We start from the raw sequence: 115,343 nt of genomic DNA, 5'->3' as shown, positions 1-115,343 counted from the left end.
TGATCGGCGGCATTCCGCTGGTTTGGAAAAAAATGATTTTTAAACAGAAAGCGGTGACTCGTAAATATCGTGCAAATCGCCGATCGTCAAGAGGGAATAGCGAAATAGCTAGATAACGGAAGAAAAGAAGCGAATCATAGGGTTGTAAGCGAATTATTGACCTAATGCGATAGTGGGATAACCATTTTTTGCTGATTTCCACCCTTTACTATGGATCAATAAGAGAGTAAGATTCAACACGTACCACATATAATTGAATATTTCGCTTAATTTTCTAGAAGAAAAGCGGGGGAACCAAAGGTTCCATGGGGTGAATAGAGGTACGTGCTTTTCGTACCGACTTAGGGCAGATTTCTCGCAGCCCGAATCCGACAGCTAACCTCGTAAGCGATTGTGAGAAGGAGAACGCGTGTCAAACACAAGGTCTAACCTTGTGTTTTTTTGCGCCTAAAATGGGCAAATTAACTCTATCATTAAGTTTAATTGGAGGAACTACCGAGAATGACCAGTGATTCGATCAAAAAAATTGTATTCGGCAAGCCGCTGAAATCCAGCGAAATGGAATCGGAGAAAATGCAAGTTTGGAAGGCGCTGCCCATCCTGTCGTCAGATGCTTTGTCTTCTGTGGCATACGGCACGGAGCAGATTCTGTTAGAGCTTGCGACAGTGGGTGTGGCCGCATTTGCGTTCTCGCTGCCGATTGCGATCTCTATCATCGCTTTAATCGTGCTGTTAGTTATCAGCTATCGGCAGGTGATTGAGGCTTATCCGCAGGGCGGCGGCGCCTACATGGTTTCCAAAGAGAATTTGGGAATGGTGTGGGGACGGCTTACAGGGGTTTCGCTGTTGATCGATTATACGCTAACCGTCGCCGTATCCATTTCTGCCGGGGTGCAGGCGATTACGTCTGCCTTCCCGATCACAGTGCCTTACATTGTTCCAATGGCGTTGCTGCTTGTTTGGTTGATGGTCTGGTTGAATCTGCGAGGGACTTCAGAATCAGGTACAATTTTCGCGATTCCCACGTACTTCTTCATACTTTGTATTCTTTTGTTAGTGGGTAAAGGACTTTTCGATTTGCTTACTGGTGCCGCACATACACAGCCCGTACATCTCGTGCCAAGCTCGATGACGAATTCCTTGACGCTATTCGTTCTGCTCAAGGCATTCTCATCTGGATGTTCGGCTGTGACGGGGATTGAAGCTATTTCGGATGCTGTTCCGCATTTCCGCACGCCTTCGGTGAAAAATGCCAAGAGAACGCTGGCTTCCCTGGGTACGCTGCTTGCGATTATTTTCGGCGGCGTCACGCTGCTCGCTTTGGCGTACGGGATCACACCTGATCACAATGGGCACACTTCCGTCTTATCCATGGTCACCGAGCAGGCATTTGGCCGCGGCACGATGTATTATGCGACGCAAATAGCGACAATGCTGATTTTGACATTAGCTGCGAATACAAGCTTTAACGGGTTCCCGATTCTGGCTTCCATTATGGCCCAGGACAAAAATTTCCCGCGCATGTTTTCTTTCCGGGGGGATCGGCTTTCTTTTAACTACGGGATTATCACGTTGGGCGTACTCGCCAGCATTCTGTTGATGGTCTTTAAAGGAAAGACCGATGGACTCATTCCACTGTATGCGATAGGCGTATTCTTGTCCTTCACACTGGCTCAAAGCGGTTTGGTGCGCAAATGGGTTCGGGAACGCATCGCTGGCTGGTTTCGAAAGTCGCTAATAAATGGATTGGGAGCTTTAGTTTCCTTTATTGTTTTGCTCATCTTCTGCTTTACTAAATTTACCGAAGGCGCCTGGATTGTTATCATCGTAACGCCTCTGCTGCTCTGGGTGATAACAAAGATCAGCCATCACTATGACGATGTTGCCAAGCAACTGCGCATTGATATCGAACAGGAACGCGTATGCACCAAGGAGCCTCTCATTATTGTGCCAATAGCGGGGATTCACCGGGCTGTGGCGCACTCCTTGAATTATGCCAAATCTTTATCCCCGGATGTGATTGCGTTCTATGTTTCGTTCTCCGATGAGGATGAAGCGGCGATTGAAGAAAAATGGAAAAAGTGGGATCCCGGCGTCCGTCTGGTTGTCTTCAAATCACGCTATCGAACGATCGTGAAGCCGTTAGCCGAATTTATTGAACGCATTGATACGCATGTGTCCGAGAATAAGTCCATTATGGTCATTTTACCGCAGTTCATTCCGAAAAAATGGTGGCATCGCCTGCTTCATAACCAATCTGCTTCGCGCATTCGCTCAAAGCTGCAATCTGATAAGGATATTGTCGTAGCGACAGTGCCGTATCACTTGCACGAGTAGACATTGACTTTTCCAATAACCTCTTGAATAATGTGGGTAGAAACTGAGGTGATCATATGGGTAAGAAAAAATGGTCGGCAGCTGCTTCGGAAACAAGTGTTCAGGATAAACCGGCAACGCTCAAGGATCTGCTGCGGCCTGACATTGTCGATAAGCTGAAATCGCAGTCAGATGCGATGAAAGCCGAAGAACAGGCGCGTAAGGAAGTCGCTAGAGAGCAGGCGGAAGCCGCGCGCAAGGCCGAGGAGAAAAGGCTTGAGAACGATTTTGGACATCTGCTTAGCAAGAGTAATCTAGATTGGCGAAAGCACAAGTGAGAGAAAGAACAGGACGCTCTATCCTGTTCTTTCTGTTAGGTTTGCTGGTTGTTTCCGGCTGTGACTCCGCAGGCGGGTATCGGTTAGTTAATGGGCCCGCTGAATCTATTGGCCCTGGCGGCACACCCGCCGCGGCCGTTGCGGCAAGCAACTCATCGGAGCCTATATTAGGATCGTCGACGCAAGCTCCTATGCCAACGGATGCAGCCGCTCCAACTGCTCCAGAAGCAGTTGGTAGCGCTTCCGTTGAGCGAAGCAAGGCAAATGAAACTAGCTTGATTGCGCTGCTCACTCGCTATAGCGCGGTTAAGCCGCAGAAATGGGGGGAGCGCTTGCCGGGCGTAGGCACGCACCTGCAAACCAAAGAAAACGTCATTGCCCTTACGTTCGACGCATGCGGCGGCAAGGAAGGCAGCGGCTATGACGAGAAGCTGATCAATTATCTCGTCAAAGAGCAGATTCCGGCTACGTTGTTCATGAATGCCAGATGGATCGACGCGAACCCCGAGACTTTCGCGAAGCTCGCGGCCAATCCGCTGTTCGAGATTGAGAATCACGGCACGGAGCACCGGCCTTTGTCGGTTACAGGCAGAGCGGCGTATGGCCTTGCAGGGACCCGCGATGTGAGCGGCGCGATAGAGGAAGTCACGGGGAACGCCGACAAAATCGAGAAGCTGACAGGTCGGCGTCCGTTGTTTTTCCGATCGGGCACCGCTTTCTATGATGACGTCGCTTTGCAAATCGTTCATGATCTGGGTTTCCAAGCGGCGGGCTATAATATTCTTGGCGATGCAGGCGCCACGTACAACAAGGAGCAGGTGTTCAAGGCACTAACGAAAGCGCAAAGCGGCGCCATCGTCCTGGCGCATATGAACCACCCGGAGAAAGATACGGCGGAAGGCGTGATGAAGGCGATTCCCGTCTTGCAAAAAGCTGGATTCCGCTTTGTTCAACTCTCGTCCTACCCGCTGGATGGTTCATCCTAAGTGAAAGCAGCCTGGCAGCGCAACGATGGGGTTAGGTTCGGAAGGCCTGCGAACAGGTGTTCATTCGTTCAATTCTTGCTGGCTCCAATAGCGTAGTCAGTTGCTAAAAAAATAGTAGGCTGCCGGTGAACAATCGGCGGTCTATTCTGCTTGGAGCTGCACATTGAAAAAGTGGGCTTGACTCTAAAGAAGATCTTTGTTATTGTATTTACATACCCATACGGGTATAAGTATTATACGAAAGCGAGGTAGTGGACTTACAGGTAAATGGGTAAGATAATAAAAAAATTTTTTTTGCAATTTTATATACCCCCATGGGTATTGATTGAGATTTAACCTTGCGTTTAATGAAAAAAGAAAGGCAGTGCCTTATGGATTTAACATGGATCATAACTATTTTCACTATTGGGTTCGTTGGCTCGTTTATTTCGGGAATGGTGGGAATCGGTGGCTCCATTATTAACTATCCAATGTTGTTGTTTATACCAGCGGCCCTGGGATTTACGGCTTTCACCTCACAGGAAGTATCTGCAATAAGTGCGGTTCAGGTATTCTTCGCAAGTTTAATGGGGATGCTTGTATTTCGAAATGGAGGACTTCTTAATAAATCCTTAGTCCTTTACATGGGAATTCCCATTATTGCAGGCAGCTTTTTTGGAAGCTTTGTATCGAATGCCTTACCAAGTACATGGATCAATCTGGTTTATGCTGTTTTGGCGCTGATTGCCGCTGTCATGATGTTTTTGCCTAAACGAGGAACGGATGTCCAAGATTTGAGTCAGGTGTCATTTAATAAAACGCTAGCTATTAGTTTTGCGCTTATCATCGGGGCAGTTTCCGGTATCGTAGGCGCCGCGGGTGCATTTATAACCGTTCCAGTCATGTTGGTCATTCTCAAGATTCCTACCAGAGTTGCGATTGCTTCATCTTTAGCAATAACTTTTATATCCTCTATCGGCGCTACTACAGGGAAGTTGCTTGGAGGGCACATGCTTTTGATTCCTTCTATAGTACTCATCCTTGCAAGTACAATTGCAGCCCCGATTGGAGCCAAGCTAAGCAAAAAAATCAACACGAAAGTCCTTCAGTGGATTTTGGCTGCTTTAATCACAGCGACAGTCATTAAAATATGGATTTCTATTTTATTTTAGAATTAGATGACCCTATAAATTGGAGGAAACTATCAATGAATGAGAATCAATTACATGGAATGAACGCAGCTCAGTTAGCTAAAAAAGTTTTAGGCGATACGCCCATTTTTATTCTGGATGTTCGGAATGAAAGTGACTTCAACGATTGGAAAATCGAAGGTGCAAATGTTCATATCATGAACGTTCCTTATTTTGAACTTCTTGAAGGTGTTGAGGACATTCTTGATCGCATTCCGGATAACCAGGAGGTGCTGGTTGTTTGCGCCAAAGAAGGTTCATCTAAGTTCGTAGCCGAACAGCTCATTGAAAACGGGATACACAATGTTTCTTATTTGACAGGTGGCATGAAAGCTTGGAGCGAACATCTCGAACCTGTAAAGATTGCTGACTTAAGGGACGGAGGCATGCTTTACCAATTTGTCCGCTTAGGCAAAGGGTGTTTGTCTTATATGGTCATCTCAAATGGTGAGGCTGCTGTTATCGATGCTGTCCGAATGACGGACGTGTTCGAGGATTTCGCCAAAGAACATCATGCAGTGATTAAGCATACCATCGATACGCATCTCCATGCCGATCATATTTCCGGTGGCAGACTGCTAGCTGAAAAGTCGAAGGGATCCTACTGGCTTCCGCCAAAAGATGCGACAGAGGTAGTTTTCCATTATGAAAAGCTTGAGGAAGGTATCCCGCTTGTAGTCGGCCATACAGAAATCAGCATCCAGCCGATTTATTCTCCGGGTCATACGATTGGAAGCACATCATTGATTATTGATCAAACCTATTTGCTATCGGGTGATATTTTATTCGTTAAGTCAATCGGTCGCCCTGATCTGGCTGGAAAAGCGGAAGACTGGGTTGCTGACCTAAGAACGACATTGTATGAACGCTATAAGCAGCTTTCCGACGATTTAATCGTACTTCCTGCTCATTTCGGCAAGATTACGGAGTTAGGTGCCGGAGGGGCAGTGGCTGCACGTCTTGGCGACTTATATAAAGAGAATCCCGGGTTAAACATTCAGGATGAATCGGTCTTCAGACGCACTGTTTCTGAGAACCTGCCGCCACAACCGAATGCTTATCAGGACATACGGCAAGTGAACATCGGCAGAATATCTCCTGCGATTGAAGAACAACGGGAAATGGAAATTGGTCCGAACCGTTGCGCGGTTCATGATGAATAAAATCCAACAAATTAGGAGGAAACCATAATGACTAACAAGCCCTTTAGTGAAATATTGCCAAGTGACGTATTGGATCGAATGAAGCAGATGCCGAATGTAGCTATCCTCGATGTCCGGGAGCAGGATGAATGGGAATCAGGGCATATTGAAGGCGCCAAACATATCCCTCTGGGGCAAATCGCTCGAGCGCTTAATGAATTGGACCCTAAACAAGAAACGATTATTGTTTGCCGAAGCGGCAATCGAAGCAGCACGGCTTGCGACTATTTATTTTCCATGGGCTATTCGGTTGTAAATATGAGCGGCGGCATGTCCCATTGGACTGGAGAAGTCAAATCCGGGAAATAAGGAAATAAATATGAATTTTATGATGGAGGTAATCATTTATGACGGCATTGCACGTTGATCGAACACTTGAGTGTGAAGGCCTTGCTTGTCCGCTGCCGGTGGTTCGTACGAAAAAAACGATGGATGATATGGTTCCAGGCGAAGTATTAGAAATTCGTGCTACGGATAAAGGATCAGTAGCGGACTTGAAAGGATGGGCAAGCCGTACTGGGCACCATTACGTTGGATTAAGAGAGGAGAATGGTGTGTACCGCCATTTCATCCGAAAGGCTGAAGCCACTGAAACAAAGGCGGAGATGAAGTTTCCGCATACGGTTTCCAATAACGAACTCCACGCTAAAGGGGCCGCGGGAGAAAAATTGAATATTCTTGATGTGCGCGAACCGGCCGAATATGCTTTCGGACGTATCCCCGGGTCTATCTCTGTTCCCTTGGGCGAACTTGAAGAAAGAATGGCGCAGCTTGATCCGGACAGTGCATATTACGTTGTATGCCGAGCCGGCAATCGTAGTGACATGGCCTGCCAAATGCTAGCCGAACGAGGGTTCAAAAAAATAACGAATGTAATGCCAGGTATGTCTGAGTGGGTTCACGATATCGAAGCAGACTAAAAACTTATAGAGGATGGGATTATGATGTCAAACAAGAAGGTAGCGATTATCGCATCGACGGGTGGACTCGAAACAGCTTACAAAGTCTTGAATATCGCCACAGCGGCGGCGGCATTGGATGCCGAGGTTGCAATTTTCTTCACATTCGAAGGTCTATCTATCATTCATAAACAGTCGGAACAAATGCTGCAACTGAAACCAGGCAATGAAGGGTTGGCCAAAGGGTTCAAACGGGCAAATGTCCCTTCAATTGGAGAGCTAATGGAAATTGCCAAAGAATCAGGCGTCCGTCTTATTGGATGCCAGATGACAATCGATGTAATGGGATGGGAAAAAGAACATTTTATCGATGGTGTTGAGCTTGGAGGCGCCGCGGCCTTTTTAGATTTTGCTTTTGACGCTCAAGTCAGCCTGAATTTCTAAATCATAAGGAGGAATTACAATGACAAATTTAGTAGTTGATGCGAAAGGATTGGCATGTCCAATGCCGATTGTTAAAGCCAAAAAAGGAATTGATTCTTTGAATCCTGGACAGATCATGGAGCTGCACACGACGGATAAAGGTTCGATGAAGGATTTCCAAGCTTGGGTGAATCAAACGAAACACGAGCTTCTTGACGCGAAAGAAGAGAATGGTGTTTTCACGTTTATTGTAAAGAAAGGATCCTGACACGATGGGGCTACCGCTGAGCATTCAGTGGTAGCTTTCCAATCATTAATCATGGAGTATATGGAGAGGTGCGGAACATGGGAGATCAAGAAAAAACAACGATTGTTCTTTTTAGTGGAGAACTGGATAAAGCGATTGCTGCGTTTATTATTGCAAATGGGGCTGCGGCTTATGACCACGAGGTGACGATTTTCTTTACCTTTTGGGGGCTGAACGCACTCCGTAAAGATCAAAAAGTTCCTGTAAAAAAAGGGCTGCTTGAAAAAATGTTCGGTAAAATGATGCCTCGGGGAGCAGAAAAACTCGGACTTTCAAAAATGAATTTTGGCGGTATGGGCCCGAAGATGATCAAACATGTAATGAAAAAGCATAATGCGTTGTCGCTGCCTCAACTCATTGAATTAGCGCAGGAACAAGGCGTTAAACTGATTGCTTGTACAATGACAATGGACTTGCTTGGATTACAGCAGGAAGAGCTATTGGATGGAATTCAGTATGCAGGTGTTGCCGCTTATTTGGGCGATGCCGCTGATGCTAAAGTGAATTTATTCATATAACATTCCATTCGCCCCCTTCTTATTGTTTCCGGTAGAGATATCAGCAATAATATACCTATACAGGTATTTATGGAAGGAAGGCAGAAGATGAAATACGATGATGATGTTAAAAAGAGATTAAAGCGGGTGGAAGGCCAAATCCGCGGTGTCTTAAACATGATGGAGGAAGAACAAGATTGCAAGAATGTTATTAGCCAAATTTCTGCTGTCAGAAGCGCCGCGGATAAAGCGATTGCTTACATTGTTGCGGTCAATTTGGAGCAGTGTATTCTTGAGGAAAAGGAAACAGGGCGGGATTCAAGCGCATTAGTTAAACAGGCCGTTGAATTGTTAGTTAAAAGCCGCTAAGAATCAGAAATGAGGTTAGGTTATGGGTTATCAATCCATTGTTAATATTGTAGCAATCGTGTTGTTATTCTGGTTTATTTATTCCCGATTCGCTTCTGTAAAAGGGTTGAAAAACCTATCGCCGGATCAGTTTCAAGAAGAATTGAAAGGAAATCGCAATCATATCCTGATTGATGTACGTGAACCCAGCGAAGTCAAGCAAGGTTACATTCCTGGAGCGATCAACATCCCTTTGTCCCAAATGAAACGAAGAGTTGGAGAAATTCAAAATAATAAGCGCCTATATCTATATTGCCGTAGTGGAATGAGAAGTAAACAAGCGTCAAAAATTTTAAAAAAGAATGGTTTCAATGAATTATCTCATTTGCAGGGCGGGATCATGTCCTGGAAAGGAAAGTTAACCAAATAAACGAAAGATCATTAACCCCGAATGGTTAGTGATCTTTTCGTTTATCCGAAAGTGACCGCAGTGCGGATCTTCGGAAAACCACTTCGATCTGCGATAGATCCTGCTACACTTGACACAAAATATACCGTACGGTATGATTTTGGTATGAATACAAACAAAGCAGAAAAAACAAAAGCTTATATAATTGAAAAAACATCACCTATTTTTAATAAGAAGGGTTATTGGGGAACATTTTTATCAGACTTAACCAGTGCAACGAAACTTACTAAAGGTAGCATATACGGTAATTTTAAAAATAAAGATGACGTTGCGGCGAACTGTTTTTTATTCAATGTTAACAAAATTACAGATGAGATTTATAGCAATTTACAAGGAGCTAAAAATTCAATAGAAAAATTGCTTGTTTTTCCTAAAGTGTATAGGGAAATTTATAAAGATATTATTGATAATGGTGGTTGTCCGATTGCAAACACTCTGATTGAATCTGATGACACCCATCCTGCTTTGTATAAGCTTGCATTGGACGTCATTCATCGTCTGGAGCATAACCTGATCTCAATCATTGAAGAAGGGAAATCATGCGGGGAAATTATTCATACGGCTGAATCACAAAAGACCGCTCAAATGATGATAACTTTATTTGAGGGAGGAATTATTTTGTCAAAGTCAACGGATAAACCCAGTTACTTATTAAATGCCCTAGAAATAGTTGAAGAAATGATTAACTCACTGGTTTTATATGACGGAAGGGAGAAAAAATATGCCATATGCAGAAATATCAATGAATAAGAATTTCATTACAGATGAGGAAAAGTCTGCTTTGTCAATGAAGTTGACAAAAATCCTTATTGAATCAGAAGGTTTGAAAGACAATCCTATTTCACGTTCAATAGCGCTACTGGATATTAAGGAATTCGACACTTTATACGTCGGGGGTGAAAAAAGCAATGAGGATAAAGTTGTAATAAAGATTTACGGATTTGCAAATGCTTTCAATGAAGAAATAAAAAAGAAATTATTTTCTGAAATTACTGATGCTTTCATTGCTGTTAGTGATAAAACACGATTAAAGAATGGAAGAAATATATGGTGTATGATAATACCTCTGGGTGACTTTGATTTTGGTGTCGGAGGAATACCTGTAACATTGGAATTGACAAGGCAGCTTGTCTCATCACATTTGGAATAAAACATCAAAAGCCAGAATAAGCCCATATCTGTTAATTGAAAGCTTCTTCAGTTCAACTTAACAGGGAAATGGGCTATTTTATGTTCTAATTAAAAATTAGCGTGTAATTTCTTTTGTCATAAATACACTGTGGGGATCCTCAAGGTAATCCGCAAACGGACTGCAATATTCAAAACCGAATTGTTCGTATAATTTTCTGGCGGCTGTGAAACCTTCAGTAGAACCTGTTTCTAAGCTCAGACGGCGATAGCCTTGCTGTCTTGTTTCCTCAATGATATGAGCGAGCAATTTAGATGCGACGCCCTTTCTGAGATGCTTTGTAGAAGTACGCATTGATTTGAGTTCACCGTGATGGTCACCCAGGTCTTTAAGAGCACCACAACCTAAGAGCTCTCCCTGTTCCCAAGCACTCCACAAGGTAATGTCCGGCGCCTTTAATTCATCCAAATCTAACGCGTGCACACTCTCTTCCGGGGATTGTTCGAGCATGCTCTGTAAGTGCTCACTGACCAATGCAATTATTTCAGTACCGGTCAAATCATCGACTTTGATTTCCATAAATTCCACTCTCCAATTTATATTTAGTTCGATAACCGAGTTTTTTGTAAAACCCTTCTGCTTGAAGTTGGCCCATTGTAAATAGGCCAGGAAATGTTCACATTGACCATCCAGTTTTTATGGGATTAATCTTTCTCACTCCTTTCTGCATTTATTTTTTTAGCATAAATCGTCATAATGAAACCAACGACAATAACAAGTATATTAAAAAAATATTATGTTGTAAATGCAACTTGTATTTGCATGTTGATAATGCAATAATAATGACGGGAAGGTGATCGAATGAGAGAGATACTTCGTGAAGTTGGAATGATCGCGAGAGCATTGGATTCAGTAAGTAATATTGAGTTCAAGGAAATAAATCTTACAAAAGGGCAGTATTTATATTTGGTTCGCATCTACGAAAATCCAGGAATTATTCAAGAAAAGCTGGCGGAGATGATTAAGGTGGATCGTACAACGGTAGCTCGTGCGATTCAAAAACTTGAAATCCAAGGCTTTATTGAAAAAAAAGATGATGAAATGAACAAAAAATTGAATAGGCTGTATTCGACTGAAAAAGGGAATCAAGTCTACTCTTTTCTGAAGAGAGAAGCGGATCACACCGATTTGGTTGCTTTGAAGGGGTTCTCCAAAAAAGAAATAGAAGCACTGTTTCATCTGCTGCACAGAGTTAGAAAGAATATCGAAGTGGATTGGGAATTCGTAAAGAAAGGCAATAAAAGAGAATACTGACTTCAGAAATGTAATAAAAAGGACGCTCCCACGTTTCACTTGGGCTACGTCCTCCTCCTATTCCCGTTAGTGAACAAGGCTGCCGATTGCGGCGGCAGTTGCTCTTTCGGGCTAGCGCTTTTTCATTTCAAAAAATTCGCACGCATCGCGATCGTAGTACGTCAATTCGCTAACGCGCGTTTGGATGACAACCATTGTATCGCTGAATCTTACGATAAGCGCATCGGAGTCCACGATATGGTCGTCTTTGAAAACACGCACGTTGGCCTGCCGCTCAACCGCCTCCTGAAAATCAATATCCGTTACTAATCGGTGGTTTCTTGCCATCGTTAATATCTCCTTTGGTTTTACCAGCTCTCCTTATTGTACCACAGGTTACACCTTCTTTTGTGACAAGGGCTGGTCAGGATTGAACTGTCAGAATATTCACGCGAACCCACGCCCAGATCTCCGCATACAATGTAGCACTAGTCGTTGTGTGTAAAGAGAGGATGGGTGATTTCCGATGGACATTCAATTATCGCCGATTCATTGGGTGTATCTGGTTTTTATTGGCTTTATTCTTGCAATGCTCATCAAGAGAAGAGATACGACGATGATTTGTGTTGTCGGTATCTTCGCCCTTGGGCTGCTTGCCACAGAGACGCTAAGCGGCTCGGTATCAGGGGTTTTCAACAGCTTTATTTATGCCACCAAAGAGCTGATGGGCACCATAATGATTATTTCCATCATCGTCGCCATGAGCCGCGTTCTTATTCGAACCGGCATCAATGAAACGATGGTTGCGCCGTTGACCCGGTTTTTGCGAACGCCTTCATTGGCGTTCTGGGGGATCGGCATCATCATGATGGTGACGTCGTTCTTTTTCTGGCCGTCGCCTGCTGTGGCTTTGATCGGCGCTGTGCTGCTGCCAGTAGCTGTGCGAGTCGGTTTGCCGGCGCTTGGAGCGGCTATGGCCATGAACCTGTTCGGCCATGGTATCGCGCTTTCCGGCGACTACATCATTCAAGGCGCGCCGAAGCTGACGGCGGATGCCGCCGGCCTGCCGGTGACGGCGGTCATGGAAGCGAGCATCCCGCTCGTTATTGTGATGGGTCTCGTCACGACCATTACGGCGTTCTGGATGATGCGAAGAGATATCAAAAACGGGACGTGGAAGGACGGTCTGGTTGCGAGCGCTTCTGGCGGAGGCCCTTTGGGGGCGGGAAGCGATAAGGCGGATGCCAAGGTCTCGATTGCGCCCAAGGTTAGGAAATGGCTCGCTATCCTGATTCCGCTGCTCTTCGCCACAGACGTAATAGCGATGTTCGTTCTTAATCTGCAAGGTGGCGATGCGACTGCGCTGGTCGGCGGTACAGCCGTGTTCATTCTCATTGCTGTGACGCTGCTTGCGCATCGTAATGATGGATTAGAACAAACGACTTCCTATCTAATCGATGGTTTCGTATTCGGGTTCAAAGTCTTCGGCCCTGTCATTCCGATTGCCGCTTTCTTCTACCTGGGCGACTCCGCTTTCGTGGAACTTTTCGGCAAAGTGCTTCCGCAAGGCTCGCACGGAATCGTGAACGATCTCGGCGTCGCGCTTGCCCAGCATGTGCCGCTGAACGGTGCGGTTGGCGCTGTGACGTTAACGGCCACTGGCGCCATTACCGGCCTTGACGGTTCCGGCTTCTCTGGTATCTCCCTCGCAGGATCGGTTGCCCAATTGTTCGCAACCGCCCTTGGCTCCGGAGCGGCTACGCTAACGGCGCTCGGGCAAGTCGCCGCCATCTGGGTTGGTGGCGGCACTTTGATTCCGTGGGCGCTGATCCCTGCGGCAGCTATTTGCGGGGTGAGTCCGTTCGAGCTGGCGAGACGGAATTTGAAGCCAGTGCTCCTCGGTCTTGCTGTCACAACGGTTGTGGCGATGTTCTTGGTGTGAGGATGGGTAAACCCGTTGCTGCCTTGGCTTTCAAAGCAGCGCCGGGTTTATTTGTGTTTTATGAGCTCGCGGGGCGGAGAGATTCCGCACGTATCGTGTGGTACGAGCATTTGGCAGGATGGACGTAGAAGATCCGGAAGTGCTACAGCGGTTTGGAGTATTGAAACGTCGCCTCGATCTGCGATAGATCGTCTATTTGCACGGGTGAGGGGAACGCAGGTGCGATCTGGAAGTGCCGTAGCGGTTTGGAGTATTGGAATACTGCTTCGACTGGGATAGATCGTCTTTTTGCGCAGGTGAGCGGAACGTGGGTGCGTTAATAGGGGGATTTTCGGTTGTAGGGACAGTTTCGCGGAACGACCGTGCGTTATGAGCAGGAAATGCTGGGTTGTAGGTACGATTTTCGCTGATTTAACGCACCACAGTTCCGCTTCAGGGGGAGAAAAGGGATATTACCGTGGAATAAGGCATCGTAGTTCCGCCGATATCGTTGTGCATGGTGAATAGGCGGTCCGACAGTACCTTCTCGGTTTCCTTGCGAAGCTTGTTGTAGGCGGAATGTACCCGGAGTCTTACAGGGGTGTTTATGGATAGGAATACCGGATGGAAGACAGGTTAGGGGAAAGAGAAGTGGAAGGCAGCTCAAAGTAGAACAGAGGGAATGGTTGCGGGGTGGAAAACCCATAGCGGCCGCCTTTAAAGTCGTGTTCGCACCACCTTGTCCAGTCAAGGAACACGACTTTAAAGGCGGTCGGAACCCCATCTCCAATTCATATCCGGCTCCCTCCCCATGCTCAAACGTATGAGTTTAGATGAGGACCTGAGGCAAAGAGATGGCACTGTAAGCGGTTCACCGAACCATTGGATTTTTTGAAAGACGTGATCATGAGCGGGCTAGCGGAACTACGGTGCGTTATGGCTAGTCATAACGGCTTGAATGGGCATTTCGCGGAACTACAGTACGCTATGCAAAAGAAATGAGGAGTTTCACGCTAGCAATTACCTGTTTAACGCATCACAGTTCCTTGTCACTATTAAAATACAGGAAGTTTAAAGAAATAGCGCACCCTAGTTCCGTCGTTACAGTTGGGCGATAACCCGTGATGGAAAAGAGAAGTAGAAGGCAGCTCAAAGTAGAACAGAGGGGATGGTCTGGGGTGGAAATGCCATAGCGGCCGCTTTAAAGTCGTGTTCGCATCGCCTTGTCCAGTCAAGGAGCACGACTTTAACAGCGGTCGGAATCCCATACCCAACCCACTCCTCATGCGCGAACATATGGTTTATACCAAGGACGCCGCGAGGCGTTTTCCTTGTTTGTAAAACTTTTACAATGCTATTACGTCTATGATTTGTAGGACATATCAAAAACCCAATTATGCGACAGGAGGCACCATGCATGCGATTCAAGCGTCTTATTTTGACGCTGTCTGTTGCGTTAGCGACATTCGTTGTTCCACGAGCTGCGCTTGCAGCGGCAGATCCTTTCGTCGACCCTGCTAATCCTAACGGGGATCTGGTTTTCAATCAGAACGTGACCGCATCTGTCTATCAGGCAGACCAAGGCTCTCAATTTCGCACAGCCTATACATTCAGCGACGGTTCCGTCGGCGTATTCGCAACAACCACACTCGAAAGACCTTATTCACCCTTGGGAAGTGAAACTGTTGAGCCAGAAAAATTGTGGAAAACACCCCCCACCGATACATTGTATCGCTTGGATGCAGAGGGAAACCTGCTCGAAAAAATAAATATTCCAACCTTAATCGAGCATCCCTTCTCGCTCAAAGGTCCCAGAAATATCGTTAGAAGCAATAGCGGTACGTACTGGGCTATACTGCAAGGAACAATGCGCGATACGATCGGCACACCCCGAGGTATTGTAACGACCGATTTGCGTTCTCACGAAATCGTCAGCTTTGATGCAGCTGGAGCGGCGAAAACTGTGGATATTCAGCCTCTTTTGCCTGAAGTGACGAGCCCTGCCATCTCCTATATCGCGTTGAGCGAGGATAAGCTTTTTGTTTTTGTTGATGCGTACATGCTTGTTCTTGATGCCCAAAACGCTTCGCTCCTCAGCAAAGTGAAAAATGATTTGCTGTTGGCCGCCCCCATTGCCCTGAAGCATGGCGATATTGGATTTTTCAAAGGGGATGAAGGCAAGCTTTATGCCTATGCGGCTCCTTTTCCCGGCACATTGACACCTGAAAACGCAAGCGGCATACTTAACTTTGCTGATTTTTCTCCAGCTTTAAAACCGGTTGTTCAAGCATCGCTTACCCAGGTCAGAACGGACGAATTTGCCTATGACAACTATGGGATTACGACGGTCATTAACCCGACTGCTGAACAGCCTGTGCTCATTCAAGCTTTACAATCTTCATTGTTTACCAGTGTTTGTGTGAACTGCCCGAAACAGTTGTTCTTGTACGTCATTAGTCCAACGAAGCAGGCTATCATTACTGAATCCGTGATTGAGGTGCAGGAAATGCATCCGATCCGTGTTACAATGAATGGAAGGCCGATTGTCTTAAATTCGCCGGTCTATTATGATGAGGAGAATGGTCATGTGTGGCTTCCGCTCAGAGAAACCTCTGAAGCGTTGGGGGCTAAGGTGGGATACGACTCGGAGAATCGCATCATCAGCCTGCAGCTCCGCGGTCAACAGACCCTTATTCATCAGGATTCGCCGGAAATTGAAATGAAGACCATGATCACTTACGGCAAAGCTTACGTTAGTATCCGAGCGTTAGCCGAGCTTCTCGGTATTGAAATTTCATGGAATCAACAGACCTATACGGCGGAGCTAGGGCAGAAATAGAAGGGTTGGAGTGCGATGGAAGCCAAATTCTGCATGTCCTGCGGGGCAGCATTAGAAACTAGAGATGTTGACGGAACCTCACGAAGAGCATGCACCGTGTGCAGTTATGTCCATTGGGGAAATTACAGTGTTGCCGCTGGTGCGCTGGTCATGAGAGAAGGGAAAATGCTGCTTGTGCGCAGAGCTCAGGAGCCTGGTAAAGGCAGATGGACGAATCCTGGCGGCTACATTGAGCAAATGGAGTTGATCCATGATACGATTCAGCGCGAAGTGCTTGAAGAAACAGGCGTGGAAGCGGTTGTCTCTAGATTAATAGCTGTACGCGATTTGCCAAGAAGCATACATAATCTATACATTGCTTTTGAGATGGAATATGTGAGCGGAGATCCCGAACCGGATGGCGTCGAGGTGGATGCGGCAGGATTTTATAGTCTGGAAGAAATGGAAACGATGAATGTCGCTGATTTCACGCGCTGGCTCGTTGATGTTGCCATGCATGCTGAATCCGCGGGCTTGGTTATCGACGAGAACCCTATTGTTCCTCTGCAAGGATATGGCCTGTATCGTGTGCCGGACGCCCGTGCCGACCGGAAATAAAAGAAAAAGCTGCCTGTTGCCTGAGGACGGGCGGCTTTTTCTGCCTTTAGAAAAACGTGAAAGTACATAGAACAAAGGAGCGATAGCTTAATGACGATATACATAGGTTTTCTGCGTGGCATTAATGTTGGCGGCAAGAACATGCTCAAGATGGCTGATTTAAAACGAACGCTGGAGACGATGGGCTTTTCCAGTGTGCAGACGTATTTGCAAAGCGGCAACTTTCTATTGGTCTCTGAGGAGGCAGCGGAGCCGCTTCACAAGCGCATTGAGCAGAAAATAAGCAGCGTGTTTAACATTTCACCTACAGTCGTGCTGCGTACAGCCGAGGAACTGGATCGTATTATTACAGCTTGTCCGTATGCCGCAGACGCTTTGGTGGAAGGAGAGAGCATACAACTTTCCTTGCTAACGGAAGTGCCTCCGCTGCAAACGACCGACATTTTGAATAAAAACAAAAGTGAAATCGACGAATTCCAAATACTGGAGCGGGAGATTTACTTCCTGTTCCGCCAAAGTGTGCTGGATTCCAAGCTCGCAAGCAATGTCCAAAAGCTCGGCGATATAGCGACGACGCGTAACTGGAATACGATCGTCAAATTAGCTTCGTTGGCTAAAGCGATACAGGCGTGATTGTTGAATGTCTAATGGCAATGATGACCAGGTTATGAACTGACGAAAGAGGTGTAGATATGAACGGAATCATGAACTACGAGGTATTTCTGTTGACAGGCATTCTTTTAAATCTGATTCCTGGCGCTGACACCATGTATATCGTCGGAAGAAGTGTCTCTCAGGGGCGAAATGCCGGTGTGTATTCGGTTTTTGGCATCGTTAGCGGTTCAATCATCCACACGTTGCTTGTTGCTTTCGGTTTATCCATCATTCTTACAAAATCCCTTATCCTGTTCAATATCATTAAAATAATCGGTGTTGTTTATTTAATTTACCTAGGGATTCGAATGCTTTTGGATAAATCCAATGCCAACTTTCATGCTTCTGATTCCAGTAAACAAAGCATATTAAACATATATATACAAGGGCTTTTGACCAGTCTTACGAATCCGAAAGTTTCTTTGTTCTTTATTGCCTTTCTCCCGCAATTTGTTGATACGAGGGCTTCTGGCCCGATTCCTTTTATGATTCTAGGGTTCACCTTTACGCTTACTGGCTTGTTGTGGTGTTTATTTATTGCTTGTTTTTCATCGTTTATGACCAAAAAAATAAGAAGCAGCCAGCGAATAGGCAACTATTTAAACAAAATTACAGGCATTATTTTTATTGGGATGGGATTAAAGTTGCTTCAAACGAAGGCTCCTCAATAAACATGACCTGAATGAATATATGGCGGAAGGAGGGCATGGCATTGGCAATAGGGCTCCGTGGTCATCATCTGCTTTGCTTGCTGGGCTATAGGGGAATGGGATATTCGGCACAGTTTTGCGAAAATATGACCGCAATTTATGAGACGCTTCGCAGTCAGCCTGAGACCCTCATACGGATCGTTCTAGGACCCGACGATCTATGTGCGGCCTATCCGAAGGATCAGGAATCGCATTGCGAAGGAAGAACGGTTTACCAAAGAGATGCCGAGATTGTGGAAAAGCTTGGTTTGCAGGTAGGTATGGAGCGAAGCTGGTCCAGTATCTGCACGCAGGTTGCCAAGCATGTTGCGCCGAGCGACATAGGCCACTTGTGCGCCACCTGCAGGTGGCAGTCTTATGGGGTTTGCGCGGAAGGGGTGCGCATTATTGCCGAGGGCGGGGAGCTGCCTGCAGTCCCTGATAAACAGGCGCAGTAAGATCGGAACACGAAAGGGCCGCCAATGTCATGGAAGTCGACAGAGGAGACCCTTTTTCTTTTTAAATAAGCACGCTCACGTCTCCGCTGGTTTCCATCTTCTCCGCAGGAGATGACAGCACATTTGCTGCCATGAGCAAATCGTCCGCAGGACGAAGCAGAGATCTGAGCTCGTATGGATCTTTCAGTTCCGGCTGCAGCCACATCGCCGTTTGTTCTTGATCCAGAATGGCAGGCATGCTGACGTGAAAAGGCGAGACGAGTGGATTCGCCTCCGTCATTAGCATCATGCACGTGCGCAGCTCCTCCTCGCTGGAGGGAGCTTTCCACACATCATACAAGCCTGCGATGCCGAATGTGCCGCTGCGCATTTTAAACCTGATCCACTGGGTTTCCTTCCCCTCGGTACGGCTTACATAAAAGCTGGTGCAAGGAATGACGCAGCGCTGTTTGCTTACAATACGTTTGAAGACGTCATTGGTGAAAACGGAATCGCGATCCCCGCATACAGCCTCTCTTGCCCAGAAAGGCATGAGACCCCAGCGAAACTCATCGAGCAGCCGCTCTCCCTTCCGATTGGTCATAATAGCCGAAATGGATTCGGTAGGACGAATCTCATAGCGGTTGGAATTGTAAGACAACAGACGATCGATGTGGAACTTTCTGACGAGTTCAGACACGTCGGCAAGTATAGATATTGATGTGCACATGGCTACTACCACCTCATTTGATTTTGGCTATTATTTGCCTATTCAGCCAAATTCATGTATGAGGCGAAGAAGTAAAAGTCCTCACTCAAAAAAACCAAGCTTGGAAATGTTCATTTCCAAGCTTGGTTGCTATTTCTTCATTTGCGCAAAAATCTGATTTTTGCCGCTTCTCTTGGCCAAATACAAGCATTCGTCAACGAGTTGAAACCACGCTTTTTTCTTGGTACTGCGATTGTATGAAGCAAGTCCGATACTCATGGTCAACTGCTGCTCTGGCATTTCAGGGATAGCCAAATCTCGTATGGTTTGCAGCAAATGCTCACATAAAGCTAACACATCCTCGTGCTTTTTGCCGACGAAAATAACGGCGAATTCCTCGCCTCCATATCGAAAGGCCATATCATCTGTACCCATGACCTCTTTTAGCGTACAGCCTATTGTTTTGAGGACGACGTCGCCAACCCAGTGACCATAGGTATCATTGATATGTTTGAAATTATCGATATCCATGAGGGCTAATTCCAATGGGGTATCATAAGGCATATGCGAGATGAGATGATCCGTGTGCTCTTGGAAAGAACGGTGATTGAACAGTTCGGTGAGCGCATCAACCTTGGATAACCGCTCGATCATCACATTGCGTATAAGCAGCTCCTGTTCTCTGCGGGTAGAAATTTGAAGCTGGGTAATGAGATCGAGCCCTTTATTCATAATAGCGAAGCATACGAAAGTTGACGCGGAGATAACGGTAGCCGACACAATGACTTGATAAGGAGTAATTGCCATTCCGCGATACGTATTCCAAGTAATTATGCACGTAAAACATAAGAGACCTAAAATATAAGAAAAGATAATATGTTTTCTTTGGAAATATACGGAGGATAAAATAATAGGAATGCATAATATTCCGTACTTGTTCGCCAATTCCGGTATGGTGACGAGATAGATACAAACCATAGTCATTGTCCATATAATCATGATAAAATCACTATAATTGGGCAGATATCGCTTCGCCGTATAACCAAAGGCCATGAGTATGAGCTGCAAGGAAGTTGGCAGCACTTGAAAACGAAGCAGACTATAGGACCAGTGATCCGGGTTATCGTAGTAATCGAAGAAAAACCCAAGCATGGCAGCGACTTCATATATCAACAAGATCCACCATAACATGTGAATCAGCTTGCGGTTCCAAACGTTGTCATTGAGCTGGAGCTGTTCCATCTTTGATGAGGCCCCTTCCTGTGTGGTAGCAATCGGTAGTCGAGCACCGAAGGAACATGGGTAGAAACTAGTACAAGTATTGTAAAGAAAAATACCTCATTTAGGCAAGAACATTTACATGGCCAAATCGGGCACCAAAAAATAAGAATGGTTGGATATCAGGAGGATTATGTCAGTTCAGGGCTACAAACATGCGTGGGAGCATTACACGGAAGAGCTTACTTTGATCGATCAAAAGCTTCAGCTTCTATATAAACGTCGTCAAATGCAGACGCCAGACCCGCAAACGGATGCGTTTCGCGGGATGTTTGTTTCTGAGGACGAGTTCATGCGGTTACTTGGCGGGCTTCCTGCGGAACCATTGGCTGGCGGTGATGAAGATGAACTGCTGAGCGTCATTGACCATTGGGAAAATCGCATACAGGAGCGTCTGCAAGCGAGTAAACAGGCAGGAGTCTTCCTTCCGCTAGCGTATGTATCTGCAGTCTTTGGCTTGTCTCTCATCGAGGAACGCATTGTTATGCTTGGACTGGCTATAGAACTTGATCGTAAATATGAACGGATTTTCGGCTTTCTGCAGGATGATCTGACGTGCAAAACGCCGAACATCGGCCTTGCTCTGCAAATCGCCGGCGCCAGCCCGGAGGAGGCAAGGTCGGCGCGAACGACCTTCACGGCGCCAGCGGGCAGGTTGGCGCGATATTTCCTAAGCTCTAATGAGCAGGAAACGGGGAGCAGAACACTCTTGTCCAGGCCGCTGCTTCTGGATAAGCGAATCATCGCGTTCCTGCTCGATTCGGGCGAGCTGGATCCGAAGCTGAAGCCCTCTGTGGACATTGTGTACCCAGACGGTGAACTGGAGCCGCTGCTCGTTCAAGCGGATTTCCAAGATCGGCTTCAAGCTTTCATTCGTGAAGCCTATGAAGCACCGGCAGCCATGCGCAAGCGGCTGGCCTTCCATGTTTGGGGGCCTGCCGGCGCAGGCAAGCAGCTGCAGATCAAGCACTGCAGCCGTCACTTCGGCAAGCCGCTGCTTGTTGTGAATCTCGCGGAAGTGCTTCTGGCAGCGACGAGATTCGAGGACCGGCTGAGCGCGATGATCCGCGAAGCGATTCTGCATCAAGCCATGCTGTGTTTCACACGGCTGGAATCGCTCTATCCGGAGGAGCCGGATCACGCTGCGCAGCAGCGGCTGCATCAGTTCCACGAGCAGCTGGATGGTTACGGCGGAATTGTCTTCTTGCTCGCCGGCCGGGCAATCAGGCTGGCGTGGAAGCCCAAGGAGCGGCTGCTCCTTGAACATGAATTGAAGGTGCCGGCTGAAGGGGAGCGCGAGCGGCTATGGAAGACGTTCGCGCAGGAGCTTGGCGTCAGCGCTGACGTGGATTGGCGGGTGATGAGCGGCAAGTTCCGCTTCACCCCCGGGCAAATCCGCAGAGCGCTAACGCTGGCGCGAGGCTACTCGGCCTGGCAGCGGGAGCCGGATGAGCGCTCCCGAGAAGCCGCTGCGCCTTTGCAGACGGCGGCGCTCTATAAGGCGTGCTTCCAGCAGGCGCTGCACAAGCTGGAGCGCAAAGCGTCGCGCATCGAGCCGCGCTACGGCTGGGCGGATGTGATTCTCCCGCCGGAGCAGAAGGATCAGCTGCGTAATGCTTGCAATCAAGTGAAATACCGCAGCGTCGTCTATGGCGACTGGGGCTTTGAGAAGAAGTTGGCCTACGGCAAAGGCCTGAGCATGCTGTTCGCCGGCCCGCCGGGCACGGGGAAGACGATGTCGGCGCAGGTTGTAGCGGGTGAGCTTCAACTGGAGCTGTACAAAATCGATCTTTCGCAGGTTATCAGCAAGTACATTGGCGAGACCGAGAAGAACCTGCATGAGATTTTCGAGGAGGCGCAGCTCAGCAATGCGGTGCTTTTCTTCGACGAGACGGATGCGCTTTTCGGCAAACGGTCCGAAGTGAAGGATTCGCATGATAAATATGCGAATATCGAAACGGCTTACCTTCTCCAAAAAATGGAGGAGTATTCGGGCATTACTGTGCTTGCGACGAACTTGTTAAACAATATCGACGAAGCCTTTTTGCGGCGAATTAATTATGTCATTAAATTTCCTTTTCCAGACAGTGAGTACCGTGAAATGATTTGGCGATCCATGTTTCCGGCAGCTGCCCCGATCCATGACGACGTCGACTTCAAATACTTGGCGCATAACTACGAAATCGCTGGAGGCAACATCAAGAATGTAGTTATTTCGTCCGCATTCCTGGCAGCCGATGCAGGGGAGCCGATTCGAATGCGTCACATTATCAAATCTATTCGTCACGAGCTCCAGAAATCGGGGAAAATCCTTGCTCGTCAAGAGTGGGAATCCTATTAATATACGGGTTATCGCTAAAATCTATAATTTTCTGAGTTCGAGGAACTGCCGTGCGCTATTTGCCCAATAAATGTTAGATTCCATGAGTCAGGGGAACTAGAGTGCGTTATTTTAATGTTTCCGACAGCCAAGACCCTCATTTTCGAACAATAGCGCACTCATGATCCGCTACGTTAAATACATAGGACGTTTTTCACAGAATAGCGAACTGTAGATCCCTTCCTCCGACATAGATAGTGCGATAGTTAGTGCGATTAAAAGTTCAATAGATGAACTTGGTAAGTAACAAAAAGAATCTTATAGTCATCCTAATGAATTACAATTATAATATAAAAAGGTACACGATTTGACACAATCTCTACGTTTAAATTGTGAAGCAGGTCATAGATTCGGAACGTACCAGGCAGGAGTGAAACCCCATAGGCGACTATTCGGTAATTGCTGATGTCAGCGCTTCATTAATTAAGCTGCTTAGAGAAAATATGACTCCAGACCCTATCCCGCAACCGGAGATGATCGGCCTTGCATCGCCAGTTGATAAAGGGGACTTCTATCTTTCTCTCTTTCTTTATAATATTAAAGAAAGCGGGGACAATCGGCGTACGCAAATGATTGCCAGAGGCACAAATGAGATTCAATATCCGCCGATGGCTGTAGAGCTTTGCTACCTGTTAACGGCACAGTCTCCCGCCGAATTGCAGTCCAGAGCGCTGGATGAACATAGAATTCTTGGAAGAGCTATGCAGGTTCTCTATGATAACTCTGTATTGAGAGGTTCCATGACGCTGGGCACATTGGCAGAGAAGGACGAAGAAGTACGCATCGTTATGGATCCTATTACAGGCGGCAGCATGCTTAACATGTGGAATTTTGCCGACACGCCCTATAGACTTTCAGTCAGTTACTCAGTTGGTCCTGTAAATATCGACTCTACGCGTATTAAGACGACAAAACGGGTTTTGGAACGCGATTTTCGTATAGAAGGTTAGGAGGCTTCCGCGTTGGAGCACATTCGCGTCGCTCATTTGAAAACTCGCGTATCCTTGGTCGCGTGCATATCCGATTCACTTACCTCAGAAGCTCCACTAGGCACAGCAACCACAGTTTATCTTGATGGTATCCGCTCGAAAGCAATCAGCAAATCGAACGGCTCCTATATATTTAGTGATTTGCCGCAGGGCGATTATACGCTCTGTGTCAACACAGAGCATTATTTTCCCGAACAACGCAGCATCTCGATTGGGACAGCGAATTCTTTTCAATTTGTGCAGCTTATGCCGCTGCCCTCTTATCCGTTTTCTCCTGGCACAGGCCTCATTAGAGTTGTCCTGCAGGATGAGAAGGGGGCTCCGATGAAGGATGCGTCGTTGACAGCGACCATGCTTACGGAAGAATGCGCCGCTGCTCGGTTGATGTTGGATCAAATTGACAAAGGAGATACCGAACTGATCTTGGGTTCCTTAACGGGAATAATCAGCGTAGGCGATTGTTTTTTGCTGCGCGGACGAAGTTCCAAGGAAACGCAGGAGGTCATCCGAATCGCGGAGGTGCTGGAGAGCCAGAAACGGTTCAGGCTGGAGAATCCGGTGAAGCACGCGTTCAATCGAGGCGCGCTGCTGCTTCCCGTTCAGCAAACCCGCTCAACGGAGCGGGGGGAGGCGGTACTGGCTTTTCGCGGAGGGCGAATTCCGGAGTTTCAGGTTCAGCTTGAAATTGCCCGAGGAGCCAGCCGGAAGCCGAATGTCTTGAAGGAGGTGAGGGTGGCAGAAGGAACAACCACCAACCTCGGCAAGATTCAACTTACATAAAGCTGGGCTCAATTAGCAGAATGGACACGTCCATCTTCTATACTAAATCACAAGCAGAAAGGAGAGAACTGGTTACATGTCTGCAGCCGTAACGATTGGCAAGAAGCGCAGCAGACAGAGACCGGGGAACAATGGCTGATTATTTATCACCTGGAGTCTATGTAGAAGAGTTTGACAGCGGGGCACAACCGCTGGAGGGTGCAAGCACAAGCACGGCAGGGTTCATAGGGCTTGCGCAAAGAGGGGAAATTCAAGGTATTCCTCAATTGGTTACAAGTGTAGCGGATTTCCATCGTTTGTTCGGCAGTTATTTGTCGGAGAACGAATTCGGCGATTATCGCTTCCTTTCTTATGCCGTGGAACATTTCTATTTGAATGGAGGCTCGCGTTGTTACGTCATGCGCGTTGCTCCATCCGATGCGAAGCCAGCAACGAACCAAGGAGAGGGCAATAAGGAATCAGCGATCCTGAGCATCTCTTCCAAAAACCCTGGTACTTGGGGCAATCAAGTTCGCATTGTGATCGTTCCTTCCAGTAAAGCAAAAACACAAATCTATGAGGTGCTGAGCGAGAAACAGTACCGCGTAAAAAATAATGCCGGCTTTAACGTTGGCGATGTGGTTGCTTTTGAAATTGCGGGCGCTAAACAATATAACAAAGTTGTCACTTCACAGGATAACGTTATTGAACTGGCTGAAGCTCTTGAAGGCGATGTCGTAGATGCAAACTTGCTGCCTGCCAAAGTGTTAACTACAAGCGAATTCACGGTGCATGTATTCTACGGCGATGAAGCAGAGACCTATGAAAAAGTGTCCTTGAACATCTCCGCAGCGAATCATATCGAGAAAATTTTGTCTCGTTCTAATATCATTACCGTGAAGGATTTGACAGACGGCAAAGACCTTGGCGCTGTGGCTCCTTTCGAGGTGCTTTCCGGCGAAGACGAATCCACTGGCAAATTTCAGATCGCTCTGTCTGGCGGAAGCAACGGCTCCATTGCCAAAGTAACGGCTGACATTTTCATGGGGACTGACAATGGACCTGGCAAACGCACGGGCATCCAGTCCTTCATCGACAACGACGTGGTCAGCATTATGGCGATCCCGGGCGTAACCGATCCGAACGTACAGTTGTCCCTCGTGGCGCACTGTGAAAATCTTGGCAGCCGTTTTGCTGTGCTCGACATCCCGCGCGAGAAAACAAAAGTAGCGGACGTCATGACGCACCGCAACATTTTTGACAGCAGCTACGCCGCAATGTATAATCCGTGGCTGCAAGTGTTCGATCCATTAGACAAGCGCAACATCTACATACCGCCATCTGGCTCTGTCATCGGTATTTACTCCCGCTCCGACCAAACGCGCGGTGTGCAAAAAGCGCCTGCCAACGAGGTCGTTCGTGGCGCAGTAGGTCTTGATTGCCAGTATAACAAGGGCGAGCAGGATATTTTGAACCCGCAGGGCGTTAACCTGATCCGTCACTTTGCCGGACAAGGCATCCGCGTTTGGGGCGCTCGCACAACTTCATCGAATGGCTTATGGAAATATGTAAACGTGAGACGCTTGTTCATCTTTATCGAGGAATCGATCAAGAACGGCACGAACTGGGTCGTTTTCGAACCGAATGACGAGCAGCTTTGGGCCCGTGTACAGCGTACGATCGATGCGTTCCTGACACGCGTATGGAGAGACGGAGCTTTGATGGGCGGAAGTCCTTCCGAAGCGTTCTATATCAACATTGGTCGCAGCACGATGACGCAAGATGATATTGATAACGGTCGTCTGATCTGTGTGATCGGCGTGGCGCCGGTGAAACCTGCCGAGTTCGTGATCTTCCGCATCACGCAGAAAACAAGAGAAGAATAGGCGAAGCATAGGCTCGCGTGAACGTAGCTATTTTGCATATTAGGAAAGGGGTAAATATATGGCTGGCGAACGTAAGGATCCATACCGCAATTTTAGATTCCGTATTGAAGTGGAAGGTATTCAACAAGCTGGTTTCAGTGAAATATCCGGCTTTGACGCGTCTTTATCGGTAATTGAATACCGTGAAGGCAATGAAACAATTACACCTCGCAAGCTCCCTGGCTTGGCGAAGTACGGCAATATTACCCTGAAATGGGGCGTTACGGATTCCTTGGATATGTACAATTGGATGTCCGAATCCATTCAAGGTAAAATTTCTCGCAAAACGGTAACGATTATCGCTATCAATGAAGAAGGCGCTGACGTGGCTACATGGCAAGTTATCGAAGCATGGCCGTCCAAATATACGGCTCCTAACTTCAATGGTTCCGGTAACGAAGTAGCGATCGAGAACCTTGAGCTTGCTCACGAAGGTATGACACGCACGAAGTAATGGTACGTTAGAGCAGGTGCTGGGGCTGGTAGCCCTGGCTCCTGACTCTTCTTTTTTTCAAAGCTGATGAAGTCAGTTTTCTAACTCTAAGGAGGCAATCAACCCATGGCTTTCAAAACGGAATATGAATTCGAGCTGCCTAGAGGATATGTCGACGATAACGGAACGCTGCACAAAAAAGGCGTGATGCGATTAGCGACGGCTGCAGATGAAATTTTGCCCATGCGCGATCAACGCGTTCAGCAAAACCCAGGCTATCTGACGATTATCCTGCTGACACGTGTAATAACGACGCTTGGCGATTTGCGGGCTATAGATACACGGGTGGTTGAGAAGTTTTTTACAGCAGATCTGGCTTTTCTGCAAAACTTTTATCGCCAAATCAATGAGATGGAAGTGCCAAGGGTACATACAGCCTGCCCGAAATGTGAGCATGAATTCGATGTGGACGTGTCTTTTTTGGACGAGATGGCGGGGGCATAACGGGTTACCCCATTGACAAGATCTATGAGGAAGCGGGTTTCATCGCTTACTATTTTCATTGGAATCATGATGAAATCATGTCAATGGAGCATCGGGAGCGCCGCAAATGGTGCGAGGAGATTTCCCGCATCAACCGCAATTTGAACGACGATGGCAGCAAAAGACCAGACAATCCGTTCGATGTGTTTGGTAAGAGGTGAGTAACTGATGGATGCGAATGAAATAAAAAGGCTAAGAAGGCTGCGCAATAAGGAAAAAAGGCTGAATAGATCACATGAAGTGGGTGGAGCTTTCCGCTTCGTCGTAGAGCTGGATGGGCTGATTGTCGGAGGCTTCTCCGAGGTAACGGGCATGCAGTCCGAGACGGAAGTCAAGCCATTCTGGGAAGGCGGCGTAAACTCGCATCCCCATTATATGATCGAGCATACGAAGTATCCGAATATTGTGCTCAAAAGAGGCATTACAGACTCCAGTGAGCTATGGGAATGGTACGATAGCGTAACTAGAGGCAAGATCAGGCGCAAGAACGGCTCGGTTATTTTAAATAATACGGCTGGGAATGAAGTGTGCCGATGGAATTTTTTTAGTGCTTTTCCAGTGAAATGGAAAGGTCCCGATTTGAACGCAACGGGTGGAACTGTGGCGATTGAGTCTATCGAGCTGGTGCACGAAGGATTAAAGACCATTTTCAAAAAATAAGGAGCTGGGGGGTTGTTCATGGCATCCCGACAATCGCATATCCCCCTCGTGAAACAGAGGAAGAGCTCCGCTCAAGCCGTATCGTCTGTCAACAGCGCTGCAGGGCGCACAGGCAGGCAATCGAACCAGTTTGCTTCCGGCATTATGGGCAAATATGGTTTCTGGCGAAACAACTATTTAGGCTTATTGGCGTTAATTTTTCGGCAAAATGGACTGCTGTCTGATGACGAATTGTCATCACTGGCAGGATCTAATGAGAAAGAATGGGTAATCCAGCTTCAATTGCAACTGCAAAGCCTGCAGCATCCGGATTCGGCGCCTCTCGCTTCGAAGCGGGAGACGATTCATAGGTTGGAGCAATGGATAAAGCGTTATGGGCAAATGCTTCCGCAGACAGGTCCGATAGGCCCTATTTCATCTACGGTGCAATTGAAAGAAAGACCGGCAGCTGTGCAGGTGAAGGAATCTTCGGAACAGGAACAGGAACAGGAACAGCCCGTCAAAAAGAAAGGCCGCAAAAGTAAGAAGAACAGCAAGACAGCAAAACCTGAAGAAACTACAACCCTCATGCATAGCGGGCATGCGTCACGACTGGAGTGGCGAGTGCAGCAACTGAATGAAGGGCAACGCGAGCATCAAGAACTGCAACCGGAGCGAAAGCGGCAAAAGCTGCGTGATCGCCATCAAGATCAGCAAGGGTTGACTAACGGTCTTGGTGTTTTGAAATGGTCTTCAACTCCTAACGAAAACAAAGCAAGCTCACCGTTGATTCAGCGTGCATTAGGGCAGCTCTCCGCTGCCGTGAGAATGATCTCTCGGCAAAATAGCGATAAAGAGCAAGCAGCACGTCTGCCTCTGGTGAGCCCGATTAATCATAGAAGGTTAACATCATTAATTAGTAAGCATACTCATGTTATCCGGCATGTTGAATCGATTCGCAGTACGTCTAAGCGGCTGGAACAGTTTCAAGATGGCAAGGAGGGCATGAACGATTTAAGCGTGTCGATGGCAAGCGTTAATGCTTTGCCTTCGCTTACTGATGCAGTGGAGACGATTCTTGCTGGGAAGCGGGAATTGAAGCTATTCGCTGATCGCGGACGTAGAGCGGAGGTTCGGGCTTCAACACAGGCTTCGGTCTTTAAGCTGGGAGAAGGTCCGTTCACAACGACTTCTGTTCCGGCAGCGGTTCGTTTTATCGAGAGCTTGTTGATGCGCAGCGCTAAGAATAATGAGTTGGCTTCAGTCACTTCTGAAGCAGGTGTGCAGGATTTCCCGCGAATGGAGCTTGCGCATCGTAGAAATAATGAGGACACAAGCGATGCTGGCGTGAAGGCTGCTTTACCAAATAGCAAGCCTAACGAGAATAGCTCATCTGTGGCAAAAGGATATTTAACGGCTGCAACAATACCTAACGCCATTCAGGCTTCAAGTCTGACCTCGAGCATTCCATTTGCGATGCGTAGCGTGGCTGGAACAAACCGCAGATTAGCACATCGCAACCCAGCGCAAGATCGCTTTCTCCCGCAAAAGGAAAGTGACCGTTTGCAATTTGTGAGTAAGATGGATAGCGCTGAGCATTCCATAGGGAGTTCTCGCGAAATTGTACAGTCCAGCCGTCTACAGCAAGTGGCTTTTGGCGTGAGAATCGCCCGACAAGCAGCTCAACAAACGGCCGAGCAGGGATTTTCCTCACTTTTTGCACAAAAAAATGCAGGGCATAACAAAGAGAATGATCCTAGACAAGCAAGTATGAATACAATGGTAAGTTCAATGGCTGAGGCGCAGCATCCGATGGATAGCCTCCGTGCAGTAGCGGAGCTGGCTCCTAAGAATACGTTATTTCGGAGAGTAAGTAGAATTCATAGCAATGAAGGCGCTTTGGACCAGCTATTTAATGGTCGAAGGCCTCAAAAGAAGTCTGCTGAATCAATCGCTACGACTCCAATGACGATAACTTTATGGAAATCGATCAGCACTCGGAAATCGGAAAGTTTGAATTCCGATAGGTCATTTCCTGGGAGAAGAAAAGCCTCCGCTTTTGATGTAAGCAATGACAGGAAGGAACAGGTTGAGGGAAGCATAGCTCCTTTCACAAAAGTTCTGACTAGCGCAGATGCGACATCGGAAGGAAGCGTAAGACGAAGTCTGGGAGCAAACGGTACTTCAGGACTGCACGCTCGTGCAAGATCGATTACAAGTGTGGGTTCAGATACTTTTGGAAGTGCGCGAATGATAGCGGTTAGAAGTGATCGCACGAATGCGGGGAACAATGGTAATGTTGGTGCAAGTACAGGTGCAAGTGGAAGTGGAAGTGGAAGTGCTAGCGCTAAAACAAGTGCAGATACAAATTCAAATATTAATGCAAGAATACATGCTAGTTTAAAGGCAACAGCAGGTTTAGGTGGAATTAATAGTAGTGCAAGTTCAAGCGCCGTTGCACGTTTAAGTGCAAGCAGTAGAGGAAATGTAGATGCAACTAATGCAAATGTAAGTAGTGGTTCCAATGTATTTACAAGAAATAGTGCAAGTTCAAGTGTTGTTGCACGTTTAAGTACAAACGCTAGAACAAATGCAGGTAGAAGTTCAGATGCAATTGCAAGTAATTATTTAAATGCAAGTACAATTGATCATCCAAGTGCTTATGTAGGCAATAGTGGAATAGCTGGAGAAAATGATGATGCAAGCATAAATTCACATGCAAAAATAAATGCAAGAGCAAGTACAAATGCAAGTACAAGTGCAAGTGCAAGTACAAGTACAAGTACAAGTACAAGTACAAGTGCTAACGCAAATGTAAACGCCGATGTAAATGTAAGTAAAGCAAGTTCTATTTCAAGTAATAGCTCGGATGCACCTACAAGTCCCAATGTAAGTTCAAGCAGCAGTTCACATGCAAATGGTAGCGCCAGTGATAGCGCAATACTAAGTCATACAGCGAATGAGTTTACAAAGACGAAACTAACGGGGCAGCCAGGTTCCAACGTAATTGAACAACAAGGTGTGCAGCGCAGCGTTCAATCAGCTTCACGTGTCTATCCGAACTTAACTCCACAAGGATTTGTGTGGGCTGCAGCTAGAAAATTACTTACGTTGAAAGATCCTACTGTTCTTTGGGGAAATCGCCATTCCGAGTCATATGCAGACAGAGGGGCGAGCTCAGGGCTTGTTAATCGAAGTGTTTCATTGAACGTCAATTTCATTACGAATAAAACGTTGCCGTCCGCTACGAAAGCGGGTATAAAGGCAAGTTTAGATATGCAGGGCCATCGTATTTTGCGAAAACCCTTTACAACAGCAAATGGTAAAAGGTTCGAACATCGGCTTCTTTCTGATGAAGGTTCAGTGTCCAGCTCCAGGAGTTTTCTGGAGCAAACGAATTTGGCGTCTGAGCTTGCTGCAAAAATTACAAGGAACAGCTTGCAGCGCGTAGGTACCAGCTTGGCTTCGGGAGCAGGAGAATTGCAACTGCAGCAGGCGCCGGAAGGGCCTGCAGTATCGGGGACATCCCCAACTGATACGGTTTGGAGAGAGCCTGCGAGGAATCACGGTGTTGAAGCGGAGGGAGAAAGCAGTTCTCGTGCTCCACTCTCAGATGTGGTTCAAAGGCGGGCTCAAGCAACCGAGCAGGTGCAGCAGCCGGTTAGCTTGCAGGCGACGGCAAATGTTTCAGCTCCTGGACCTGATAGAACGGGCAGGTCTGGAACGCGCGCGCTGGAACACCAACGCGCGCGGGAAGTACGGCCTGCTGCCGCTTCATCGGCAGCAAGGGCAGGGACTGGCGCTGCGGCTTCGCGCGCGCCGATGGCTCGCCAGCCCGTACGCATGACACCGCGTGTCATGCCGCTGCTGGCGAGCGGCGCAGGAGCGCTTCGCGCCGCTCCTGCAGGCCCCGCTGCGGCTTCGCCGGCCGCAGCGGCAAAGATACTGCCCGCTCGTGAGCCGGGCAGTCGGATATTGGCGGCGGCCTTCGGCAGCGCCGCCGGCCTGGCCAGCAGCCTCAACTGGGCTGCTGCTGTAACGGCAAAGCCGCTGCCCACGCAGGTGCAGCGGCAAGTGACTTCCGGCGTGCCGAGTATGGGCACGCCACGACACAGCGCGCCGATGCTAGGCGCGCAAGCGACACGACTGCTGCCGAAGGATGGCAGCAGTATCGCGAGTAGCGCTGCGCAGCAGGCGCTACTGCTGATGGACGCAGCGAGACCATCGGCGCAGCCGGTCTCGCATATGATGCTGGAGCACAAGCAGGCTCCAGCTCCGGAAGCCAGCGCGCTCGCTGAGACGCCGCTGGATATGGACTGGCTGCGCACGCTGAGGAGCGATGACAGTGCCCAGCCCGTCGCAGCGCCTGCCGAGCAGGCAGCGCCGCAGCTGGACATGGAGCAGCTGCAGGAGCTTGTGAAGAAGCTTCCGCAACTGGACGTTGGCAAAATCGCGGACAAGGTTTACCGCGAAATCGAGAAAAAAATGAAGTTCGAACGGCAACGTCGCGGACTATAACGCTATAGCAAGCCAACAAGCTTAGAAAGGAATGGACGCCAATGGCCCTCAAGAAAGCCATGATTATCGTAGACAAGGGAAATAGCAAAGAGAGAGTGGACGTGCTGTTCAACCCGAGCGAGTATTCCCTCGACACGAGCAACAGCTATTCTTGGGAAACAGTGCCGGGCATGTCCATGCCAGTCGGACAGTTCGTCAGTGGCGGCACGACTTCGCTGACGATGGATTTCTTTTTTGATACCTACGAAAAAGGGACCGATGTGCGCAAATATACGAAGAAAATTTCTGGGCTTCTGGACGTAGAAAAGGAGCTGCACGCACCGCCCATATGCAGGTTTGTCTGGGGATCGCTGGATTTTAAAGGCGTCGTGCAGAAGGTGGCGCAGAGCTTCACGATGTTTTTGGAATCTGGCATTCCGGTGCGCGCCAAACTTAAAGTGACGTTCGTCTCCTGGCACAGCAAGAAGGAGCAGTTGCAAACCATCCCGCGCCATTCCGCGGACCGAACGAAGCAGAAAATGCTGAAACAAGGGGAGCAGCTCTGGATGATCGCCGCCAAGGAATACGAGGATCCCGGTTTATGGCGTGAGATTGCGAAGGCCAACCAAATCGATAATCCGCTGAAAATTCAAACGGGACGCCGCATTTCAGTCCCAAGGCTGGATTAATCCGATGGGCATCCAACTGGAATCGAGCTCCTTTACCTATGATGAACTGGGTAAGAAATATAGAGATTTTTTTGCGCCGGGCTATAAAATTACCGTAGACGGCAGTGAAATTTCAGATAATATAGCCATTTCCACCATTCGTGTGGAGACGTCAATTGATGGTACAGCGGATTCGTTTTCTTTCCGGATAACGAATGCTTACGACATCATGTCAAGCGACTTTCAGTGGCTTTCGATTTTTACGCTAGGCAAGGCGATTGAGATTAGCTTAGGGTATGTGGATAAGCTAGCGCCGGTTTTTTCCGGTTATATCACCTCGGTAGTTATCGATTTCCCTGAAGAAGGGACGCCAGGTTTGATCGTGCGCGGGATGGATTTCTCCTACCTCATGATGAAGGGCACGAAATCGCGCTCGTGGAATAACAAAAAATACAGTGATGTTGTCAACGAAATTGCCAAAACCTATGGAGCTAAAGTCCATATTGATGCGACAACGACGCTTTTTCCAACCATTTCTCAAAGTCGTATTAATGACTATCATTTTATCCAAAACTTGGCCAATCTGGTCAACTACGATTTTTTCGTCGTTGGGAAAAATTTATATTTTCGCAAACCGCTTACCAATATGACACCGGTGTTAACGTTAGAACTGGGTAAAACCATTCGCAATTTATCGATTGATATGAATTTGGCCGAGCAGTTAACTGGTGTAACTGTGCGCGCATGGGATAACAAGGAGCTCAAAATTATCGAAGGTGTGTCCGGCACGATCCAAAAGCTGGGTTCCAACGCGAAGACAGGGAAGGATTTACTAGCCTCAAGCGGGGATTTCATAGAAAACATATACACGAACGTAACCTCTCAGGAAGAGGCCAAGAGCTATGCGGAGGCGCTGCTCAACCGGCGTTCAATGAAGCTGATCAGTGGATCGGGCGAGTGTATTGGCATTCCGGAAATTCGCGCAGGACGCTACATCAAGCTTGATGGGGTAGGCAAAAAATTAAGTCAGACCTACTATTTGACGAGCGTTACACACGTACTTGACGATGGTGGTTATATGACACGGTTTCAGATAGGGGGGAACGCGGTATAATGTTCGAACTTCCGGATATTACGCTAGGCAGCGCAGCAGACTTCGCCAGTCAGAAAGTTGGCGGCGTAATGGTCGCCATGGTTACGAACAATAACGATCCCGACAAGCTGGGACGTGTGAAACTCAAGCTTCCCCTGCAGGAGACAGAAACGGAAACGGACTGGGTTCGCATCGCCACATTAATGGGCGGCAAAGACATGGGCAGCCTGTTTCTTCCCGAGGTGGGAGATGAAGTGCTGGTTGCTTTTCACCTTGGCGAGCTTCGCCAGCCGTTCGTGATTGGCATGTTGTGGAATCCGAAAAATAAACCTCCGGCCCCCACGGATAAAAACGATCTCCGCAAAATCAAGTCGCGCTCAGGGCATGAGCTGACGTTTAATGATAAAAGCGGTGAAGAAAGCATTACGATCAAAACTAAAAAAGGCCAAATCATTGAACTCGTCGACAAGGATGACAGCATTGAAATCGCGGATCAAAGCGGCAACAATCAGATTCTGATCAAAGGCGGCTCTGCCAATGAAATTACCGTCAAAAGCAGCGCGACCAAAATTACTTTGAACGCCAAAGGCGATGTGTCGATCGAAAGCGCGAAGGAAATCAAAATCAAGTCGACGCAAGTGAACATAGAGGCTTCTGCGACGATGGCGCTTAAAGCGGCAGCTTCTCTGGATATTAAATCGGACGGGATTATCAATATCAAAGGCAGTTTGGTGAAAATCAATTAAGTGCAATGACCACGTATGAAAGGATGTGCCCTCATGTCGGAAGCATTTTTGGGACGAGGCTGGAAGTTCCCGATTCAGGTAGATCCTGCGACGGGACGGATCCGTATGTCCGAATATGAAGAGGACATTGCCGAGGCGATCCGTGTCATTCTCGGTACGACACAGGGCGAGCGAGTGATGCGTCCTGGCTTCGGCTGCGGCGTACAGGAATTTGTTTTCGGGCTGACCGATGAAACAACCTTGCATTTGCTGGAGAGCAGCATCAAGGAAGGCATTCGTAATTGGGAACCCAGGGTGGAAGAAGTCGAGGTAGAAGCTGTCCCCGATCAGGATGAACACGGGAAAGTGATGATTCGAATTTCTTATCTGGTTCGCACGACAAACAATTTATTCAACCAGGTGTATCCGTTTTATTTACACGAGGGCTCGAATTAAAGAAAGAGGTTGCGGAAGCGATGATGATGCGAACAGAAAGGAGGTGGAACGGTGCAGCCTCCTAAAATCGATGCTAGAGAAATTCCTGATCTTATTGCTCAAATGAAGGAAATGGCTCCGTACTATACGCCGGAGTGGCGGTTTACACCTGAGAATCCGGATCCGGGATCGGCGTTGTTTCTGATGTTCGCGGAAATGTTCCATGAGAACATCAAACGTTTGAACCGAGTGCCGACGAAGAATTTGATTTCATTCTTGAATATGTTCGATGTGACGCTGCTTCCAGCGCGTCCGGCCCGATCTTATTTGACCTTTGCGCTGAATGAGGGGACGAAGGAAGCTGTCTTCATTTCTGCCGGCACACAGGTTGCAGCAAGCGGCGAAGAAAGCAATATTTTATATGAGACATCGCGCAGCGTGCTGTTGACTCCGGCGAATCTGACCCATATGTTCGCGACCAGCCGCAAGCAGGATACGATCATCCGAATTGCCGAAGAGTTTGTCACGGCATCGCGATTAGGGCAAGCGGCGCCTACGGCGCTCTTCCGTTTGAAGGACGGAGATAATTTGCAGGAGCATGCGATCTTTTTTGAGCATAGCCACCTTTTCACCCTATTCAGTTCCGCACGCATCGAACTCGAGATTCGCAACTCTAAGAAACGATATGAGGAGCTTGCCGTGTGCGGCCAACTGGCCGATCCGCAGCTTGTCGAGTGGCTTTATGCGAGCGAAGATGGCTGGCATCCTTTTGACCAAGTGGAAGCGAAAGGCAATCGAATCGTGCTGAGCAAAACGCAATCTGGCGAAATCGCCGAACGTGAGGTGGACGGCATTTCAGGCCGCTGGATTCAATGCAGGCTGAAGACGCTGACAGCAGGCGGCCAAACGCTTGCGGAAAGCCGGCTCGCGATGGACAACATTTCGGTCAAAACCGATTACGAAGAGGTGAGGCAGGCAGGAGGCATTCGGCCTGATCAAATGTTTTACAACGATATAGAGGCGGACCCGGCGGGCTTTTATCCGTTTGGGGATCAATTTGCTTTGTATGGCTCTTTCTACATCGGAAGTCGGGAAGTCTTTACGAAAAGGGATGGGGACATTACGCTGAGCTTCGGTTTGAGGGCTATCCAAAATCGCTTCCAACCGGAAGTTAACGAGCCTATCGATTGGAAGCTTGTCATGAAAAAATCCAAATTCGACAAAGCGCCTGTCGTGCATGTGACGGTTATGCAGGTCGTTTGGGAGTATTGGAACGGAGCAAGCTGGGTGCGGCTTGAGGTAGGGAAGGATGCCGAGAAGCTGTTCTACTATCCGCAGGAGGAGCAGATCCGTAAACAAATTCAGTTCCGCTGTCCGGTCGATTTAGAGGCGACGTATGTGAACGGGAATGAAAGCTGCTGGATACGGGCGCGTATTTTGCAAATTGAGAATGCTTATGTAGCGCAAGCCATCTATCTCTCGCCTTGGATGGAGGATGTCGCGCTGACATACAATTATGATGACCGGTTATATGCCATGCAGCATTGTTTGACGCTGAACAACACGGTTTATGAGGATCGGACGAGGCACATCCGCCAGCTTGAGGGTGCTTTCGAGCCATTTCAGCCGCTCGAAGGCAGCCACCCTGCGCTCCACCTTTCCTTTGACACGCCTCCTGTCAAAGGACCGATTTCGCTGTACGTATCGGTGAAACAACAACGGTTTGCCGAACAGGATATTCCGCTGCTGGAGTGGGAATATTTGCGGTCGGGTTTATTGCCTGGAAGCCCCCCGGAATGGGCGGCGCTCAAGGTTATCGACGCCACGCACGGTTTTACGCAGAGTGGTACGCTGCAATTCGTGGGACCGGCTGATTTTGCTCTGGCGCAGCAATTTGGCGTTGAAGGATATTGGCTTCGAGTGAATAACCGAGATGATAAATACGATGATCCGCTTGGACGCATTCCGCTGCCTACGATTAACGGCCTTTACTTGAACACCGTTGAGATTCTTCAGCAAGAAACAATCGTTGGAGAAGTTCCTGATGCCAGGGGATTGGATGAAACCGACTTCCAGCTGAGCCGTAGCGGCATCGTGTCCGAGGAAGTATGGGTCGATGAGACGGACTTTGTAACCGAAGAGGAAATTGCTGAGTATGAGCGGATTGGCGAACCGCCACTAGATGTGACAAGGGACAGCGAAGGCCATGTGCACCGACTCTGGGTTCGCTGGACGGAAGTGCGACACTTGGCTGATTCAGGAGGACGCGACCGTCATTATATGATCGACCGGACGTTTGGCCGGATTCGTGTTGGCGACGGTATTCATGGGATGAGGCCGCCAAAAGGCGGGTTAGAACAGATCAAGGTTACTTACCAAGTTACATCCGGTCAAGTAGGGAATGTCGCCGCCCGAGAAATTAATCAGATGCAAGATTCGATAGCTTATGTCGGTGCGGTGTACAATCCGGAGGGGGCATCAGGCGGCTGCCAAGCGGAAAAGATGGAATCCGCCCTTGAGCGCGGCCCCGAATGGCTGAAGCATCGGGATCGAGCCGTAACAGCAAAGGATTACGAATGGCTGGCGCGCGAGGCCTACCCGAATATCGCCAAGGTAACTTGCGTCCCTAATCACAACGCCTATATGCAAAAGGAAATCGGCGCGATGACCCTGGTCATCCTGCCGAAAGAAGGCCAGCAGGGAAGCTCCGCGTTTCCTGAACTGAAGAAGCAAGTAGAGAAATATATGTTGCAGCGAGCTTCGAGTCTCGTTGCTTTCCCGGAACGGATACAAGTCATCGAGCCTGTTTACATGGAAATTTCCGTCTCTGCCATTGTCGCAGTGGAAGGCATGGATGCCGTCGTTGCCACCGAGCTGCAGGCTCTGGACAAACTGCATCGTTTCCTTGATCCGCTGACGGGTAACTTCGATGGAACGGGCTGGGCGATCGGCCAGCAAATTCATCCTTCGGTGTTCTATGCTTTACTGAAGTCCATACGCGCGATTAACCATGTTGAGAAACTTTACATGACGGTGTACAAGCTGGAAGATGGCGAGCCTGTTGAGCTCGACGTGAATCGACTGCCTGTGCTGCCGCACGGCATTATTGTGAGTGGCAAGCACAAGGTTGTTGTTAAGGCTTTGTAGGGCCTTAAGGCAGTGAACAGCTCCGTAAGTGGAGCAGCCGTGCGTTTAAGCATGTTTATCAGCGTTAAAGTGTGGCGAGTGCGGAGAAAGTGGGAGTTACTCCCTTAATCAAATAACAACAAGGAGGTGAGCACAAGTGCTGCCAACGCCAAATTTGGATGATCGCATGTTTGAACAGATGATGATGGAAGCGCGGAAGTCGATTCCAAAGCTGTTCCCGGAGTGGACGGATGAGAATGCGCACGACCCTGGCATTACGCTGCTGGAGTTGATGTCATGGATGACGGAGATGCAGCAGTATTATTTAAACCGGGTGACGGAGCGCAGCGAGCGCAAGTTTTTGAAGCTGCTCGGGATACGTCCACGGGAAGCTGTGTCCGCTGTTTGTGATGTAACATTTGACGGCATGGAGCAGCAGCTTGTGCTGCCTAAAGGGACACCGCTGCTGGCGATGGACCAACGTTTTGAAACAGTGGAGACTGCGGAACTTGTGCCATCTGTGTTAGAGAAAGTGCTGGTTCGCACGGAAACGGCAGCGGCGGATTTTACGTCGAACAATCGTGCAGGCATTCCCTATTACGCCTTTGGCCCTGCTGCGCGTAAAGGGACGCATCTGTATCTTGGATTCGGCAGTCCGCTCCCGGAGCAAGCGGATGTTTCGGTATCTTTCAAGCTGTATGAACTTTATCCTGTGACGGTGGGCAAACGGGAAGACGGTACGACGCCGCTTATATCCTCGGCGCAAGTGGCTTGGACGTTTGCGGGAGCCGGGCAGCAGATGGGACAAAGCGAAAGCTGGCTGCCCCTGACGACCGTTCAGGACACGTCGGTGCATTTGTCTCAGAGCGGAGAGCTTGTTTTCCGCGTCACATCGGAAATGAAGCCGATTACGGTTTATCCAGCGGATGATAAACCCCGCTATTGGATTTGCTGTACGCTGGAGGAGGACGGTTATGAGCTGCCTCCGAAGATTGAGAAAGTCATTCTGAATGCCGCGAAGGCAGCAGAGCAGGAAACTTTCAGCGAGGTCGCTGCCTTCGATAGCAGCGGAGAGGCGAACCAGAACTTCATCGCCAGCTCGTATCTGGCATACTATGGCCTGCACACGGTGCAGGTGCAGGACGAGCAAGGGCACTGGCGCGACTGGCACACCGTCGCGGACCTGAAGGCCTGCGGCCCGGACGACCTCGCCTGCGAGATCCGGCAGGACTCGGCTCGTCGCACCACCCGTCTGCACTTCGGCGACGGGGTGCACGGGAGCATCCCGCCGCAAGGCGCGCAGCGGGTGCGGCTCATTGCCTATACGGCCGAGTTCGACTACGGCCGTTTCGTGGGAGCCAGCAATGGCCTGCCCGGGCAGGCCATTGAGATCGGCAGAGGCCGGTCGTACAAGCCCAGCAGCATGCTGCTGCAGGTCGGCCGCCGGCCCCGAGGTTCGGACAGCGTCGTCTGGGACGACTGGCAGTCCGTGGATGACTTCGATAACTCGAAGTCCACGGACCGGCATTACGTCTACGACGCTGCGGCTCATATGATCCGCTTCGGCAACAACGAAGCGGGGTGGATCCCGCCCAAGTCTACAGAACCGAATATTCGGTTCTTGTCCTTGCAAGCGGGCGGCGGTGTGCGAGGCAACGTCAAGGACGGCCTCGTGACCGGTTTACCGTCTGAGCCGGGCGTGACGGTGAGCAATCCTTTCCCTGCGCAAGGCGGACTGGAAGCCGAAACGCTGCATGAAGCGAAGCTGCGCGTGCAGCGGGAGCTGGAGACGCCGTCTCGGGCCGTTACCGGCGAGGACTATGAGGCTATCGCCAAGGCGACACCTGGGCTGCGCGTCGCGCGCGTGAAGGCGATTCCGCTGTATAAGCCGGGCATGCGAGATTATCCGAAGGCCAAAGCGCCCGCACAGATGACTATCGCGGTTGTTCCTTATAGTGAAAGCGATAAGCCGAAAGCAAGCAAGGGCTTTCTCGAAACCATTCGCCAGCATCTGGATGTGTATCGCCTTTTAACGACGGAGCTGCATGTGATCCAGGCAGCATATATGAAAATTACCGTGCATGCCGTAGTGGTCATGGAACCGAAGTATATCGGCGAGCAGCGCCGGATCGTTCAAGAGCTGAGGAAGCTGCTGCAACCAATGGACTATGGACAAGGTTCGGAAGGATGGCGTTTTGGACGGTCGGTGTATAAGGGCGATATTTATGGCGTGATTTCTCGCATCAAGGGCGTCGTGTATGTGCAGGATATTTGGCTGGATGCGGAAGGTACGGGGTTCCACAAAGATGCTGCCGGAGACATTCATATCCCGCCATATGCGTTGGTTTACTCAGGCGATCATGAGGTGGAAGTCATGAGCCAAACGGATGTATAACGAAAAGAGGTGACGAACGATGCAAAATGGTCAGACGTTTTTTTCACTCAACAAACCGCTCGATTGGGAGCAGGGCTATGCGGCGAATATTGACATGCAGGAGCAAGGACTTGCGATTAAGATGACGGAGAGGTATGCCATTCATCGCATCGTTCGCACAGAAGAGTTGGAAGCGGAAGGCGTCGAGATGATTCGCGATTTAACGGTTGGCCCTGGCAGGAAGCTTTTTCTCCTGGATATTGCTTCCAACATATGGGTGTACGATGTTGAGAATCACCATAGGGAAGCCTTGTTCCGGCAAGGGCATCAGCTGTTCAGCAGCCACGCTATGCTGGCTTCGATGTCTGATCATCTTATCGTTGCCGATGCGAATAGTCAGCGGAGACTAGGCGTGTATTCAGCCTCAAACGGACAAACGATGTGGTCTGTAAGCGAATGGAACGGGCAAGAGCTTTTCCCGCTTACCGTGAATACAAAAGTAGGCGGAAATCGTGAGATTTACACCACAGTTCCTTTGGACATTAAGATTGGTATGAATGGAAGTCCAGAAGTCCCGGAGGGCGGAAGGATTGGGATTTTACAGTGGAATGCAGCCGGAGAAGTGGTGCAAGTGTACGAGCATTCAGCGCTTCGTTTAGAAAGCAGCACTGAGGTTGTTTCACTCCTTGGACGATTTTATACCGCTGCTGCGGCAGGAAGGGTAGCCTTGCTGGATACAGTACGCAGAACCGTTATGGTGTTCTATGAAGACGGCCGGGATCCGAAACATTTTGCGATCGAGCAGGCAGGACAATTCGCCGGCATTTCCATTGATACGAATCATAATCTCTATATAGGGGACAGTGGCTATGCGCAGCAAGAGGGTGGAAATGAACGATTTATATTGAAGTTTCGCGAAGACGGACAACCGCTGGATAAAGTAACCAGCTTCCGCGGGCGAACGGATAAGCTGCAGCACGATGGGCGCAATCGGATGTACGTATTTGACCGGGAGATCGGGCAGATTGGCCTGCTTGATTTGCAAGCCAGAACGATGCAGATGGAACAGGGGGGCTTGCCGGAGGCCGTGTATTTCTCCGCGGAGCTGGACACGACAGAGTCGGAAACCGAATGGCACAAAATTCGCCTGGATGCGGACATTCCTGAGGAGACACAGATACGTATTTCGTATTTTGCATCGGATGAAAAGGAAGGATTCGTTGATGGCCAGTTTGTCGATTACAGCGAGTATCTGGGCGACCCGAGCCTATCGATTCGGGAGAAGCTGAATGCGACGCGAGGGCTGTGGTCCGAGCCGATTCTTAATCCGAAGGATGCGCTGCTCATGCAGGCCAAAGGCCGTTATTTATGGCTGAAAATCAGGCTGGTCGGCAGTGAAATGAGAACGCCCTTCATCCGAAAGCTTCGAGTCTACTTCCCGCGGACGTCGCTGATCGCTTATTTGCCGCCCATATACCAGCAGGATGAGGAGCATAGCCCGTTTTTGGAGCGGTTTCTGGCCATGTTCAGTACCTTCTTCGATGATATGGAGGATAAGATCGATCATATTTCCTCTCATTTTGACCCGGATGCGGTGTCCGGCACCTATCTGGAATGGTTGGGGCGCTGGCTTGCCATCACGGATCACGAGGCTTGGGGCGAAACGAAGCTGAGGGAACTGATCAAGCAAGCACCCGTTCTCTACAAGCTGCGAGGCACGCGGGAAGGCTTGATCCGCATGCTGCATATTTACACAGGCTCGGAACCGTTTTTACTGGAGTATTTTCAGTTCAAACAGATGCAAGAGACCTCCGAGCTGCGCCAGCTTTTTGCCAATCTGTACGGGGATAATCCTTATTGCTTCTGCATCATGCTGCTGCCGGAGTACGTGCGGACGGACGCCCAGCGGCTTGTGATCGAGCAAATTATTGAGGATCAGAAGCCAGCATATACAGAGGGCAAGTTAATTGTTTTGCAGCCTTGGATGTATGCGGATATGCACACGTATTTGGGGATTAATACTTATTTATCTGAGCCTACACTGTTGACACTCGACCAGCGTTCTTCAATGCCATATAACACGGTGCTGATCGATGTCGATCGCGATAAACGCATGGACGTACATACCCGTTTGGAACTGGATTCCGAATTAGAATAAATGAACTTAAGTCTAAGAAGGCGAGGGGATTTCCTGTGAAAAAAACACGCTATTATCCGTTCGAGCGGAATCGGTATTTCTATGGCAAGCTGTTGACGGTGCGCGATTTCGAGTCCGAGCAAAAGTATTTCAACGACAAGCGCAGAATGATGAATCGTCTGCTTCATGGTTCGGGCGTTTTGACGGGTCTTCAAGTCATCGCTGTGGATGACAAATCGGTTTCCGTTGAAATGGGGGCCGCCATCGATACGCTCGGCAGGGAAATTATCGTGCCCTCGCCTGTGACGTTAAAACTGTCGATGATGGACGGCTTCAGCAACAACGAGTATGCCAAAAACGTTTATCTCTGCATCGCTTATGACGAGAAAGGCAAAGAGCCCGTACATGCTGTTGCGAATTCCTCTGTTCGTTCGGATGAAATCAGCGAATACAATCGGGTGCTGGAGAGCTATCGTTTGTTTATCCGGGAGGAAGCTCCCGACCCTGCATCGCTGCCGATGGCTGAACTTGCCGATCATACGGTAGTCCTCTATCAGGACAGTCAAGTGCGCGTTCTGCAAACGATGCCTCGCTATGTGAATCCGGGCCAACTGTTCGAAATGAAGCTGCGCTTCGAGAAGACGCTGCAAGCTGGCAAGTTGTTCTTTCAATACGAGGCGGCAACTGATCGCTTGGAAGTGTTGGACGGCTCGACAATCGTTTTCCAAGAGCCTCAGGATCTGCAAGAAACCGAGTATGAAATCAAGGTGCTGCTGCGCGCAGACAGTACGGTTTCTGTGAAAGGCACCATCGGGCTGCTGCCTGAAAGCTCCGTCTTGAAGCTGGACGACAGGCAGCTGGAGCTTCATTCGCAGGATGTTGGCGAGGTTCAAGTGATTAGCGGACCTGTTCAGGAGCGTCTAATGAACGACTTCGTGAAACAATCCCTTGAAGCTTCTCTGGATGCGCCGTCGGAGCCATGCATTTATTTGGCCCGTATCGGGCTGCTCCAAATGGGACCTACATACGTCATTGAGCGTGTAGAGCAAGTTCCGTTTGGCGAATATGTCTACAATTCGTCCGTGATGTATCGGCTTAGCCAAGCCGGTGAGGATCGGGAAGAAGCGGCAAGCGGACAGTTTATTACGAAATCCAAAATTAGAAGCTTGGCGCCGGGGCAAAAGCCGGAGCTTAAAGTGAACTTCGATAAAGCAAGCAGCGAGCTCTCTTTCGATTTGAGCATACCAACCGGCGGAGGAGGCGGGCCTGCAGGCATTCAGAGCGGTGTCGTCGATATTCCGATCGAACCATTTACGAAAATATCCGTTTCTCCATTCGGGAAAGCGACGAAGAGCTTCTTCTCCGGTGAGATCGCGCACGGCCTCGGTGAAGGCAATGTACTGATCGTGACCAGTCTGGAAGAGAGCAGCGCCGATGCGTTCTCAGACATGTTATCCAGCGGGGAGAGAGTATATGGCGGCTCCTCCGATGTATTTAAAGGCAGCGAATTCGAGCCGGATTTGCCAGAGCTGAAGATTGGCACAATCGCTTACCCGCAAAAGGGCACCTTCCGAATTGGCGTGAAAACGCAGATGAGTTCTGAACCGGCGACAGTTCGCATTCGTTGGTGGGCGTATACGGCGGAAACGGTCGGAGGATCTCAAGGGGGAAGCGGCGATGCTATTGACGCAGCCTTTTCCGCAATGATGGAAGCCGCTTCAGCAGGCACTGGAGGGGATGAGTCATGATTATGGATTGTGCGATAATCGGCGGCGGTCCTGCTGGCCTCAATGCTGCTCTAGTCTTGGGGAGATCCAGACGCCAAGTCGTTTTATTTGACGATAATAAGCCTAGAAATGCAGTCACCCACGAGTCGCACGGATTTATTACGAGGGATGGCGTGAAGCCTGCCGAATTCAGGGAAATCGCGCATCGTGATGTCGCGAAATATCCTTCGGTTCAGGTGAAGCGTGAGCGGGTTACAGGGGTTACTCAGGATGGTGGGAACGGCGGTTTGTTCGAGTTGCAAACAGAGTCAGGGGAGACGATCCAGGCACGGAACGTTATTTTAGCCGCTGGACTGAAAGAAACTTATCCGGCTATCTCCGGTTTCCGCGATTATTACGGCAAAAGCTTGTTCAGCTGCCCGTATTGCGATGGTTGGGAGCTTCAGGATAAGCAGCTGGTTGTGATCTCTGAGAACGATCACGCCTTCCACATGACAAAGCTCGTAACGAATTGGAGCCAGGATGTCGTCTTATGCACGAATGGCAGCGACAGCTTGACCCCTGAGCAAAGAGATAAGCTCGCGTCGAAGGGCATTCCTGTCTATGATCAGAAGATTGCCTCCCTTGCAGGCGATAATGGGCTTTTAACCAAAGTCGTGTTCGAGGATGGCACCGAGGTGATGAGAGCAGGCGGATTCGTGACGCCGGGATGGTCCAACGCATCTGCTTCCTTCGCCGAAGCTTTAGGTTGTGAACTAAATTCGCTTCAAGGCATCGTAACCGATGTGCTTGGGAGAACGAATATTAAGGGCGTGTACGCAGCGGGAGATACGACGTTCAGCGGGCCGGCACAGTTGGTACTTGCGGCGGCGGAAGGAAGCCGGGCTGCGATTGGCGTCAATTCGGATTTGATCGATCTCGATTTTAATTAATTCTTTGAAAGGGCTGGAATCAAGCGTAGGCTTGATTTCAGTCCTTTTTTGACAAATGTTTAATCCTTTACAGAACTAAAGCGTAAGGGATAACCATTCTAGCACGCCAGGAAGCATATGTCGTTAGGTTTGTGCGTGTGACGCTCTCAGAGCGAAGAGACTCCGGACGCATCGTGCGATACGGGAATTTTGGCATGATGGAGGTAGGAGATCCGGAAGTGCCACAGCGGTTTGGAGTATTCAAATAGAGTATTGAAATACCGTCTCTATCTGCGATAGATCGCCTTTTTGCATGGGTGAGCGGAACGTAGGTGCGTTAAGAGGCGGTATTTTCGGTTGTATGGGCATTTTGCGGAACTACAGTACTTTATAAGCAGGAAATGCTCGGGTTTAAACACAGTTTCGCTGATTTAACGCACCACAGTTCCTCTTCAGGGGGAGAAAGGGGACGTTTCCACGGAATAAGGCATCGTAGTTCCGCCAATAACGCTGTGCTCGCCACATTTATCAAAATCATTACATTCCCTTAATCTTCCAATAAAGGTTGTCTGCTATCTTAGTGAGAAGAAGGGGAACTTACCCCTATGGGAGGATGAGAGTGTATGAAAACATGGCGATCGATGTCCATTGCCGCTTTGGGAACGTTGACGATGAGTCTGCTTGCAGGAGCTGCACATGCAGAGGCAGTGAAACCGGAGTTACATACAGGATGGATGCAAAAGAACGGCTTGCTGGAAGGCGACGCTAACGGCAGTTTGGCCGTAGAGCGCGATTTGACTGCGGCGGAGGCCGTTACGTTGATAGCTCGGCTGAAGGGCCAGCAGAAGCTGTCGCCTGTACCGGGTGCCGCCCACTGGGGCGCGGCGCAGTTGTCTTGGGCCGTTCAGCAGGGTTTCCTGACTGCTGATGAAGCGAAGCAGCCGGATCGGAAGCTGTCTGCTGCCGATTTCACCCAGCTGTTCAAAAAGGCTGGATATTCCGTGGCTTTGCCTGCGGGAGACACGGTGAAACGCGGTCAAGTCTTTGATGCGGTGGCCGCCGCTATAACGACGCATGTTACCATCGCCCATATGAACGATTCGCATGGACACATTACGGAAAATAAATCAGGCGGCGAATTCGGCTATGCCAAAATCGCGACGATTTTGAAGCAATGGCGCGCGGAAAACCCCAACTTCCAGTTGGTGGATGCTGGGGATACGTTTCAAGGCACGGTATTTGTCAATCAGTCCAAAGGGGAATCCTTGCTGCCGCTTCTGAAAGCGTTAGGCATTAATGCGATGGAAGCTGGCAATCATGAATTTGACTACGGATCCGAGCAGACCCTGAAGCTTCGCAGTATGCTGCCTTATCCTATGCTCGGGGCCAATGTCGTTAAAGCAGATGGCAAAACGCTGCTGGATCCGGTGTACCGCTTTGAAGCAGGCGGACAGAAATTCGCGATTATTGGCCTTGTCACATCGGAAACGGCGATTCTGACGCACCCCGATAATGTTAAGGGGCTAACGTTCCGCGATCCTGTCCAGACGGCGAAAGATCAAGTTGCAGAATTAAAAGGCAAGGGTGAGCACATCATTGTCCTCTCGCATAATGGGGTTGAGATCGACCGCGAGATCGCCAAGCAGGTTCCGGGAATCGAACTGATTATCGGCGGTCATTCGCATACGAAGCTGTCCAAGCCGGAGCTCGTGAACGGCACCTACATTGTGCAGGACTGGGAGTATTTCAAGTCGCTCGGCCGGGCCGACTTGTATTATTTGAACGGTAAGCTGGTGGCTTTGTCTGACAGCCTTAAGGAATATGACGAGAAGGTTGCCGAAGATGCCGACATGGCCAAGCTCGTCAAGCAGGTGACGGACACCATCGATAAATCGCTGAACGTGACGATTGCGCATACTGACGTGCTGCTTGAAGGCGATCGCAACATCGTACGCAAGAAGGAGTCGAATATCGGAAATTATATGACGGATGCGATGGTTGCTCGCTCCAAGACGATTAAAGGCTATGAAGCGGATGTTGCGATCACCAACGGCGGGGGAATACGGACGGAAATCAAACCAGGAGATATCACGAAAAAGGCGTTGTACGACGTATTGCCGTTCCCGAACACCGTGGTTGTGCTGGAAGCTAAGGGAAGCGAACTGAAAGCGGCGCTGGAAAACGGCGTATCGCAGGTGGAGAACGGTGCCGGACGGTTCCCGCAAGTTAGCGGACTGACCTTTGTATGGAATCCTTCGAGTCCAGCAGGCTCGCGGATTGTGGAGGTGAAGATCGGCGGACAACCGCTCGATGTGAACAAGACGTATCGCATTGCGACGAATGACTTTATGGCTGCGGGCGGCGACGGGTACGAGATGTTTAAGGGCAAAAAGGCGTACAACACCGGAATTACGCTGTACGAGCTGATTGAGGAGACGCTGATCAAGCAGAAGACAGTCTCACCGAAAACGGAAGGCCGTATCGTGGAGAAGAAATAGTTATATTTTCAGAGGCATGCAAAACGAAAGTATCTCGAATCGTCGGGATACTTTTTTTATTTTCGAATGTCGGATTGCATAAGATTTCATAGTTATTCGGCAATATTTAAATACATCATATGTTAGTTTATATAACAAATAATTCACACTATTAATGATGGATGATCCAGTGAAGGGGGGGTTCCATTGATCTCATTTCAGCAAGTGGAGAAGCATTATGGCGATTTTCACGTCCTTAAGCGTATCAATCTTCAAGTCAAGCAGGGTGAAGTGGTCGTGGTTGTAGGTCCCTCGGGCTCCGGTAAAAGCACCATGCTACGGTGCATCAACCGATTGGAAACCATCACAAGCGGTGAGCTTATCGTGAATGCATGCCGCGTAAGTGATAAGAAGACGGATATGAACCAGGTGCGGCGGGATATCGGGATGGTGTTTCAGCATTTTAACTTGTATCCCCACAAGAAGGTCATTGACAATATTACGCTGGCGCCGATCAAAGTACGGGGCATGGCGAAGAAAGAAGCCGAAGAGGTTGCGATGTACTACCTGGAGAAGGTTGGCATTCAGGATAAGGCGCAGAGCTTTCCCTCTCAGCTTTCCGGCGGTCAGCAGCAGCGCGTAGCGATTGCAAGGGGGCTGGCGATGAAGCCGAAAATTATGTTATTTGATGAACCAACCTCGGCGTTAGATCCGGAGATGGTCGGCGAGGTGCTCGATGTGATGAAGGCGCTGGCGCACGAGGGGATGACAATGGTTGTAGTTACGCACGAAATGGGCTTCGCCAGGGACGTGGCGGATCGCGTCGTTTTTATGGACAAAGGGCAGATCGTCGAGGAGTCGCCTCCGGGCGAATTCTTCTCTAACCCTCGCGAGGAGAGAGCACGATTGTTTCTGAATCGGGTGTTACATCATTAAACAAATAGAGGGGAGCAAGGAGAAGATGATGAAAAGAAAATGGATGGCAAGCGGGTTTGCGTTTATGATGGCTTCGGTATTCGTATTAGCAGGGTGTGGAACTGCAGCAAAAACGACGGGCGGGGCGACAAGCACCCCTGCGGCCAGTCCTGCAAGCAGCAGTGCTCCAAGCGGCGCGAAGCCGGCAGGCGGCGCAACGGTGCTGGATGAAATCAAGAGCAGAGGCAAGCTGGTGGTTGGCGTGAAGTATGATACGAAGCTGTTCGGCTTGAAGAACCCGACTGGCGGCGAGGTAGAAGGCTTCGACGTGGATATCTCCAAAGCGCTCGCCAAAGAAATTCTCGGGGATGAGAAGAAAATCGAGTTGAAGGAAGTTACCTCCAAAACGCGGATCCCTATGCTCGACAACAAGGAAATTGATTTGATTGTAGCGACAATGACGATTACCGAAGAACGTAAGAAACAGGTAGAGTTCTCTGATGTGTATTTCAAAGCGGGCCAGTCCCTGCTCGTGAAAAAGGGCAGCCCGATCAAGAGTATCGCGGATATTAAAAAAGCAACCAAAGTGCTGGCTGTAAAGGGTTCTACATCCGTTGCGAATATCAAAGCCAAAGTGCCTGATGTCAACGTACTTGAGTTCGATAACTATCAAGACGCTTTCAGTGCGCTGAAGGCGGGTCAAGGCGAGACCTTGACGACAGATAACGCGATTCTGTACGGCATGATGGCTCAGGATAAGAACTTCGAAGTGGTTGGCGAGCCGTTCACAGATGAGCCTTACGGTATTGCCATGAAAAAAGGCGAATCCTCTCTCCAAACAGCCGTGAATGAAGCGTTGAAGAAGTTGCAAGGAAGCGGCGAGTACAACAAAATTTATGAAAAGTGGATCGGTACAGTGCCATCCAAATAAGGTTGATGAAGCAAGAGATGGGTGGCAGCGGCCACCCATCTTCTGTATAGAGGGGGGAGCGTATGCCGGATTTCTCGATCTTCACCACTTATTTTGACATCTATATGAAGGGCTTTGGCAATACGATTATTGCCAGCGTGATTGCGTTGATTGGCAGCTTCATTCTTGGGACGCTTATTGCGATCTTCCGCATTTCGAACGTAAAGCCGCTTGTGTGGATCGGAACTGCTTATGTGGAATTTATCCGCAACATTCCGCTGCTGCTTGTTGTCTTTGTTTTTTTCTACGGCTTGCCTTCGATAGGCATTACGCTAAGCGGTTTCATTTGCGGAACCGTGGGGCTTACGGTGTACACGGCCTCTTTCATCGCTGAAGCCATTCGGGCTGGCATCATGTCGGTGCCCAAGGGACAGTCAGAGGCTGCGCACGCATCAGGTTTGACCTACATCCAAACGATGTGGCACGTTGTTTTGCCGCAAGCTGTAAAAATCGTTATTCCGCCGCTGAGCAACCAATTTATTAATCTGGTTAAGAACTCGTCTGTGCTTGGCGTGTTTGCCGGTTTCGATTTAATGTATTTCGGCGATCAGGTTGCAAGCGAAACCTATGCGACGTTCGATACTTATATTTTTGTGGCCGTGCTGTATTTGGTGCTGACGCTTCCTCTCAGCTATGCTGCGCTGCATGTGGAGCGGAAGCTGGCCCGCACAGATTGAAACGGAGTTTGGTACCCTACTTGGGAGGTGGACAAATGGATGTTATACATGCTTTTTCGTTTGATAACATAAGATTTATTTTGGAAGGCTTTTATATGACCTTGAAGGTAGCTTTAATCTCGATGGTGTTAAGCTTTGCAGTAGGGTGCATAGTGGGAACGATTCGTTATACGAAGCTGCCTGTTTTGGCGCCTATTTTAGGTATATTCGTTGAGATTATTCGCAATTTGCCGTTATTATTGATCATATTTTTTGCTCGTTTCGCTTTGCCGGACATCGGGATTAAGCTTGGTGTCATGAATTCGGCGATTGTTGCGCTTACCTTGTTCGAAGGTGCCATGATTGCAGAAATTGTGCGAAGCGGCCTGAATTCCATTGATAAAGGGCAGATTGAAGCTGCACGTTCATCGGGCCTGAGCTTTGTACAAACGCTATGGCATATTGTGCTTCCGCAAGGCTTGCGCCGCATGGTGCCGCCGCTTGTGAGTCAATTCATTTCGTTGCTGAAGGATACATCTTTAGCGGTTGTGATTTCGCTTCCGGATCTCATGCATCATGCGAAAATTGTGATTGGCCAAAGCTATAGCTACACAATTCCGATTTTATTGCTGGTAGCGATTCTTTACTTCGCCGTCAATTATGCGCTGTCACTTGCGGCCCGCCGGTGGGAGACGAAACTGGTGTAGCATCCGAACAGATTCGAGAGCTCCTCTAGTACCTAGGAATGATATCCCTTCTTGATTTACAATAGGTTTATAGAAGGGGGATGAGGTGCTGGGACGCATGAAAAACGAAATCTTGCAAATGATTCTCGTCGCGATTGTTACGTCCATAGCCGGGGAGTTCAAAATAACTCCCTTCAGCGGTGAGGTATTCCGAATCGGGCTGGGCAGCAGCGCCTTTGTCCTGTGTCTGCTTCTCATGCGACATCTGCCTTATGCCTACACGGGTACCATAACCGGGATTACGGTGCTGCTCTTCCGGACCATAGAGGATGGCATTTCCTCGGCTGGATGGTCTTCGTTTGACGGAAGTGTGCAGACGCATTTGTCAGCCACGTTGTATTATGTTGCCTATGGCGTTGCCATGAGCCAGATTCAAAGAAAATGGCAGGGACTTCACCCCTTTGTGCTGGGCGGATGTTTATCGGCAATTGATTTGGTATCGAACGAGTTGGAATTGTTGGCAAGAAGTTTGATTTTCCATACACCCTACATGTACACGGAGCAGTGGATGCTCATCGCGATCACGGCTGTCGTACGCAGTTATTTTGTCGTTGGGATCTACAGCAGCATTACGATTACTCAAATGAGAGTGCTGCACAGCGAACAACAGAAGCGCATTGAACAGATGCTGAACACGAATAGCGGCTTGTATGGGGAAGTATTTTACTTACAGAAGTCCATGAACACGATTGAGCAAATAACGGCAAAAAGCCACAATCTGTATGAAAGAGTAAACGGTTCGGGGCTTAAAAGCTATTCGCGGTCTATTTTGGAAATTACGCAGCAAATTCATGAAGTGAAAAAAGATTCTCAGCGCATTCTAGCAGGTTTATTGAAGCTATTCGACCGGGGTATCGCTTCGGAAATGAAGCTGTCTGACATTGTAGATTTTTCTATCAAATCAAATCGCGGCTACAGTGGCATGCTGGGCAAAGCGATCGAGTTTCACAGCGAAATGCGCACGGATTTTTTGACGGATCACTTTATACCGATCTTAACGGTTCTGAATAATCTTGTATCCAATGCCGTAGAAGCGATAGGGACACAAGGGACTATTCTGATTCGTGCTTATGCACAGGGCACAGAGACAGTCCTTATCGTTTCGGATACGGGTCAGGGTATCTCCACACAAGATAAGGATATGATCTTCGAGCCTGGCTTTACGACGAAATTCAACCAGGATGGCTTCGCCGCTACGGGAATAGGCCTCTCCCATGTTCGGGACATCGTCCACGCGTGGGGTGGAGACATTCATCTGCAGTCAGGCGAACAGACTTCACAGACGACCTTTGTCATTACGTTGTTGACCGATACGTTGAAAAAAGGAGCGTAGAGATCATGCTGTCATTCGGAATTGTCGATGATGATGCGGTAAGCAGGCTGATGCTGCAAACGATCATTGAAAAAGGCGGGCTTGGCGAGGTTGTAGGAACGGCTGGAAGCGGCAGTGAAGGGGAAAGGGTGCTGTTGGAAACAACCCCGGACGTCGTCGTTATCGATTTGCTCATGCCAGATCAAGATGGCATTGAGACGATTGTTCGATTGAAAGAACGCGGATTCCTAGGGAAATATGTGATGATATCGCAGATCGAGAATAAAGAAATGATTGGCAAGGCTTATCAAGCCGGGGTTGAGTTTTACATTCAGAAGCCGATTAATAAAATCGAAGTGGAAGCTGTACTGTCCAAAGTGAATGAGCAGTGGAAAATTAGCCGTTCTCTCCATGAAATCCAGGAGTCGTTAACGAAGCTAAGCATGCTGAGCTCTGGTCTGGAAACCACTCGCAAAAAGCGCAGCGCACGCGAAATCATGCAGCCCATTCTCATGGATATGGGCATCATCGGCGATAGCGGCAGCAGGGATTTGATGGACATTATCGAGCATCTGACGCGCCATCATAAAGCGGACGGCCTTCCGCCGCTTAAAGAGCTCTATGAAACAGCGGCCCGGAGCCATAAAGTGGGTGAAGCGGATGTAGAGAAGGAAGGCAAAGCAGTGGAACAGCGCATTCGCCGTACGGTTATGGCAGCTTTAACGAACATAGCGAGCATAGGGCTGACCGATTACAGCAACCCGAAGTTCGAGCACTATGCGCCGCTTTATTTTGAATTTCAGGATATACGCTTGAAAATGAAAGAAATCGATGAAAACGAGAAGCCAGAGAAGTGCAAAGTTAACATCAAAAAATTTCTTCAAGTATTTTACTTGGAAGTGCAGGATAGATTGCGCAGTGAGCAGTAGGATGGCTGCTATGCAGCAAGCCCATATCGCGGTGGGAGTTCAGGCTAGAACGAGCCCGCAGAGCGGAGAGATTCCGCACGCATTATGTGGTACGCGTATTTGACAGGATGGAGGTAGAAGATCCGGAAGTGCCACAGTGGTTTGGAGTATTGAAATACCGCCTTGCGGCCTCGATCTGCGATAGATCGTGTTTTTGCACGGGTGAGCGGAACGTAGGTGCGTTATGCGGCGATATTTTCGGTTGTTGGGACATTTCGCGGAACTACAGCACTTTATGAGCAGGAAATGCTGGGGTTTAGACACAGTTTCGCTGATTTAACGAACCATAGTTCCTCTTCAGGGGGAGAAAGGGAACGTTTTCGCGGAATAAGGCATCGTAGTTCCGTCTATACCGTTGTGCATGGGGAATTGGCGATCCGGAGTACCTCCTCGGCTTTCTTGCGAAGCTTATTGATGCGAAAAGCACCCGGAATCGTACTCTTACAGGGGTGTTCATAGACAGGAATACCGGATGGAAGACAGGTCAGTTAAAAGAGAAGTAGAAGGCCATGCAGAGTAGAATAGAAGAGGGAATGGATATGGGGTGGAAAAGCGATAGCGGCCGCCTTTAAAGTCGTGTTCGCACCACCTTGAATATTCAAAGAACACGACTTTAACAGCGGTTGGAAGCCCATATCCAATCATATTTAATTCCCTTCCCATGCTCAAATGTATGGGTTTAGACCAATTGGTTTCTCAGTGGCTAATCTGAAGGCTAAAAGCGCCATGCCAACCGTGATTGGCGTAAATATGAAGGTTTCAGCCGTAACAGTTGAAGCCAAGTTTCCGATGGTGTTCAGCACTAAATATCCAAACATGATCCAAATGCCAATAGCGGCGGTTCTTTTGAATTTCCCGGCGAATAGATAACCGATTTTCAAGGAGACAATGAAAATAAATGCCATTGTTAAGCATATGGCTGTAATCTCGAAGATGATTAGTGATGAAGAATCCTTTATTTGTCCGCCCCAGATGAATTCGTATGGAACAATTCGCAGTAGTATTAAAATATGTAAGAGCAGCAAGAGTACGTTGGCAATGATTAGTAATTGAGCTGATAGTCTTGCACTAATTAGTTTTCTCATTTGGCTCCCTCCCTTCTGCCAATAATATCATAATATGTATCGGGCAAATATGGGAGGGGAGTCGGGTTGCAGGGAATTTTATGTGGAACGATCAGCTCGAGGAAATGAGGTACCTTATATTTGTTTGCAATCGGTTACATGTTGACTTCGCGGAACGTGAGTACCCTATTCCCTATAAATAGCTTGTTTTTCAAGCCAAAGAAAGCAAATAGAGGATCTACGATCCCTTTCCTGGGGAGAAGGGGTTATATTTTGCAATAAGGAATCACTGTTCCGGCATGGATACGAATCAAGAGAGCCATCGATGCGCTTGAATTTTTTTGTTCCATAGGCCTTATTAAGGCGTAGAATTTTTGGTACAATTTAGGAGAAAAATTAGATGAAGGAAGGTGAGTAACATGGGTATTATTTTGAGAAAAGGGGTATACGCCTGTCTGTTTCTATTTGCCTGTTTAGGGATCGTGGGCTGCTCCAGCCAAGAAGTGAGCTTGAAAGAGGTGAGAGCGTCTGAGACATCTGCTCCGAGTGCTTCACCAAAGGAAGTTGTGAAAACGCTCTCGCAATCTCCGCGGCTAGATGCGATCCAATTTTATAGTGAAGCTTTAGATAAAGACATGCCGCTCCATGTGTATCTGCCACCCGATTATAGCGCAAACAAAAAGTACCCTGTTTTGTATCTTTTGCATGGATACGGGGGAGATGAAAGTGCTTGGTTGCCGGGATTGGGAACAGATAAAGCGGCAGATCGATTGATTAAAGAAGGCAGCATCAATCCGCTCATTATCGTCTCAATGAAATATGATAATAGTTATGGACTAAATACTTCCGAGGTCACGAGGAAATCTTGTCCTGAATGTATGGCAGAAGGACGATATCAAGATTTTCTTGTAAAGGACACGATAGCCTATATCGATAGCCATTATGCAACAATTACATCGAAAGACGGACGTTACATTGGAGGCTTGTCCATGGGTGGATGGGCCAGTTTATATACGGCTTTTCAACATGCAGATCTGTTTAGCAAAGTTGGCGGACATAGCCCGGCTGTCTGGCTCTCTACATGGAATGGCGCGGAAGGCTTAAAAGGGTGGCTGTATCCAGATGAAACCGTGCGCGCAGAACGAGACCCGATTGAATTGGCTAAAGCCAAAAATCTTAGTGAGTTAAAGGTGTATCTCGACTGTGGCAGCGAGGACGGTTTTCAATTCTATGAAGGGGCTGAGGTTCTATATAAAGAACTGCAGAAGAAGGGTGTCTCTTCTGAATATCATTTGAATGCCGGCAAGCATGATGGTGTGTATTGGTCTGGTCAAGTGGAGAACTACTTGAAGTTTTATGCTGGACGTTAGAGTCGGATCTGGATGTGTGTAAGTTGCCGGCTGAGATCACAGACATCGTTCCGACATAGTACTGGGCAGCTCGTATATGTTAAGCTTAAAGAAAGATAAGGAGGCGGTGTGAGTGATTCAAATTTTTCCGGCAGCAACGCGCAGTACGACGGATCTGGGCTGGTTGACGAGCCATCGAAGCTTCTCGTTCGGCGATTATTTCGACGAAGCGAACACAAGCTTCGGTGTGATGCGTGTGTGCAACGACGATGACATTGCGGCGGGAAGAGGCTTCGGGCCGCATCCGCACAGCGATATGGAGATCGTCAGCATCGTGCTCAGCGGGGCCATTAAACATGAAGATAGCCTCGGCCATGTAGCGGTCACGGGGTCAAACGGCGTTCAGCGGATGTCGGCGGGAAGCGGTGTGATTCATGCCGAGTATAACGCGTCGGAAACGGAACCGCTAAGCTTGCTGCAACTATGGTTTATGCCAGCCAAGCGGGGACAGGAGCCTTCGTTCGAGAACGTGAGCTACCAGCCGGAAGCTATGCGAAATGAGCTGCTGCCTGTGGTAACGCCGGAAGGTTCTGAATATGCGGCCAAAATCCATCAGGATATGAGCATTTTCTTGAGCAAGCTGGAGGCAGGCAAGCAGTTGGACTTCCAGCAGGGCGACAACCGGCGGTTATTTCTTTTCGTTGTGGCAGGAAAACTGTCCGCTAACAATACCCTGCTTGAAACGAAAGATAGCGCGCGAATGGAAAATGAAGCGAAGGTGGCTTTTACGGCCATAGAAGATACGCATTTTATGTTGATTGACTTGCCGTAATTGCCGTGAGGAAAACGGAGTAACGCTTACACAGGGGGAAAATTGACTATGAGCAATCGCGGCATATGACCTGGCGAATTTTCCTAAAAGATAGGTCTGAGGAAGGTGACGAAATGCAAGAAACCTTTTTGGTCAAGCATGCAGTGGGGGGCCGATCCTTCATTGATACAGGGAAACAACCGCTCCCCTATTCATGGAAACAGGATGGAGACAGCTGGATTTTCGTTGTGCAGACGGCGAAGAGTGAAGGCATAGAGGAGTTGCTGAAATGGAAGGATGAACTTAATGTTTTCGTCTTTCAAGAGTTTGAGAATGAGCCTACACGGAAATTATGGTTCTATGTCCAGGAAGGTCCTGTCACGTATTCCGACGAGAACAGGCAGTTGACCATTGTGGCGCAATCCCGAATTGAGTACTTACCGGATCGTTTCGGCGCCTAGTATGAAGTCCGTCATAGAAAGAGAAGTAGCTACAACGGCAACCTAGATCGCCAAAAATATTGGGCGCGGGCAACGTGATTGGCACTGTAGAAATGCGAACAAAAGCGGCTGCTGCGCGCAAAGCAGGCGGAGCACGGGCAAGGTGCTTCTGCAGGTCCGATCTTAACAACGATAGGAGTTGTATATATGAAGGACCAACTGCGCAAAGAAAAGCACCAGCTTCAAAGTCTTGAAGCAGCTCAAGCTTTTATTGTTGAATGCTACGGCGAGTTAGGTAAAGCTTCCGATGAAACGGAGGCTCGTCTTCTTGCGGTGAAGCAGCGAATTCGAGATCAAAGTCACTACGAGCATACAAGTGAAGAACTGCTGCACGGAGCCAAAATGGCGTGGAGAAACAGCAATCGCTGCATAGGCAGATTGTTCTGGGAAACGCTGCGGGTTCATGATGCCAGGCATATTGAAACGGAAGCTCAAATGGCAGAGGCGTTATTCCAGCATATTGAGACAGCGACGAATGGCGGCAAAATTCGCCCGGTCATCACTATTTTCCCTCCGGAACAAGGGATCGAGACCAGGTTTCACATTTATAATGACCAATTAATCCGTTATGCAGGCTATGAGACGGATCATGGCCTACTCGGCGACCCGGCGTCGCTCGAAATCACGAAGATTTGCCAATCGCTTGGGTGGAACGGGGCAGGAACGCGCTTCGATATCCTGCCGCTCCTCGTGCAGATTGGGCAGCAAACGCCGCGATGGTTCGAAATTCCGAAACAATTGGTGATGGAAGTGAATATTGCCCATCCGGAGATACCGGCGTTTGAGGAGCTTCAGCTGAAGTGGTATGCTGTGCCGATTGTGTCCAATATGCGGCTAGAAATCGGAGGCATCTCTTATCCGGCAGCGCCATTCAATGGTTGGTATATGGGTACGGAAATTGGAGCGAGAAACTTCGCTGATCAAAATCGCTATAATATGCTGCCCCGTGTAGCTGAAATCATGGGTCTTAACACGCAGAGAGAGGCATCGCTTTGGAAAGATAAGGCGCTCGTTGAGCTGAATGTGGCTGTACTTCATTCCTATCAGTCACAAGGCGTTGCGATTGTCGATCACCACACGGCGGCGCAGCAGTTTAAGCGTTTTGAGGAAAAAGAGGATAAGCAAGGCCGCGCGGTGACTGGCGACTGGACTTGGCTCATCCCGCCGCTCTCGCCGGCGACGACGCATATCTTCCACAGCTCCTATCGGAATGAAGTGAAACGGCCGAATTTCTTTTATCGGTAAAAGGAGCAACCCCGCCTTTCAATGGAAAAGGCGGGGTTGTTTTTATTTGGTGGAGCTCACCTGGAGCAGGTGGGCAGTTTTGGCTTTATTGAAGTGCGTGAGCGTAAACACGAAATCATCCTTGTAGTAGCTGTTTGTAAAGGCGTCTGTTCCAGCCTGTACGTTCAGGTCCAGCACGCGGTAGCCTTCGTCGTTCGGCTCGTTGCGCTTCTTGGTCGTCTCGATTGCCGGTTGGAGCAGAGCCAGCGGCTTCGTGCCCCAGACGCTGAGGGAGGTGACAACGGCCTCCTTCGGGTTGTCCTTGGACGGCTCTACCAGCAGCGATAGCTGGTAGGCGGGGTAGCTCAGCAGCAGCTTTACGCTTGCTGCTGCAGGCACAGCCGCCGCGGCGGGACTCGCGGCCGGCAGTGCGCCGTCGGCGGCTTCGCCCGCGCCGCCGGCGCTTGCCGCGGAGGCGTCCAGTGCCGCCTCCTGGCCCGCGAGCGTGACGCTGGCATCCTGCAGCGTCACCTCGTCCGGCTTGCCCAGCAAGTCTTCGACTTTCTTGCTGGACAAGCCAATGAAGCTCTGCAGGCTGGCATGGCCGCCTGCAAAAAAGCTCCGCAGCAGCGGCGCGCCGTCTGCGTCCATCAGGGTCCCAATGCCGTCGTAGAGGCCGGCTTTGAAATCGCCCTTGTAGACGAGTTTGCCCGCCTCGTCGTAAGCTTCTCCAGCGCCGCTGAGAACGCCGCTCTGGAAAGCGCCTTTGAGATGCGGCACGCCTTTCTCATCGAAAGAAGTACCTTCCCCGTTATAGGCGCCTGCGAGGAACTGGCCTTTATATTTCACGAAACCGTTGGCGTAATACTCGGTGCCATCACCGGAATAGTCGCCATTTTTGAATCCGCCCTCATAAAGGAGCTGTCCTTTAGGGGTGAATAGCTTACCTGCGCCGTTGTACAAACCGCTAGCAAATTCGCCCTCATACTGCGCGATGCCGCCGGAGGAAAACAGCTTCCCTGGGCCATTGTAGTAGCCTCCGTTAAAAGTTCCCTCATACAGCAGATCCCCGCTCGGCAAAAAGAGTTTGCCCGCACCGCCGAGCTTGCCGTTCTGAAATTCCCCGATATAGACGACTCGTTGTTTCTCGTCGTACAGCGTGCCTGCGCCGTTATAAGCGTCTCCGGCAAAAGCCCCTTTGTAAAGCAAGACGCCGCTATCGTTATACAGCGATCCGCTGCCCGCCTTCTGCCCTTTATCGAAATCGCCCTCGTAGATCAGCACACCGTCCGCATTATAAAGCTTGCCTTTACCTGCGTAGAGTCCATCGACGAGATCGCCGATGTAACGGGCGTTTTTTTGCTCGCTAACGACTTTGCCCGTACCGGAAAAGGCAGTCAGTTTCGGCGTGTTTTCCTTCAGAATGGGAACGCGGTGAAGCCATTTATTCACGATCGCAGGAGGCTGAATGAAGATGAAATATACGAGAACGAGAATCAGTAGCGCCGAGAAAAGGAGCAGCCGCTTGGAGATGTAGTAGGAACCGATCAAAACGTAGTTTTGCAAGGAGGCTTCGCGGGTTGACAGTATTCTTTTCAGAAACTGCTGAGCCTTGGTAATGGCGATTTTGGGCAATCTGCCCACAAGGGACAGCATTTTCATAACGTGCCCGAACATGGGGGCAACGACAGGTTTCAGCACTCTTTCCACGGCCTTGACCGGCTGGATTTCCAAGCGTTCTCACTCCTATTCGAGACTTAAGGGATCTGGATTGTCATTTGGCCAGGTTGTTGAATTTGTATGACCCCTCCCCAATTGCACATGCATTTGGAGGTATTGTTGAGAGCGGGCATATTCGCGATGAGCACCGTTGGCGACCCTGGCATCCAGGGTGCTGCGGTTACTGGTATGCATGGCATCGGAGTCATGACGCCCAGCTTCGCTGCTGTCGCGGCGGCAACGGTCGGGTTCGCCATGGAGCTGCACGTACCGAAGGGCAAAATGTTCACCATCGGCTTGTTATCCATAATGTTGGCGATGGGCATGGAGGTCATCACACGATTGGCCGGCAGCACCATCAGCGAGCTGGGCGCAGCCCCGAATGAACATTGAAGCATCGCTCCGCCGCATACGAGATTACCCATACGGAACACTCCCATTTATATAGTCGAGTTGAAATTCGAAGAAACATGTAAGGTGGCTTGAGCCGCATCACACGGCTGATTACTTTAATACTACTAGAAAAGTAAATAACCGGCAATCTAATACTAGATTCGATTAGATCCGATAGGATTCCCAAAAATTTGGGTGCGGGAGTGAAGGAGATATTGTACTATGAAAGTAGAGAGTTCGAGCGGAGGGATTCATGGTGGTAGCTGGCAAATGTGTCAGGCTGGGGCTTGCGCTGATGATTGTTGCGTCGACGTTTGGCGGGGCAGGTTCACAGCCGGTGGAAGCGGCGTCAGTCAAAGCGTTGACGATGCGTGAGGCGGTCGATCAAGGGCTGAAGATTTCCCCGCAGCTTCGCGATGTGAAGATGGATATATTGAAGAAAAAAATGGAGCTTGAACAGGCACAGCATGCGGTGAAGTCCGAGGAAGCCAAAGCATCGGGGCTTTTTGCCAAACCGCGCAATTTGAGTCAGGATTTGACGACGAGAATGAAGGTGCCAGAGGCGCGCAAGCAGCTGTACATGGCTCAAGAAACGCTGAGGCAAACGATGACGACGGTCAAATTTGATGTCGAAAAAGCCTATCTTCAAGCTTTTCAAGACGCGGCGAGCGAAGAGATCGCTAGGAAGAAATGGGAAGCTGCCAAAAAGGGTGTTGATACAGCGAAGCTAAAGCGCAGCTATGGGCTCGCTGATCCGGCTGAGCAGGAAGATGCGGCTAAAGCGCTGGAAAAGACAGTGTCAGAATACAAGCAAGCTCAGCTTACAGCCAAAGGGAGCAGGCTTGCACTCGGGCAAACGCTGAAACTGGAGATGGAAAATAAATTGCAATTGTCTTTTGAACCGGATTATGGCGATCTGAATCAGAAGCAGTTGCCATCCTACATCGTAAGTGCGCTGAAGACGACGCCCAGCCTCTTGCAGGATACGGAAGATCGGCGTTTAGCGGATCAGAAGCTGAATGCGGCACGGGATTTGTATAGTTCGAAGTTCGGCGCAGCTCGGATGAAGGTTATGGATGGCATGTATAAAGCTCAAGACATCGATATGGAGCTTTTTACGGCTAATTATGAAACGACGCTTTCCCGTGTTAAACAGGATTGGGAAGGCTATTTCATGCTGCTTGGCATCATCCCCATTCCGAAATCGCTGCTCCAGGGCGAATATGACGGGTTGCGCTATCTGGACGACCTGAGAGATGCGCTTCCGATCACGACCATGGAACAAAACAAGGCAGTTTTGAAGGAAAAAGAAAGCCGCAATGGCGTAATCGCCGCCGTCAGGCAGTCTTATTTGGAAGCGAAAGGCACGGAGGAGGGCTACGCGCAGGCATTGAGAAACAAAGAGAATGCTGTAACGGACCTGGATAAGGCAACCATGAAACAGAAGCTTGGTCTCATGAAAACGGATGAGCTTCAAGCCTTCAAGGAGGCCGTCGCGAAGGCGGATCAGCAAATTTTGATGGCGCAAATGACTTACAAAACGGCGCTGGGCAAGCTTAATGTGGATACGGGAGGCGCTGTAGAAAAGACGTTAAAGCCTGGCATTCTACCTCTTAGTCAAATTGATGACGGGTTGGCGGCAGTAAAGCCGCAGAAGCCTAAAGCATCTATAGGGACATGGAACTTAAAGCCCGCGGTAGGGCCGCTGCTAAGCGATTTTACGATTAAAGTGGGTAAAAAGCTGGGAGCGACGGATTACGCGGTTTTTACAAAAGAGGGCAAGCCTGTCGGGAAACGTGCAAAATTGAACAAGCCGGTTCGATACTTAACTCTATTGTTCAGCAAATCGGATGACTTGAAGGTTGTTCTTTATAAAAAAGATACATCCATTGGCGAGCTGGTTTTGGAAGGGGCAGGAAACTCCGGCCAACTGGCAGCGGGAACGGCGGATGGCAGCGGACCGTCGACGGACGGTAAAGGAAATAACGCCAACAGCAGCGGCGAGGGCGCTAGCGCCAGCAGTGGAGGAGGGACCGTTATTATAGGTTCCTATAAAATTCAATTGGACGCGCTAACGCCAGCGGCCTACAATGCGGCGGCTGCGACGATGGCGAAGTCGGGGCAGGGGATTTTCATGCAAGCGGGTGAGCCGGGGGCAGTATGGTTCGGCATGGATAATGCCGTAGACCCTAGCACGATAACCGATGCGAGCAGCCCGGCAGCGTTGTCGAAGGCCGCCGCTGCCGCTTTGAAAGTGACCGTGGAGATTGCGAAGCCAGGCGCGATCGCTTCCTTGGAGACACCTGCACAGCTTCAGCAGGATATCGATACGCTGAAGAAAGATATCGCCAAGCTGGAGGCGGCCAAAGACGCAGCCGTCTCTGGGGCGAAGCTGGCGGAGGTCGCGGACCTTGTCGTGCAGCTCAAAGATGCGCAGGCGCAGCTCGGCATGGCCGAGGCGCTGCTGAAAGGCGACAGCGCTGCTGCTCTTGAGCAGATGGCGCTGGTGAACAACCCGGACGCGATCATCGCATCGCTGTCCGAAGAGAGCGGCTCGCCGCCCGCAGGCTCCGGCGGCGGGGGAACCAACGGCGGCTCCAGCGAGCCTGCCGCCGGGGCCAAGGCCAGCGAGGATCAGCTGGCCGAAGGGGCCGAGCTCCAGCGCCAGAAGCTGGAGCAGGCTATCGCCGCCGGCGACGCCACGGCGGCGGCAGCGCAGCTGCAGTCGCTTCTGGCGACGCAGGCGCAGCTTGCGGATGTGCAAAACGGCACATCCGAAGGGCTGGCTTCGCTCGGCGAGGCGAAGCGGAAGCTCCAGGCTGCGCTGGAACAGGCGCAGCAAGACCCTGAGCGGGTCGAGACGCTGACCCGCTCGATCGCCGCCGTCGACGAAGCGAAGCTGGAGACGGCGAAGGCTGGGCTGTTTGCGCAGCTGGACGCAGCTCGAGAGCTGCTGGCGACCCTGCCGCCGGGTGCTGGCGTGCACGAGAAGGTTCAGCAGCAAGTCAGCAAGCTGCTGGAGCAGCTTGGGCAGCAGGAGAAGGCGAAGTATACGCCTGAGGAGCTTCAGGCGTTGGCCGATCAAGCGGCAGCATTGGATTTGCCGCCCATTTTGGCGGAAAATGTGCTCTCGCCCGATTTTTTCATCAAATTTGACGCGCCTCCTGTTATAATAAATGGAAATGCATATTTACCAATCAGACCTGTGTCCGAATCATTCGGGGCGGCTGTTGATTGGGAGGAAGACAACGCCACGGTAACAGTAAGCACGGACGTGGCGACAGTGATGTGCAGCATTGATAATCCGACAGCTTACGTCGATGGAGAGCCTATGCAGATTGAAACTCCGCCTTTGCTTCTTGGCGGACGAACTTATGTGCCGCTTCGTTTTATTTCGGAGTCGTTAGGCTTGCAAGTCGATTGGAATGCGCCTACACAAACTATTCAGATTTCGAATTAAGAGGGGAATAAAGAGCAATGAAGAAATCGATTGCGGCTCTACTGCTCGTTCTGCTGCTTGTGGGGGGAGCGGGAACCTATCTGGGTGTGCAGCGGGATAGTTTATCGCTATGGCCTTTTAATAAAAGCTTGCCTTTCGATGGATTATCGAAGGCGATCTCTGATCGTCAGAACAATCTATTTGTCATCGACAATGCCAAGAAAACGATGCATAAACTAGACAGCAAGGGAACCCTTCAATACTCGATTACCAGTGAAGTCGGCAAAAACGGCGAGGTGTACCGCTTTAATGACATGGCTGCAGATGACGAGGGTTATTTGTACGCCATTCGAACGCTGCTTGATCCTTATGGCATTCATGTAAAATCGGAGCAGATTGTCAGATACAAGCCAGACGGGCAGTTAGATCGCATTATGTTTACGCAAGAGTATAGTGAAGAGGGCACCAAACGCTACAGATTGGGCAGCCTGCGCAATATTCAAGTAAAAGAAGGCATGCTTTATTTCTTCAATGACGGCGTAGATCAACTGACACTTTACAAAATAGCTGCCGGCGATATCGCTGGCGGCCCTCTGCCGGCCTATTCGGTTAAACTGCCAGAGAATAAATATGTGTCAGAGGCAGATGGCTACAAGCCTGACGACATTTACTATTCGACCCGCAGCGGTGAAATTTATCGCGCCTATGCCGATGGGCATTCGGAGCTGGTGTATCCTCTGCCGGGTCTTGACCGGACACGACGCAATTTCCCAGAGAGCTTGCATCTTGATAATCAAGGGCGGCTAGTTTTTATTGATTTCAATGAAAAAACGATCTCAAGGTATGATCCCAAGCAGCCTTATGTGGTTGAAGGGCTTGTAACGGAAGAGAAAGTGAAAACGAGCGGAGCCGGGCTTTCCTTTGATGCGACGACGAGCAGTATCGCGCCGGATGACAGCTTGATTATCGTCGAAGCTGCACAGATTAACCGCCGTCTTCCGGATGGAACCATTACGCCTCCCATGGTGAATGGAACTTACAGCAAGGCTGAAATCACGCATGGCATCCTTGTTTGGTGCGCAGCTGTGGTGGCTGTTCTCCTTGTGCTTTATGCGATTAAATTGCTTTTCTTTAATATTCTACAGCGTCGCTTGCCGCTGATGATGAAGCAGATTCTTATTCTGGTTCCCGTCATCGCCGGTTCGATGATTCTGCTTTCAACCGTCATCTATACTAGTTTTTCCGATAAAATGGAAGAAGAGACATTCAGCGAGCTCGCGCTGCTGGCCAAAAACGGGCAGAATCTGATCGACGGAGACAAGCTGGAAAGTCTCTCTTCCCCGCTTGATTATAGAGGACCGGTCTATCAATCTTTCCGCAAGAAGATTAATGCGGTTTTCGATGATAATACCCAGGATGATAATGGGGGCTTCTACAAAGCCGTGTACAAGTATGAGGATGGCATCATTTATCGTATCCTGGAAGACGATGACGGCATGCATATGTTCAATCCGTTCCAACAGACACCTGAGAATCAGCAGGTCGTATTGGAGGGTAAGCCCGCCAAAGGCCAGTGGGAGGACTTCTCTGGTCAATGGAGATATGCCATCGCGCCTATTTTCAATTCATCGGGCAAAGTGGTTGGCGTTTTTGAAACTAGCAAAAATTTGGACGGCATTCTCAAGCATCGCCAAGTTGTCTTGCAATCGATTATTCGCAATATTGCTTTGATTTCTATAGGATTGCTGCTCGTTCTGATGTTGATGACGTATGTGATGCTCTCTTCGATCCGCAAGCTGCGCAATAGTGTCGGCGAGATTGCCAAGGGCAACTGGGATACAGTTGTGACCATTAACACGCGGGATGAAGTGTCGGATCTGGGTGACAGCGTCAATACGATGGCTGCACGCATTCGCGACTATATTACAAAAGTGGAGGACTACAGCCAGTCTTACTATCGCTTCGTGCCGCAGCAGTTTTTGCGCTTTCTGAACAAAGAGAGCATTCTCGATGTAGAGCTGGGCGATCAAGTGGAGCAGAACATGTCTATTTTGATATTTAACATCCGAGGCTTCTATCAAATCTCCAAACGGCTGATGCCTGAAGAAAACTTTAACTTTGTGAACTCGTTTCTGAAACGTTTCGGACCTTATGTGCGCAACCATCAGGGACTGGTCAACAAATATCTCGGCGCAGGCTTTATGGCGCTGTTTCCGAATAAGGCGGATGATGCGCTGTTGGCGGCTATTGAGATGCGCAGGGAGCTGGACATCTACAACTCGCATCGGGCGAAAGTAGGCTACCAGCCTCTCGACCTCGGCATTGGCCTGCACAAAGGCGCGCTTCGTCTCGGCATTATCGGCGAGGAGCAGCGTTTGGAAGGCAGTGTGATTTCGGACGGCGTTAACCTGGCGACGCTGCTGGAAAAAATGACTGAGCCCCTCGGAGCGTCCATCCTCATCACGGAATTCGTGGTTCAAGCGCTGGAGCAGCCTGGTCAATTCCATTATCGGAATCTTGGTTTAATCCAGATGGAGGGCATGAAAGAGCCGCTTCATTTGTTCGATTGTTACCATGGCGACCCGGATACGGTGCGCGTTCTGAAAGACAGAACCAAAGCGTTATTCGAGCAGGCCGTAACGTATTATCAAGTAGGGCGATTCTACGATGCCAGAGAAGCGTTCCTGATGGTGATTAAGCAAAACCGCCAGGATAAGGCGGCTCAGCTTTATTTCTACCAATGTGACGAATACTTCCAAAAGGGGACGACCCAGGATTGGAACGGAACGTTATCTGTTTCATGAAGAAAGGGGAGACCTGGACATGAACGTTCAAGAATTAACGACGGAAGAAGATGCGCTGAGAATTACAAATTTTTACTTGTCGCCAGACTCTTTCGATGACCAGCGGCATACACCGGGCGAGGTGGAGCATTTCCGGAATGCTCCGCTCCAAAGCCTGATGCAGCGCAACCACCGTCACTGGTTTATCGAGAATGAGGCCGGCGAAGTGGTTGCTGTAACCAGCTGCAAGGAGAACGAGCACCAATCGGGAGGATTTTTGTGGGATTACCTGGTTGTGCATCGCGACTACCGCCGACACGGTTTTGCGAAGATATTGTTTCAGGCTTTGGAAACCTTTATTCGAACTGCGCAAGGGCGGTACATTTTGACGTATACGTGCGATTTGCCGGAATATGAGCCGATTCAGCGTATGTTCCGAGCGAACGGCTTTGAACTGATCGGTACGTATCCGAACTATTACTACGATGGCGAAGCTAGGCTTGCCTTTTACAAACCGCTGTCCGGTGAAGCGGGCAAATGAAATGATAGATTGGACCTGATGGTATGCAAGGAAGTTTAATCAAGTGGATGGGTTTGCGCGGAGAAGATATGAGGAAGCTCTGGATGATGCTCCCGATTTTCTATTTCAGCGGCATTGCGGAGTCCTTGAACTATACGGCGTTTATGGCACTGTTTAACCAACGGTTTGGCGTTCAGTATTTGCCGTATGTATATATTGTGGAAGCGGCGATTATGCCGGCAGAGGGCTGGCTGCTCGCGAAGCTGACGAATTGGCTGCCCAAGGCCAAAATGATGACCACGCTCTATCTGATCATGATCGGGCTGCTGCTATTCAACGGTGTTGTGCTGCTTGGCTTTAAGCTGGGCGGGATTGATTTTCGTTACTATTATCCGATTCTGTTCTTATCTTCGAACTTCGTCGTGAGGCAGTTGACACTGCTGCTGTGGAGCACAGCCTTTGACTTGTGCCCGACACAGCAGGCGAAGCGGTTAATGCCGGCATTCATCGCTTCGACGACGATAGGAGGCATTACAGCGGGTTTGCTCGCCCATGAGATTGGAAAGCTGTTCGGAACGGAAGCGGTATATGCGCTGGCTCCGGTACTCATGGTGTGCGGCTACGTCTTTTTCCGCAAAGCATTAGCGCGTTATTTGGCGCCGTTAACGATTAAGGAAGATAAACGCCTGCAAGCGCAAGGAACTGCTAATGCGGAAGAAGAGATTCAGCCGTCCGGCTATTATGTGAAGCAAATTTTGCGCAGTCCGTTTCTCCTTTGTGCGGTTGCGTTGATGACGCTCATGCCCGCGGTCTATTTTATGATCGAGTATCAATACTTTACCGCAGCGGAGGCGCATTTCCCGCAGGAGCGTGACCTGACATCCTTTTATGGGATGATTACAGCCATTCAGTTCACTTTTTGCTTGATCCTGCAAACGGTGTCCACGCGGTTGATGAACTGGCTCGGCGCCAGCAATATGCTGCTGGTCATTACGGTTATCTTCTTCGGCGGCTTCGGATTGACGGCGCTGCTCCTGGATCAGCCGGTTGGACTCATGATGGTGTCGGGTTCCTACGCCGTCTTCTATATTTTGCTCTATTACATTGCGGAGCCTTGTTACCAGCTTTTCTTCAAAATGATGCCGATCTCCCAGCGGGACGGTTACCGGTATTTTGCTCAAGGATTGGCCGCCTCGGGCGGCATTTTGATCGGATCGCTGCTGTCGATCCTGCATTCGTTCGGTTGGCTTGCGCTGTCGCCGCTTGCATGGATTGGCGTTATTTTATCAGCTGTTCTGGTCGGCGTAGCCTGGTATGGAAGGCATTTATACATTCGTGAGCTGGTTAAAAGCGTTCAATCCCTGCATACCGACCTTTCGGACATCGCAGCCTCTTTTATCGGGGGGATTCGCAGCTCCAAAGCTTTGTCGGCTATGCTTGGGTACTTGAAGCACCCGAACGATTACATTCGGGAGCTTGCTTTGGAGGTCATCGGCAAAGCGAAGGACTCCGCCTTTTTGCCTCATCTGATCGGCATGATCGGCGAAGAAAGCTCGCGAATCCGCATCGCGGTGCTGCGGGCGATGAATTTGCAAGGCGCAACCGTTCAGGATCTCGTGCAGGTTGCCTCGTTTCTTGAAGATGAAGACCCGGAGGTGCGGGCTGAGAGTGTGAAGCTCATTTCCAAAGCGACGCATCTCAAAAGCCAATCCTACTTTTTCATACGAGTGAAGCTGCTCGACACGCACCCCAGAGTGGTGCACGAAGGGGTAAAAGCGCTTTACGCGCTTAAAAGCGAAGAGAGTTATCAGGCCTGTGATGAGGCTATCATCAAAATGCTCGATAACGGCGGAGAGTGGGCCGTCTATGGCTGCCAAACGGTAGCGGATCTTAAGCTCGATTCGTATACAGCCTGGGTGATGTCCTTGCTTGATGATCACCGTCCTGCTGTCAAAGTAGCAGCAGCGCACTGTCTCGGCAAGCTTCGGTATGTAGAAGCGATTCCACTGCTGCTCTCAATGGTTCCTTTGGCGGATCAGGAGTTAAGGAAGGCTATTCTTCAAGCTTTGATCGATATCGGGTATAAGGGACTAGCGGCGCTCTTTGAAGGCGTAAACCATGTGAATCCTTTTATCTGGAATGCGTCGGTAACCGCGCTTGCTGCCTTGCTGGATGAAAATAAACTGCGAACGGAGCTTGTCGAACGCTGTGTGAGCCGGATGCTGGCTTCCACGCAAGAAAAGGCTTTGCCCGTCGCTTTGGCTAAGCTGGGGATGAACGGGCTCGCCGAATTAGCCAATCAGCGTTGCGGGGAGCTGCACAAGGCGCTGGTCGGCGGCGCGTGGGCCGTTATGATCCATTTGGCTGACGAGCGTGTCGTAACGACACTGCGCGAAGTGATCCAGGATGAAGACGAAGAAGTCCGTGAAAATGGTCTGGAAGTGCTTGCCGAAGGCTTGGGCGACCGAAGATTAGCATCAGCGCTGCTTGCATTATTGAAACAAGGTGAGAACAGCAGTGGTATAGATCAAGCCGAACCATTGGATATTTTGCATGAAGCTCAGCTTTGGTCGGACAAATGGCTTAAAGATGTCGCTGTCTATGCACTAAGCACATTGGAGCGTGATGAGATGAAAGAGGATCGCAAGTTTTTAACGATGCTGGATAAAGTAATTTTCTTGAAGCAGGTATCGCTTTTTGCGGATTTGTCTGTGGATGAGTTGGGACTCATCGCGGGTATCGCAACCGAAGAGGTGCATGCGGATTTGACCTATTTATTGCGCCGGGGAGAAAGTAATGCCGCCATGTACCTGATTATCGAGGGGAATGTCGAGCTGAGTAATGAGACCGGTGTTGGCGAAGCCGTGACGATAGGCGTTCTAGGGCCTAAACAGGCCTTGGGTGAAACCACGGCGCTCGACGGGACGCCTTCATCGATTACGGCCCAGGTTATTTTTGACGAGGTGAGGGTGCTGTCGCTGCAGGGTGAAAGCTTGTCGCGCTTAGTGAGATTATACCCGGAAATCGGAATCGGTTTGCTGCATGCCTCGAGCGCAAGGGTGAGATTGCTGGAGAATATGCTTTTGAAAATGGCATAGAGGAGAGCGGTAAGGATGGCTTCGTCATCGATTGTAATCATGAATGATCTCAAGGAGCTTCAGCGGCTGAACGCCTTTATAGGTTCTCTTGCAGAAGCGCTTAGCCTCGACGAATACACCTTGTTTCAGATCAATTTAGCCTGTGATGAGCTGGTGACGAACACAATTTCATACGGCTACCCGCAGGAAGAAGCAGGCATGCACACGATTCGTATCGATGTGGGGCTCGTTCCTGATGGCTGGGAGCTGAGGATTACGGATCGGGGCGTGCCTTTTAATCCGCTTTTGAACCCAAGCCCTTCTGTCGATTGCTCGCTTGACGAACGGGGGATTGGCGGTTTCGGTATTCACTTTGTGCGGCAAGTGATGGATGAAATTCGCTATGAACGCTTGTATGATGAAAATATAGTGATGATGAAAAAACGCCGGGCCCAGGAGGAAGAAATGGCATGAACCTAACGGAACGAATGCAAGGGGACGTGGTTGTCCTCAGTTTGGAAGGCAGATTGGACGCGAACACGTCCGGAAGCCTGGAATCCGGCTTTATGAAGCTGGTTGAGCAGGGAACAGGCAAATTCGTGTTTGATTTGCAGGGATTGGACTATGTTAGCAGCGCTGGCCTGAGAAGTTTGCTCGTTGCGGCGAAAATGATTAAGGTCATTCAAGGCAAGCTGGCCTTGGCTCATATGAATGAGCATGTGAAGGAAGTGTTCGACATGTCGGGGTTTAGTGCTATTTTCTCGATCTACGCGACGGAAGCGGATGCTCTTCATGCTGTCGAATAGATGCCTATGGCTTGATGGGTCACAGGGGGAAACGGGGAGGCGCGCGTGATGGGTATTGCGATTGGCGTACTCCTTTTGCTTTTGTTGGCGGCTCTTGCTGCATGGCGGATGAGCGAATTTAAACGGGAAGCGGCAGAGCGTGAGCTTGAGCGGACGCTGCAGCTTTTTGACGTGAGCCTGGAAGTGAATTCGACCATTCGCAAGCAGGATTTGCTGCTTAAAATTATGGAAACCACCTCGCGTATCATGAACGCGGAGGCTTCCTCTGTCATCTTGCTCGATGCGGCCAAGGAAGAGCTGTTTTTCGACCTTGCGCTCGGCGAAAAGGGCGATGAAGTCCGTGAAATTCGCCTCAAACTCGGCGAAGGTATCGCTGGCTGGGTTGCCCAGACCGGGCAATCCGTCAAAATCGACGACGCCGCTCAGGATGAGCGCTGGTCGTCCAAGGTCGCGAAGCGAGTCGACTATCCGACTCGCAATATGCTATGCGTCCCACTCGTGAGCAAAGGCGCCATTATTGGCGTCTTGCAGGTACTCAATAAACGGGACGGGATTCATTTCTCGGAGCGGGACTTGCTGCTCCTCGAATCCATTGCTTCTCCGACGGCGGTCTCGCTGGAGAATGCCATGCTGTACGACGCGCTTGAGCAATCCATGGATGCGCTGAAAACGACTACAGCTGCCAAAGAGCGGATGGAAAGCGAGCTGCGCATTGCGAGCGACATCCAGATGGGCTTTTTGCCAAGGGGCAGTCTGGTGGTGCGAGGACGCGATATGGGGGAAGGCGCGAGTGATGCGACTGTAGCTGCAAATGCGGAAGCGTATGTTGGCGCAGAAAACGGGAGTTCAAGGCCGCTTTCGGAGTCTTGGGAGGAATCGCCGGCTTTCCCGATTGAAGGTATGGGCTTAGAAGCAAGTGGGAGTTCAAGCCCACTTTCGGAGTCTTGGGAGGAATCGCCGGCTTTCTCAATTGAAGGTGTAGGCGAAGAAGCAAGTGTGGAGGAAGGAGACACGATGCGGGTTGCCGCTGCCGAGGTGCAGGCTGTAATTCGCCCCGCACGCGAGGTGGGCGGGGACTTCTACGACTACTTCCGAATCGGCGAAGATCGTTTGTTTTTCGCGCTTGGCGACGTATCGGATAAAGGGATACCTGCGGCTTTGTTCATGGCGGTGACGATGACGCTGTTAAAGGGGAAAATGACACTGGAGATGACCCCGGGCGAGCTGCTCACAGCCGTTAATCAGGAGCTTTACAAAGAGGAATCGACGATGTTCGCTACGATTTTCTGCGGTGTTCTGCATGTCCGGACGGGCCAGCTTCTATATAGTGATGGCGGCCATTGCACGCCTTATATTGTCCGGGAGACAGGTGCCGTGGAGCCTCTGAAAGGGAAAAAAGGGCTCCCTCTCGGCGTGATGGATGATATGGTATATTTGGATAATGAGGCTGATCTTGCTCCCGGCGACCGCATTGTGCTGTATACCGACGGGATAACTGAAGCGGAGGACCGGGATCAGCGGCAATATGGCTCCTCACGCCTGCAGGAGTTGCTGGCCGGAGGGCTGGAAAGCCCTCGTGCGAATTTGTTGGAACGTCTTATTGAGGACGTTGACCATTTTACGGATAAGGCGGCTCAGTCGGATGATATTGCGGTGCTGACCGTGTATAGACAAGCATTCAAAATGTAGCCTCAAAGCTCCATATATATGGTATAGTGAGAGTAGCGGAATTGTTGCGCTCAGGTACGGACATCAAGGGAGTGCAAAACGAAGTTTGGCGAGCGATTGGCGGTATGTTTTGCAGGCTTGCGGCTGCAAGCGTTTTGCAAGTGAGTAAGTTGGTAAGGCCGATTTTGGGCGTTACGGAAGCGAAATAGCGTGTGTCAGGGTCTGTAAGGCCCATTACGGGCGCTACAGACAGTGAGATGAGAGAACAACGTTCGAATTGAAGCGGTAAGGCCGATTTTGGGCGTTACGGAAGCAAAATAGCGTGCGGCAGGGTCTGTAAGGCCCATTACGGGCGCTACAGACAGTGAGATGAGAGAACAACGTTCGAATTGAAGCGGTAAGGCCGTTTTTGGGTGTTACGGAAGCGAAACAGCGTGTGGCTGGTTCTGTAAGGCCCATTACGGGCGCTACAGACGGTGAAATGAGAGAACAACGTTCGAATTGAAGCGGTAAGGCCGATTTTGGGCGTTACGGAAGCGAAATAGCGTGCGGCTGGTTCTGTAAGTCCCATTACGGGCGCTACAGACGGTGAAATGAGAGAACAACGTTCGAATTGAAGCGGTAAGGCCGATTTTGGGCGTTACGGAAGCGAAATAGCGTGCGGCAGGGCCTGTAAGGCCCATTACGGGCGCTACAGACGGTGAGATGAGAGAACAACGTTCGAATTGAAGCGGTAAGGCCGTTTTTGGGCGTTACGGAAGCGAAATAGATTATGAGATCGATAGCTGCTCGTCAGTGTGTAATCGCTGAGATTTTTTCAGCCAAATAGGAGGGTTCATATGCCAATTCATCAATCACGAATTAACAGGCATCAGGATGCTGCTTTAGACGGAAATACCCGCACGAAGAGCGGTTCGGAAGGAACGGCTGGAGCCGGCTTTATGAACATCCAGCGTACGATGGGGAATCGTGCTGTGGGCAGCATGTTGGGGTCGCAAATGACTGTGCAGACGAAGCTTGCTGTAGGCCCCGTTGGCGATGCTTATGAGCAGGAAGCGGATCAGGTAGGCAAAGCCGTGGCTGATCACATTGCGATGTCTGAGTCCAGCGGTGCGTCACAATCCTCGATCCAGCGGATGGGTGCCGAAGAAGAAGGATTAGGCTCCGAAGAAGAGGAGCTCCAGATGAAGCCTTCGACGGATACGATCCAACGGATGGGAATCGAAGAAGAAGGATTAGGCTCCGAAGAAGAGGAACTCCAGATGAAGCCTTCGGCGGATACGATCCAGCGGATGGGAGCCGAAGAAGAAGGATTAGGCTCTGAAGAAGAGGAGCTCCAGATGAAGCCTTCGGCAGATACGATCCAGCGGATGGGAGCCGAAGAAGAGGAACTCCAGATGAAGCCCTCGGCGGATACGATCCAGCGAATGGGAGCCGAAGAGGAAGAGCTTCAGATGAAGCCGTCTGAGGATGGATTCGATGCTGCGCCTTCCATTGAGTCGCAGATTAAGGCGAAGCAAGGAGGCGGCAGCAAGATGGACGCTCAGATTCAAGCGAAGATGGAGTCTGCATTTAATGCCGATTTTAGCAATGTGAACATTCATAATGACGGGCAAGCCAGTCAATTGAATGCTCAACTCGGTGCGGAGGCATTCGCGACGGGCAACGATATCTTTTTCCGTGCAGGCCAATATAATCCGGATAGCCGTCAAGGGCAAGAACTGCTGGGCCATGAACTGACACACGTTATTCAGCAGCGAGGCAGCAAATAGAGTGAACGGAAGTTAGTAGGCAAAGCTCCGTGCACCTGCTGTTTATTTGCCACATAAGAAAGCAAATTTTTTCAGGATTCGAAAATGCAAGCTAATTTATTGGCTATAAACCTGCCTCTAAACGCGGTCACTCCTCTGAAGATGACCTCGATAGAGGTTTCCTCAGTAGACAAGAAAGTATAAGTTTATACTTTTGCTTCGCATCCACCTTGACAAACGCGCTCGTCCCTGAAGGACGGCAGAGCCGTTTATCCTTGTATGTAGTACCAACTTGGAGGAATCAGAACAGATGGCACAGTCGCATAAGCTCCACACCAGGAAAAGCCAACCATCGCAAAGCGGAACTCAGCATACGTCCATGCCCAATGAGCATAAAGAGAGGGCCGCACTTGGGGGATCTGCGTCCCAGAATTTCTTTCTGCAAATGCAAAGAACTGTGGGGAACCGTGCTACGCAAGCTTATGCGACTCAGCTCATCCAACGGAATTCTGGGGGAGCGTCATCGCCGACTGCCCCGAAGGAGGACAAGCTGAAAGACCGGATCGAAGGGGCGAGTATCGCAACGGATACGTTTAGCGAGAGTTTTGGGAAGCCTGCTGAAGACTTAAAAACCTCCTTTGGCAAGACAAAAATCGCAAGCGAAGGGCACAAGGCCGCCTCTTTAGGGGCAGTGAGCAGTACGGCAGATATGATTGGCGGGCCGCTTCAAATGATTAATTCGTTCAGGGAAGCGCTGTCCGTCTCCAAGGATACAGATCGAACTGGGCATAACAAGAGATGGAACTACGCCGGACAAGGCGCATCCATCATCGAAGGCGCCGGCAAAACCGTCAGCGGTTCCGCCGGTCTTGTAGACAAAGCGGCCAAGTCCAGCGGAAGTCTGGATGGCGTGGGCAAATCCTCCGCCGTGAGCGATTATACGGGCACGGTTGGGGATGCCATTTCAGCGGTGAAGAGTGCGATCTTGGCTGTCAAAGGCATTTATGACATGTACAGCAAGTACTCGGAAGAAGGCGCCCTTAGCAAGGGGGATAAGGCCAAAGGCGTTATTGAGATTATCAACAATGCTTTGCAGGCTGCGTCATCTTCACTGAAAGTAGCCAAAGGCATTATGGAGATTATGGAAACGAGTACGGCTGCGCTCACAACCGTTATTCCCGGCGTCAGCATAGCTGTTAGCGGGGTCAAGATTGCCTTCAAATCAGTTGACTTCATCAAAGCTGGCTTGAATCGCTCCGCAATGACGGAAATCAAGCGCAGCTTCAAAAAGAAAAACGAGAATGCATCGTTTATCAAAGCAAAACGCTGGTTCGGCGGCAACACCGGCGTCGATAAAGGAAAGCTGGAGGCTCATAAGCTCCAATTGAAAGCTGGAATCGACCAGAAAGATCTCGACATGACCCAGATCAGAGACCAGATTCAGCAGAATCAGGACAAAATCGATGTATTCCAGCAAAATGGCGGAAATGCGATTGAAGAGGATAAACTAAGGAAAAAGAATGAGCAGCTGAATAAACAGCTGGATCAAAAGGAAACAGAAAAGATAGCCCATAACCAGGACCTGGATGAAATCGCGCAGTACCAAATGGCGAAAGAAATGAAGAAAATCAACGTCAAACGGACGGATCGCTTAGGCTTGCAGATTGGCATTGAGCTGACCAAAATCGCCGGGGACATCGCCACCTTGACCGGTGTTGGCGCACAAGTGGGCACACCGCTCAAACTTGTTGCCGCCGGCGTGGGAGCAGCGATGCCTGCCGTTCGTTCACTGAAGCAAATGGGTCGGGACCGAGCCGCCAGCCCAGACGCTTGGAAATTGACCAAGGCGGTATTCAACGCCGAGAAGTCGACCGTGAAGAAGGGCGAGAAGCGCGCTAACGACGCAACCCTCCTCATTGAAATGATACAGAAACTGCCTGTTCTGGATCGATCGAACCCGGATATTGTGACCCGCTATGAACAGGTGGGAAGCTTTATAGAAGCAGCCGGAGTAGATTTGTTAGAGCTGGAGAAAATAGAAACACTTAGAAGCGATCCAGATAAATTAAAGACGAGCCTCATTGAAGCAATGGGCAAGAGAGAGTAGGAGACGGATCATGCTGCCAGAACTAGTGCATGCGCGCCATTTGGCGCAGTTAGGGCTTTTGAAAGAGATTTTGGATGAAGCGGGCTTAGCCACGAATCTGTTGGAGAAATCAGAGGCGATCCCGATCCATGTTTTGATGGCGGGCTTTCAGGAGGATAAGAAGGGGCGGGACCGTTTCCTGCATTTTAGTTTTTTGCCGCTGGATGAGGAAGAAGCCGGAGCTATTCAACTGCTGCAAATTTACAGCACGCTTCCGTTCCATTTGAAGGATGAGCAGCGCGCCGCAGTTGCCCACATTTTGCTGGAAATTAATACGCGTCTTCCAATTGGCCATTTCGGCATCAATGAACAAAATGAACTGCATTACCGCTACGTATACAGCTTGTCTACCGCAAGGTCGTTCGACAGCGAAGAAATACTGGATATCCTCAGTATGTTCGTGTACATGTGCGATATGTTCGCAGAACCTGTTGAGCTCGTTGCAAGTGGAGAGTCGGGAGTAGCAGAAGTAATAGAGGCTTTAAATTAGAGTAAAGAAAAATTCCGATTTCATCCGGGGAGATGGATCGGAATTTTTTTGATTTGGAAGAAACTCAAGCATGTATTTATGCCTTGCCAGCGCTTACGTCCGGCGCGTCCTTCAGCGCATACCGCCTGTTTAACAAATAGCCGAACAAGGAGGCGAGCGACTGTTGGAACAGCATGCCAAGCACAACAGGGATGGCTACGGGAGCAGGGAAGTAGGCTACAGCGAGCACGGCACCGGCACTGATGTTGCGCATACCGCCATTAAAGGTCAGTGCGACGATGATATCTTCCTTCCATCCCATCAGTTTGCCGGTTAGCCATCCGAGAAGGTAGCCGAGAGAGGCCATGATGAGCACAAACAGAGCTAAACCAAGCAGCTTGCCATTGACCTCGCGCAAGTAGGGGGCAATTACTGAGCCGTTAATGGCGACAACGAGACCCATGCCTATTTTCGAAAAGGGGCCTAGGCGTCCGCTCCATCGCTCTTTTATTTTGCCGTGTGTCCAACCATTGAGCAGCATGCCGATCAGGGACGGCAGCACGATCATGAAAAACAAGCCTTTCATCATACCGAACGTGTCCATATGGACTTTGGCGCCGACTAGCACGGACATCGTGTAGGGAACAACAAAGGGAGAGAGAATGGTATCTACCAAAATAATCGACAACGTCAGGACGATATTGCCTCGATAGATGGCTACCCAGACGAAGCTGGTGATGCCCGTAGGGATTGCCGCAGCCAAGATCAGCCCCGTAATCGTAAACGAATCGTCGCTATACACGACATATCCAAGCCCCATAGCAAGGAGCGGCATGATCACATGCAGAATCAGCAGGGTAGCGATCAAAGGGAGCGGCTGTACAACGATTTGTACGAATTCCTTAAAGCTGGAGCTGATGCTGCCAGAGAAGGTCATGAAGGCGAAGATCCAAGCCGATACATACGTAAAACCTGATAAATGACTACCCGCCAAAACTCCGATAAGGACGCTGATGGGAGTAATTAGTGGCATGATTGTTTCCATTTTCTTGTTGAGTTGGGGGAGCATGTCAGGGACATCCTTTCGTGAAAAACCATTTGATTCCTTCATGCGCTAGTAGTATCTTTGAAAATAGCCGTTAACAAACACGCAGGTAGGGGTGAGATCATGAAGCAAAAAACGAGCTCGCTGAATGCGCTGTACATTACGCAATTTTTGAGCGCTTTTGCCGATAACTTGAACTTTTTCATTATCATAGGCATTCTGGCTCATCGGGGTGTGGCGAACCCGGAGGGTACCATCACAAATATTCAAATGGGCTTTCTTCTAGGGTACGTTGTCCTGGCACCCATCGTTGGCGCGCTCGCGGATCGCAAGGCGAAGACGCACGTACTGCTGTATGGTAATTTGTTCAAAAGCGTTGGCATTCTCATGCTGCTCATCGGTGCGCCCGCCGTGTACTGCTACTTGGTGCTGGGCATTGGCGCTGTTGTATACTCGCCTGCCAAATACGGCATTTTGACGGAGCTGACGAGTAACGAAGACGAACTGCTGCGCGCGAATGCCAAGGTGGAGGGCTCGACGATTCTAGCCATTTTATTGGGAACCGTGGTCGGAGGTCTGCTCGCAGATATCTCGGACACCGCGGGGATTTTAACCTGCTTGACATTGTATGTGCTATCGCTTCTGTTAACGTGTGCAATTCCGAAACGAGCAGGCAACCCGAATATACGTTTTGGACCGTCAGCTAAAGCGTTTTTTGGTGATCTACGGAATTTGTTTAGAAATCCCAGAGCGAGATTTTCGCTCGTCAGCACGGGAGCTTTCTGGCTGAATGCCTCTGTCCTGAGAATCGCGCTAATTGCGTGGATTCCCGTAAATCTGGGCATTACCGACACGACGAAGCTGTCCATGATCCTTGGTGTTACTGCTGTAGGGGTTGTGCTTAGCGCTTTTTTCATTCCCAAACTAGTGCCGCCTGGCAAGCTGTATCGTTCCTACATTTACGGTTATTTAATGGTAGGTACGCTCATGGTTACCGCTTTTCAACATAATCTTGCCATCTCGTTGATTTGCCTGCTGATGATCGGTCTCTTTGGCGGCGTTTTCCTCATTCCTATGAACACGATGCTTCAGGAAGAGGGCAAAGCGCTTATCGGGTCCGGCAAAACGATCGCCATTCAAAATTTTGTGGAAAATGCGCTGACTGTGGCGGGACTTGCCTTTTTCATGCTGCTTAATCAGCTCCACGTTGCGATAGACTGGTCTGTGATCATCATGGGCTGCAGCCTTCTGATGTTTATTATGTATGTGCATTCCCAGCTTTCGAAGGTGAAAACCCATAGGGTGGAGGAGGGCTCTATATCCTCCAACTCATCAGGATGAACCTTCTCCTCATTATAAAAGCTTTCGGGAATATGGTAAATTCCCTATTTTCAAGCGGCAAATGTCGTGCTATGATAATACACAATTGAATGAAATGAATCCCTAGGGGCGCCGAAAGGCTGAGACAGAGCAATCTGAACCCTTTGAACCTGAACTGGGTCATACCAGCGGAGGAAAGTGGAAATTCGACAGATATCGGTATATGTGCGTTTTCGTGTGCTGCCGACTACAACCACTTTTCTTTGGAAAAGTGGATTTTTTGCGTTCAATTAACCTTGCAGCAAAAGGAGAATGCGGCAGCATGGCAGCTTATGAATTGCATGTGATTTCAAATGGCCGACAGGACTGGACGGCTATGTCAGCTATCGCGGTCAACATTCAACCCTATGTGACAGCGATTCATTTACGGGAGAAGTCAAGACCGGTGGAGGAAATGATGAAAGGGCTGCAGATCCTGCTGGCTGCAGGCGTAGCGGCAAAACGAGTGTATATAAACGGCCACCCTTCACTTGCGGCAGCGGCTCTGCTCGGTGGGACGCACTTGCAGGGCAGCTCTCCGCCGCTCCCGGATATTCGGGAGACGGATGACCTAGGTTCGGTTCGGACTGGCGTTTCCGTACATAGCGTCGAGGAAGCCGTGCAGCGTGAAAAAGAAGGTGCGGATTATCTTATGTTTGGGCATATTTTTACCACGGACTCAAAGCCTGGGCTAGCACCTAGGGGATTGGAGCAACTGCGGGAGTTAACAGCAAACGTAAAAATTCCTGTAATCGCCATAGGCGGCATTACACCGGAAAGGGTCAATCCCGTGCTGGAGGCGGGGGCATCCGGCGTGGCCGTCATGAGCGGGATCTGGGATGCGGAAAATCCGCTCCAGGCCGTCAAGGCTTATGCGGACGAATTGAAGATCATAGGAGGGAACGACAGATGAGACATAAGCAGGAGGTCATTATTGTGGGCGGCGGCGTGATCGGCTGCTCGATTGCATATTACTTGGCGAAACGAGGCCAAGCGGTCACGGTGTTGGAGCGCGGCCGGATCGGCAGCGAAGCATCGGGAGCGGCTGCAGGCATGCTCGGCGCACAGGCCGAGATGGAGGATACGGGGCCACTCTTTCAGTGGGGCCGTGCGAGCAGGGCTATGTTCCCGCAACTGGCCGAGGAACTGAAGAGCTTCACGGGCATCGACATCGGTCTTGTCCGTGAAGGGCTGCTGAACGTCGCGCTTAGCGACGATCAAGAAGCTGAGCTGCGAGCGCGCGAGCGGATTCAGCGCGCAGCGGGCGAGCGGGCTGAGTGGCTAAGCGCAACCGCAGCCGCCCGGCTAGAGCCAGCCCTGAGCCCTACATTGCGCGGAGCTCTTTACCTGCCGGATGACGGGCAGGTTGAAGCACCGCTGCTGGCTCAGGCGTTCGGGCAAGCAGCCCGGGCGCTGGGGGCGAATGTGCAAGAATTCGCAAGCGTGCAAGGGCTGCTGACCGAGCAGGGCAGAGCCATCGGCGTCCTGACAAGCGATGGCCCGCTGTACAGCGACTGTGTCGTCGTCGCATCAGGCACGTGGAGCGGGCAGCTGCTGGCCGGAGTCGGTGTCCAGTTGCCGATGTACCCCGTGAAGGGCGAATGCTTCTCTGTCCTGACGCCGAATCCGCTTATACGTAAGACGTTGTATACGAAAGGGTGCTACATCGTACCCAAGGCAGGCAGTCGGCTGCTCGTAGGCGCGACGGCCGTTCCAGGCAGTTACGACCGTAAGGTGTCGCTGTCCGGTTTGTCCGGTCTGATGGAACGGGCGAAACAGCTTCTGCCGTCCATGGGCGACGCTGAATGGGAGAAGGCTTGGTCGGGGCTTCGCCCGCAGACCGCGGATGGTTTGCCATACATGGGCAAGGTGCCTGAGATCGAGGGCTTGTATGCGGCATGCGGGCATTACCGCAATGGGATTTTGCTCAGTCCGCTTACTGGCAAGGTGATGGCGGAATGGGTGCTCGGAGAAGCGGGGATGGCGAGGATACCTGGGCAGATAGAGCGCTTGGAACAGTTGGAGCAGCCCGAGTTAGAGTTGGAGCTCGCAACCATGCTCGGGGCTGAAGAAGGCGGGCTGACACCGTGGCTTCACGCATTTTGCCCGGATTTGTCAGAGGGCTCTGCGCGATCCGGCCACAACACGAAACAGATACAAAGAAAGGAGATGCATGCCAGTGAAGCTGCACATTAATGGCCAAACAGTTGACGTGCCGGACACGGTTACAACGGTTACCAGACTGCTTGAGCATTTCGAGCTGACCGGCAAAATGCTGGTTGTAGAGCTTAACCAGACGATTCTTGAAAAAGAACAGCACGCGCTAGCTGCATTATCCGAAGGATATAGAATCGAAATCGTACATTTTGTCGGAGGGGGATAATTCATATGTTAAAAATTGGTTCTTACGAGTTTCGTTCACGTCTTTTGTTAGGTACGGGGAAATTCCCGGATTTTGAGATTCAGAAGCAGGCCGTTGATGTCAGCGAATCGCAGATTCTGACTTTTGCGGTGCGGCGCATGAATATTTTTGAAGCGAGCCAGCCGAACTTTTTGTCCATGCTGGATGTATCGAAGTTTACGCTGCTTCCGAATACGGCAGGGGCGAAGACGGCTGAAGAGGCTGTGCGCATTGCGAAGCTGGCCAAAGCCTCCGGCCTTTGCGATATGATCAAAGTCGAGGTCATCGGGGATGAGAAGACCCTGCTGCCCGATCCTGTTGAAACGCTGAAAGCATCGGAAATGCTTTTGGAAGAAGGGTTTATCGTGCTGCCGTACACGTCGGATGACGTGCTGCTGGCCAAAAGATTGCAGGCGCTGGGCGTCCATGCTATCATGCCGGGCGCATCGCCGATCGGAACCGGGCAGGGCATCATCAATCCGCTCAATCTGAGCTTCATCATCGAGCAGGCGACTGTGCCTGTCATTGTGGATGCAGGAATTGGCGCTCCTTCTGATGCAGCGCTTGCCATGGAGATGGGTGCGGACGGCGTCTTGCTCAACACGGCCGTATCGGGAGCCAAGGATCCGGTCAAAATGGCGCTTGCTATGAAGCTCGCGATAGAAGCTGGACGCGCTGGCTTTGAAGCGGGACGCATCCCGAAGAAACGGTACGCCTCAGCAAGCAGTCCAATTGAAGGGTTTAGTCGAGTGTAGCAGGGACTCTTGATTTATGCAGAAGATGCGTGTTGCAGGAAGAGTCTTGCAAGAGCAATACGGGTGAAGAAATGCGTGATCCTGGGGAAACCCGGCTTCCCACTCTATGACTCTGTAACTGGTGAAGCTGGAACCAATTGGAATTTCGGGTCGTTTTTTCACAAATAGCGCACTGACGTTCCGCTCCAGAGAAAAAACGCAGCTTCTCGAGCTATAAGGCTGCTATGTGAGCGCCATGCTGTGGCGGGATGCGGTCTGGTACTTGGGGAACTGGAGTGGCAGAAGTAGCATGTGTTGGAATAGCTGGGATAACTGTTGACTTACAAGGTGATCCTCGGCGCGACCTGGATTTGATGCTCAATAACAGGATGGGAGCGCTTTTGGCGGAACTAGGGTGCGTTATGTTCCTCCAAAATGCCTAATTGACTAGGCAGGGGGAACAAGGATGTCTTATTTCATTAGTTTTGGTCAACTTAAGCCGAATTCCCATCAAATAACGAACTGACGTTCCGCCAATTGGCATTTCGGGTCGTTTTTTCACAAATAGCGCACTGACGTTCCGCTCCAGAGAAAAAACGCAGCTTCTCGAGCTATAAGGCTACGATGCGAGCGCCATGCAGTGGCGGGATGCGGTCGGGTACTATTTGTTCAGGAATCAGCTTAATCTGTTACGAATAAAGTTTTGAAAAAGGGGTGAAAACGATGTCTATATCCAAAGCGCTGACGATTGCGGGCTCGGATAGCGGAGGGGGCGCGGGTATACAAGCCGATCTGAAGACGTTTCAAGAGCTGGGCGTTTACGGAATGTCGGCTATTACCGCAGTGACTGCGCAAAATACGCTTGGCGTACAGGGCGTTTATCCCATGAGCGCAGAAGCGATAGAACGTCAACTGGCTTCGATTGGCGAGGATCTTACGCCCGATGCGCTAAAAACAGGCATGCTGTTTAGCAGTGAGATCATCCGGACGGTCGCCGCATCCATTCAAACGTTTAAGTGGGATAGAATCGTCGTGGATCCGGTGATGATTGCCAAAGGCGGCGCCTCTCTGCTCCAGCAGGAGGCGATAGACACGATGACCCGCGTGCTGCTGCCGCTCGCCACTGTGGTGACGCCGAACATTCCGGAAGCGGAAGCGCTTAGCGGCATGCGGATCGCCGATGGAGCTTCACGCGCGGAGGCAGCGAAGCGTATTCATCAATACGGCTGCAAGAACGTGATGATCAAAGGCGGTCACGACGAGGGGAATACGGAGTATGCGACAGATTTGCTGTACGATGGCGAGACGTTTACGGAATTCACATCACGCCGTTTGGCAACTCGGCATACGCATGGAACCGGGTGCACGTTCGCTGCTGCGATTACCTCCGGTCTCGCGCAAGGTTTGTCCGTGCAGGAATCGTTTCAATTGGCAAAACGATTCATCCAAGCGGCGATTGCTGAGCCGCTCCACATTGGCGGCGGGCACGGCCCAACGAATCATTGGGCGTACCAACTAAGGTGCAGGGAGATTGTGAATGGGGTAGCGGCTGAGGATGAAGCGTTGATACAGTCGCGTCTATCCAAGGTTTGCGATGACGCTGATACGGGCAGCGATTTCTATGTTGCGACGCGAGGTGTGAAATGAACAGCGAACAACTGCGGCGAGCGCTGCGCTTGTATTTGGTGATGGGCAGCCCGAATTGTGCCGGGGCTGACCCGTACGCGGTGCTGGAGGCCGCGATCGAAGGCGGCATCACAATGTTTCAGTTCCGCGAGAAAGGCGCCGGCGCCCTGCAGGGGCAGGCGCGCCTCGCGCTGGGCGCCCGGCTGCGCGCGCTGTGCGCGCAGCGCGGCGTGCCGTTCATCGTGAACGATGATGAACGGCTTGCGCTAGAGCTGGAGGCCGATGGCATTCACATCGGCCAAGAGGACGCCCCCGCCGCCGAGATAAGGCGGCGGCTCGCGGGCATGATCGTGGGCGTCTCGGCCCACGATCTGCCGGAGGCGCAATCGGCGCTGGCCGCAGGCGCCGATTACTTGGGCGTAGGCCCCCAATATGCCACGCGCACGAAGCTCGATGCGCGTGAAGTCCAGGGGCCTGCCATGATCGAACGGATGCGCGCTGGCGGCATCCGGCTTCCTTTGGTCGGCATCGGGGGCATCGATGCCGCGAACAGCAAGGCCGTCATCCGCGCAGGGGCGGATGGCGTGGCGGTGGTGAGCGCGATCTCGCAAGCTCGCTCGCCCCGCGAAGCGGCGCATGAATTGCTTGCAACAATTACTAATGTAGGGGGAATGAATAGTGACTGCTAAAAATGAAGTCGAAACTGTACAAATCTCGGCTTTTCCAGGGAGCCGCAAAGTGTATGTACAAGGTTCCAGACCAGATATCCAAGTGCCAATGAGGGAGATATCGCTGGCTTCATCCACGAATATGTTTGGGGAAGAAATTGCGAACGAACCTGTTCAGGTGTACGACACGAGTGGCGTTTATACCGACGTAGAGCTCCAGACAGATATTCGCAAAGGGCTGCCAGCCAATCGCTTGCCATGGATCGAAGAACGCGGAGATGTTGAATCCTACGTCGGTCGTGAGGTAAAGCCGGAGGATAACGGACTTTTTTCATCGGAAGCGAAGGGAGCCGCAGAACTATTTCCCGGATTACAGCGCAGACCACTCAGGGCCAAGGAAGGACACAACGTAACGCAAATGCATTACGCTCGCCGAGGCATCATCACACCGGAGATGGAGTATATTGCGATTCGTGAAAATATGGATGCTGCATATGTTCGTGACGAAGTTGCCAGGGGCCGTGCAATTATTCCTTCTAATATTAATCATCCGGAAAGCGAACCCATGATTATCGGGCGCAATTTCCTCGTGAAAATTAATGCCAACATTGGGAATTCAGCAGTCGCCTCGTCGATTGAGGAAGAAGTGGAGAAAATGACGTGGGCCACCCGTTGGGGGGCGGACACCATCATGGATTTATCGACGGGAAAAAATATTCATACCACCCGCGAATGGATCATTCGCAACTCGCCAGTTCCTGTCGGCACGGTGCCGCTGTACCAAGCGCTGGAGAAAGTAAACGGCAAAGCGGAGGATCTCACGTGGGAGGTTTACCGGGATACGCTGATTGAGCAGGCGGAGCAGGGCGTCAGCTATTTCACGATTCATGCGGGCGTCTTGCTGCGCTACATTCCAATGACGGCGCAGCGGGTAACCGGCATTGTCTCCCGTGGCGGCTCCATCATGGCGGCTTGGTGCCTCGCGCACCACAAAGAAAACTTCCTTTATACGCATTTCGAAGACATCTGCGAAATCATGAAAGCCTACGATGTCGCCTTCTCTCTCGGCGACGGTTTGCGCCCCGGCTCAATCGCCGATGCGAACGATGAAGCCCAATTCGCCGAGCTGGAAACACTCGGAGAGCTGACTGAGATCGCTTGGCGTCATGACGTCCAAGTGATGGTTGAAGGGCCGGGTCATGTGCCGATGCACCTGATCAAGGAAAACATGGACCGTCAGCTGGAGGTCTGCAAGGAAGCGCCGTTCTACACGCTTGGGCCGCTGACGACCGATATTGCGCCGGGCTACGACCACATCACCTCCGCCATCGGGGCGGCGATGATCGGTTCGTTCGGCACGGCGATGCTGTGTTATGTGACGCCGAAGGAGCATCTTGGCCTCCCGAACAAGAACGACGTCCGCGAAGGCGTCGTCACCTACAAAATCGCCGCGCACGCCGCCGATCTGGCCAAGGGCCACCCAGGCGCGCAGATTCGCGATAACGCGCTGTCGAAGGCGCGCTTTGAATTCCGCTGGCGCGACCAGTTCAATCTCTCGCTCGATCCGGAACGCGCAATCGAGTATCACGATGAGACGCTGCCGGCCGAAGGCGCGAAAACGGCGCATTTCTGCTCCATGTGCGGTCCCAAATTCTGTTCCATGCGCATCACGCAGGATATCCGACAAATTGCGCATGCGAAAGGGCTTGAAGAAGAGGCCGCACTTACCAGCGCAATGGAAGAGAAAGCGAAGGAATTCCGCGAAGCAGGAAGCCGCATTTATAATTAATTTATCCAGGGGCGTTTCTGTCGAAAGTGATGACAGGATCGCCCCTTTTTGTTAACATATAGAAAAGCTAGTTCTTGTTAACCCTTTAAAGCGTCGAATATAGTACGTAAGATTCATGCTCTGACTGAAAGAATGGGTAATTGACATGTATTCTTTTTCGCATTATGATACGGTTAAAAAGATTTGACCGTTGTCTAATTAATCTCTTATGGAAAGTAAGAGCTTGCCGATAAATGTTATTCTATGCGGATCTACGGGAATTAGAGGGAGGTCGAACCGAAGTTGAAGCTGCAGCCGATTTATATCATTGAAGATTTGGAACAATTAAAAACGGTGAGCGATCCCCTACGTGCGAAGGTGCTCCAATATTTGATCGAGAAAGCGTACACCGGCCAACAATTGGCTAAACTATTAGGCATGGCGCGCGCTAAGGTGCATTACCATCTGAACGAATTAGAGAAGCACGGTTTTATTTCGGTTGTCCGCACTGAACTCAAGAATGGCATTTTGCAGAAGTTTTATCGTGCTGTTGCCCGCGGCTTCGTTCCAAGCGAAAGTCTGCTTCCCTACGTTTCCGAGGTAGAAAATTACTATCGCGAAAGAACGCTAAGTGTTCTCTCCAACGCCAGATGCAGGGCGATCACAGCACCCGAAGAGGCTTTCCAGATTCCATCTCCCGACCGTACGCAATGGCCGATTATTATGACGCAGGTTGAAGTCAAGATGAGTAAAGAAACGTATACGGAATGGATCAGGAAGTTTCGCGCGCTCATCTTCGAGCTTGATTCACAACAGGAAGAGAACGGGGAATGGTTTTATTTGACTACGGTTGGCTTTCAAACGGGTGGGCCATCCTTTGACCCCATCGAAGAAGAAGAGGAGAGATAAACATGTTGGACCCCAGATTAACGAAGCTTGCTGATGTCCTTGTGAACTATTCGGTTAAAGCGCAGCCCGGCGAGAACATTTTAATTGAAGCTTACGGCATCGATTCCGCGTTAGTTAAAGAACTGGTGAAGAAAGTTCACGCCGCGGGCGCTCATCCTTATGTCAATATCCGCGATCATGCGATCATCCGCGAGCTCGTCATGAATAGTACGGAAGCGCAAATGCAGACCTGGGCAGATGCGGACGTTCATCAAATGAAACAAATGCAAGGCTACATAGGCGTTCGTGGCGGAGCCAACATCTATGAGATGTCGGACATCCCGGCTGACCGCATGAAGTTATATAATTCGATTTATTATCAACAAGTTCATTTTGATGTCCGGGTTAAGGATACAAGATGGGTGGTTCTGCGTTATCCAACGCCTTCGATGGCGCAATTGGCCAGCATGAGCACAGAAGCTTTCGAAGAGTTCTACTTCAACGTCTGTACCATGGATTACGGCAAAATGTCCAAAGCGATGGATGCGCTAAAAGAGCTGATGGATCGCACGGATAAAGTGCGTCTCGTTGGACCGGGAACTGACTTAACGTTCTCGATCAAGGGTATCGGCAGCATCAAATGCGATGGGGGCTTGAACATCCCGGACGGCGAAGTGTATTCCGCGCCAGTGCGTGATTCCGTGAATGGCGTAATTTCGTTCAATACGCCTACGCCGCATGACGGATTTACTTTCGAAAATATCGTGCTGGAATTTAAAGATGGCAAAATTGTGGGTGCAACGTCGAATGATACGGCACGCATTAACGAAATTTTCGATATGGATGAAGGCGCGCGTTATGTGGGTGAATTCGCCATCGGCGTGAATCCGTACATTCAGCATCCGATGAAGGATACGTTGTTCGACGAGAAAATCGACGGCAGCTTCCACTTCACGCCGGGCAACTGCTACGACGACGCGTACAACGGCAACAAATCCTCGCTGCACTGGGATATCGTCAATATTCAACGCCCGGAGTACGGCGGCGGCGAAATCTGGTTCGACGATGTGCTCATCCGGAAGGACGGCATTTTCGTTTTGCCGGAGCTTCTTCAGTTGAACCCGGAGAATTTGAAGTAAGGCATAGCTAGATAAATAGTAAAAGCAGTTCCGTTTGGCCATTTTCGGCCAGTTGGGGCTGCTTTTTTTGATGTTAAGTTAGCTTGTGGTTGTAGCTGGCGGAACTACAGTTCGCTATTGTGCGAAAAAGGTAGGACAATCTGATTTTGGCGGAACTGGGGAGCTCTATTTGCGCAAAATTGGTGTGATATGCAGTTAGAAACAGTGAATAGCGAACTGTAGTTCCCCCAGATGTTCCATTTAGCAACAAAGAGGGTGGATAGCGTACCACAGTTCCTTTATGCTAGCCAATTCCAGACTAATCACAAGATGTTAGTCTTGCAAGAGGCATCTTGAAACCGGAATTGCTGACAATGAAATGCGGGACATTATGTCCATCTTGCCGGAAGATGATCAGAGCTTCAAGACACTAGCCGAGGCTAATGCTTTAGGTGACTTAACGGTAACTAGCTGGGGTTGAAGCCTACAAACACACAATCGTACCTGAGGCGTTGAAACACCCAGATAGCGACATCTGTTAAGAGGATTTCTCCAGTCAAACTAGAGGTCTATTTCCTTATCTTGATCGCAGTCTTATTCATCCGTTGCAATATGAGAATTTCATGCATGCAGTAAGCAGTATCGTGAACAAAGAGGATGTAGATGTGCAGGATGAATTGGCTCAAATCACGAAATAATCACTGACTGTATCTGTCAGGAATGATTAGGTACAATTTCAAGTAGGGGGACGATACAAATGAGCAAGAAATCCAATGAACTGCCGATACTTCTCTTTGCAGAGCCATCATTGCTCGAGAACTGGCTTGAAAATCATCATGATACTTCACCTGGAATTCGACTGCAAATCGCAAAAAAACATGCCGGCATCGTCTCCGTAACCTACGAGGAAGCACTCGAATGCGCATTGTGCTACGGATGGGTCGACAGCCAGAAAGAAGCTTTGGATGAACAAACATGGCTTCAACGCTTTACTCCCCGGAGGGCAAAGAGCATCTGGTCGAAAGTAAATAAAGATAAGGCGGAGCATTTGATGGCAATTGGACGAATGAGGCCATCCGGACTTCAGGCGATTGAAGTTGCCAAACAGAACGGATTATGGGATAAGGCCTACGCATCGCAAAGTGCCGCGTCCCTGCCTGACGACTTCGCTATCGAGCTGGAGCGGAATGTCAAAGCGAAGATATTTTATGAGTCTCTGGATAAACAAAATAAATTTGCAATTCTTTTTCGAATTCATAGTGCCAAGAAGCAAGAAACCCGGGAGAAACGGCATTGAACCGGGCGGTCGACAAGCTGAAACGCTACACGAATGAGGAACAGCTCGATCATATCGAGCGTCATCGTGGAGGGCTATCCGTCATCCATCCGCCGGTTGAAGAGAAGCTCCGGGACGTTCTAAGCGTACTGGAGGAAGCGTCAGCTTCAGGCCAGGCTTTGAAGATGGAGTACGCTAAGGGAACGGGAGCCCCTACCCAGCGCATATTTGATCCCTACGGCATTATCCATTGGAAGGGCAGTTGGTATGCCGTTGGGTTTTGCAGCTTGCGCCAGGAGCTGCGCAGCTTCAGAGCGGATCGCATTGCAAAATTGGAAACGACCGATCGACAATTCGAGCGTCCAGCCGCTTTTTCGGCTAAAGCATTTCTGATGGGCAATTTGCTGCCCGACGCCCTTGATGCGGAATCCCTTGTAGCAGTAAGGATACAAGGGCATGAGCCAGCACTGGATCTCTTATGCCAGCATTGGCTATTTGGCCATGCGCTTGTGGAGCGGAGTGATGGCCAAGCGTTATTTAAGCTCGGCGTGCCTTCTTTGCAGTCCTATGTGCCTTATTTTCTGCTCCCTTACGGCAAATCGTTTACGATTCTGGAGCCGAGCTTTCTTATTGAGAAGCTGGTGGAAATAAGCAGCGGCATCACGGCGCATTATGCATCAATGAAATCGATAACGATAGATAATGAGGAGTGATGGACATGAATAAATTTGCCATGTACGGAAAATTGACCGCTCATCCGGGTCAGCGGGATGCCCTTGTGCAAATTTTGCTGGAAGCGGCCGAGCTATTGAAGTCAATGGAAGGCTGTGAATTGTATATCGTCAACCTAGCAGAAGATGACCTGGTTAGCATATGGGTAACGGAGTTATGGCGGGATGCCGAAGCGCATGCGGGGTCCCTAAGGGATGAGAAGGTATGGGCATTGATCCAGCGCGGCAGATCATTCATCGCGGGCGTCGAGCAGGTGAAGCTGCGGCCAATAGGGGGCAAGGGGTTCTGAAATTACTGACCGTAAGTGTCAGCGATAGGTCTTTATTATGAACTGTGTAAGATCATAATTTTATAGGAGGAATTAGGCATGTTCACCAGGACTGATGAGTCGCTTGTTCAAAGCGTTCAGTATTCGGTGAAGATTGGCCGAACGGCGCTTCTTTACGTTATTCGTTACGGCATGAAATTCATCACCGCGGCCAAATTACAGTCCTGATGCGTCAAGCGGGGGGTTCCGTATGACCCTTCGATTTGACATTTATCAGGTAATGAAGCTGGTACCTCAGGTTGGCTGTGCGTAAATAGCTGGAATCGGCTATCTATTTCTATGGGGTTTCTCCCGGCTTCAGAATAAACAATAATCGCCGTTTAGCATGATTTTCAAATGTGCTGGACGGCTTTTTCTTGTGCACCCTCCTCAAATACCTTAGATTTCTCCGGTACGACTCTTAGCATTGTCCGGTTTTGGCTGGCTGCAATCCCCCTTATACTGAGGAGGTATCAACAAAAGGGAGGTATTGATTTGAAAAAAAGAAAAGCGCTTACAATGTTGACGGCTGTTTCCTTATCGGCTGCTATGCTTGCTCTCAGTGCTTGCGGCACAGAAAATGCGCCTGCAGCTTCAAAGACCGAACAACCGAAATCTACGGACACGAAGGCCGCCGGGCAAACGACAGCGAAAAAAGATCCAATTACGTTCACTTACTTTCTGAACGCGCCTGGGGATAACGTGCCTGACCACACGAAACTGGGCGATATCATCAAGGAGAAAACGGGAGTCACTATAAAATATGAGCGTGTTGTTGGCGAAATCGAGCAGAAGCTGGGCGTGATGATCGCCGGGGGCGACTACCCGGATTTGATTTATGGCGGGGATAAAATGTTCAAGCTGATCGACGCGAAAGCGCTCATTCCGCTTGAGGATTTGATTGAGAAGAACGCGCCAAACCTCAAGAAAATTTACGGGCCTTATTGGGATCGTATCAAAGCGGCGGATGGCCATATTTATGCCCTTCCTTACGCAGCTCCGACGGGTAAGCCTAACAAATGGGTCAATGCCGCATTTTGGGTGCAGAAGCAGGTACTAAAAGAAGCCGGATATCCGAAAATCACGACGTTCGACCAATATACGGCGCTGCTCAGAGACTATGCGAAAAAGCATCCGAAGATCGACGGAGCGGATACGATTCCTTTCGAAGTGCTGACGTATGACTTCCGCAACTTTACGCTGACAACGGCGATGCAGTTCCTGGCTGGCGGCCCGAACGATTCCCGTGCGATGGTCAATCCGGAAACGAATCAGTTGACGTTCTACCAAACGGACGAAAACATTACGAAGAAGTATTATAACAAGTTGAACGACTTGTATAACGAAGGGCTGCTGGATAAAGAAGCTTTCGTGATGAACTATGATCAATATCTCGCCAAGCTGTCCAGCGGCCGCGTACTTGGCATGTTCGATCAATCCTGGCAGTTCCAGGATGCTACAGCTGCGTTGAAACAGCAAGGCAAGCTGGATCAAGTGTATGCTCCGCTACAGCTCACCTTCGACGACAGTATCAAAGCCGACTATCTTGATACGCCGACGATGAACTACGGTTTCGGTTTCGGTATCTCCGTCAAAGCGAAGGACCCTGTTCGCGCGATTCAATTCGCAGACTTCATGGCCAGCGATGAGATACAGGTGCTGAAAAACTGGGGCGTCAAAGACCAAGATTATAAAGTGGATGACAAAGGCCGCTTCTACCGTACGCCGGAGCAACGCGAGTTCTTTAAGGTGAAGGAAAACATGAAAAACTGGAGTGGTGAGGTTCTTTACTTCTGGCCGGGTTCATCCGGAACTTTGCCTGACGGCAATAACTTCGATCCAGGCAATCAGCCAGAAGAAATGTCCGCTGGTTACACCGATACGGACAAGGCTATTCTGAAATCGTATGGCGTGCCAACGTATGAGGAATTATTCAACGCGCCGAATCTCAAGCGTAAATATTTCCCGATCTGGAGTATTGAGCTCTCCGATAAAGCAAAGATTTTCGACCAGAAATTAAACGACATTAATAAAAAATATCCGCCGCAAATGGTCGTCGCGAAGACGAAAGCCGATTTCGATAAGAGCTGGAACGAGTATGTGGGTACTGTGAATAAGCTCGACGTGGCAGGCTGGATGGATGAGCTGACGAAAAAAGTGAAAGAACGCCAAGAAAAATGGAAGTAGCGGCGAGGTAATCACAAACGGTGCAGGGCCATGCCGCTCGGGGCAGCCTTGCATCGTTTTCTCATTTGCCATACATATAGGCTAGCCAAAGGAGGCATGATCATGGATCTTACTACAGAACGCGCAGCCATAAAGCCTAAGCCGAAACCACTTTCGGCGGGAGCTGCCTTTAGAAGGCTGAAGCATCAGAAGCTGCTGCTGTTGATGTCGGTGCCTTTCGTCATTTATGTTATTATTTTCAACTATCTTCCGCTATGGGGCTGGCTGATGGCGTTTCAGAATTATAAGCTGGGCAGCAACATTTTAAATAACGAATGGGTGGGTCTGGCGCAGTTCAAAGAGCTGTTTCAGGACGATGCGTTTATTCGAATTATGCGCAATACGCTGGCGATGAGTGTAATCAGCTTGGTATTCGGCTTTGTTAGCTCGGTTGGACTTGCTTTACTGCTGAATGAGGTGAGGCGGATGTTTTTCAAACGTCTCGTGCAGACGATCAGCTATCTCCCGCATTTTATCTCCTGGGTTGTTGCTGCGAATCTGATCATTACGATGCTTTCGCTGGATGGCGTTGTCAACGGCCTGCTTATGAAGCTGCACCTGATTAAGGAGCCGATTCTGCTGCTATCGAACCCGCATGCGTTCTGGTGGGTTATCGGGGCCTCCAACGTTTGGAAAGAAGTGGGCTGGAGCGCCATTATTTACTTGGCTGCCATGTCGATGATTGATCCCGCGCTGTATGAAGCAGCCAGCATTGACGGAGCGGGCCGATTCCGCAAGATGTGGAGCATTACGCTGCCGGGCATCCGGCCGATCATTATGATTCTGCTCATTATGAGTATCGGGCATATTCTCGACGCCGGGTTTGAGCAGCAGTATTTGCTTCAAAACAGTATGGTGACCGACTTTTCCGAAACGATCGATATTTTCGTGCTGAAATACGGCATTAATTTATCCCGTTATTCGTTCGCGACGGCAGCTGGCATTTTCAAATCGGTGATTTCCATTGCGTTATTGATGATGGCGAATCAAGCGGCCAAACGGTTAGGGCAGGAGAGACTTTATTAATGAAAGGAGGCAGCGACGATGCATGCGGAGAAAAACAGGGTAAGCAGGTTAAGAAGAAATGGGTTCGGCGATATTGCGTTTGATTCGATCAATGTAGCAGTGCTTCTTTGCCTCATGGTGGTCACGTTGTATCCGTTCATTAATACAGCTGCTGTATCGCTGAATCAAGCGACGGACACGACGCTGGGAAGCACGTTTCTGTGGCCGCGTAAACCGACTTGGTACAACTATCAGACCATTTTTAAAGATCATACGATCTATCACGCTTTCCTTATTTCTGTGCTTCGAACGGTGATTGGGACAGTGAGCAGTGTGTTTTGCACGGCGATGCTGGCTTATACGGTCAGCCGCAAGGATTTTGTGCTGAGCAAGCCGATTTCGATGATATTCGTGTTTACGATGTATTTTAGCGGGGGCCTCATTCCGGTATATATGCTTATCAAAAATTTGCACCTGACAAATTCGTTCTGGGTGTATATCATTCCGGGGCTCGTCGGTGCGTTCAATCTGATCGTCATTCGTTCGTTTATTGAAGGCTTGCCGGAAAGCCTGGTGGAGTCGGCCAAAATGGATGGAGCCAATGATTTTACGGTGTTTATTCGCATTATTTTGCCCTTAAGTATGCCGGCGATTGCGACGATTGCGCTCTTCGTAGCAGTTGGGCAGTGGAACAGCTGGTTCGATACCTTCCTTTATAACTCTTCGAAAATAGATCTGTCCACGCTGCAGTATGAGCTGATGAAGAAGCTGCAATCTGCCAATTTGAGCATTGGCGGTTCTGCAACATCCGCCTTCGTGAACAGTAAAAATATAGGCGCCAACATCGTTACGCCTACCTCAATCAGGGCTGCGATCACGATGCTGGCGACGGTACCGATTCTTGTCGTGTACCCGTTTTTGCAAAAGTATTTTGTTAAAGGCTTAACGCTCGGCGGCGTGAAAGAATAGAGAGAGTGCACCGTAGTTCTTATGAGGAAAACGTAAGGTTGGAGCGAGCGGATCCGCTAAGGCGTTCATAGAAACGCCCGGCTTATCTTTGAAGGTCCTTTTATGCTAACTAGCTAGGCGGAACGTAGGTGCCTTATCGATAGTCCTATTCACTGTTAGAGTGATTTCACGGAACTACAGTGCTCTATGGATGGAAAATGCCGGGTTGTAGGCACTTTTTCACCTGTTTAGCGCATTGTAGTTCCTTTTCATGGGTGAAAAGGGGGCTATTCAGTGAAATAGCGCATCATAGTTCCACCGGAAAACTTGCAGCGGTTGCGGTCGCGGGCGCTAACCACGCGGCATCCCTAGGCTTAGTTTAGTAAGAACCTGAGGCTTAGCCGAGCCTAGCCTCGGGTTACCCTTATTTCCGGGCGCGCACCTCTTCATTTATTTGAGCTACTATTTCCTCTAAGCCCTTGACGCCAAGGTCGCCTTCGCCTCTTTTCCGAACTGAAGCCTTGCCGGAAGTTCGCTCGTTTTCGCCAACGATGAGCATGTACGGCACTTTTTCCAGCTGGGCTTCGCGGATTTTGTAGCCGAGCTTTTCACTGCGCCCGTCTACCTGTGCGCGAATGCCCTCGCTTTCCAGCTTCTTCTTCACGTCGTAAGCATAATCCGAATAATGATCGGAAACCGGCAGTATTTTCGCCTGAACGGGCGCGAGCCAGAGCGGAAATGCACCGGCAAAATGTTCGGTGATGATGCCGATGAATCGGTCGATGGAGCCATACACCGCGCGGTGGATCACGACGGGGCGATGCTTTTGCCCATCCTCGCCAATGTAGGTAAGATCGAATTTCTCCGGCATTTGGAAATCGAGCTGGATCGTGCCGCACTGCCAGCTCCGCTTCAGCGCATCTAGAATATGGAAATCGATTTTTGGCCCGTAAAACGCTCCGTCGCCTTCGTTGATTCGGTACGCGATGCCGCGCTTATCCAGCACCTGCTGCAACGATTTCTCCGCTTGATCCCATAGTACCTCTGAACCCATATAATCATCGGGTCTAGTGGAAAGTTCGATCCTGTAATCAAAGCCGAATACCTGATAGATGTCGTCGATCAGCGCCATGACACGGCTGATTTCTTCCTCAATCTGATCCGGCCGCACAAACAGGTGGGCATCATCCTGGCAGAACGTGCGGACGCGCATCATGCCGTTCAGGGCGCCGGAAAATTCATGGCGATGTACTTGGCCGTATTCGGCGATGCGGATAGGCAGCTCCCGATAGGAATGCAGGCTGTTTTTGAAAATGAGCATGTGTCCCGGGCAGTTCATGGGCTTCAGCGCGAACTTCGTATCGTCCACATCGGTGAAGTACATGTTGTCTTTGTAATGGTCATAATGCCCGGACTGCTCCCACATTTGGTTGTTCATCATGAGCGGTGTCCGTACTTCCTCATATTCCCGCTGTCTTTGCAGCCCGCGCTCGAAATCTTCAAGCTGATTCCGAATAATCATTCCTTTCGGCAGGTAGAAAGGCATGCCTGGCGCTTCTTCAGAGAACATGAACAGCTCCAGTTCCTTGCCAAGCTTGCGGTGATCGCGCTTCTTGGCTTCTTCCAGAACATGAAGATGCTCTGCGAGCTGATCATTTTTCGGGAAAGAAGTACCGTAGATGCGCTGCAGCATCTTGTTTTTGGCATCTCCGCGCCAGTAAGCACCAGCAACGCTTAACAGTTTGAACGCTTTGATTCCGCCTGTGGATGGCAGATGCGGACCACGGCACAGGTCGACGAATTCTCCTTGCTCATAGAAGCTGATAACGGCATCCTCGGGCAGGTCGCGAATGAGCTCCAGCTTAAGCGGCTCACCCAGTTTCTCGAAAGTTGCTATTGCTTCTGACCGGCTGACGACTCGCCTGACGATAGGCAGATTCTCTTGCGCGATGGCCGCCATTTCTTTCTCGATGGCACCCAGATCCTCCGCCGAAAGAGGATTTGCAATATCAATGTCATAGTAGAATCCGTCTTCGATAACGGGCCCGATCCCAAGCTTCACAGCTTTATCGCCATATATACGCTTGATGGCTTGAGCCAATACATGGGCAGTACTGTGACGATAGATGTCCAGACCGTTTTTGCCGTCAAGCGTTACAATTTCAACGTGGCTGTCCTGCTCAATCGCTTGGCTTAGATCAACGAGTTTGCCGTTCAATTTGCCAGCCACAGCGTTTTTTCTCAAAGAGATGCTGATGGATTCCGCGACTTGTGCGACGGTCGTGTTCGGTAAGTACCTCCGTATTGTTCCATCAGGCAATGTTACATTGATCTCCATGTTTAAGTCCTCCATTTCTCATTTTTTTAAAATGTGTATGAACGCAAAAAAAACGCCGCTCTCCCGGAAAGGGACGAGTGCGTTCAGCTCGTGGTTCCACCCTAATTCGACCTGCAGCATGACAGGCTTTGGCTAATGGCCAAAGTACGCAGTTGCAAGGTCCTTCTTAGTATCCGATAACGGGGATGAGACGGTGCCGTTTACTGCCGCCGGGTAAGGCCTGCGGGTTCAACGCCACAGCTGCAAAGGGGTAACTTCGATCCGGTTTCTGGAGAAGCTCGCAGCGAATGCCTCTCTCTCTGTACAGTCCGTGAAGGAAATCATGTCTTTGGTCATAGCCAGATATGTGTTGCTTGATTCAAAACTATAAATGAACGGATACGGAAAAGTCAAGGGAGTTTTTGGCGAAATAGAGAATTTTACAAATAGTTAGCAAGTCGCATGTGAAATATAACGGAAACATGCTAAAATTAGTGTTGTTTTAAGTTAATAATTAGCATCATGAATTGATTAATTTAACATGTTACCGATTGAATGAAAGCGGATTCAATCGGTATTTCTCTAGATGCTGTTTTCGCATCAAGCTGTAGGAGGTCACTTTGAACGTACGATCATTTATTTTGCGTTGGAACAACCTGCGGCTCCGGAATAAGCTGCTGTTTCTGTATGTTGTCGCTGTCTTTTTCCCCGTTATCATCACGAATGTCACGTTTTACGCGATTACAGCGGACAATGTGAAGTCTCAAAAAACTTCAGATCTCCAGCATGCTTTGGAAACGAACAAAGACAATTTCCGAAAGGTCATCGACGGCATCATTGGCATTTCCTCGGTGCTGTACACGGACAGTGTGCTCAGCGATGCGCTGGATAAGCGGTATTCGAGCACGAATGACATGCTGATTGCCTATAACGACATCTTGAACAGCTCGGTCAGCCAATTTGTGCCGATTAACAAGCAGTTCTATAACGCTTACCTGTATACGGATAACGAGACGCTTATCTCCTCCGGCGTCCTGCGTTTTATCGACAGGCAGACGGAGCAGGAGGAGTGGTACCGGCGCCTCCAGATGAGCCCGACCCTTGGCGAGCTGCATCTGTATACGAACAAAGCCGGTAGCGCCGGAAATTCGGGGATGATGGCTGCGAACAAGTCGGGTCAACCCTATTTGAGCGTTATTCGAAAGCTGGATTTTTTCAGGAAAAGCGAAACGTATACGAAGCTTCTGAAGATTGATATTCTTCCGCAGTTCATACAGGAAACATTGGAGGACAGCGCCTTTCAAGGCAAGGTTTTCTTAATCGATGAGGAAGGTACCGTTGTGTACGGTTCGGATCAAAGCCATGTGCCGCTTAGCGAACAAGTGGATGACAGTCAGAGTCTGGTGCTGAGCAGCCATTTTGATAACGTGAATTATTTAAAAGGCTGGCAGATGGTCGGCATCTATCCGAAGAGCCAGCTGTTCGGTGTGATGACAAAATCATGGCGTTTTTTCGTGTATCTCACCTGCGCGAATCTGCTCGTGCCGAGCCTCATTATTATGATTCTGTCCCGCTCGCTCAATGCCCGGATTGTTCTCTTGTGGAAGCAGATGAAGCTGGTGAAAAAGCAGCATTTTAATCCGCTTCAAGTTGAGCAGGCAAATGATGAAATCGGCCAGTTGACCGAAGAGTTCAACCGGATGACGATTCAGATCAGCGAGCTGATCCGGGATGTTTATGTGGCTGAGCTGGATCGCAGGCAGGCGCAGCTGAATGCGCTGCAAAGCCAGATTAATCCGCACTTTCTTTTCAATACGCTGGAAACCATAAGGATGAACAGCCTGGTGAAAAATGAGCCTGAAACCGCAGCTGTCATCAAAAGGCTTGCCCGCAGCTTTCGCCGTTCGCTGACGTGGGGCAATGACTGGATTCCGATCCGCGAGGAAATGGAATTCATCCTCGATTTTCTGGAAATTCAGAAGTTCCGCTTTGAACATAGGCTCTCGTATGAAATCGAAGTTGATGAGGAAGTTCTTGGTGTGTATGTGCCGAAAATGAGTTTGCTGCCAATTGTTGAAAACGCATGCATTCATGGGATTGAAGGCTTGGAGAAAGCAGGCGCCATCCTCATTAAGGGGTATGTCTCGGATGCTAACATCCTGTTCGAAGTGCACGACAATGGGGTCGGCATGAGCGAGGAGAAATTGGAGGCGCTTCTCGATTCGCTCAGGAGCGACGAACTGAACAGAGGCGACCATGTTGGGCTGCGAAATATACATAACCGGTTGAAGTTAAGCTTTGATCACGCTTTCGGCATCACATTTACATCGGAACCGGGTAAAGGAACGAGCGTTCAAGTGCGAATTCCAAAAGGTTCCCGAGAAGAGCAGACTGCGGCGTCAAAAACCGATGGGAGGCATGTGCATGTATAGAACATTGCTAGTTGAGGATGAGAGGAAGATGCGCGAGGGGTTGAAACGAATCATCCCTTGGAACGAGCACGGCTTTGACCTGTGCGGCGATGTGGAGAATGGGCGGGAGGCGCTGGCATTCATTGAGCAGGAGAAGCCCGATCTCGTTATTACCGATGTGCGCATGCCGGTTCTGAGTGGCTTGGAGCTGATGATGGAGGTATCCGGCCGCATTGATTGCCAATTTATATTCATATCGGGCTTTAGTGAATTCGAATATGTGAAAGTGGCGCTTCGCTACGGCGCGATCGACTATTTGCTGAAGCCGCTGGATGAAGACCAGTTGGTAGAAGCGCTAACGAGAGCGAAGCTGCGGTTGGATCGAGAAGCTTCCGTCACTCTGGCGCAGCCTGCGGCAAGCACGGTGAACGGATCCGTGGATGAGGTCATCGCTTATATCCGGGAGAAATACAGCGAGCACCTTACGATCAAAGAAATTGCCAGCCGACTATACATGCATCCGATTTACTTAGGCCAATTGTTTAAGAAAAAGACAGGCGTTTACTTCAATGATTTCGTCCACCAAACGCGGGTAGAGGAAGCGCAGAGGCTGCTCCAGGCCACAGCCAAAAAGGTGTTTGAAATCGCGCTGGAAGTGGGCTACAGCGACTGCGACTATTTCGTGCAGCAGTTCAAGAAGGCGACCGGCTCCACGCCGTCTCAATACCGGGCGAACGTAAGACGAATAGGCTGAGGCGATCAATGGTGAAACAACGCTTGGGTTTATCACTCGCTGCTATTTCATTATCCTTTATATTCCTGTTGACCGCTTGTGACGCTTCGTTACATTCGTCGTCGGTCAGTAAGAAGGAGCCCATCAACTTTACGTATTTTCTTAATTCGCCCGGTGATAATGTGCCGGATCATACGGAAATCGGTGATGTTATTGCGGAAAAAACGGGAATCAGGGTTCATTATGAACGCGTCGTCGGGGAGGTTGAGCAAAAGCTCGGCGTCATGATTGCTGGCGGGAATTATCCGGATCTCATTTTTGGCGGCGACAAAATGTTCCTGCTCATCGATGCGAAAGCCATGATTCCGCTGGAAGATCTTATTGAAAAGCACGCCCCTACGCTCAAAAAAATGTACGCTCCCTACTGGGAGCGCATAAAAGCGGCAGATGGGCATATCTATGCATTGCCTTTTGCTGTGCCGACTGGGGAATCGCCCAAATGGATCAATGCGGCATTCTGGGTACAGAAAAAGGTGCTGAAGGAAGCCGGATATCCGAAGATTACGACCTTTGACCAGTATGTGGATGTTCTGGAAGGGTACTACCGCCGCCATCCGAAGCAGCCGGATGGCAAGGAAACGATCCCTTTTGAAATACTGACGTACGATTCACGCAATTTTACACTGACCACAGCCATGCAGTTTTTGGCCGGGGGCCCGAACGATTCACGAGCTATGGTCAATCCGGATACAGGTAAGTTGAAGTTTTACCAGACGGAAGAGGACATTTCGAAGCGTTACTATGGGAAGCTGAACGAGATGTTCAACAAGGGGCTGATCGATAAGGAAGCCTTCGTGATGAATTATGACCAGTACTTGGATAAGCTGTCCAGCGGGCGCGTGCTCGGCATGTTCGATCACTCTTGGCAGTTCCAGGAATCGCAGCTGGTGCTGAAGCAGATGGGCAAATTTGAAGACATGTATGCGCCGCTGCAGTTAACCTTCGATGAAGGCATGCCAGCGGAATATTTGGAACCGTCGACCATGAACTACGGCTTCGGTTTCGGTATCTCGATTAATTGCAAAGACCCGGTTCGGGCCATCGAATTGGCCGATTTTATGGCAAGGGATGAGACGCAGTTGCTGCGCTATTGGGGCATCAAAGACAAGGATTACAAGATCAATGAGCAAGGACGATTCTATCGGACCGAAGCGCAGAGGGCCTTCTTCGGAGAAAAAGAAAATCGGATTCGCTCGAACGGCGATATTATGTACTATTGGCCGGGCTATACGGGTACGCTTCCGGATGGGAACAGCTATGATCCGCAATATCAGCCGGAAGAGAAGGAAGCCGGGTATTCGCAGTCGGATAAGGAGCTGCTGAAGGCTTACGGAGCGCGTACTTATGAAGATTTGTTCAGCCCTCCGAACCTACGGCGCAAATATTTCCCGGCTTGGAGCATCGAACTGTCGGATCAAGCGAAGGTATTTGATCATAAATTAAATGATCTTAATAAAAAATACCCGCCGCAGATGGTGGTCGCCGCCTCGAAGGACGATTTCAACTTGATCTGGGACGAGTATGTGGGTGCGGTTCACAATCTGGATGTAGCGGGTTGGATGGACGAATTGGCCGCAAAAATCAGAGAGCGCCAGATGAAGTGGTGAGGCGCAGGCTGGCCTACGCCCTTCTTTGCAGCGCTTGGTACTGCCGGGGCGGAAGGCCGACGGCTTTCTTGAAGGTACGGATGAAATTGGAGTAATCGTTAAACCCGGCTTGCTGGCACGCATCCGTTACTGTGCAGCCCTCGCGCAGCAGCAGCTTCGCTTTGGCGATCCGCTTGAACAGAATGTGCTCGTGGATCGTACTGCCTGTGTGCTTTTTGAACAAGCGGCATAGGTAGGAACGGTTCATGAAAACAACGTGCTCCAACACTTCCAGCGACAGGTCTTGATCCAAATTTTCGTCAATGTAAGTAAGAAGCGAAGATAGTTTGTCTGGAATCATGGATAGTTCCTCTTGCTTGCCCTGGCTTTGGAAGACACGGTTGATGAAGACGAGCAGCTCCGTGAAGGCGGAAACGTACAGCACTTCAGCACCGGCCCTAGCTTGGGGACGGCTATGGACATCCATGCGCTCATAGAGCTTCATGATGTCGTCGATTTGCTGCGGCGAAAGTCGCATCCGGTTTTGCTCGCCGCGCACACGGTTGTCGAAGCAATCGAGCAGATTGAACTGCGGGGAGCTGAATGCTTCCATCAATTTCGGGTTAAAATGAATGACAATATTTTCGTATCGCTGCTGTTTAGACTGGAAATTCGGCCTGTGCAGCTCATTGCTGTGCATGATCAAGAGATCGCCATATTGCAGCGGATAAACTTGTTTTTCTATGAAATAATGAACATCGCCTGTTAGGAAAAAATAAATTTCATATAAATCATGATGCTGATGAAAATCTAGAGGACCGGGATCGTTGGTCACGGCGTGCCTGAAATTAATGGCTTCGTGTAAATTCTGGTAGAGTTCCTGCATAAGTGGATTACTCCTCGTTGTCGAGTCAATATAAGCAAACTTTTGCCCAATTCATGCAATGAATATGTGTTTATTATACGGCAAAATAAAGAGGAGATAAACGACGAAGGAGGATCCACTTTGAAACTATCTGTATTCACAGTATCCACACCAGACTTGACACCTGAAGGTTTGGCAAAGGCAGCGCAAGCCGCTGGAATCGACGGTATTGAATGGCGTTATAAAGAAATTCCTGCAGACGCAGCCAATGAGAAGCCATCCTTCTGGAGGAACAACCTGTGTTCCATAGATCCGTCGGCATCGGATGAAGAGCTTGAACGTTTCAAACGTGTGGCGATGGACCACAATTTAGTGAACCTGAGCGTGACGCCTTACTTGACTTCTGGCGATGTTGCGGGCACGGAACGCGTCATGCAGGTTGCGAAGAAAGTAGGCGCAGGCTTCATTCGTGTGGGCGTTCCTACTTACGATGCAAGCAGAAATTACAATGATTTGTATGTGGAAGCGATCAACTACCTTCACCAGGTGCAGGAACTGTCGCAGCAATACGGCATCAAAGGGCTCGTGGAAATCCATCACCAAACCATTGCACCAAGCGCAAGCTTAGCCCATCGGTTAGTGTCCGGCTTGAACCCGGAATATGTTGGCGTTCTGCATGATGCAGGCAACATGGTGCACGAAGGTTTCGAGAATTTCCGCATGGGACTTGAGCTGCTTGGACCGCATTTGGCACATGTTCATGTGAAGAATGCGAAATGGGTGAAGGCAGATGAGCGCCAGGACGGCGTTGCGCTATGGACGAACGACTGGGCGCCGCTGGATGAAGGCATCGTGAACTGGAAGCAACTGCTCGGCACCTTGAAAACAGTTGGCTACGACGGCTACCTCGGCATCGAGGATTTCAGCGGTCAATTCGCTTCGGAAGAAATGCTTCAGAATTTCTCGGCGAAAGTGAAGAATTGGTTAGGGTAGGCGTTCGATCATGAGTTAGATGGAAAATCTACAGCTAATTTGTCCCTAACTGCCCAAAATGTACATTTACATGGAAAAGCTCCAGTTAACCCAGCAGCTCCCGGAGATTTCTGAAGGAATTAGCGAAATTAGCCGGAGGAATTCCAGTTACTTCGAATCGAGTGGGTGTAATATCTCGTTTAGATGTAGTTTTTCCAGTTCATTGAGCTGGTAATTGGAAGAATGAAGTCCCTTCTAAGATAGGGGCTGTTAATAGAGTAGGACTTTCTCTTAGGATCTGAGCAGATCTGAGAGAAGGTCCTTTTTTCTTACATAATTAATCATTTCTTTAATGTATTCGACTTCATACAACAAAAACACGCAAGGTAAATATTGAGAATAGATACTATAATTTATTGGATGATCTATATATAACTTTAATTATAAAAATTGGAGGTATCTATCATGAAACTGAAATTCTAGGTAGGATTTACAAGTTTAGATTTGAAAACAAACATGGGAGTGAGTAATTGGAATGAACTTAGAAAGTTTACGAAAAGTGAGCAGAAAGATACTTATTCAAGGTCTTGTATTCATTTTCACATTAGTTATTTCTATACCAACCGCTTCAGCAGAAAATGAAATTACCAATGACGGATCCTCTTCTGAGTCAGCGATTGCACTTGAGGGTGCATCTGTTAATTTTGTTATGCCGAGTTCTGGGGTTATTTGGTATAAGTTGAATAATTCTAAACTTGCTGAGTACTATTTGTCATTTTCAGGAATTACAAGCACCGCTGTGTACACTGAGACGAACAGTACTGTTCCTGTGGTATCTTCAAATAAAAGTTTAATTCATCTTTTTCCGAGCCCAACAGGCAATTACTATTTCAAAATTAGTGGGAATTCTGGTTCGCAAGCCAAGATTTATTGGCGTGGAGGCGGGTTCCAGGATAATTCCGGAAAAATTAATAAATGGTTGTCCAACTATAGCACTTGGTTAAGTACATATACTCGAGATGAGCTTCCAAACATAACGAACTCAGCTGGCGTTACGGCTGCACATTTCCATACTGAGCTGGGACGCGGTGGATATTTTCCACCATATGCAGGTACCTCTGAAAGTCAGTTTCTCGCATTGCGCGGCTATTTAAAAGCTTACGAGGCAACTGGACAAAGTGAGTGGCTGAATAAGGCTTTATTGCTAGCTTCTCCACTGGAATCCATCTTCTATAAAGGAATGACGCTTCCGAGCGATGTCGAAAACGATAATTTTATCTGGATTCCATATTGGTTAGTTAACGCGAAAGAACAGGCAGTGCCTAGTGAGCAATTCCATCTAAACGAAGTTGTTTCTTTCTCTAATGGAGTCGGAATCATTAACAAAAATATTAACAGAATTTGGTCGGTGAGATCGACGGATAGCAAACTTTCTTGGGAAAGCCCGGATGCATCCGTAATTGGAACTAAATATTCAGTGTCCAATAAGGATATTAATGATACTCGGGCGATCATTACATTGGATGAACCAGTCACAGGCAACTTGATTGTTGTGTATTCGGATTTAACTGGCCCTCAAATTGATCACAATGAACCGATGGATGCTTACCCTGTATGGAGAAAAGTCAAGCCGGGCGAAGCCGGGGCTGCCATTGATTCTTTATATTGGGCCTACGATTGTTTTGATTTGCTTTATAAACATACGAATAATGCCAAGTGGCTTAAGGCCAAAGAAGCGACTGGCAAAATGATTGAGAAAACTCACAAAGTGGAGATTAGCAACGATTATTTAAGGGTTGATACGAGCTCAACCAATGCTACGAGTTTGGGAGGAACCTACATTTATGATCCTAGGCCAAACAAAACTACAGCAAATAGAAATGGACTCGGACAGATCGTTATGAATGTTCCTCCGAATACGGATTACCAATTTGTCGAAATCGGGAATGGGAATATTGGTGAAACATGGACGCCAGATAAACATGTCGAGGTAAAGGTAGGGTCTAACGTACCTTCCACAGTACGAGCTGTGATCAATCCTGTTCCTGACAGCCAGAAAGGAAGATGGGAAGCAACCTTGAAGCTGAATGGCTCAGGAATACAGACATTCGATGTACAGCAAAGTCAATTTGTTAATGCAAATGAAGTCAAATGGGGGCCGCAATATCGTCCAGATAGCCAAGAGGGGTACGTAATAAAAGGTCCTTCAAGCAATGTGCAAGTTGGAAATATAGAAGACGAAGGAATCACTGTTAAACATATCACTTTTACAAAGTATGATTATGCCCAGTATTTTTTGACATTTAAGGAAGGTATGCCATCTTCTATCTTGCCTATTAAATATCGAGGGAAAGGAATCTCCTTACTCGTAGTTGATGGTAACGGTATCTATTGGACTGCGCCTCTTCCGGATACAACCAGTTTCCAACTAGTCGAGATGAATTGGAGTAACTTAAAACTTAATGATTATCAGACTCAAAGTGTTTCAGCGAATACTGTCCCAGATAGGGAGCATCCTGTAACAAACTATGGGTTTGTTGCAACTCAATTTAATAGCGAACTGGATATTTCTTACTTAGGCAAATTAAAAACAATTCCTACAGGGGAAATGATGGATGTATTTACTATAGCGGATAATGAACAACAGTCTCATCAACTTACAATAGACCGCGTTCGCCCGTTACCTGTGCGACAACTTCCGTATACACCCTATGTAGCCCCATTCTCCATATCTTATCAAAATGGCGTTATCAACGACTGGAGAGGAATGCCATATTCCGGTTATCAGGCTCCGTATATATGGAATCTGCTAGGTAAGCCCGAGGGAACTAAAACCGTTATGCATTTTATGGAGGATGCTTCTCGTGCCTACGAAAAGCAAACAGGTGTTAAGGGCCCTTTCGCACCTGTATATCTATGGGAAAGATATGATTCTGTAGATTTCGGAGAACACGATACATTTACTTGGAACGGACCTGATCCAAATACCAATTGGGGAGGTTTTCAGTATCGCGCGTTAGAATCTGTTTCCCGAACATGGTATTCAGAACCAACAAATAGGACCGCTAGAAGATTAACAACTGATTTTTTAAAAATGATTGACCACTATTGGCCGGATGCGTCGATGCCCGTTCTGTCTAATTTCCCAGAATCGGGTGTCCCTTCAGGCAATTACGATGAACCTCATATGGCAGCATTAATTCTCCGTTCGGCAGTTTATGCTCGAATGGCTGGGGCAGATCCAGTCCTGACAAATCGTTTGATTGAACGTTGTATGGATTACTTGAACCGTACATTTGTTGATCCTGATCACTCGACGTCTTTGGTCGCAGGGACATGGGGGGATCCATATAATAACAATTCTTGGTACACCTATTGGGGTGGAGAAATTGTCTATAGTCTCTCATTATTGAAGTTGTATATGGATGGAAAGCTGACGTATAATCCTGATTTTAATATTGAATATGATTATGATAAAAATGGTCGATTAGAATCAGTATCTCTACCATCTGGACAAAAAATTGATTATGAATACGATGCGAATGGTAATACAGTCAAGAGAAAATCTACATAATTCCAAAATAAATAACTAAACGAAGGAGAAGAAGTGTGAAAAAAATACTAAACTTGCTATTATTAATTGCCTTATCGTTACAAATTGTTATGCCGACGACAGCACTAGCGGAAAGTACTGTGTCCATGAAGCAAGATAAATCTGTAGAATCTCAAGGGAATATTCTGACCATAGAATGGCTCAGCCAAACATTTAATTTGGCCGAAAGCATCCTGCTAAATGAATTAAACAAGGGTTATTCCCTAACCGATTTATACAATGCCTTAAAAATGAATTCGAAAGAAGAATTAGACACGTTACTGATCCAAATTAATCCAGAAGTCGCAAAAAGCTTGCAACAGAGAAACTATTCTGCGGATCGATTTACAGAAAAAAAGACCGAAGAAACGTTAACAGTGCCTGACAATATGAGAAGTGTTACTACAAATGTTTATGGCCAAAGCAAGCTTGTAGAAAATACAGGTGTGACGAAGATTGTTTCTGATAAATTTGACTACAATCAGATCCTTCATTCGAATGTAACCAGTAGTGTGTATGGGAGTGTATATGGAAAATTAAGAGGGATGCAATCGTTGTCCGCAACGCCAACTAACGATTTTCCAACTACGTATGATGATTTTGCGGTTAAACGGCTAAATACGAAAGTAAACGAGGCCCCCTATTCGGTCGGAGGACATGAGAATGTATCATTAACCAGTGGGTCTCTATCTCTAGAAAATGTAGATATGGCACTCCCTGGTAGAAACGGGCTTTCCTTTTCCTTGAATCGCCGCTACAACAGTTCCGATGCCATCTATTATGATAAAGATGTATTTAATGATCTTGTTTATAAGGTCGAATATTACCCCAAACTAGCAGCCAGACTTTATTTTAAGTACTATGGAGAACGGGTAACACAGGGTGGAGGCGCATCGGATTTTTACTTTCAACCCTATTATTATGATTGGATGTATGCTTCCTTTGTACAATATTATGGGGAATATGGTTATTGGGGGTACCCAACAAGATACTCACCGATTCAAGATTTTAATAATGAAAATCGTCATATTCTTGAAAGCGCATGGCCTAAAGTAAATCCTGACGATCCGAATAGTGCTCCAATTTTTATTAACGAAGATATTGTCTTCAGGGGAGTTCCTTTCATTGCCAAAGCATTTACTACTGGGGAAGTTTTAGAGTTTCCGGGTAGCAGAAAACCGATTTGTCTAGAGACGGATTACTACGGTAACTGCTCTAGATATTGGAGTGCATATGCGAACAAAGTTAAAAGCAAGGAAGTTCAGGAAAACAGATTCCCGATAGGAAAAGGCTGGAGCTGGGATATTCCCTTTATTGAAACTAAAGATAACAATAAAAGATATATCACTCTTTTTGGCGGCGCAACGTATGAACTGGATGGGCTGAATTTAAAAGGGTATCCGTGGAAAGATCTTACGCTCGTGTATGATTCTACAGTTTCGGTGAACAATACCTCTTCTTATTATGCGCTTCAATCCTTAAATGGACAAAAGCAATATTTCTCTTATGACGGCAGATTGCTGCAGATATCAGATGCATATAACAACACGATACAATTCGAATATGCGAATGTTTCTCCATACGGTGTGGTATTAACCAAGGTGAAGGACGCTATTCAAAACGAAATTAACATTGCATATACGACCACAGATGTGACGCTTACACAAGGCAGCCGCACTGTCAAATACACCAAAATTAAAGATCCAATGGGCAATAAAGAATTGTTAAGTCAAGTAACAGATCCCGCTGGCCGAGACACCTCTTACGTTTACGACATAGCGAGCGCGCCATTTGATATAGTTGGCTACGGGCGCATGTTGGACAACTATTCAGCACTTTTGAAACAAGTGTATCACCCTACAAAAGCTCGCACAGAGTACACCTATTCCGCTTTCACGCGCAATCTTGGGTTAAGTGCGAAAGAAAATGTATACCGGGTGAGCTCAAGGGAAGATATTGTTACGTACACAGGGGGATCTGTTCAGAAAAGTAACCATGTGGATTACAGCTATGCGGGTGACGGCGGAGAGAATAAAAAGTCATCTTTCGACTTTACAACCACAGTCGACGATAGGTTAAAACAAACAACCTATACGTACAACAAACAATATATCGACGAAAACACACCAGATGTCATTTACAATACAGAAATCTCACAACAAGCTGGCACAGACAAACGAGTGACGAAGCAAACCTTTGATACCAATAGAAAACTGCCCGTGCCTATTGAAGTCACAACAACGTTCTCAACGGGGACGGCGACTTCACAACCGGTTACAATGAAGCGAACGTATGACGATTATCAAAATGTATTGACAGAGACCAATCCGTTAAACATCACGACAACGCATGGTTATGACCCTGCCACACATTTACAATTAACCTCCATTCAGGCCGTTGACGCTGGTAAAAGCAGTTACACGGAGTTGGTACGAAACACACAAGGCAGTGTTACTCAATTTACAGTTAAGGAAAACTCAACTGCAGGCGCTTTAAAACAGCAAGTAAATTATGGCTATGATCAATATGGAAATGCAACCGCCATTACAATTAAGGATACGAATCGGAACATTATCATCTCACAAGAGTACAGTCCGCTGTATGGGGGGAGTTTTGTAACCAAACAGTCCACCAATGTAACCAATGTAGATGGCGTCTTCACAACCCTAACCAAACAAGCGGAGTATAACAAACAAACGGCAGCAATCACTAGGCTTATCGATGGGAAAGGTAGAGGGATCCTCTATGAGTATGATGCACTCGGTCGTGTAACGAAGGAAACGCTGCCTGATCTACATGCCACAACGATCGCTTATGACGACTTGAATAATAAAGTGACGACTACGGATGTAACAGGACTTCAAACGATACAAGAGTTTAATGCACTTGGTCAGAAGGTCAAGGAAACCACAGGCTTGAATTTTGCAACCTATGGTTATGATGCGTATGGACGGCAGACATGGAGTGAGAATGCGCTAGGTCGTCGAACAGACAACCTCTACGATGCGTGGAACCGGATCACCCAAGTCTCGTCCCCAGAGCAGTCAGTAAATAGGATTGCTTATGATGATATCAATCGCACAAAGGTTACAACCGATGCAGAATCTAACCAAATTCGAGAAACGTATGATCTTGTTGGACAACTTATGAAAAAAGAGCAGTTAAAACCGACAGGGGACATTTTACTCGGCAGCTTTACATACGATTATGTCAGTCATCCACTTACTGTGACGGATGGAAATAATAATCTAACAACGAATCAATTTGACGTCCTTGGGCGTTTAATTGCGGTAACGGATCCGCTAAACAAGACTACGCGTTACACGTATAGTTTAGGTGGGAACTTAATAGAAACGCAGTACGCTGACACTAGTAAATTACAGAGGCAGTATGATGAAGCCGGTAAGATGATAAAAAGGACGGATCCTTCCGGACTCGTTGACAAATATTACTACGATAGCAATGGGAATGTAAGTAAACAGGTCGATCGCAAAGGCCAGGCAATTACCTTTGAATACGACCCCCAACGAGACTTTTTGTTAAGAAGTATTTCTGTTAATGAAACCATTGCTTATACCTATGATGTCGCGGGTAAACGGCTAAGCTTGAAAGACAATACGGGAACTACATCGTATGAGTATGAAGCCTCCACAGGGTTGTTAAACAAAATCACTTACCCGGATAGCCGTACTATGCAGTATCAATATGATATCTTGGGGAACTTAAGCAATTCGACAGATCCATTTTCCTTTACAACCGTATACGGATACGATAAGCTCAACCGTTTGAGTGGTGTCGGCGTGGCTCAGAATAACTGGGATGCAAGCTACACGTATAAAAAAAATGGCCTTATGGATACAATTACATCGAAGAACGGGGTAACGAGTGAGTATCATTATGATGGGTTCAACCTTTCCAATTTAACACAAAAGAAAAGTAACGGTATCAGCTTAAACGTATTTAATTATGGCTATGACAATAACAGCAATCAAACGAGCAAAACGGAAAACGGCGCTGCTTATTCATTTACTTATGACAAGCTCAACCGCATAAGAACGTCAAGCCAGTTCGATGAGAATTACACGTATGATCAACGAGATAATCGCGAGACGCTGCTACGCAATATAACCAACATGAATAACGCAAGTGCTAATTATGAGTATGACGATCGGAATCGCCTGACGAAAGTAACCATGGATGGTGGAAATGTTGTCTCGTATAGATACAACGGAGATGGATTGCTGTACGAACGAACCGAGAATGGACAAACCATACGTTACTATTACAATGGCGCTAATATGGTTGCCGAGGGCGTGGTTTTAGCGAATGGCACAGCTGCTTTAAAAGCGCGGTACATTCGGGGTAACGGGCTGGTCGCTCGTGTGGAAGCAAACGGCAACAAAGTGTATTATCAGCATAATGGACATGGAGATGTAGTTGGAATAACGGATGCTTCTGGAAATACGCTGAATACCTACAGTTATGATTTGTGGGGGAATCCAGTTACTTCGCAGGAGACAGTGGCCCAGCCATTCCGTTACAGTGGGGAGTATTACGATAATACGACTGGACTTCAGTATTTACGAGCTAGATGGTATGATCCGAGTGTAGGTCGGTTTATTAATGAAGATACGTATGAGGGGCAGATTGATAATCCGCTGAGTTTGAATCTTTATACGTATGTGAGTAATAATCCCTTAACTCATGTTGACCCTAGTGGTCATATGATGAGGGGGGATATTGTAGCAACTAACATTGACAATGCTCGTAGTTACGGAAGTAACTCGGACGTGTATTGGCAAGTAAGGTCACGTCTTGGTTCGGAAGCACTAGGTGCTATACCAGGAGCAAAAAGCAATGATAATAATCAGTTTAAGTATTTGTTTAACCTAGCTACTGGCAGTGATAGTGGAAATGCAGCTTGGGCAAAAGCACAATTAGTTAGTACTCTTGGTCGTGTCTATGATGATAATATGACATTTATGAATGGACAAGTTGCATTTATGTTCCCTATTGAAGCTGCACCAGCTGGAGGAGCAGGTACAAAATCAATTAGTACACCTTATGGAGCGGCAGTACAAGCATCTTCAAAGGAAGCAGCAGTAGTTAGGCAATCCATTAATGACGGTGGTGATTTATATAGGGCAGGTACTTTTGGACGCTCTAACACAAATGATGCACAATTCTGGGCACCTGAAAGTCCGCTTAATCCAGGGTATGCTGAACGTTATGGGGTGGACTTTAATCAAGTGGACTATGTAATTAGTGGTACTATTAATCACAATTCACCTTTTATCACTCGTCCTGCTCCTGGACTAGGTAACAATGCTGGAGGAAGCATTGAAGTAGTTACGCCAGCTAATTCAGTAATGTTAAAATGGTTTCATATGCCATAATGTTTGGAGGTTAGAGAGAATAATGAAATGGGAGTTTAATGATATTCAAAATATGAAAGAATTTTCAGGTTTTGTTTCTAGTGAATTATCTAAAATTGGTGAACAAAGACTGGCAGAGGAATTAAGTTTTTTTACCACTAATACTTTTACAACATCAACAGAGTACTTAGGAGAATTACGGATTTTGTTTAATGAGGTACTTGTTGAGAAGAAAGCATATTTCTCGGATGAATTAAATAGTAGTATTGCTCTAGCAATAAAAGCTATTAATAAGGCATTTGGTCAAGGCTAAAAATTATTTACCACCTTGCGACTAACCATCGTAGGGTGGTTTCTTTTTGTCTGCCGCTGTATATCTGAATATGTGAAGCAGATTGCCAAGATTCCGTAACGCATAAAAACAAAAGTAGTCGCGTCACCTTCTATAATAAGCAGAAGGAATGTATTGATCGTAAAGAGTCAAAAGAAATCGTCCAAGCTGTAGGGAGATGAAGGAATATTCATTTAAAAGACGGGCTATAGACCTGTTGACCAAAGAATTTTTCGAACTTACCAAGGGCAGATTGATAATCCGCTGACTAGAAATGATCCTAAGGGCATTCATACGATTGGTCTTTGAACCTGATTTCTAAGGGTTATAAAAGAGGTTCATACAATGCAGCTAATGCATCATTATTGATTTTCGGAGCTAATGGTCTTGCTGCTGCAATACCTTCTTGGCCTGAGTATGGTGATGAGACTTCATTTAGACAATTATTTACTCCGTTTCATGAGATAGCCCAGATACAAGCAACTAAAGCGATATACGAAAAATACGGTGAATTCCCTACTCTAGAAAAGAGTTTACCTAAGCCAAAGGGAGAAGGAAAAGGAAACTATAGAGCAGATATTGTTTTGGGAAAACAAGTTTGGGAAGTGAAGCCATCTAATGGAGAAGATCCAAAACCCCAGTTGGAGCTGTATAAAAAAGCAGGTAATTTAACAGAGGGGGAACAGCTTTCATCAATTAATGGTGTGCCTGTATTTGATAATGTAAAAATGAATGTTACATTTCCGGCCCCAGGTGAAGTTAACTATTCTCTATATTACACGAATGATGATGGTACAATAAGAGAGTTGGAAACCGTAGGTGCTGCAGCCATTATTGCGAGGGCATTAGTTAAAATGAGCCCCTGGGGGAAAAAATTATCTCCGGGGAATTAAGGAAAGGGATGGAGGCAATGCTTTTCAATAATATAAATGAGGTGTATCACACACCAAACTTTGAACTTGAAAAATCTTCCGAGATTAAACTTAGTGTGGAATTAGATCAAGATTTAACTGGTTACGACAAAAGGAATTTTCCAAAATTTGTAAATAAATGGTCTTACCCAAACAAAGGCAAATATATCAAACCTTTCAGTTTGATAAGATTCAATGTATTGGAGAAAGGGTTTGAAGCAGAAATTAGGATGATTAAAAAGGATGCCGAAATTGATGAATTAAAATTATTTTGCAAAGATATGTTAGATATCTTTCATTCTGAAAAGATCATTGTAATTGATTGGAGAATGGAAAAAATCTAAATGACTGCGTAGTATTCTACACCGCCTTGCGACTAACCATCGTAAGGTGGTCTTCTTTTTGTCTGCCGCTGTATCGCTGACAACACGAAATAACCGCTCAGAGAGTATGGTGGCGGCAAGC

General features: G+C 49.0%; 96 protein-coding genes, 1 pseudogene and 2 riboswitches (1 of these 99 only partly in view). Of the genes and pseudogenes, 87 read left to right on the top strand and 10 right to left on the bottom strand.

The window, feature by feature from the left end; all coding sequences use genetic code 11:
* From ABRS97_RS17275 to ABRS97_RS17205, 15 genes are all read left to right on the top strand, one after another.
* Positions 1-116 carry the 3' end of an NAD(P)/FAD-dependent oxidoreductase gene (locus ABRS97_RS17275; RefSeq protein ID WP_367815928.1) on the top strand. Its footprint begins 1,147 nt before the window's first position, so 116 of the gene's 1,263 nt are visible here — the last part of the coding sequence; the start codon falls outside the window, past its left edge; its stop codon occupies positions 114-116.
* Positions 117-253: 137 nt separating this feature from the next.
* A riboswitch (cyclic di-AMP (ydaO/yuaA leader) is annotated at positions 254-405 on the top strand.
* A gap of 96 nt (positions 406-501) precedes the next feature.
* Positions 502-2,337 carry an APC family permease gene (locus ABRS97_RS17270; protein ID WP_367815927.1) on the top strand — a complete coding sequence of 612 codons (1,836 nt, stop codon included), beginning with the start codon at positions 502-504 and terminating at the stop codon, positions 2,335-2,337.
* A 56-nt stretch (positions 2,338-2,393) separates the two neighbouring features.
* Positions 2,394-2,654: a YqkE family protein gene (locus ABRS97_RS17265; RefSeq protein ID WP_367815925.1), complete on the top strand. Its 261-nt coding sequence runs from the start codon at positions 2,394-2,396 to the stop codon at positions 2,652-2,654.
* Positions 2,636-3,640, top strand: coding sequence for a polysaccharide deacetylase family protein (locus tag ABRS97_RS17260; protein WP_367815923.1), 1,005 nt, complete (start codon positions 2,636-2,638; stop codon positions 3,638-3,640). Before ABRS97_RS17265 ends, ABRS97_RS17260 begins: the two co-directional genes overlap by 19 nt.
* A 371-nt stretch (positions 3,641-4,011) precedes the next feature.
* Positions 4,012-4,791 (top strand): sulfite exporter TauE/SafE family protein, encoded by a 780-nt coding sequence (locus ABRS97_RS17255; protein ID WP_367815921.1) that lies wholly within the window; start codon positions 4,012-4,014, stop codon positions 4,789-4,791.
* 59 nt (positions 4,792-4,850) lie between these two features.
* Positions 4,851-5,972 (top strand): MBL fold metallo-hydrolase, encoded by a 1,122-nt coding sequence (locus ABRS97_RS17250; protein ID WP_367816020.1) that lies wholly within the window; start codon positions 4,851-4,853, stop codon positions 5,970-5,972.
* 27 nt (positions 5,973-5,999) lie between these two features.
* Positions 6,000-6,320, top strand: coding sequence for a rhodanese-like domain-containing protein (locus tag ABRS97_RS17245; RefSeq protein WP_367815919.1), 321 nt, complete (start codon positions 6,000-6,002; stop codon positions 6,318-6,320).
* 38 nt (positions 6,321-6,358) lie between these two features.
* Entirely contained in the window at positions 6,359-6,931 is a 573-nt protein-coding gene (locus tag ABRS97_RS17240) for a sulfurtransferase TusA family protein (RefSeq protein ID WP_367815917.1), read from the top strand.
* Positions 6,932-6,955: 24 nt separating this feature from the next.
* A complete protein-coding gene (locus tag ABRS97_RS17235) occupies positions 6,956-7,354 on the top strand; it encodes a DsrE/DsrF/DrsH-like family protein (RefSeq protein WP_367816018.1) in 399 nt (132 codons plus the stop codon).
* Positions 7,355-7,373: 19 nt separating this feature from the next.
* Positions 7,374-7,601, top strand: coding sequence for a sulfurtransferase TusA family protein (locus ABRS97_RS17230; RefSeq protein WP_367815915.1), 228 nt, complete (start codon positions 7,374-7,376; stop codon positions 7,599-7,601).
* A gap of 77 nt (positions 7,602-7,678) precedes the next feature.
* Positions 7,679-8,158 (top strand): DsrE/DsrF/DrsH-like family protein, encoded by a 480-nt coding sequence (locus tag ABRS97_RS17225; RefSeq protein ID WP_367815913.1) that lies wholly within the window; start codon positions 7,679-7,681, stop codon positions 8,156-8,158.
* A gap of 87 nt (positions 8,159-8,245) precedes the next feature.
* Positions 8,246-8,506 (top strand): metal-sensitive transcriptional regulator, encoded by a 261-nt coding sequence (locus ABRS97_RS17220; protein WP_367815911.1) that lies wholly within the window; start codon positions 8,246-8,248, stop codon positions 8,504-8,506.
* Positions 8,507-8,528: 22 nt separating this feature from the next.
* On the top strand, positions 8,529-8,915 hold the full coding sequence (locus ABRS97_RS17215; protein ID WP_367815909.1) for a rhodanese-like domain-containing protein: 387 nt from the start codon (positions 8,529-8,531) through the stop codon (positions 8,913-8,915).
* A gap of 144 nt (positions 8,916-9,059) precedes the next feature.
* Positions 9,060-9,704, top strand: a complete 645-nt coding sequence (locus tag ABRS97_RS17210; RefSeq protein WP_367815907.1) for a TetR/AcrR family transcriptional regulator — start codon at positions 9,060-9,062, stop codon at positions 9,702-9,704.
* Positions 9,676-10,104 (top strand): tautomerase family protein, encoded by a 429-nt coding sequence (locus ABRS97_RS17205; protein ID WP_367815906.1) that lies wholly within the window; start codon positions 9,676-9,678, stop codon positions 10,102-10,104. Before ABRS97_RS17210 ends, ABRS97_RS17205 begins: the two co-directional genes overlap by 29 nt.
* Positions 10,105-10,200: 96 nt before the next feature.
* On the opposite strand, the gene ABRS97_RS17200 is transcribed toward ABRS97_RS17205, so the two are convergent.
* Complete coding sequence (locus ABRS97_RS17200; protein WP_367815904.1) at positions 10,201-10,662, bottom strand: GNAT family N-acetyltransferase; 462 nt, start codon at positions 10,660-10,662, stop codon at positions 10,201-10,203.
* A 282-nt stretch (positions 10,663-10,944) separates the two neighbouring features.
* Between ABRS97_RS17200 and ABRS97_RS17195 the strand changes: the two genes are divergently transcribed.
* Positions 10,945-11,397: a MarR family winged helix-turn-helix transcriptional regulator gene (locus ABRS97_RS17195; protein WP_367815902.1), complete on the top strand. Its 453-nt coding sequence runs from the start codon at positions 10,945-10,947 to the stop codon at positions 11,395-11,397.
* A gap of 111 nt (positions 11,398-11,508) precedes the next feature.
* On the opposite strand, the gene ABRS97_RS17190 is transcribed toward ABRS97_RS17195, so the two are convergent.
* Positions 11,509-11,724, bottom strand: coding sequence for a hypothetical protein (locus tag ABRS97_RS17190; protein ID WP_367815901.1), 216 nt, complete (start codon positions 11,722-11,724; stop codon positions 11,509-11,511).
* Positions 11,725-11,902: 178 nt separating this feature from the next.
* Between ABRS97_RS17190 and ABRS97_RS17185 the strand changes: the two genes are divergently transcribed.
* The 6 genes from ABRS97_RS17185 (at position 11,903) to ABRS97_RS17160 (ending at position 18,534) form a co-directional block, all read left to right on the top strand.
* Complete coding sequence (locus tag ABRS97_RS17185) at positions 11,903-13,318, top strand: hypothetical protein (protein WP_367815900.1); 1,416 nt, start codon at positions 11,903-11,905, stop codon at positions 13,316-13,318.
* Positions 13,319-14,714: 1,396 nt separating this feature from the next.
* Positions 14,715-16,136 (top strand): copper amine oxidase N-terminal domain-containing protein, encoded by a 1,422-nt coding sequence (locus tag ABRS97_RS17180; protein WP_367815898.1) that lies wholly within the window; start codon positions 14,715-14,717, stop codon positions 16,134-16,136.
* Between the two features lie 15 nt (positions 16,137-16,151).
* Positions 16,152-16,733, top strand: coding sequence for an NUDIX domain-containing protein (locus ABRS97_RS17175; protein ID WP_367815896.1), 582 nt, complete (start codon positions 16,152-16,154; stop codon positions 16,731-16,733).
* Positions 16,734-16,823: 90 nt separating this feature from the next.
* Entirely contained in the window at positions 16,824-17,366 is a 543-nt protein-coding gene (locus ABRS97_RS17170) for a DUF1697 domain-containing protein (protein WP_367815894.1), read from the top strand.
* A gap of 59 nt (positions 17,367-17,425) precedes the next feature.
* Complete coding sequence (locus ABRS97_RS17165) at positions 17,426-18,058, top strand: LysE family translocator (protein WP_367815893.1); 633 nt, start codon at positions 17,426-17,428, stop codon at positions 18,056-18,058.
* A gap of 35 nt (positions 18,059-18,093) precedes the next feature.
* On the top strand, positions 18,094-18,534 hold the full coding sequence (locus tag ABRS97_RS17160) for a DUF1284 domain-containing protein (protein ID WP_367859121.1): 441 nt from the start codon (positions 18,094-18,096) through the stop codon (positions 18,532-18,534).
* 61 nt (positions 18,535-18,595) lie between these two features.
* Here ABRS97_RS17160 and ABRS97_RS17155 read toward each other — a convergent pair whose 3' ends face one another.
* Together ABRS97_RS17155 and ABRS97_RS17150 are read right to left on the bottom strand one after the other, a co-directional pair.
* Positions 18,596-19,243 carry an SOS response-associated peptidase gene (locus ABRS97_RS17155; RefSeq protein ID WP_367815889.1) on the bottom strand — a complete coding sequence of 216 codons (648 nt, stop codon included), beginning with the start codon at positions 19,241-19,243 and terminating at the stop codon, positions 18,596-18,598.
* A gap of 129 nt (positions 19,244-19,372) precedes the next feature.
* Complete coding sequence (locus ABRS97_RS17150) at positions 19,373-20,464, bottom strand: GGDEF domain-containing protein (RefSeq protein ID WP_367815888.1); 1,092 nt, start codon at positions 20,462-20,464, stop codon at positions 19,373-19,375.
* A gap of 169 nt (positions 20,465-20,633) precedes the next feature.
* Here ABRS97_RS17150 and ABRS97_RS17145 point away from each other — a divergent pair, with 169 nt between their 5' ends.
* From ABRS97_RS17145 to ABRS97_RS17025, 25 genes are all read left to right on the top strand, one after another.
* Positions 20,634-22,841 (top strand): AAA family ATPase, encoded by a 2,208-nt coding sequence (locus tag ABRS97_RS17145; protein WP_367815886.1) that lies wholly within the window; start codon positions 20,634-20,636, stop codon positions 22,839-22,841.
* Between the two features lie 419 nt (positions 22,842-23,260).
* On the top strand, positions 23,261-23,830 hold the full coding sequence (locus ABRS97_RS17140) for a Pvc16 family protein (protein WP_367816017.1): 570 nt from the start codon (positions 23,261-23,263) through the stop codon (positions 23,828-23,830).
* Between the two features lie 12 nt (positions 23,831-23,842).
* The gene (locus tag ABRS97_RS17135; RefSeq protein WP_367815884.1) at positions 23,843-24,649 is read left to right on the top strand and encodes a peptidase associated/transthyretin-like domain-containing protein; all 807 of its coding nucleotides are present in this window, start codon (positions 23,843-23,845) and stop codon (positions 24,647-24,649) included.
* Between the two features lie 131 nt (positions 24,650-24,780).
* Entirely contained in the window at positions 24,781-26,514 is a 1,734-nt protein-coding gene (locus tag ABRS97_RS17130) for a phage tail sheath subtilisin-like domain-containing protein (protein WP_367815883.1), read from the top strand.
* 58 nt (positions 26,515-26,572) lie between these two features.
* Complete coding sequence (locus ABRS97_RS17125) at positions 26,573-27,007, top strand: phage tail protein (protein ID WP_367815881.1); 435 nt, start codon at positions 26,573-26,575, stop codon at positions 27,005-27,007.
* A gap of 105 nt (positions 27,008-27,112) precedes the next feature.
* Positions 27,113-27,490, top strand: a complete 378-nt coding sequence (locus tag ABRS97_RS17120) for a phage tail assembly protein (RefSeq protein ID WP_367815879.1) — start codon at positions 27,113-27,115, stop codon at positions 27,488-27,490.
* Positions 27,445-27,690: a DUF6760 family protein gene (locus tag ABRS97_RS17115; protein WP_367816015.1), complete on the top strand. Its 246-nt coding sequence runs from the start codon at positions 27,445-27,447 to the stop codon at positions 27,688-27,690. Before ABRS97_RS17120 ends, ABRS97_RS17115 begins: the two co-directional genes overlap by 46 nt.
* 7 nt (positions 27,691-27,697) lie before the next feature.
* On the top strand, positions 27,698-28,189 hold the full coding sequence (locus ABRS97_RS17110; protein WP_367815877.1) for a phage tail protein: 492 nt from the start codon (positions 27,698-27,700) through the stop codon (positions 28,187-28,189).
* 18 nt (positions 28,190-28,207) lie between these two features.
* Positions 28,208-32,686: an autotransporter outer membrane beta-barrel domain-containing protein gene (locus ABRS97_RS17105; protein ID WP_367815875.1), complete on the top strand. Its 4,479-nt coding sequence runs from the start codon at positions 28,208-28,210 to the stop codon at positions 32,684-32,686.
* Positions 32,687-32,727: 41 nt separating this feature from the next.
* A complete protein-coding gene (locus ABRS97_RS17100; protein ID WP_367815874.1) occupies positions 32,728-33,354 on the top strand; it encodes a CIS tube protein in 627 nt (208 codons plus the stop codon).
* A gap of 4 nt (positions 33,355-33,358) precedes the next feature.
* Complete coding sequence (locus tag ABRS97_RS17095) at positions 33,359-34,447, top strand: phage late control D family protein (protein WP_367815872.1); 1,089 nt, start codon at positions 33,359-33,361, stop codon at positions 34,445-34,447.
* Positions 34,447-35,172 (top strand): phage baseplate assembly protein V, encoded by a 726-nt coding sequence (locus ABRS97_RS17090; protein WP_367815870.1) that lies wholly within the window; start codon positions 34,447-34,449, stop codon positions 35,170-35,172. The genes ABRS97_RS17095 and ABRS97_RS17090 overlap by 1 nt, the downstream gene beginning before the upstream one ends.
* Before the next feature lie 33 nt (positions 35,173-35,205).
* Positions 35,206-35,607, top strand: coding sequence for a GPW/gp25 family protein (locus tag ABRS97_RS17085; protein WP_367815868.1), 402 nt, complete (start codon positions 35,206-35,208; stop codon positions 35,605-35,607).
* A 51-nt stretch (positions 35,608-35,658) separates the two neighbouring features.
* Positions 35,659-38,733 (top strand): baseplate J/gp47 family protein, encoded by a 3,075-nt coding sequence (locus ABRS97_RS17080; protein WP_367815866.1) that lies wholly within the window; start codon positions 35,659-35,661, stop codon positions 38,731-38,733.
* 136 nt (positions 38,734-38,869) lie between these two features.
* On the top strand, positions 38,870-41,107 hold the full coding sequence (locus ABRS97_RS17075; RefSeq protein WP_367815864.1) for a putative baseplate assembly protein: 2,238 nt from the start codon (positions 38,870-38,872) through the stop codon (positions 41,105-41,107).
* Between the two features lie 19 nt (positions 41,108-41,126).
* The gene (locus ABRS97_RS17070; RefSeq protein WP_367815862.1) at positions 41,127-43,244 is read left to right on the top strand and encodes a phage tail protein; all 2,118 of its coding nucleotides are present in this window, start codon (positions 41,127-41,129) and stop codon (positions 43,242-43,244) included.
* A gap of 35 nt (positions 43,245-43,279) precedes the next feature.
* Positions 43,280-44,971, top strand: a complete 1,692-nt coding sequence (locus tag ABRS97_RS17065; RefSeq protein WP_367815860.1) for a hypothetical protein — start codon at positions 43,280-43,282, stop codon at positions 44,969-44,971.
* Positions 44,968-45,882, top strand: coding sequence for an NAD(P)/FAD-dependent oxidoreductase (locus ABRS97_RS17060; protein ID WP_367815858.1), 915 nt, complete (start codon positions 44,968-44,970; stop codon positions 45,880-45,882). The genes ABRS97_RS17065 and ABRS97_RS17060 overlap by 4 nt, the downstream gene beginning before the upstream one ends.
* 602 nt (positions 45,883-46,484) lie before the next feature.
* Positions 46,485-48,359, top strand: coding sequence for a bifunctional metallophosphatase/5'-nucleotidase (locus ABRS97_RS17055; protein WP_367815857.1), 1,875 nt, complete (start codon positions 46,485-46,487; stop codon positions 48,357-48,359).
* Positions 48,360-48,545: 186 nt separating this feature from the next.
* The gene (locus ABRS97_RS17050; protein WP_367815855.1) at positions 48,546-49,274 is read left to right on the top strand and encodes an amino acid ABC transporter ATP-binding protein; all 729 of its coding nucleotides are present in this window, start codon (positions 48,546-48,548) and stop codon (positions 49,272-49,274) included.
* A 25-nt stretch (positions 49,275-49,299) separates the two neighbouring features.
* The gene (locus tag ABRS97_RS17045; RefSeq protein ID WP_367815853.1) at positions 49,300-50,184 is read left to right on the top strand and encodes a transporter substrate-binding domain-containing protein; all 885 of its coding nucleotides are present in this window, start codon (positions 49,300-49,302) and stop codon (positions 50,182-50,184) included.
* A gap of 62 nt (positions 50,185-50,246) precedes the next feature.
* Complete coding sequence (locus tag ABRS97_RS17040; RefSeq protein ID WP_367815851.1) at positions 50,247-50,900, top strand: amino acid ABC transporter permease; 654 nt, start codon at positions 50,247-50,249, stop codon at positions 50,898-50,900.
* Positions 50,901-50,935: 35 nt separating this feature from the next.
* Positions 50,936-51,586, top strand: coding sequence for an amino acid ABC transporter permease (locus tag ABRS97_RS17035; RefSeq protein WP_367815849.1), 651 nt, complete (start codon positions 50,936-50,938; stop codon positions 51,584-51,586).
* 97 nt (positions 51,587-51,683) lie between these two features.
* Complete coding sequence (locus ABRS97_RS17030) at positions 51,684-52,958, top strand: ATP-binding protein (RefSeq protein WP_367815847.1); 1,275 nt, start codon at positions 51,684-51,686, stop codon at positions 52,956-52,958.
* A gap of 5 nt (positions 52,959-52,963) precedes the next feature.
* On the top strand, positions 52,964-53,866 hold the full coding sequence (locus tag ABRS97_RS17025) for a response regulator (protein ID WP_367815845.1): 903 nt from the start codon (positions 52,964-52,966) through the stop codon (positions 53,864-53,866).
* 704 nt (positions 53,867-54,570) lie between these two features.
* Here the strand turns inward: ABRS97_RS17025 and ABRS97_RS17020 are convergent.
* Positions 54,571-54,990 (bottom strand): hypothetical protein, encoded by a 420-nt coding sequence (locus ABRS97_RS17020; protein ID WP_367815843.1) that lies wholly within the window; start codon positions 54,988-54,990, stop codon positions 54,571-54,573.
* 398 nt (positions 54,991-55,388) lie between these two features.
* Between ABRS97_RS17020 and ABRS97_RS17015 the strand changes: the two genes are divergently transcribed.
* The 4 genes from ABRS97_RS17015 to ABRS97_RS17000 all read left to right on the top strand — a co-directional run bounded on the left by ABRS97_RS17015 (position 55,389) and on the right by ABRS97_RS17000 (position 58,874).
* Positions 55,389-56,339, top strand: a complete 951-nt coding sequence (locus ABRS97_RS17015) for an alpha/beta hydrolase (RefSeq protein WP_367815841.1) — start codon at positions 55,389-55,391, stop codon at positions 56,337-56,339.
* Between the two features lie 112 nt (positions 56,340-56,451).
* Entirely contained in the window at positions 56,452-57,150 is a 699-nt protein-coding gene (locus ABRS97_RS17010) for a pirin family protein (protein ID WP_367815840.1), read from the top strand.
* A 113-nt stretch (positions 57,151-57,263) separates the two neighbouring features.
* Complete coding sequence (locus tag ABRS97_RS17005) at positions 57,264-57,590, top strand: hypothetical protein (protein WP_367815838.1); 327 nt, start codon at positions 57,264-57,266, stop codon at positions 57,588-57,590.
* Between the two features lie 186 nt (positions 57,591-57,776).
* Positions 57,777-58,874, top strand: coding sequence for a nitric oxide synthase oxygenase (locus ABRS97_RS17000; RefSeq protein WP_367815836.1), 1,098 nt, complete (start codon positions 57,777-57,779; stop codon positions 58,872-58,874).
* Positions 58,875-58,916: 42 nt separating this feature from the next.
* On the opposite strand, the gene ABRS97_RS16995 is transcribed toward ABRS97_RS17000, so the two are convergent.
* Positions 58,917-60,587: an MORN repeat-containing protein gene (locus ABRS97_RS16995; protein WP_367815834.1), complete on the bottom strand. Its 1,671-nt coding sequence runs from the start codon at positions 60,585-60,587 to the stop codon at positions 58,917-58,919.
* A gap of 23 nt (positions 60,588-60,610) precedes the next feature.
* Positions 60,611-60,931 carry a DUF4280 domain-containing protein gene (locus ABRS97_RS16990; protein WP_367816014.1) on the bottom strand — a complete coding sequence of 107 codons (321 nt, stop codon included), beginning with the start codon at positions 60,929-60,931 and terminating at the stop codon, positions 60,611-60,613.
* 287 nt (positions 60,932-61,218) lie between these two features.
* Here ABRS97_RS16990 and ABRS97_RS16985 point away from each other — a divergent pair, with 287 nt between their 5' ends.
* From ABRS97_RS16985 to ABRS97_RS16940, 10 genes are all read left to right on the top strand, one after another.
* A complete protein-coding gene (locus ABRS97_RS16985; RefSeq protein ID WP_367815832.1) occupies positions 61,219-64,425 on the top strand; it encodes a stalk domain-containing protein in 3,207 nt (1,068 codons plus the stop codon).
* 17 nt (positions 64,426-64,442) lie between these two features.
* A complete protein-coding gene (locus tag ABRS97_RS16980) occupies positions 64,443-67,208 on the top strand; it encodes an adenylate/guanylate cyclase domain-containing protein (protein ID WP_367815830.1) in 2,766 nt (921 codons plus the stop codon).
* Positions 67,209-67,227: 19 nt separating this feature from the next.
* Positions 67,228-67,728, top strand: a complete 501-nt coding sequence (locus tag ABRS97_RS16975) for a GNAT family N-acetyltransferase (protein WP_367815828.1) — start codon at positions 67,228-67,230, stop codon at positions 67,726-67,728.
* A gap of 83 nt (positions 67,729-67,811) precedes the next feature.
* Complete coding sequence (locus ABRS97_RS16970) at positions 67,812-70,805, top strand: HEAT repeat domain-containing protein (RefSeq protein ID WP_367815826.1); 2,994 nt, start codon at positions 67,812-67,814, stop codon at positions 70,803-70,805.
* Between the two features lie 15 nt (positions 70,806-70,820).
* Positions 70,821-71,258: an ATP-binding protein gene (locus ABRS97_RS16965; RefSeq protein ID WP_367815824.1), complete on the top strand. Its 438-nt coding sequence runs from the start codon at positions 70,821-70,823 to the stop codon at positions 71,256-71,258.
* Positions 71,255-71,590 carry an STAS domain-containing protein gene (locus tag ABRS97_RS16960; RefSeq protein WP_367815822.1) on the top strand — a complete coding sequence of 112 codons (336 nt, stop codon included), beginning with the start codon at positions 71,255-71,257 and terminating at the stop codon, positions 71,588-71,590. The genes ABRS97_RS16965 and ABRS97_RS16960 overlap by 4 nt, the downstream gene beginning before the upstream one ends.
* Before the next feature lie 48 nt (positions 71,591-71,638).
* The gene (locus ABRS97_RS16955; RefSeq protein ID WP_367815820.1) at positions 71,639-73,279 is read left to right on the top strand and encodes a SpoIIE family protein phosphatase; all 1,641 of its coding nucleotides are present in this window, start codon (positions 71,639-71,641) and stop codon (positions 73,277-73,279) included.
* Between the two features lie 818 nt (positions 73,280-74,097).
* A complete protein-coding gene (locus ABRS97_RS16950; protein WP_367815818.1) occupies positions 74,098-75,030 on the top strand; it encodes an eCIS core domain-containing protein in 933 nt (310 codons plus the stop codon).
* Positions 75,031-75,319: 289 nt separating this feature from the next.
* Positions 75,320-77,116: a hypothetical protein gene (locus ABRS97_RS16945; RefSeq protein WP_367815816.1), complete on the top strand. Its 1,797-nt coding sequence runs from the start codon at positions 75,320-75,322 to the stop codon at positions 77,114-77,116.
* A 10-nt stretch (positions 77,117-77,126) separates the two neighbouring features.
* On the top strand, positions 77,127-77,645 hold the full coding sequence (locus ABRS97_RS16940; protein ID WP_367815814.1) for a type III secretion system chaperone family protein: 519 nt from the start codon (positions 77,127-77,129) through the stop codon (positions 77,643-77,645).
* A gap of 76 nt (positions 77,646-77,721) precedes the next feature.
* Here the strand turns inward: ABRS97_RS16940 and ABRS97_RS16935 are convergent, their stop codons facing one another.
* Positions 77,722-78,693: a bile acid:sodium symporter family protein gene (locus ABRS97_RS16935; protein WP_367815813.1), complete on the bottom strand. Its 972-nt coding sequence runs from the start codon at positions 78,691-78,693 to the stop codon at positions 77,722-77,724.
* 99 nt (positions 78,694-78,792) lie between these two features.
* On the opposite strand from ABRS97_RS16935, the gene lplT reads away from it, so the two are divergent.
* The 17 genes and pseudogenes from lplT (at position 78,793) to ABRS97_RS16850 (ending at position 95,746) form a co-directional block, all read left to right on the top strand.
* The gene (lplT, locus tag ABRS97_RS16930; RefSeq protein WP_367815811.1) at positions 78,793-80,010 is read left to right on the top strand and encodes a lysophospholipid transporter LplT; all 1,218 of its coding nucleotides are present in this window, start codon (positions 78,793-78,795) and stop codon (positions 80,008-80,010) included.
* Between the two features lie 94 nt (positions 80,011-80,104).
* A riboswitch (TPP riboswitch) is annotated at positions 80,105-80,203 on the top strand.
* 108 nt (positions 80,204-80,311) lie between these two features.
* A complete protein-coding gene (locus tag ABRS97_RS16925; protein ID WP_367815809.1) occupies positions 80,312-80,941 on the top strand; it encodes a thiamine phosphate synthase in 630 nt (209 codons plus the stop codon).
* Positions 80,938-82,224: a glycine oxidase ThiO gene (gene thiO / locus ABRS97_RS16920; protein WP_367815807.1), complete on the top strand. Its 1,287-nt coding sequence runs from the start codon at positions 80,938-80,940 to the stop codon at positions 82,222-82,224. Before ABRS97_RS16925 ends, thiO begins: the two co-directional genes overlap by 4 nt.
* Positions 82,208-82,411 carry a sulfur carrier protein ThiS gene (gene thiS / locus ABRS97_RS16915; protein WP_367815805.1) on the top strand — a complete coding sequence of 68 codons (204 nt, stop codon included), beginning with the start codon at positions 82,208-82,210 and terminating at the stop codon, positions 82,409-82,411. Before thiO ends, thiS begins: the two co-directional genes overlap by 17 nt.
* A 5-nt stretch (positions 82,412-82,416) precedes the next feature.
* Positions 82,417-83,184 carry a thiazole synthase gene (locus tag ABRS97_RS16910; protein WP_367815803.1) on the top strand — a complete coding sequence of 256 codons (768 nt, stop codon included), beginning with the start codon at positions 82,417-82,419 and terminating at the stop codon, positions 83,182-83,184.
* A 702-nt stretch (positions 83,185-83,886) separates the two neighbouring features.
* Complete coding sequence (gene thiD, locus ABRS97_RS16905; RefSeq protein ID WP_367815801.1) at positions 83,887-84,810, top strand: bifunctional hydroxymethylpyrimidine kinase/phosphomethylpyrimidine kinase; 924 nt, start codon at positions 83,887-83,889, stop codon at positions 84,808-84,810.
* A complete protein-coding gene (gene thiE, locus ABRS97_RS16900; protein ID WP_367815799.1) occupies positions 84,807-85,478 on the top strand; it encodes a thiamine phosphate synthase in 672 nt (223 codons plus the stop codon). The genes thiD and thiE overlap by 4 nt, the downstream gene beginning before the upstream one ends.
* A complete protein-coding gene (gene thiC, locus ABRS97_RS16895) occupies positions 85,468-87,246 on the top strand; it encodes a phosphomethylpyrimidine synthase ThiC (protein WP_483312469.1) in 1,779 nt (592 codons plus the stop codon). The genes thiE and thiC overlap by 11 nt, the downstream gene beginning before the upstream one ends.
* A 282-nt stretch (positions 87,247-87,528) precedes the next feature.
* Positions 87,529-88,134, top strand: coding sequence for an ArsR/SmtB family transcription factor (locus ABRS97_RS16890; protein WP_367815798.1), 606 nt, complete (start codon positions 87,529-87,531; stop codon positions 88,132-88,134).
* A 2-nt stretch (positions 88,135-88,136) separates the two neighbouring features.
* A complete protein-coding gene (locus ABRS97_RS16885; protein WP_367815796.1) occupies positions 88,137-89,252 on the top strand; it encodes an aminopeptidase in 1,116 nt (371 codons plus the stop codon).
* 736 nt (positions 89,253-89,988) lie between these two features.
* Positions 89,989-90,528: a YdeI/OmpD-associated family protein gene (locus ABRS97_RS16880; protein ID WP_367815794.1), complete on the top strand. Its 540-nt coding sequence runs from the start codon at positions 89,989-89,991 to the stop codon at positions 90,526-90,528.
* Positions 90,525-91,220, top strand: a complete 696-nt coding sequence (locus ABRS97_RS16875; RefSeq protein WP_367815792.1) for a helix-turn-helix transcriptional regulator — start codon at positions 90,525-90,527, stop codon at positions 91,218-91,220. The genes ABRS97_RS16880 and ABRS97_RS16875 overlap by 4 nt, the downstream gene beginning before the upstream one ends.
* Before the next feature lie 5 nt (positions 91,221-91,225).
* Positions 91,226-91,528 carry a putative quinol monooxygenase gene (locus tag ABRS97_RS16870; protein ID WP_367815791.1) on the top strand — a complete coding sequence of 101 codons (303 nt, stop codon included), beginning with the start codon at positions 91,226-91,228 and terminating at the stop codon, positions 91,526-91,528.
* Between the two features lie 164 nt (positions 91,529-91,692).
* Positions 91,693-91,761, top strand: a pseudogene (locus ABRS97_RS16865) (DinB family protein); the annotation flags it as partial.
* Positions 91,762-92,041: 280 nt separating this feature from the next.
* Positions 92,042-93,733 carry a type 2 periplasmic-binding domain-containing protein gene (locus ABRS97_RS16860; protein WP_367815789.1) on the top strand — a complete coding sequence of 564 codons (1,692 nt, stop codon included), beginning with the start codon at positions 92,042-92,044 and terminating at the stop codon, positions 93,731-93,733.
* Positions 93,734-93,835: 102 nt separating this feature from the next.
* Positions 93,836-94,798, top strand: a complete 963-nt coding sequence (locus ABRS97_RS16855; protein ID WP_367815788.1) for an ABC transporter permease — start codon at positions 93,836-93,838, stop codon at positions 94,796-94,798.
* Between the two features lie 18 nt (positions 94,799-94,816).
* Entirely contained in the window at positions 94,817-95,746 is a 930-nt protein-coding gene (locus ABRS97_RS16850; protein WP_367815786.1) for a carbohydrate ABC transporter permease, read from the top strand.
* 403 nt (positions 95,747-96,149) lie between these two features.
* Here ABRS97_RS16850 and thrS read toward each other — a convergent pair whose 3' ends face one another.
* Positions 96,150-98,063, bottom strand: coding sequence for a threonine--tRNA ligase (gene thrS / locus ABRS97_RS16845; protein ID WP_367815784.1), 1,914 nt, complete (start codon positions 98,061-98,063; stop codon positions 96,150-96,152).
* Between the two features lie 599 nt (positions 98,064-98,662).
* Here thrS and ABRS97_RS16840 point away from each other — a divergent pair.
* The 3 genes from ABRS97_RS16840 to ABRS97_RS16830 are packed head-to-tail and all read left to right on the top strand — an operon-like array spanning position 98,663 to position 102,853.
* Positions 98,663-100,474, top strand: coding sequence for a cache domain-containing sensor histidine kinase (locus ABRS97_RS16840; protein ID WP_367815782.1), 1,812 nt, complete (start codon positions 98,663-98,665; stop codon positions 100,472-100,474).
* Positions 100,467-101,207, top strand: a complete 741-nt coding sequence (locus ABRS97_RS16835) for a response regulator transcription factor (RefSeq protein ID WP_367815781.1) — start codon at positions 100,467-100,469, stop codon at positions 101,205-101,207. The genes ABRS97_RS16840 and ABRS97_RS16835 overlap by 8 nt, the downstream gene beginning before the upstream one ends.
* A gap of 8 nt (positions 101,208-101,215) precedes the next feature.
* Positions 101,216-102,853, top strand: coding sequence for an extracellular solute-binding protein (locus tag ABRS97_RS16830; protein WP_367815779.1), 1,638 nt, complete (start codon positions 101,216-101,218; stop codon positions 102,851-102,853).
* 13 nt (positions 102,854-102,866) lie between these two features.
* Here ABRS97_RS16830 and ABRS97_RS16825 read toward each other — a convergent pair whose 3' ends face one another.
* Complete coding sequence (locus ABRS97_RS16825; RefSeq protein WP_367815778.1) at positions 102,867-103,718, bottom strand: helix-turn-helix domain-containing protein; 852 nt, start codon at positions 103,716-103,718, stop codon at positions 102,867-102,869.
* Positions 103,719-103,838: 120 nt separating this feature from the next.
* Between ABRS97_RS16825 and ABRS97_RS16820 the strand changes: the two genes are divergently transcribed.
* The 6 genes from ABRS97_RS16820 (at position 103,839) to ABRS97_RS16795 (ending at position 115,222) form a co-directional block, all read left to right on the top strand.
* On the top strand, positions 103,839-104,690 hold the full coding sequence (locus ABRS97_RS16820; RefSeq protein ID WP_367815776.1) for a sugar phosphate isomerase/epimerase family protein: 852 nt from the start codon (positions 103,839-103,841) through the stop codon (positions 104,688-104,690).
* A 514-nt stretch (positions 104,691-105,204) separates the two neighbouring features.
* Positions 105,205-108,243, top strand: a complete 3,039-nt coding sequence (locus ABRS97_RS16815) for an RHS repeat domain-containing protein (protein ID WP_367815774.1) — start codon at positions 105,205-105,207, stop codon at positions 108,241-108,243.
* A 35-nt stretch (positions 108,244-108,278) separates the two neighbouring features.
* Positions 108,279-113,657, top strand: coding sequence for an RHS repeat-associated core domain-containing protein (locus tag ABRS97_RS16810; protein ID WP_367815772.1), 5,379 nt, complete (start codon positions 108,279-108,281; stop codon positions 113,655-113,657).
* Between the two features lie 22 nt (positions 113,658-113,679).
* Positions 113,680-113,949, top strand: coding sequence for a hypothetical protein (locus ABRS97_RS16805; RefSeq protein WP_367815770.1), 270 nt, complete (start codon positions 113,680-113,682; stop codon positions 113,947-113,949).
* Positions 113,950-114,272: 323 nt separating this feature from the next.
* Positions 114,273-114,860, top strand: coding sequence for a hypothetical protein (locus ABRS97_RS16800; protein WP_367815768.1), 588 nt, complete (start codon positions 114,273-114,275; stop codon positions 114,858-114,860).
* A gap of 8 nt (positions 114,861-114,868) precedes the next feature.
* Positions 114,869-115,222: a hypothetical protein gene (locus ABRS97_RS16795; protein ID WP_367815766.1), complete on the top strand. Its 354-nt coding sequence runs from the start codon at positions 114,869-114,871 to the stop codon at positions 115,220-115,222.
* Positions 115,223-115,343: the final 121 nt, after the last annotated feature.

The organism is Paenibacillus tabacirhizosphaerae (assembly GCF_040812395.1).
Classification (GTDB): Bacteria; Bacillota; Bacilli; order Paenibacillales; family NBRC-103111; genus Paenibacillus_E.
Note: the sequence above shows the minus strand (reverse complement) of the source record. Positions and strands in the feature narration are given on the sequence as shown.

Excerpts from the sequence above, each read along its gene's own strand:
- ABRS97_RS17270 (WP_367815927.1), top strand. The coding sequence starts at position 502 with ATGACCAGTGATTCGATCAAAAAAATTGTATTCGGCAAGCCGCTGAAA.
- ABRS97_RS17265 (WP_367815925.1), top strand. The coding sequence starts at position 2,394 with ATGGGTAAGAAAAAATGGTCGGCAGCTGCTTCGGAAACAAGTGTTCAG.
- ABRS97_RS17255 (WP_367815921.1), top strand. The coding sequence starts at position 4,012 with ATGGATTTAACATGGATCATAACTATTTTCACTATTGGGTTCGTTGGC.
- ABRS97_RS17250 (WP_367816020.1), top strand. The coding sequence starts at position 4,851 with ATGAACGCAGCTCAGTTAGCTAAAAAAGTTTTAGGCGATACGCCCATT.
- ABRS97_RS17245 (WP_367815919.1), top strand. The coding sequence starts at position 6,000 with ATGACTAACAAGCCCTTTAGTGAAATATTGCCAAGTGACGTATTGGAT.
- ABRS97_RS17240 (WP_367815917.1), top strand. The coding sequence starts at position 6,359 with ATGACGGCATTGCACGTTGATCGAACACTTGAGTGTGAAGGCCTTGCT.
- ABRS97_RS17235 (WP_367816018.1), top strand. The coding sequence starts at position 6,956 with ATGTCAAACAAGAAGGTAGCGATTATCGCATCGACGGGTGGACTCGAA.
- ABRS97_RS17230 (WP_367815915.1), top strand. The coding sequence starts at position 7,374 with ATGACAAATTTAGTAGTTGATGCGAAAGGATTGGCATGTCCAATGCCG.
- ABRS97_RS17225 (WP_367815913.1), top strand. The coding sequence starts at position 7,679 with ATGGGAGATCAAGAAAAAACAACGATTGTTCTTTTTAGTGGAGAACTG.
- ABRS97_RS17220 (WP_367815911.1), top strand. The coding sequence starts at position 8,246 with ATGAAATACGATGATGATGTTAAAAAGAGATTAAAGCGGGTGGAAGGC.
- ABRS97_RS17215 (WP_367815909.1), top strand. The coding sequence starts at position 8,529 with ATGGGTTATCAATCCATTGTTAATATTGTAGCAATCGTGTTGTTATTC.
- ABRS97_RS17210 (WP_367815907.1), top strand. The coding sequence starts at position 9,060 with ATGAATACAAACAAAGCAGAAAAAACAAAAGCTTATATAATTGAAAAA.
- ABRS97_RS17205 (WP_367815906.1), top strand. The coding sequence starts at position 9,676 with ATGCCATATGCAGAAATATCAATGAATAAGAATTTCATTACAGATGAG.
- ABRS97_RS17200 (WP_367815904.1), bottom strand. The coding sequence starts at position 10,662 with ATGGAAATCAAAGTCGATGATTTGACCGGTACTGAAATAATTGCATTG.
- ABRS97_RS17195 (WP_367815902.1), top strand. The coding sequence starts at position 10,945 with ATGAGAGAGATACTTCGTGAAGTTGGAATGATCGCGAGAGCATTGGAT.
- ABRS97_RS17190 (WP_367815901.1), bottom strand. The coding sequence starts at position 11,724 with ATGGCAAGAAACCACCGATTAGTAACGGATATTGATTTTCAGGAGGCG.
- ABRS97_RS17185 (WP_367815900.1), top strand. The coding sequence starts at position 11,903 with ATGGACATTCAATTATCGCCGATTCATTGGGTGTATCTGGTTTTTATT.
- ABRS97_RS17180 (WP_367815898.1), top strand. The coding sequence starts at position 14,715 with ATGCGATTCAAGCGTCTTATTTTGACGCTGTCTGTTGCGTTAGCGACA.
- ABRS97_RS17175 (WP_367815896.1), top strand. The coding sequence starts at position 16,152 with ATGGAAGCCAAATTCTGCATGTCCTGCGGGGCAGCATTAGAAACTAGA.
- ABRS97_RS17170 (WP_367815894.1), top strand. The coding sequence starts at position 16,824 with ATGACGATATACATAGGTTTTCTGCGTGGCATTAATGTTGGCGGCAAG.
- ABRS97_RS17165 (WP_367815893.1), top strand. The coding sequence starts at position 17,426 with ATGAACGGAATCATGAACTACGAGGTATTTCTGTTGACAGGCATTCTT.
- ABRS97_RS17160 (WP_367859121.1), top strand. The coding sequence starts at position 18,094 with ATGGCATTGGCAATAGGGCTCCGTGGTCATCATCTGCTTTGCTTGCTG.
- ABRS97_RS17155 (WP_367815889.1), bottom strand. The coding sequence starts at position 19,243 with ATGTGCACATCAATATCTATACTTGCCGACGTGTCTGAACTCGTCAGA.
- ABRS97_RS17150 (WP_367815888.1), bottom strand. The coding sequence starts at position 20,464 with ATGGAACAGCTCCAGCTCAATGACAACGTTTGGAACCGCAAGCTGATT.
- ABRS97_RS17145 (WP_367815886.1), top strand. The coding sequence starts at position 20,634 with ATGTCAGTTCAGGGCTACAAACATGCGTGGGAGCATTACACGGAAGAG.
- ABRS97_RS17130 (WP_367815883.1), top strand. The coding sequence starts at position 24,781 with ATGGCTGATTATTTATCACCTGGAGTCTATGTAGAAGAGTTTGACAGC.
- ABRS97_RS17125 (WP_367815881.1), top strand. The coding sequence starts at position 26,573 with ATGGCTGGCGAACGTAAGGATCCATACCGCAATTTTAGATTCCGTATT.
- ABRS97_RS17120 (WP_367815879.1), top strand. The coding sequence starts at position 27,113 with ATGGCTTTCAAAACGGAATATGAATTCGAGCTGCCTAGAGGATATGTC.
- ABRS97_RS17110 (WP_367815877.1), top strand. The coding sequence starts at position 27,698 with ATGGATGCGAATGAAATAAAAAGGCTAAGAAGGCTGCGCAATAAGGAA.
- ABRS97_RS17105 (WP_367815875.1), top strand. The coding sequence starts at position 28,208 with ATGGCATCCCGACAATCGCATATCCCCCTCGTGAAACAGAGGAAGAGC.
- ABRS97_RS17100 (WP_367815874.1), top strand. The coding sequence starts at position 32,728 with ATGGCCCTCAAGAAAGCCATGATTATCGTAGACAAGGGAAATAGCAAA.
- ABRS97_RS17095 (WP_367815872.1), top strand. The coding sequence starts at position 33,359 with ATGGGCATCCAACTGGAATCGAGCTCCTTTACCTATGATGAACTGGGT.
- ABRS97_RS17090 (WP_367815870.1), top strand. The coding sequence starts at position 34,447 with ATGTTCGAACTTCCGGATATTACGCTAGGCAGCGCAGCAGACTTCGCC.
- ABRS97_RS17085 (WP_367815868.1), top strand. The coding sequence starts at position 35,206 with ATGTCGGAAGCATTTTTGGGACGAGGCTGGAAGTTCCCGATTCAGGTA.
- ABRS97_RS17070 (WP_367815862.1), top strand. The coding sequence starts at position 41,127 with ATGCAAAATGGTCAGACGTTTTTTTCACTCAACAAACCGCTCGATTGG.
- ABRS97_RS17060 (WP_367815858.1), top strand. The coding sequence starts at position 44,968 with ATGATTATGGATTGTGCGATAATCGGCGGCGGTCCTGCTGGCCTCAAT.
- ABRS97_RS17055 (WP_367815857.1), top strand. The coding sequence starts at position 46,485 with ATGAAAACATGGCGATCGATGTCCATTGCCGCTTTGGGAACGTTGACG.
- ABRS97_RS17045 (WP_367815853.1), top strand. The coding sequence starts at position 49,300 with ATGATGAAAAGAAAATGGATGGCAAGCGGGTTTGCGTTTATGATGGCT.
- ABRS97_RS17040 (WP_367815851.1), top strand. The coding sequence starts at position 50,247 with ATGCCGGATTTCTCGATCTTCACCACTTATTTTGACATCTATATGAAG.
- ABRS97_RS17035 (WP_367815849.1), top strand. The coding sequence starts at position 50,936 with ATGGATGTTATACATGCTTTTTCGTTTGATAACATAAGATTTATTTTG.
- ABRS97_RS17030 (WP_367815847.1), top strand. The coding sequence starts at position 51,684 with ATGAAAAACGAAATCTTGCAAATGATTCTCGTCGCGATTGTTACGTCC.
- ABRS97_RS17025 (WP_367815845.1), top strand. The coding sequence starts at position 52,964 with ATGCTGTCATTCGGAATTGTCGATGATGATGCGGTAAGCAGGCTGATG.
- ABRS97_RS17020 (WP_367815843.1), bottom strand. The coding sequence starts at position 54,990 with ATGAGAAAACTAATTAGTGCAAGACTATCAGCTCAATTACTAATCATT.
- ABRS97_RS17015 (WP_367815841.1), top strand. The coding sequence starts at position 55,389 with ATGGGTATTATTTTGAGAAAAGGGGTATACGCCTGTCTGTTTCTATTT.
- ABRS97_RS17005 (WP_367815838.1), top strand. The coding sequence starts at position 57,264 with ATGCAAGAAACCTTTTTGGTCAAGCATGCAGTGGGGGGCCGATCCTTC.
- ABRS97_RS17000 (WP_367815836.1), top strand. The coding sequence starts at position 57,777 with ATGAAGGACCAACTGCGCAAAGAAAAGCACCAGCTTCAAAGTCTTGAA.
- ABRS97_RS16990 (WP_367816014.1), bottom strand. The coding sequence starts at position 60,931 with ATGGTGCTGCCGGCCAATCGTGTGATGACCTCCATGCCCATCGCCAAC.
- ABRS97_RS16985 (WP_367815832.1), top strand. The coding sequence starts at position 61,219 with ATGGTGGTAGCTGGCAAATGTGTCAGGCTGGGGCTTGCGCTGATGATT.
- ABRS97_RS16980 (WP_367815830.1), top strand. The coding sequence starts at position 64,443 with ATGAAGAAATCGATTGCGGCTCTACTGCTCGTTCTGCTGCTTGTGGGG.
- ABRS97_RS16975 (WP_367815828.1), top strand. The coding sequence starts at position 67,228 with ATGAACGTTCAAGAATTAACGACGGAAGAAGATGCGCTGAGAATTACA.
- ABRS97_RS16970 (WP_367815826.1), top strand. The coding sequence starts at position 67,812 with ATGATGCTCCCGATTTTCTATTTCAGCGGCATTGCGGAGTCCTTGAAC.
- ABRS97_RS16965 (WP_367815824.1), top strand. The coding sequence starts at position 70,821 with ATGGCTTCGTCATCGATTGTAATCATGAATGATCTCAAGGAGCTTCAG.
- ABRS97_RS16960 (WP_367815822.1), top strand. The coding sequence starts at position 71,255 with ATGAACCTAACGGAACGAATGCAAGGGGACGTGGTTGTCCTCAGTTTG.
- ABRS97_RS16955 (WP_367815820.1), top strand. The coding sequence starts at position 71,639 with ATGGGTATTGCGATTGGCGTACTCCTTTTGCTTTTGTTGGCGGCTCTT.
- ABRS97_RS16950 (WP_367815818.1), top strand. The coding sequence starts at position 74,098 with ATGCCAATTCATCAATCACGAATTAACAGGCATCAGGATGCTGCTTTA.
- ABRS97_RS16945 (WP_367815816.1), top strand. The coding sequence starts at position 75,320 with ATGGCACAGTCGCATAAGCTCCACACCAGGAAAAGCCAACCATCGCAA.
- ABRS97_RS16940 (WP_367815814.1), top strand. The coding sequence starts at position 77,127 with ATGCTGCCAGAACTAGTGCATGCGCGCCATTTGGCGCAGTTAGGGCTT.
- ABRS97_RS16935 (WP_367815813.1), bottom strand. The coding sequence starts at position 78,693 with ATGCTCCCCCAACTCAACAAGAAAATGGAAACAATCATGCCACTAATT.
- lplT (WP_367815811.1), top strand. The coding sequence starts at position 78,793 with ATGAAGCAAAAAACGAGCTCGCTGAATGCGCTGTACATTACGCAATTT.
- ABRS97_RS16925 (WP_367815809.1), top strand. The coding sequence starts at position 80,312 with ATGGCAGCTTATGAATTGCATGTGATTTCAAATGGCCGACAGGACTGG.
- thiO (WP_367815807.1), top strand. The coding sequence starts at position 80,938 with ATGAGACATAAGCAGGAGGTCATTATTGTGGGCGGCGGCGTGATCGGC.
- ABRS97_RS16910 (WP_367815803.1), top strand. The coding sequence starts at position 82,417 with ATGTTAAAAATTGGTTCTTACGAGTTTCGTTCACGTCTTTTGTTAGGT.
- thiD (WP_367815801.1), top strand. The coding sequence starts at position 83,887 with ATGTCTATATCCAAAGCGCTGACGATTGCGGGCTCGGATAGCGGAGGG.
- thiE (WP_367815799.1), top strand. The coding sequence starts at position 84,807 with ATGAACAGCGAACAACTGCGGCGAGCGCTGCGCTTGTATTTGGTGATG.
- ABRS97_RS16885 (WP_367815796.1), top strand. The coding sequence starts at position 88,137 with ATGTTGGACCCCAGATTAACGAAGCTTGCTGATGTCCTTGTGAACTAT.
- ABRS97_RS16880 (WP_367815794.1), top strand. The coding sequence starts at position 89,989 with ATGAGCAAGAAATCCAATGAACTGCCGATACTTCTCTTTGCAGAGCCA.
- ABRS97_RS16870 (WP_367815791.1), top strand. The coding sequence starts at position 91,226 with ATGAATAAATTTGCCATGTACGGAAAATTGACCGCTCATCCGGGTCAG.
- ABRS97_RS16855 (WP_367815788.1), top strand. The coding sequence starts at position 93,836 with ATGGATCTTACTACAGAACGCGCAGCCATAAAGCCTAAGCCGAAACCA.
- ABRS97_RS16850 (WP_367815786.1), top strand. The coding sequence starts at position 94,817 with ATGCATGCGGAGAAAAACAGGGTAAGCAGGTTAAGAAGAAATGGGTTC.
- thrS (WP_367815784.1), bottom strand. The coding sequence starts at position 98,063 with ATGGAGATCAATGTAACATTGCCTGATGGAACAATACGGAGGTACTTA.
- ABRS97_RS16835 (WP_367815781.1), top strand. The coding sequence starts at position 100,467 with ATGTATAGAACATTGCTAGTTGAGGATGAGAGGAAGATGCGCGAGGGG.
- ABRS97_RS16830 (WP_367815779.1), top strand. The coding sequence starts at position 101,216 with ATGGTGAAACAACGCTTGGGTTTATCACTCGCTGCTATTTCATTATCC.
- ABRS97_RS16825 (WP_367815778.1), bottom strand. The coding sequence starts at position 103,718 with ATGCAGGAACTCTACCAGAATTTACACGAAGCCATTAATTTCAGGCAC.
- ABRS97_RS16815 (WP_367815774.1), top strand. The coding sequence starts at position 105,205 with ATGAACTTAGAAAGTTTACGAAAAGTGAGCAGAAAGATACTTATTCAA.
- ABRS97_RS16805 (WP_367815770.1), top strand. The coding sequence starts at position 113,680 with ATGAAATGGGAGTTTAATGATATTCAAAATATGAAAGAATTTTCAGGT.
- ABRS97_RS16795 (WP_367815766.1), top strand. The coding sequence starts at position 114,869 with ATGGAGGCAATGCTTTTCAATAATATAAATGAGGTGTATCACACACCA.